Source organism: Halomicrobium mukohataei DSM 12286 (assembly GCF_000023965.1).
GTDB lineage: Archaea > Halobacteriota > Halobacteria > Halobacteriales > Haloarculaceae > Halomicrobium > Halomicrobium mukohataei.
Genome location: NC_013202.1, coordinates 2385339 through 2497442 on the forward strand (window position 1 = coordinate 2385339; position 112104 = coordinate 2497442).

110 protein-coding genes, 4 tRNA genes and 1 pseudogene (2 of these 115 running past the window's edge) are annotated in these 112104 nt (G+C 65.7%); 71 read left to right on the forward strand and 44 right to left on the reverse strand.

Features of this window, described 5'->3' with window-relative positions:
• The 4 genes from aglJ to HMUK_RS18035 all read right to left on the reverse strand — a co-directional run.
• A protein-coding gene (gene aglJ, locus HMUK_RS12020) for an S-layer glycoprotein N-glycosyltransferase AglJ (RefSeq protein WP_015763440.1) crosses the window boundary here: on the reverse strand, positions 1–860 show its 5' portion. 175 nt of this gene lie to the left of the window's left edge; 860 of the gene's 1035 nt are visible here — the first part of the coding sequence; it begins with the start codon at positions 858–860; its stop codon lies off the left edge, out of view.
• 43 nt (positions 861–903) lie between these two features.
• A complete protein-coding gene (locus HMUK_RS12025) occupies positions 904–2454 on the reverse strand; it encodes an ATP-binding protein (protein ID WP_015763441.1) in 1551 nt (516 codons plus the stop codon).
• Between the two features lie 527 nt (positions 2455–2981).
• Positions 2982–4028, reverse strand: a complete 1047-nt coding sequence (dph2, locus tag HMUK_RS12030; protein ID WP_015763442.1) for a diphthamide biosynthesis enzyme Dph2 — start codon at positions 4026–4028, stop codon at positions 2982–2984.
• A 236-nt stretch (positions 4029–4264) separates the two neighbouring features.
• A complete protein-coding gene (locus tag HMUK_RS18035; protein ID WP_015763443.1) occupies positions 4265–4399 on the reverse strand; it encodes a hypothetical protein in 135 nt (44 codons plus the stop codon).
• 88 nt (positions 4400–4487) lie between these two features.
• On the opposite strand from HMUK_RS18035, the gene HMUK_RS12035 reads away from it, so the two are divergent.
• The 9 genes from HMUK_RS12035 to HMUK_RS12075 all read left to right on the forward strand — a co-directional run bounded on the left by HMUK_RS12035 (position 4488) and on the right by HMUK_RS12075 (position 14400).
• Positions 4488–4886 carry a YlbF family regulator gene (locus HMUK_RS12035; protein ID WP_015763444.1) on the forward strand — a complete coding sequence of 133 codons (399 nt, stop codon included), beginning with the start codon at positions 4488–4490 and terminating at the stop codon, positions 4884–4886.
• Between the two features lie 425 nt (positions 4887–5311).
• Complete coding sequence (locus HMUK_RS12040; RefSeq protein WP_015763445.1) at positions 5312–5983, forward strand: archaellin/type IV pilin N-terminal domain-containing protein; 672 nt, start codon at positions 5312–5314, stop codon at positions 5981–5983.
• Positions 5984–6035: 52 nt separating this feature from the next.
• Positions 6036–6869, forward strand: a complete 834-nt coding sequence (locus HMUK_RS12045) for an MBL fold metallo-hydrolase (protein WP_015763446.1) — start codon at positions 6036–6038, stop codon at positions 6867–6869.
• Positions 6870–6941: 72 nt separating this feature from the next.
• Positions 6942–8132 (forward strand): hypothetical protein, encoded by a 1191-nt coding sequence (locus HMUK_RS12050; RefSeq protein ID WP_015763447.1) that lies wholly within the window; start codon positions 6942–6944, stop codon positions 8130–8132.
• Positions 8133–8241: 109 nt separating this feature from the next.
• A complete protein-coding gene (locus HMUK_RS12055) occupies positions 8242–9138 on the forward strand; it encodes a hypothetical protein (protein WP_015763448.1) in 897 nt (298 codons plus the stop codon).
• A 133-nt stretch (positions 9139–9271) separates the two neighbouring features.
• Positions 9272–9916, forward strand: coding sequence for an alpha/beta hydrolase (locus HMUK_RS12060; RefSeq protein ID WP_015763449.1), 645 nt, complete (start codon positions 9272–9274; stop codon positions 9914–9916).
• Positions 9917–10164: 248 nt separating this feature from the next.
• On the forward strand, positions 10165–11172 hold the full coding sequence (gene moaA, locus HMUK_RS12065) for a GTP 3',8-cyclase MoaA (RefSeq protein ID WP_015763450.1): 1008 nt from the start codon (positions 10165–10167) through the stop codon (positions 11170–11172).
• A 142-nt stretch (positions 11173–11314) separates the two neighbouring features.
• Positions 11315–12529: a molybdopterin molybdotransferase MoeA gene (locus HMUK_RS12070; protein WP_015763451.1), complete on the forward strand. Its 1215-nt coding sequence runs from the start codon at positions 11315–11317 to the stop codon at positions 12527–12529.
• Positions 12526–14400 (forward strand): molybdopterin biosynthesis protein, encoded by a 1875-nt coding sequence (locus HMUK_RS12075; protein ID WP_015763452.1) that lies wholly within the window; start codon positions 12526–12528, stop codon positions 14398–14400. The genes HMUK_RS12070 and HMUK_RS12075 overlap by 4 nt, the downstream gene beginning before the upstream one ends.
• 40 nt (positions 14401–14440) lie before the next feature.
• Here HMUK_RS12075 and HMUK_RS12080 read toward each other — a convergent pair whose 3' ends face one another.
• The 5 genes from HMUK_RS12080 to HMUK_RS12100 form a co-directional block, all read right to left on the reverse strand.
• On the reverse strand, positions 14441–15397 hold the full coding sequence (locus tag HMUK_RS12080) for a permease (RefSeq protein WP_015763453.1): 957 nt from the start codon (positions 15395–15397) through the stop codon (positions 14441–14443).
• A 1-nt stretch (position 15398) separates the two neighbouring features.
• A complete protein-coding gene (locus HMUK_RS12085; protein WP_015763454.1) occupies positions 15399–15782 on the reverse strand; it encodes an ArsR/SmtB family transcription factor in 384 nt (127 codons plus the stop codon).
• A 401-nt stretch (positions 15783–16183) separates the two neighbouring features.
• A complete protein-coding gene (locus HMUK_RS12090) occupies positions 16184–17221 on the reverse strand; it encodes a tyrosine-type recombinase/integrase (RefSeq protein ID WP_015763455.1) in 1038 nt (345 codons plus the stop codon).
• A complete protein-coding gene (locus HMUK_RS12095) occupies positions 17218–17634 on the reverse strand; it encodes a DUF5805 domain-containing protein (RefSeq protein ID WP_015763456.1) in 417 nt (138 codons plus the stop codon). The genes HMUK_RS12090 and HMUK_RS12095 overlap by 4 nt, the downstream gene beginning before the upstream one ends.
• Positions 17635–18273: 639 nt before the next feature.
• Positions 18274–18771 (reverse strand): hypothetical protein, encoded by a 498-nt coding sequence (locus tag HMUK_RS12100; protein WP_015763457.1) that lies wholly within the window; start codon positions 18769–18771, stop codon positions 18274–18276.
• Between the two features lie 681 nt (positions 18772–19452).
• Between HMUK_RS12100 and HMUK_RS17250 the strand changes: the two genes are divergently transcribed.
• A complete protein-coding gene (locus HMUK_RS17250; protein WP_126967075.1) occupies positions 19453–19827 on the forward strand; it encodes a hypothetical protein in 375 nt (124 codons plus the stop codon).
• A 144-nt stretch (positions 19828–19971) separates the two neighbouring features.
• On the opposite strand, the gene HMUK_RS12110 is transcribed toward HMUK_RS17250, so the two are convergent.
• Positions 19972–21855 carry a HAMP domain-containing protein gene (locus HMUK_RS12110; RefSeq protein ID WP_015763458.1) on the reverse strand — a complete coding sequence of 628 codons (1884 nt, stop codon included), beginning with the start codon at positions 21853–21855 and terminating at the stop codon, positions 19972–19974.
• 199 nt (positions 21856–22054) lie between these two features.
• Between HMUK_RS12110 and kdgK1 the strand changes: the two genes are divergently transcribed.
• The 3 genes from kdgK1 to HMUK_RS12125 all read left to right on the forward strand — a co-directional run bounded on the left by kdgK1 (position 22055) and on the right by HMUK_RS12125 (position 25966).
• Entirely contained in the window at positions 22055–23008 is a 954-nt protein-coding gene (gene kdgK1, locus HMUK_RS12115) for a bifunctional 2-dehydro-3-deoxygluconokinase/2-dehydro-3-deoxygalactonokinase (protein WP_015763459.1), read from the forward strand.
• 114 nt (positions 23009–23122) lie between these two features.
• Positions 23123–24868: a pyruvate kinase gene (gene pyk, locus HMUK_RS12120; RefSeq protein ID WP_015763460.1), complete on the forward strand. Its 1746-nt coding sequence runs from the start codon at positions 23123–23125 to the stop codon at positions 24866–24868.
• 135 nt (positions 24869–25003) lie between these two features.
• Positions 25004–25966 carry an ROK family protein gene (locus tag HMUK_RS12125; RefSeq protein WP_015763461.1) on the forward strand — a complete coding sequence of 321 codons (963 nt, stop codon included), beginning with the start codon at positions 25004–25006 and terminating at the stop codon, positions 25964–25966.
• Positions 25967–25976: 10 nt separating this feature from the next.
• Here HMUK_RS12125 and HMUK_RS12130 read toward each other — a convergent pair whose 3' ends face one another.
• The 4 genes from HMUK_RS12130 to HMUK_RS12145 form a co-directional block, all read right to left on the reverse strand.
• Positions 25977–27155, reverse strand: a complete 1179-nt coding sequence (locus tag HMUK_RS12130) for a Cdc6/Cdc18 family protein (protein WP_015763462.1) — start codon at positions 27153–27155, stop codon at positions 25977–25979.
• A gap of 213 nt (positions 27156–27368) precedes the next feature.
• A complete protein-coding gene (locus tag HMUK_RS12135) occupies positions 27369–28136 on the reverse strand; it encodes an MIP/aquaporin family protein (RefSeq protein ID WP_015763463.1) in 768 nt (255 codons plus the stop codon).
• Positions 28137–28139: 3 nt separating this feature from the next.
• On the reverse strand, positions 28140–29672 hold the full coding sequence (glpK, locus tag HMUK_RS12140; protein ID WP_015763464.1) for a glycerol kinase GlpK: 1533 nt from the start codon (positions 29670–29672) through the stop codon (positions 28140–28142).
• Positions 29673–29797: 125 nt separating this feature from the next.
• Positions 29798–32299, reverse strand: a complete 2502-nt coding sequence (locus tag HMUK_RS12145) for an extracellular solute-binding protein (RefSeq protein WP_015763465.1) — start codon at positions 32297–32299, stop codon at positions 29798–29800.
• 307 nt (positions 32300–32606) lie between these two features.
• On the opposite strand from HMUK_RS12145, the gene glpA reads away from it, so the two are divergent.
• Genes glpA through HMUK_RS12160 form a run of 3 tightly spaced genes read left to right on the forward strand, consistent with a single transcriptional unit; the run spans position 32607 to position 36965 of the window.
• A complete protein-coding gene (gene glpA / locus HMUK_RS12150; protein ID WP_015763466.1) occupies positions 32607–34325 on the forward strand; it encodes an anaerobic glycerol-3-phosphate dehydrogenase subunit GlpA in 1719 nt (572 codons plus the stop codon).
• Positions 34315–35583, forward strand: coding sequence for a glycerol-3-phosphate dehydrogenase subunit GlpB (gene glpB / locus HMUK_RS12155; RefSeq protein WP_015763467.1), 1269 nt, complete (start codon positions 34315–34317; stop codon positions 35581–35583). Before glpA ends, glpB begins: the two co-directional genes overlap by 11 nt.
• A complete protein-coding gene (locus HMUK_RS12160; RefSeq protein WP_015763468.1) occupies positions 35580–36965 on the forward strand; it encodes an anaerobic glycerol-3-phosphate dehydrogenase subunit C in 1386 nt (461 codons plus the stop codon). Before glpB ends, HMUK_RS12160 begins: the two co-directional genes overlap by 4 nt.
• 195 nt (positions 36966–37160) lie before the next feature.
• Here HMUK_RS12160 and HMUK_RS12165 read toward each other — a convergent pair whose 3' ends face one another.
• The 5 genes from HMUK_RS12165 to ppc form a co-directional block, all read right to left on the reverse strand.
• Positions 37161–37613 carry a universal stress protein gene (locus HMUK_RS12165; RefSeq protein WP_015763469.1) on the reverse strand — a complete coding sequence of 151 codons (453 nt, stop codon included), beginning with the start codon at positions 37611–37613 and terminating at the stop codon, positions 37161–37163.
• A 240-nt stretch (positions 37614–37853) separates the two neighbouring features.
• Positions 37854–39383: an ABC transporter permease gene (locus HMUK_RS12170; RefSeq protein WP_126967074.1), complete on the reverse strand. Its 1530-nt coding sequence runs from the start codon at positions 39381–39383 to the stop codon at positions 37854–37856.
• A gap of 107 nt (positions 39384–39490) precedes the next feature.
• Positions 39491–40345, reverse strand: a complete 855-nt coding sequence (locus tag HMUK_RS12175) for an ABC transporter ATP-binding protein (protein ID WP_015763471.1) — start codon at positions 40343–40345, stop codon at positions 39491–39493.
• A gap of 2 nt (positions 40346–40347) precedes the next feature.
• On the reverse strand, positions 40348–40470 hold the full coding sequence (locus HMUK_RS18040) for a hypothetical protein (protein ID WP_262983432.1): 123 nt from the start codon (positions 40468–40470) through the stop codon (positions 40348–40350).
• Positions 40471–40590: 120 nt separating this feature from the next.
• A complete protein-coding gene (ppc, locus tag HMUK_RS12180; protein WP_015763472.1) occupies positions 40591–43287 on the reverse strand; it encodes a phosphoenolpyruvate carboxylase in 2697 nt (898 codons plus the stop codon).
• Positions 43288–43526: 239 nt separating this feature from the next.
• On the opposite strand from ppc, the gene HMUK_RS12185 reads away from it, so the two are divergent.
• The 9 genes from HMUK_RS12185 to HMUK_RS12225 all read left to right on the forward strand — a co-directional run bounded on the left by HMUK_RS12185 (position 43527) and on the right by HMUK_RS12225 (position 53137).
• Positions 43527–44330 carry an alpha/beta fold hydrolase gene (locus HMUK_RS12185; RefSeq protein ID WP_015763473.1) on the forward strand — a complete coding sequence of 268 codons (804 nt, stop codon included), beginning with the start codon at positions 43527–43529 and terminating at the stop codon, positions 44328–44330.
• Positions 44323–45885, forward strand: a complete 1563-nt coding sequence (locus HMUK_RS12190) for an AMP-binding protein (protein ID WP_015763474.1) — start codon at positions 44323–44325, stop codon at positions 45883–45885. The genes HMUK_RS12185 and HMUK_RS12190 overlap by 8 nt, the downstream gene beginning before the upstream one ends.
• Before the next feature lie 262 nt (positions 45886–46147).
• Positions 46148–46849, forward strand: a complete 702-nt coding sequence (locus tag HMUK_RS12195; RefSeq protein WP_015763475.1) for a helix-turn-helix domain-containing protein — start codon at positions 46148–46150, stop codon at positions 46847–46849.
• Positions 46850–46914: 65 nt separating this feature from the next.
• On the forward strand, positions 46915–48330 hold the full coding sequence (locus HMUK_RS12200) for an ABC transporter substrate-binding protein (RefSeq protein WP_015763476.1): 1416 nt from the start codon (positions 46915–46917) through the stop codon (positions 48328–48330).
• Position 48331: 1 nt separating this feature from the next.
• On the forward strand, positions 48332–49132 hold the full coding sequence (locus tag HMUK_RS12205) for an ABC transporter ATP-binding protein (RefSeq protein WP_015763477.1): 801 nt from the start codon (positions 48332–48334) through the stop codon (positions 49130–49132).
• Position 49133: 1 nt separating this feature from the next.
• The gene (locus tag HMUK_RS12210) at positions 49134–49832 is read left to right on the forward strand and encodes an ABC transporter ATP-binding protein (RefSeq protein ID WP_015763478.1); all 699 of its coding nucleotides are present in this window, start codon (positions 49134–49136) and stop codon (positions 49830–49832) included.
• A complete protein-coding gene (locus HMUK_RS12215; protein ID WP_015763479.1) occupies positions 49829–50866 on the forward strand; it encodes a branched-chain amino acid ABC transporter permease in 1038 nt (345 codons plus the stop codon). Before HMUK_RS12210 ends, HMUK_RS12215 begins: the two co-directional genes overlap by 4 nt.
• A gap of 67 nt (positions 50867–50933) precedes the next feature.
• On the forward strand, positions 50934–52130 hold the full coding sequence (locus HMUK_RS12220; RefSeq protein WP_015763480.1) for a branched-chain amino acid ABC transporter permease: 1197 nt from the start codon (positions 50934–50936) through the stop codon (positions 52128–52130).
• The gene (locus HMUK_RS12225; RefSeq protein ID WP_015763481.1) at positions 52127–53137 is read left to right on the forward strand and encodes a 3-oxoacyl-ACP synthase; all 1011 of its coding nucleotides are present in this window, start codon (positions 52127–52129) and stop codon (positions 53135–53137) included. Before HMUK_RS12220 ends, HMUK_RS12225 begins: the two co-directional genes overlap by 4 nt.
• Before the next feature lie 7 nt (positions 53138–53144).
• Here the strand turns inward: HMUK_RS12225 and HMUK_RS12230 are convergent, their stop codons facing one another.
• The gene (locus HMUK_RS12230; RefSeq protein WP_015763482.1) at positions 53145–53636 is read right to left on the reverse strand and encodes a hypothetical protein; all 492 of its coding nucleotides are present in this window, start codon (positions 53634–53636) and stop codon (positions 53145–53147) included.
• Between the two features lie 113 nt (positions 53637–53749).
• Between HMUK_RS12230 and gfo6 the strand changes: the two genes are divergently transcribed.
• Both gfo6 and HMUK_RS12240 read left to right on the forward strand, forming a co-directional pair.
• Positions 53750–54823 (forward strand): D-xylose 1-dehydrogenase Gfo6, encoded by a 1074-nt coding sequence (gfo6, locus tag HMUK_RS12235; protein ID WP_015763483.1) that lies wholly within the window; start codon positions 53750–53752, stop codon positions 54821–54823.
• A gap of 68 nt (positions 54824–54891) precedes the next feature.
• Positions 54892–55839 (forward strand): J domain-containing protein, encoded by a 948-nt coding sequence (locus HMUK_RS12240; protein ID WP_015763484.1) that lies wholly within the window; start codon positions 54892–54894, stop codon positions 55837–55839.
• A gap of 4 nt (positions 55840–55843) precedes the next feature.
• Here HMUK_RS12240 and menD read toward each other — a convergent pair whose 3' ends face one another.
• Positions 55844–57586 (reverse strand): 2-succinyl-5-enolpyruvyl-6-hydroxy-3-cyclohexene-1-carboxylic-acid synthase, encoded by a 1743-nt coding sequence (gene menD, locus HMUK_RS12245; RefSeq protein WP_015763485.1) that lies wholly within the window; start codon positions 57584–57586, stop codon positions 55844–55846.
• Between the two features lie 295 nt (positions 57587–57881).
• Between menD and HMUK_RS12250 the strand changes: the two genes are divergently transcribed.
• Together HMUK_RS12250 and HMUK_RS12255 are read left to right on the forward strand one after the other, a co-directional pair.
• Positions 57882–58100 carry a ribbon-helix-helix domain-containing protein gene (locus tag HMUK_RS12250; protein WP_015763486.1) on the forward strand — a complete coding sequence of 73 codons (219 nt, stop codon included), beginning with the start codon at positions 57882–57884 and terminating at the stop codon, positions 58098–58100.
• Positions 58101–58184: 84 nt separating this feature from the next.
• Positions 58185–58466 carry a UPF0058 family protein gene (locus HMUK_RS12255; RefSeq protein ID WP_015763487.1) on the forward strand — a complete coding sequence of 94 codons (282 nt, stop codon included), beginning with the start codon at positions 58185–58187 and terminating at the stop codon, positions 58464–58466.
• On the opposite strand, the gene HMUK_RS12260 is transcribed toward HMUK_RS12255, so the two are convergent.
• The 3 genes from HMUK_RS12260 to HMUK_RS12270 all read right to left on the reverse strand — a co-directional run bounded on the left by HMUK_RS12260 (position 58463) and on the right by HMUK_RS12270 (position 60805).
• Complete coding sequence (locus HMUK_RS12260; RefSeq protein ID WP_015763488.1) at positions 58463–58984, reverse strand: Lrp/AsnC family transcriptional regulator; 522 nt, start codon at positions 58982–58984, stop codon at positions 58463–58465. The genes HMUK_RS12255 and HMUK_RS12260 overlap by 4 nt on opposite strands.
• Positions 58985–59051: 67 nt before the next feature.
• Positions 59052–59954: a ferritin family protein gene (locus HMUK_RS12265; RefSeq protein WP_015763489.1), complete on the reverse strand. Its 903-nt coding sequence runs from the start codon at positions 59952–59954 to the stop codon at positions 59052–59054.
• A gap of 59 nt (positions 59955–60013) precedes the next feature.
• Positions 60014–60805, reverse strand: a complete 792-nt coding sequence (locus tag HMUK_RS12270; protein WP_015763490.1) for an enoyl-CoA hydratase/isomerase family protein — start codon at positions 60803–60805, stop codon at positions 60014–60016.
• A 97-nt stretch (positions 60806–60902) separates the two neighbouring features.
• Here HMUK_RS12270 and HMUK_RS12275 point away from each other — a divergent pair, with 97 nt between their 5' ends.
• From HMUK_RS12275 to HMUK_RS12285, 3 genes are all read left to right on the forward strand, one after another.
• Positions 60903–62303, forward strand: coding sequence for a cryptochrome/photolyase family protein (locus HMUK_RS12275; RefSeq protein ID WP_015763491.1), 1401 nt, complete (start codon positions 60903–60905; stop codon positions 62301–62303).
• A gap of 153 nt (positions 62304–62456) precedes the next feature.
• Complete coding sequence (sod, locus tag HMUK_RS12280) at positions 62457–63068, forward strand: superoxide dismutase (RefSeq protein ID WP_015763492.1); 612 nt, start codon at positions 62457–62459, stop codon at positions 63066–63068.
• Between the two features lie 129 nt (positions 63069–63197).
• Positions 63198–63461 (forward strand): DUF5827 family protein, encoded by a 264-nt coding sequence (locus tag HMUK_RS12285; RefSeq protein WP_015763493.1) that lies wholly within the window; start codon positions 63198–63200, stop codon positions 63459–63461.
• Here HMUK_RS12285 and HMUK_RS12290 read toward each other — a convergent pair.
• The gene (locus HMUK_RS12290) at positions 63458–64033 is read right to left on the reverse strand and encodes an MBL fold metallo-hydrolase (protein ID WP_015763494.1); all 576 of its coding nucleotides are present in this window, start codon (positions 64031–64033) and stop codon (positions 63458–63460) included. The two genes, HMUK_RS12285 and HMUK_RS12290, sit on opposite strands and share 4 nt — an antisense overlap.
• 202 nt (positions 64034–64235) lie before the next feature.
• Here HMUK_RS12290 and HMUK_RS12295 point away from each other — a divergent pair, with 202 nt between their 5' ends.
• The 9 genes from HMUK_RS12295 (at position 64236) to HMUK_RS12335 (ending at position 72631) form a co-directional block, all read left to right on the forward strand.
• Positions 64236–64820 carry a response regulator transcription factor gene (locus HMUK_RS12295; protein WP_015763495.1) on the forward strand — a complete coding sequence of 195 codons (585 nt, stop codon included), beginning with the start codon at positions 64236–64238 and terminating at the stop codon, positions 64818–64820.
• Between the two features lie 13 nt (positions 64821–64833).
• Entirely contained in the window at positions 64834–65490 is a 657-nt protein-coding gene (locus tag HMUK_RS12300; protein ID WP_049940835.1) for an RAD55 family ATPase, read from the forward strand.
• A 104-nt stretch (positions 65491–65594) separates the two neighbouring features.
• Positions 65595–68666 (forward strand): FAD-binding and (Fe-S)-binding domain-containing protein, encoded by a 3072-nt coding sequence (locus HMUK_RS12305; protein WP_015763497.1) that lies wholly within the window; start codon positions 65595–65597, stop codon positions 68664–68666.
• A gap of 164 nt (positions 68667–68830) precedes the next feature.
• Complete coding sequence (locus HMUK_RS12310; RefSeq protein ID WP_015763498.1) at positions 68831–70000, forward strand: helix-turn-helix transcriptional regulator; 1170 nt, start codon at positions 68831–68833, stop codon at positions 69998–70000.
• 89 nt (positions 70001–70089) lie between these two features.
• Positions 70090–70164, forward strand: a tRNA-Glu gene (locus tag HMUK_RS12315).
• A gap of 220 nt (positions 70165–70384) precedes the next feature.
• Positions 70385–70972, forward strand: coding sequence for a phage integrase N-terminal SAM-like domain-containing protein (locus tag HMUK_RS12320; RefSeq protein ID WP_049940836.1), 588 nt, complete (start codon positions 70385–70387; stop codon positions 70970–70972).
• A complete protein-coding gene (locus tag HMUK_RS17915) occupies positions 70969–71298 on the forward strand; it encodes a site-specific integrase (RefSeq protein ID WP_049940837.1) in 330 nt (109 codons plus the stop codon). Before HMUK_RS12320 ends, HMUK_RS17915 begins: the two co-directional genes overlap by 4 nt.
• Before the next feature lie 141 nt (positions 71299–71439).
• Positions 71440–72132, forward strand: a complete 693-nt coding sequence (locus HMUK_RS12330; RefSeq protein ID WP_015763499.1) for a nucleotidyltransferase domain-containing protein — start codon at positions 71440–71442, stop codon at positions 72130–72132.
• Positions 72125–72631 carry a hypothetical protein gene (locus tag HMUK_RS12335; RefSeq protein WP_015763500.1) on the forward strand — a complete coding sequence of 169 codons (507 nt, stop codon included), beginning with the start codon at positions 72125–72127 and terminating at the stop codon, positions 72629–72631. Before HMUK_RS12330 ends, HMUK_RS12335 begins: the two co-directional genes overlap by 8 nt.
• A 725-nt stretch (positions 72632–73356) precedes the next feature.
• On the opposite strand, the pseudogene HMUK_RS12340 reads toward HMUK_RS12335, so the two are convergent.
• Positions 73357–74037, reverse strand: a pseudogene (locus HMUK_RS12340) (IS6 family transposase).
• Positions 74038–74804: 767 nt separating this feature from the next.
• On the opposite strand from HMUK_RS12340, the gene HMUK_RS12345 reads away from it, so the two are divergent.
• A complete protein-coding gene (locus tag HMUK_RS12345) occupies positions 74805–75035 on the forward strand; it encodes an antitoxin VapB family protein (protein ID WP_015763504.1) in 231 nt (76 codons plus the stop codon).
• On the forward strand, positions 75032–75439 hold the full coding sequence (locus HMUK_RS12350) for a PIN domain-containing protein (RefSeq protein WP_015763505.1): 408 nt from the start codon (positions 75032–75034) through the stop codon (positions 75437–75439). Before HMUK_RS12345 ends, HMUK_RS12350 begins: the two co-directional genes overlap by 4 nt.
• Before the next feature lie 788 nt (positions 75440–76227).
• Here the strand turns inward: HMUK_RS12350 and HMUK_RS12355 are convergent.
• Positions 76228–77586, reverse strand: a complete 1359-nt coding sequence (locus HMUK_RS12355; protein ID WP_015763506.1) for an NAD(P)/FAD-dependent oxidoreductase — start codon at positions 77584–77586, stop codon at positions 76228–76230.
• Between the two features lie 66 nt (positions 77587–77652).
• On the reverse strand, positions 77653–78246 hold the full coding sequence (locus HMUK_RS12360) for a response regulator (protein ID WP_015763507.1): 594 nt from the start codon (positions 78244–78246) through the stop codon (positions 77653–77655).
• A 224-nt stretch (positions 78247–78470) separates the two neighbouring features.
• Between HMUK_RS12360 and HMUK_RS12365 the strand changes: the two genes are divergently transcribed.
• Positions 78471–79427, forward strand: a complete 957-nt coding sequence (locus HMUK_RS12365) for a D-2-hydroxyacid dehydrogenase (protein ID WP_015763508.1) — start codon at positions 78471–78473, stop codon at positions 79425–79427.
• 139 nt (positions 79428–79566) lie between these two features.
• Complete coding sequence (locus tag HMUK_RS12370; RefSeq protein ID WP_015763509.1) at positions 79567–80727, forward strand: hypothetical protein; 1161 nt, start codon at positions 79567–79569, stop codon at positions 80725–80727.
• 144 nt (positions 80728–80871) lie between these two features.
• Here the strand turns inward: HMUK_RS12370 and HMUK_RS12375 are convergent, their stop codons facing one another.
• From HMUK_RS12375 to HMUK_RS12385, 3 genes are all read right to left on the reverse strand, one after another.
• Positions 80872–81261 (reverse strand): hypothetical protein, encoded by a 390-nt coding sequence (locus HMUK_RS12375; protein ID WP_015763510.1) that lies wholly within the window; start codon positions 81259–81261, stop codon positions 80872–80874.
• A 42-nt stretch (positions 81262–81303) separates the two neighbouring features.
• Positions 81304–82341: an aspartate-semialdehyde dehydrogenase gene (asd, locus tag HMUK_RS12380; protein ID WP_015763511.1), complete on the reverse strand. Its 1038-nt coding sequence runs from the start codon at positions 82339–82341 to the stop codon at positions 81304–81306.
• A 151-nt stretch (positions 82342–82492) separates the two neighbouring features.
• Positions 82493–82942, reverse strand: a complete 450-nt coding sequence (locus HMUK_RS12385; RefSeq protein WP_015763512.1) for a hypothetical protein — start codon at positions 82940–82942, stop codon at positions 82493–82495.
• A gap of 90 nt (positions 82943–83032) precedes the next feature.
• On the opposite strand from HMUK_RS12385, the gene HMUK_RS12390 reads away from it, so the two are divergent.
• The 3 genes from HMUK_RS12390 to HMUK_RS12400 all read left to right on the forward strand — a co-directional run bounded on the left by HMUK_RS12390 (position 83033) and on the right by HMUK_RS12400 (position 85017).
• Entirely contained in the window at positions 83033–84070 is a 1038-nt protein-coding gene (locus tag HMUK_RS12390; RefSeq protein WP_015763513.1) for a tyrosine--tRNA ligase, read from the forward strand.
• A gap of 105 nt (positions 84071–84175) precedes the next feature.
• Positions 84176–84841 (forward strand): class I SAM-dependent methyltransferase, encoded by a 666-nt coding sequence (locus HMUK_RS12395; RefSeq protein ID WP_015763514.1) that lies wholly within the window; start codon positions 84176–84178, stop codon positions 84839–84841.
• 105 nt (positions 84842–84946) lie between these two features.
• Positions 84947–85017 (forward strand) — tRNA-Gly (locus HMUK_RS12400).
• Between the two features lie 267 nt (positions 85018–85284).
• On the opposite strand, the gene HMUK_RS12405 is transcribed toward HMUK_RS12400, so the two are convergent.
• From HMUK_RS12405 to HMUK_RS12415, 3 genes are all read right to left on the reverse strand, one after another.
• Positions 85285–85659: a hypothetical protein gene (locus tag HMUK_RS12405; protein WP_015763515.1), complete on the reverse strand. Its 375-nt coding sequence runs from the start codon at positions 85657–85659 to the stop codon at positions 85285–85287.
• 104 nt (positions 85660–85763) lie between these two features.
• The gene (locus HMUK_RS12410; RefSeq protein WP_015763516.1) at positions 85764–86579 is read right to left on the reverse strand and encodes an HD domain-containing protein; all 816 of its coding nucleotides are present in this window, start codon (positions 86577–86579) and stop codon (positions 85764–85766) included.
• A gap of 134 nt (positions 86580–86713) precedes the next feature.
• Positions 86714–86944, reverse strand: coding sequence for a hypothetical protein (locus tag HMUK_RS12415; RefSeq protein WP_015763517.1), 231 nt, complete (start codon positions 86942–86944; stop codon positions 86714–86716).
• Positions 86945–87182: 238 nt separating this feature from the next.
• Between HMUK_RS12415 and HMUK_RS12420 the strand changes: the two genes are divergently transcribed.
• Positions 87183–88514 (forward strand): sodium-dependent transporter, encoded by a 1332-nt coding sequence (locus tag HMUK_RS12420; RefSeq protein WP_015763518.1) that lies wholly within the window; start codon positions 87183–87185, stop codon positions 88512–88514.
• Between the two features lie 13 nt (positions 88515–88527).
• On the opposite strand, the gene HMUK_RS12425 is transcribed toward HMUK_RS12420, so the two are convergent.
• Both HMUK_RS12425 and HMUK_RS12430 read right to left on the reverse strand, forming a co-directional pair.
• Complete coding sequence (locus HMUK_RS12425) at positions 88528–89154, reverse strand: uracil-DNA glycosylase family protein (RefSeq protein WP_015763519.1); 627 nt, start codon at positions 89152–89154, stop codon at positions 88528–88530.
• Between the two features lie 93 nt (positions 89155–89247).
• A complete protein-coding gene (locus HMUK_RS12430) occupies positions 89248–90471 on the reverse strand; it encodes an FAD-dependent oxidoreductase (protein WP_015763520.1) in 1224 nt (407 codons plus the stop codon).
• A 239-nt stretch (positions 90472–90710) separates the two neighbouring features.
• Between HMUK_RS12430 and HMUK_RS12435 the strand changes: the two genes are divergently transcribed.
• Complete coding sequence (locus HMUK_RS12435) at positions 90711–92261, forward strand: acyl-CoA carboxylase subunit beta (protein ID WP_015763521.1); 1551 nt, start codon at positions 90711–90713, stop codon at positions 92259–92261.
• A gap of 39 nt (positions 92262–92300) precedes the next feature.
• Here the strand turns inward: HMUK_RS12435 and HMUK_RS12440 are convergent, their stop codons facing one another.
• Positions 92301–93488, reverse strand: a complete 1188-nt coding sequence (locus HMUK_RS12440; RefSeq protein ID WP_015763522.1) for an ABC transporter substrate-binding protein — start codon at positions 93486–93488, stop codon at positions 92301–92303.
• A gap of 195 nt (positions 93489–93683) precedes the next feature.
• Between HMUK_RS12440 and HMUK_RS12445 the strand changes: the two genes are divergently transcribed.
• Complete coding sequence (locus HMUK_RS12445; protein WP_015763523.1) at positions 93684–95525, forward strand: acetyl-CoA carboxylase biotin carboxylase subunit; 1842 nt, start codon at positions 93684–93686, stop codon at positions 95523–95525.
• A gap of 70 nt (positions 95526–95595) precedes the next feature.
• A complete protein-coding gene (locus tag HMUK_RS12450) occupies positions 95596–96528 on the forward strand; it encodes a biotin--[acetyl-CoA-carboxylase] ligase (protein ID WP_015763524.1) in 933 nt (310 codons plus the stop codon).
• A 23-nt stretch (positions 96529–96551) separates the two neighbouring features.
• On the opposite strand, the gene HMUK_RS12455 is transcribed toward HMUK_RS12450, so the two are convergent.
• From HMUK_RS12455 to HMUK_RS12470, 4 genes are read right to left on the reverse strand one after another with little or no spacing between them, the layout of a single operon-like run.
• Positions 96552–96998, reverse strand: a complete 447-nt coding sequence (locus HMUK_RS12455; RefSeq protein WP_015763525.1) for a universal stress protein — start codon at positions 96996–96998, stop codon at positions 96552–96554.
• A 32-nt stretch (positions 96999–97030) separates the two neighbouring features.
• Positions 97031–98068 (reverse strand): amidohydrolase family protein, encoded by a 1038-nt coding sequence (locus HMUK_RS12460; RefSeq protein ID WP_015763526.1) that lies wholly within the window; start codon positions 98066–98068, stop codon positions 97031–97033.
• A 21-nt stretch (positions 98069–98089) separates the two neighbouring features.
• Positions 98090–99313 (reverse strand): HD domain-containing protein, encoded by a 1224-nt coding sequence (locus HMUK_RS12465; RefSeq protein WP_015763527.1) that lies wholly within the window; start codon positions 99311–99313, stop codon positions 98090–98092.
• Between the two features lie 47 nt (positions 99314–99360).
• Complete coding sequence (locus HMUK_RS12470; RefSeq protein WP_015763528.1) at positions 99361–99912, reverse strand: protein-tyrosine phosphatase family protein; 552 nt, start codon at positions 99910–99912, stop codon at positions 99361–99363.
• A gap of 133 nt (positions 99913–100045) precedes the next feature.
• Between HMUK_RS12470 and cofD the strand changes: the two genes are divergently transcribed.
• From cofD to HMUK_RS12495, 5 genes are all read left to right on the forward strand, one after another.
• Positions 100046–101038: a 2-phospho-L-lactate transferase gene (gene cofD / locus HMUK_RS12475; protein WP_015763529.1), complete on the forward strand. Its 993-nt coding sequence runs from the start codon at positions 100046–100048 to the stop codon at positions 101036–101038.
• Positions 101039–101058: 20 nt separating this feature from the next.
• Complete coding sequence (locus tag HMUK_RS12480) at positions 101059–101805, forward strand: tRNA-dihydrouridine synthase (protein WP_049940894.1); 747 nt, start codon at positions 101059–101061, stop codon at positions 101803–101805.
• The gene (locus tag HMUK_RS12485; protein WP_015763531.1) at positions 101802–102635 is read left to right on the forward strand and encodes a triphosphoribosyl-dephospho-CoA synthase; all 834 of its coding nucleotides are present in this window, start codon (positions 101802–101804) and stop codon (positions 102633–102635) included. Before HMUK_RS12480 ends, HMUK_RS12485 begins: the two co-directional genes overlap by 4 nt.
• The gene (locus HMUK_RS12490) at positions 102632–103210 is read left to right on the forward strand and encodes a DUF447 domain-containing protein (RefSeq protein ID WP_015763532.1); all 579 of its coding nucleotides are present in this window, start codon (positions 102632–102634) and stop codon (positions 103208–103210) included. Before HMUK_RS12485 ends, HMUK_RS12490 begins: the two co-directional genes overlap by 4 nt.
• A 153-nt stretch (positions 103211–103363) precedes the next feature.
• A complete protein-coding gene (locus tag HMUK_RS12495) occupies positions 103364–103558 on the forward strand; it encodes a 30S ribosomal protein S17e (RefSeq protein WP_015763533.1) in 195 nt (64 codons plus the stop codon).
• Between the two features lie 217 nt (positions 103559–103775).
• Here the strand turns inward: HMUK_RS12495 and HMUK_RS12500 are convergent, their stop codons facing one another.
• Positions 103776–104207, reverse strand: a complete 432-nt coding sequence (locus tag HMUK_RS12500) for a zinc ribbon domain-containing protein (RefSeq protein ID WP_015763534.1) — start codon at positions 104205–104207, stop codon at positions 103776–103778.
• A gap of 149 nt (positions 104208–104356) precedes the next feature.
• Between HMUK_RS12500 and HMUK_RS12505 the strand changes: the two genes are divergently transcribed.
• Entirely contained in the window at positions 104357–104578 is a 222-nt protein-coding gene (locus HMUK_RS12505) for a hypothetical protein (RefSeq protein ID WP_049940838.1), read from the forward strand.
• A gap of 15 nt (positions 104579–104593) precedes the next feature.
• On the opposite strand, the gene HMUK_RS12510 is transcribed toward HMUK_RS12505, so the two are convergent.
• Both HMUK_RS12510 and HMUK_RS12515 read right to left on the reverse strand, forming a co-directional pair.
• Positions 104594–105649: an Mrp/NBP35 family ATP-binding protein gene (locus HMUK_RS12510; protein ID WP_015763535.1), complete on the reverse strand. Its 1056-nt coding sequence runs from the start codon at positions 105647–105649 to the stop codon at positions 104594–104596.
• 57 nt (positions 105650–105706) lie between these two features.
• Complete coding sequence (locus HMUK_RS12515) at positions 105707–105991, reverse strand: hypothetical protein (protein WP_015763536.1); 285 nt, start codon at positions 105989–105991, stop codon at positions 105707–105709.
• A gap of 153 nt (positions 105992–106144) precedes the next feature.
• On the opposite strand from HMUK_RS12515, the gene HMUK_RS12520 reads away from it, so the two are divergent.
• The 13 genes from HMUK_RS12520 to rpsB form a co-directional block, all read left to right on the forward strand.
• Positions 106145–106229: transfer RNA gene (locus tag HMUK_RS12520), tRNA-Ser, on the forward strand.
• A gap of 21 nt (positions 106230–106250) precedes the next feature.
• On the forward strand, positions 106251–106787 hold the full coding sequence (locus HMUK_RS12525) for a 30S ribosomal protein S13 (protein ID WP_015763537.1): 537 nt from the start codon (positions 106251–106253) through the stop codon (positions 106785–106787).
• On the forward strand, positions 106787–107308 hold the full coding sequence (locus HMUK_RS12530; protein WP_015763538.1) for a 30S ribosomal protein S4: 522 nt from the start codon (positions 106787–106789) through the stop codon (positions 107306–107308). The genes HMUK_RS12525 and HMUK_RS12530 overlap by 1 nt, the downstream gene beginning before the upstream one ends.
• On the forward strand, positions 107305–107694 hold the full coding sequence (locus tag HMUK_RS12535; RefSeq protein ID WP_015763539.1) for a 30S ribosomal protein S11: 390 nt from the start codon (positions 107305–107307) through the stop codon (positions 107692–107694). The genes HMUK_RS12530 and HMUK_RS12535 overlap by 4 nt, the downstream gene beginning before the upstream one ends.
• Positions 107695–107697: 3 nt before the next feature.
• Positions 107698–108477, forward strand: a complete 780-nt coding sequence (locus HMUK_RS12540; RefSeq protein ID WP_015763540.1) for a DNA-directed RNA polymerase subunit D — start codon at positions 107698–107700, stop codon at positions 108475–108477.
• Between the two features lie 101 nt (positions 108478–108578).
• A tRNA-Leu gene (locus tag HMUK_RS12545) sits at positions 108579–108663 on the forward strand.
• A gap of 23 nt (positions 108664–108686) precedes the next feature.
• Positions 108687–109034, forward strand: a complete 348-nt coding sequence (locus HMUK_RS12550; protein ID WP_015763541.1) for a 50S ribosomal protein L18e — start codon at positions 108687–108689, stop codon at positions 109032–109034.
• Positions 109031–109477, forward strand: coding sequence for a 50S ribosomal protein L13 (locus HMUK_RS12555; RefSeq protein WP_015763542.1), 447 nt, complete (start codon positions 109031–109033; stop codon positions 109475–109477). Before HMUK_RS12550 ends, HMUK_RS12555 begins: the two co-directional genes overlap by 4 nt.
• Positions 109471–109869, forward strand: a complete 399-nt coding sequence (locus HMUK_RS12560) for a 30S ribosomal protein S9 (RefSeq protein WP_015763543.1) — start codon at positions 109471–109473, stop codon at positions 109867–109869. The genes HMUK_RS12555 and HMUK_RS12560 overlap by 7 nt, the downstream gene beginning before the upstream one ends.
• An 11-nt stretch (positions 109870–109880) precedes the next feature.
• Positions 109881–110081 carry a DNA-directed RNA polymerase subunit N gene (locus tag HMUK_RS12565; protein WP_015763544.1) on the forward strand — a complete coding sequence of 67 codons (201 nt, stop codon included), beginning with the start codon at positions 109881–109883 and terminating at the stop codon, positions 110079–110081.
• Positions 110078–110254 (forward strand): DNA-directed RNA polymerase subunit K, encoded by a 177-nt coding sequence (locus HMUK_RS12570; protein ID WP_015763545.1) that lies wholly within the window; start codon positions 110078–110080, stop codon positions 110252–110254. Before HMUK_RS12565 ends, HMUK_RS12570 begins: the two co-directional genes overlap by 4 nt.
• Positions 110254–111459: a phosphopyruvate hydratase gene (gene eno / locus HMUK_RS12575; protein ID WP_015763546.1), complete on the forward strand. Its 1206-nt coding sequence runs from the start codon at positions 110254–110256 to the stop codon at positions 111457–111459. Before HMUK_RS12570 ends, eno begins: the two co-directional genes overlap by 1 nt.
• Positions 111456–112104: the 5' portion of a 30S ribosomal protein S2 gene (rpsB, locus tag HMUK_RS12580; RefSeq protein WP_015763547.1), read on the forward strand. The gene runs 131 nt beyond the window's last position; 649 of the gene's 780 nt are visible here — the first part of the coding sequence; it begins with the start codon at positions 111456–111458; its stop codon lies off the right edge, out of view. Before eno ends, rpsB begins: the two co-directional genes overlap by 4 nt.

The window sequence follows — 112104 nt, forward strand, 5'->3', positions numbered from 1 at the left end:
CCGAACATGAGCAACTGGATGCCAAAGAGCAGCCCCGAGGCGGCGACGAGCGCGATCACCTCGTGAGAGACGCCGACGACGAACCACTCGTAGGCGACGTAGATCGCCAGCACGACCCCGACGAGTGCGCTCGCCACGCCGACGCTCCCGAAGTAGAACAGCGGATTGTTGGTCTTTGCCATCCGGTACAGCGTCAGGATGATCACCGCACCGTCGCTGAACGGATCCAGATTCGTCTCCGAGTCGTCGGGTCGGGCCTGGTAGGTGATCGGCACCACCGTCGTCGAGACCCCCTGTTTGACGCACTCGACGGCCATCTCCGTCTCGATGCCGAACCCGTCTGCGGTCAGGTCGAACTGCCTGACCGACTCCAGCGTGAACGCCCGGTAGCCAGAGAGGATGTCCGTCAGATCTCGGCCGTGAATGACCGAGAACGCCGTGTTGATGATCCCGTTGCCGACCTGATTCAATCGGGTCATCGCACCGGCTTCCATATCGGCAAAGCGGTTCCCGACGACGTGCTCTGCGCGTCCGTCGAACAGCGGTTCCAGCAGCCGGTCGGCCTCGTCGGGCCGGTAGGTGGCGTCGCCGTCGAGCATGAGGACGTAGGGCTGTTCGACGTGGCGATTCAGGGCCTCGCGGACCGCTTGCCCCTTGCCCGATCCCCGTCCGGTGCCCGACTGCTCGACGACCCTCGCGCCGGCCTCGGCTGCGAGTTCCCGCGTGCCGTCGTCGGAACCGCCGTCGATCACGAGCACGTGTTCGAACCCCTGTCCGACGAACGAGGCGACGACATCGCCGATCGTCGCCGCTTCGTTGTACGTCGGGACGAGAACGCACACGTCGTCTCGATCGGCCATTGTTGACCAGTCGACTGCGCGGACTCAAATATATACTGGTGGGCTATCCGGCACGGGGCAACTCGATCACGACGGCGGTGCCGCCCCGGTCGCTCTCTTCGATCCAGACCGAACCGCCGTAGGAGTCGACCATCACGTCCACGAAGTACAGCCCGAACCCGGTGCCACTCGACCCGTTTCGCCGGGCACCGCGTTCGAACACCGACGGTCGCCGCTCGGGCGGGATCCCCGGACCGTCGTCCGCGATTCGGACCCGTATCGTCTCGGCGGCCTCGGTCGCGGTCACCTCGATCGACGGCGACGATTCGGTGTGCTCGACGGCGTTGAGCATGACGTTGGCGAACACGTCGTCGAGGAGTTCGTCGCCAGCGACGGTCACGGCCGGCACGTCGATCGACACCGAGCAGTGCTGGTCCGCGCTCGTCGGACGGCTCGACGCCGCTTCGAGCATCGCTCGCAGATCGACCGGCTCCGGGTCTGTCAGACCGTCTTCGGACAGTGTCGACAGCACCGAGCGGACCTTCTGGGTCAGCTCGACGATGTCGTCGCTCCACTCCAGGATCGTCTGTGCGTGGTCGTTGAGTTCCCCGTCGAGGTCGGCTTCGAGTCGCTCGGCCCGCGCCCGAACGACGTTCATCCCGTTGAGAATGTCGTGTCGGAGGATCCCGTTGAAGAAGTCCATCTGTTCTTTCCTGTTTTGCAGGTCGGTGATGTCGAGCCCCTCCGCGACGATCTCCGAGACGGCTCCGTCGTCGTACACCGGCCGGACCGTGACGGCCGTCTTGATGCGACTGCCGTCGGCCCCGACGTGTGTGCCCTCGAACTCGACGGTCTCGCCGCTCTCGGCCCGCTCGATCGCGTCGCGGCACTTCGCACGCTGTTCGTCGTCGTGGTTCCACCAGGGCGTCTCCGGGAAGGGATGGCCACGCACGTCGTCGACGTCGACCCCGGCGAAGGAAAGCGCCGTCTCGTTTGCACGCAGCAACGTTCCGTCCGGTTTGAGGATCCCGACGAAGACGTTCGGCGAGTCGAACGTCGCTTCGAGGAGTCGCTCGTTGCGGTCCCGCAGCGACGCGATCTGCTCCCGTTCCAGTTCCGACTCGACCCACCGACGAAGCGTGTCGAGGAGCACTCCCTGCCAGGGATCCAGCGTCGACCTCGGCTCCGACGGATCCCCGAAACAGAGCGTTCCGTAGGTCTCGCTGTCGACTTCGATCGGGACGCCGACGTACGTCTCCAGACCCCACCTGTCGTAGGCCGGATCGTCCGGTGCGCTCTCACTGACATCGAGAATCGTGTACAGATCACCGTCGGACAGCGTGTGTCGGCAGTACGTCTCGGAGAGTGGCGACGTGTCGCCGACGGCGTCGGCCGCGTTTTCGCCGGCCGCGACGGCGATCTCGTACCTGTCGTCGGTGACGGCCGAGAGATATCCGTTCGGGTATCCGAGGTGTTCACACCCGACATTGAGCACGCGCCCGATGCGGTCTTCGACAGTGCCGTCTCCGTCGGCCATCGCCGACGTGAGGTCCTGTAGCGCTTCGAGGTGACGCGTCGACGCGTCGGCCGTGTCGTCACCGCCCTCGGGGTCCATGCCAGCTAGTGGGCACGACACCGCTTCAATCCTCTGGCGGCCGAGCCGGTAGTGTTCAGATAAGAGATCGAGAGTAGCATCGTCGAGGCACCGAAAGCCCTCGTGCAGTTGCGGTCCCGCGGCTCGCTGCGCGCGCTCCGCGTGCTTGCCGAGAGGGACTCTCCGAGTCCCTCTGGCCGTGCGAACGGGCGCTTTGCGCCCGTGAGCAGACTTTGCCGGGGTTCCCGCAAGGGCCGGCCGGTGGACCCGGCCGGCTATAACGTGACGGCTCCGCCGTCACGCAGCACTCGCCCTTTCATCCGCCAAGTTTCAGACGGTGAACCAGCCGATTCCTGGTGGATGAAAGGGCGAGGTGCGGTCGGCGGTTCTGCGGCGGCACTATCGAACGCAGTGAAGATATCCGCCACAGAACCGCCGAGCGTGCCGAGGGCTTTCGGTGTCTATATGTCAGTCAGTGCTGCTGCTTATCTGAACACCGCCGCCGAGCCCTGGCCACCGCGGTCGTCACGAACGCGCGGCCGACGGCGTCACCAGGTGCCGTGGAAGGTGTCGAAGGCGAGTTCCTCCAGGTCCTCCTCGCCGATTGCGATGCGGTACTCCTGGGGCGTCAGCATCGGCTTCTTGAACTGCGGGCCGTCGTCGGTCGTGATCCGCGGGCACCCCGTGTTGACGTAGGCGTCCATCCCGAAGTTCGTCAGTCGATCCGGCGTCACCTCGTCCATCGTGATGAGGTAGGCGTCGTCGTTGTTCTCGACGATCTCGGTCGCCTGGTCCCAGCGACCCTGTCCGATCTTCGTACAGAAGATGACGCCCCACCGCTCGGCGTCCATCGCCTTGTGGACCGAGGCGTACCGCTGTTTCATGAACTTCTCCGTGTCGGCGACGTGGACGGCGTTGTTGACCGGATCGGCGATGACGACCTTCTTGTCGGGGTGTTCCATCGCCAGCCCGAGCGGGTGGAACTTGCCACCGCCGACGTAGAGGATCTGGTCGGCGTCGACCTCGGCGCTGGCGTAGTTGCACCCGAGCACCTGTCCCTCGTGGGTCAGTCGCTCGTCGCCCTTGCGGGTGTGGACCTCGTAGTCGCGTTCTTCGAGCCAGCCGCGCATCTCGTCGAACTTGTTCATGTGCTGGGCCGTCGTCACGAGCCCGACCTCGGGGTCCTCGTCGGGAGCGGGAAGCTCCGATTCGAGGGCCTGCTCCATGATCGGGAACACGTCGACGTTCGAGAACAGCGGCACGTAGATGATCTTGTCCGACTCCTTCATCGGGGAGTGGCCGAAGTGAACGAACACGTCGGTCCGGCGCATCAGGTACGTGTCCAGGTCGCAGGCACCGTAACAGGGCTGGCCCGAGATCATCACCTGCGTGTCGTCTGGCAGTTCGTCCCGAAGGTCGTCGGCGACGGCTGGTCCGCGGCGCTTCAGCCCTTCCGGGAACTGGAGGCCGACGGTCTCTGCGTCGCGGTCGGCGACTTCCTCGACGATGCGGTCGAGTTCGTAGTCCCACTCGCGGTCGTGCTTGAGAGCGAGCCCAGTCGCCCGGAGATCCCCCTCGCTGCGGTCCTGACTCATTGGACCGCCGTAGCGCCTCGGCGCGTATAACAAGCGCGCTTCCAGACGGTATCCCCGGCCACACGGACACAGCCCCGCTCGGACGACCCGCTGTCCGTTCGTCGCCGCGTTCGCTACTCGTGGTGGCGAGACGTGTGACAGACGGACAGCGTCCCGTACGAAGTATCGTAGATCGTTACCGGATCGATCTCACGATGGCGTGGGCTCGACCGGACAGACGGCGACGACACTCCGCCTCAGGACTCGTCGAGGAGAAGCTCCTGTGTGGCGTCGTCGACCGACGCCAGTCGATCCGCGATCCGGTCACCGAACGCGACGAATCCGAAGGCCAGAACGGCGAGCATCGCGCCACCGACGAGTGTCAATGCCATACACTGGCTTACCGCTCTACCCCCAAAAGCCTGCTCCCCCGGTGGCGGTTCGGCAACTCTTTAGGCGGCCAGCACCAAGGACGGAGAGATGAGCATCGAGTCCGAGACCTCCGATTCGGCCGTCGACAGCCACGTCGAAGAGATCGCCGCCGAGTTCGGCGACGCGATCACACAGCTACCGGTGTACCAGCGCTTCGCCGAAGCCAAAACGGCCGTCGAGAACGACGAACAGGCCCAGGAGAAGATCGAGGAGTTCGAGTCCATTCGCGAGGAGTTCATGCTCGCACGCCAGACCGGACAGGCCGACCAGGAAGCGCTCAGAGAGCTCCAGGCCGCACAGGAAGAGCTCCACGACCTGCCGGTGATGAGCGAGTACCTCGAAGTGCAGAGCGAACTCGAACTGCGTCTGCAGGAACTCAACGAAGTCGTCTCCGAGCAGCTCGTCGTCGACTTCGGCGAGAAGGCCGGCGGCTGCTGCGAGGACTGATACGGTTTCTTGTAGTTGCTTACCGGTGATCGTCGCCACGGAGTAGACGATCACCGGTAAATCGCTACAATAATCCGTATGACGCCGCGGCTCGCGATCGTGTCGCTGCTTTCTTCGCGGAGTGACGACGGCGACCGACGGCCGGCGAGTAGCGCGTCGGCGGGCCGCCAGTATCGTCGGCTGGTCCCGGTGTCGTCGTCCGAAGTCTGCCGCCATTCGTGCTATCAGAGTCTGAAATGGGGCGCGAAGGTCGCTGCTACTGGCGTTCGTCGGGGGCGTCGCGAACAGCCACTCCCCGGGCCACAGGTGGGCTTGAGGCGTCTGGAAACCGCCACAGTTCCCGAATACAGAACCTGATAATTCGGCGCGTAGTCTTATTACCGAGTAGTGGCCACCGGTAGACAAGCGGAGCGAGTACTATTCAAATGCAACAGAGTTGGCAACGCGACCGAGCGGGTGACCGCGGTCAGGTCGGGATCGGGACGCTGATCGTGTTCATCGCGATGGTCCTCGTCGCGGCGATCGCGGCGGGCGTACTGATCAACACCGCGGGCTTTCTCCAGACGAACGCAGAACAGAGCGGCCAACAGAGCAGCCAACAGGTGACCAACCGCCTCCAGGTCGTCGACATCGCCGGGTCTGACATCGTGAAAGACGGCGAGGGCTTCGAGGTGACGACGGTCGACGTGACCGTCAAGCGAGCGCCGGGCTCGGGCAACGTGGACCTGTCGACGACGACCGCCCAGTGGGTCTCGTCGGGCGGCAGCTACAACGTCCTCAGCTACACGGCGGCCGAGGGATCGGGCGGATCAAGTGGTGACGCCGGGTTCATCACGTCGACGCTGCAGGACGACGACGGCTCGATCTCGAACAGCAACGCCCTCAACGACCAGGCCGACCGGGCGATCATCAGATTCCAGACCGACTCGGTTCCCACCAGCGAAGAGGAAGACGACCTGAACGGGAAGCTCGTCAGCGGGGACCTCACCGAGGGATCGTCCGCCGAGATCAGGCTGACCACCCAGGCCGGCGGCGAGACGACCGCCACGGTCGTCGTGCCCGAGTCTCTCTCGGGCAAGTCCGCCGTCTCGCTCTAGGCCGTCGCCCGCTTTCGCAAGGACTTAGCGGCCGCTCGCGACACGTTCAACCATGACTGTCGACTCCGACTGGGGCGACTGGCTCGTTCGCGCGGTCGAAGACGCGGATCCCGACGGACTCGCGATCTGGTACCTCGGCTGTAACGGCTTCGTACTCAAGTCCAGCGGCGGCTCGGTCGTCTACGTCGACCCGTATCTGGGTATCGGCGATCCGCCACGGACGGTCCGGATGATCCCCGTCCCGTTCGATCCCGACGACGTGCGCGAGGCGGACGCGGTCCTCGCGACCCACGAACACACGGATCACACGCACGGGCCGAGCCAGGCACCGATCCTCGCCGGTACGGGAGCCACGTTCTACGGCACCGACGCGAGCCACGACGTGGTCTCGGCCGAAAACTGGACCGAGACGTGGGACGTCGACGACGAACAGCTCCGCGAGATCGGCGAAGGGGACACCTTCGAGGTCGGTGATCTCACCGTCCACGTCGAACCCGCCAACGATCCCGACGCCGACCACCCCGTCTCGTACGTCTTCGAACACGACGCGGGGACGTTCTTCCACGGCGGCGACGCACGGCCCGGCGCGTTCGAGTCCGTCGGCGAGTCCTACGACATCGACGTGGGCGTCCTCGCGTTCGGTACCGTCGGGATGATCCCCGACAAGGAGACCCGCGAACCCGAACGCACGAAGTGGTACAACGACGAGAACATGATCGTCGAAGCCGCGAACGAACTCCAGCTCGAGACGCTCGTCCCGACCCACTGGGACATGTGGAAGGGCATGACGACGGAGCCGACGGTGCTGCACAACCACGTCAACAGCTTCCCCGCACCGGCGATCCTCGACATCGTCGAGATCGGCGATCGGATCGACCTGGAGTGAACTGACAGTTCAAAGAAGTAATAAGGCAGGCAATACGTATCTTTAATATTCTCGCTCGACGCTATTCGAGACATGAGTGACTCTCAGGCGTACGAGGAGATTACCGTGGTCTCTGATGGGGTGACCGTCACCAAACGGTACGAGGCCGACGAGTTCCCGGTGCCTGCCATCGCGTTCAAGTTCGCGTCCAGCCGGACCGAACCGGTGAGCGTGCGGCTGACCGACGTGGTTCCGGAGGACGTGGCAGTCGAGGATCTGGGCTTTCACCCGGAGTACGGGAGCGAGTTCTGGACGATCGACGACGACGAGATCGCCTTCGAGCGTGAACTCGAACCCGAATCGGAGTACACGACGGTGTACGGAATCCGCGCGACCGGCACCGACAACGTCGAGCAGTTCCTCACCGAACCACAGATCGACCGCATCGACCCGCCGCTGGAAGACGACGGGGGCGAACTCGTCGGCGAAGGATCCGACGCTGTCAAAGACGTGATCAGCGGCGACGCCGACAGCGTTCCGGGGCTCGAAGAGTCCGACGACGAGGACATCGAGACCCTCGACCTGAAGGATCCGAACAACGAGGGCCAGCAGCGCCGTGCCGCCGAACGCACTCCCGAGGAGACGGACGGCGACGCCGAGGAGGCGTCCGAGGACGGATCGGCCCAGCAGGCGGCGAACAACGGGACTGCGAGCAGCGTCGAAGTCGAGGGCGGGAGTCTCGTCGCCGCGATGGCGAACGAACTCCGGAACAACGAGGTCCGGAAAGAGGACGTCCAGATCCTCCGGAAGGCCTTCGACCTCGCGAGCGACGACGGCTCCGTGACGGCCCGGCTCGACAAGCTCCAGAAAGACGTCTCCGACGTCGTCGCGTACACCGACGCACTCGAAGAGTTCCTCGACGAGAACGGCACCGGCGAACAGCTCATCGACGAGTTCGAGTCCGAGGTCGAGCAGTTCCGCTCCGAAGTCGAGGAGTTCGAGTCCGAACTGGCATCGGTCAAGTCGACGGCCGCCGAGAACGGCGCTCAGATCGACGGACTCGCCGACGGAGTCGAGCAGATCGACGAGAGTGTCGACGACGTGACAGACGACGTATCGGAGCTGGAGTCGACCCTCGACGGCGTCCAGGACGACCTCGAAGAGATCCGCGAGGAGATGGCCGATGCGGGCGTCGAGAGCCAGATCGAAGAGATCGACGAGGAGATTGCCGAGCTCAAAGAGTGGCGCGAACAGCTCTCGTCGGTCATCGGTGGCGGCGACTGACGCGACCGGTCGCGTCCCGCCCACTCCGGGGCAGAGATATGTCGACACGGAGACACTCGCCCGTGTGAAACCGGACTCGTTTTACTCCCCCATCGTCTGTGCCATCGTAATGACGACGATCAGCGTGGCCGTTCCACGCAAGGGTCGCCCGCTGGAGGCCGTGCTCGAACGGCTGGCGACGACGGCAGCGTTCACCGAGATCGCCGACGACGTGATCTCGACGCTGCGCTACGAGAAGGCCATCACGAAGGACGACGCCACACCCGACGCGCCGGTGTACGATCGTCTCGCGGCGTACAGCGACCTCGACGACCCGACCAGACCCGAGTACACGCTCTTGCGAGACGACCGCGAGGGGATGCCCCGACGCGTCGTCTTCGACAGCCTGACGGTCCCGGTCGACGGGATCGACCTGCGTCTGGTCGGTCGAGAGGAGCCGTTTCGGTCGCTGCGCAAACACGAGTTCGCGCTGGGCTTCGACAGTGCCGACCTCGTCCTCGAAGAGGTCGTGCAGCTGCGGGACGATCCCCTGACCGAGATCGCGGCCATCAACGAGCGGATCGATCCGGTCGACACGGACGTTCGCGTCGTCACCGGGATGGGTGATACGGTGTATCACACGCTGCTCGGAACGCCAGCGGTGCGCAAGTCGCTCCCACACGATCTCTCCCGCGAGTTTCTCTCGGCCTACGAGGGCGATCTCTGTATCTCGCCGCGCTACGAGCGGCTGGTCGAGGCCGTCATCGGCACGGACGCCCTGCGAGACATCGAGTTCGTCTACCCCGAGAACGGACGGGAAGAGGAGGCCGCCATCGCCGAGGCCGGGCTGGGCGTCTACCTCACCGTGACCGGTTCGACCGCCCGCGACCACGGGCTCGAACTGGGAGAGCAGCTGTTCCCCAGCGAGACTGTCCTGCTGGAGAACCGCTCGGAGGTCGGCGACGGCGTCGATCGGGTCACGGAGCTGTTCGCTGCGCCCGACGAGTCCGTCCTGGCGCTCCAGTAGCGGTCCCGCGGTGACATCGGTGTCAGCACAGACCTTTGACCCTCGGCGACCTACGTCGCCGTATCCGTCACCGCGACGGCACCACCATGTCACGACACAGAACCACGCCGACACGGACAGCCGGGGCCGACAGATGAGTGAGCCACACGCCGACCAGCCGGTCCACACCGCGGGCACGCCGCTGGACGACGCCAGCGTCGCCGTCGTGATGATCCACGGCCGCGGAGCCAGAGCCGAGGGATTTCTCCAGCTCGCAGACGAGATCGCCGTCGACGGCGTCGCGTATCTCGCACCGCAGGCACAGCGCGGGAGCTGGTACCCCAACCGTTTCGTCGACCCGATCGAGAGCAACGAGCCACACCTCACCGCCGCACTCGGCGTCGTCGCGGACACGATCGAAAGAGCCCTCGCAGCGGGCCTCGACCACGAACAGATCGTCCTGATGGGGTTCTCTCAGGGTGCCTGTCTCGCCAGCGAGTACGTCGCCCGGAACCCCCGCGCGTACGGTGGACTCGCCGCCTTCAGCGGCGGACTCATCGGACCGCTCGGGATGGCGTTCGACCACGACGGGGAACTCGACGGGATGCCGGCCTTCTTCGGCTGTAGCGACTCCGATCCGCACATTCCGGAGACTCGCGTCACCGAGTCTGCGGACGTGTTCGAGCGCCTCGGAGCCACCGTCGAGACGCGACTCTACGAGGGCATGGGCCACACGATCGTCGACGACGAGGTCGAGTACGTCGTCGATCTGCTGTCGACGCTGACGGGTTCGGACTGATACGGATTCTCGTAGCAGTTTCCCGGTGATCACCTCGTGGCGACGATTGCCGGTGAGCACCTACGAGAGTCCGTATGATACTGTCGACTGTCCCGTCGTGAAGCGATTCGCCACCCGGTGTGGCGAAATCGATCACAGTGGGACAGCCGGCGGTACGACACCGCCGGTGAGATTCTCACCGGGCGGGAACGATCCCGCACCGGTGACCAACGTCACTTATCCGTCTCGAACGCCTTGTCTCAACTCGAATGCTGTCAGACGAGTTCGGTCGCGAGGTCTCGGGCGTCCGCGTCTCGCTGACCGATCGGTGTAACTTCGACTGCGTCTACTGCCACAACGAGGGGCTGGGAGACACGCGCGGCCCACTGGCGGCCCAGGACGACGAGCTCTCGACGGACCGGGTCGTCGACTTCCTCGAAGTGGCCGCGGACCTCGGCGTCGACTCGGTGAAGTTCACCGGCGGGGAACCGCTGCTCAGAGAGGACCTCGCCGAGATCGTCGAGCGGACGCCCGACGAGATGGCGGTGTCCCTGACGACGAACGGGACCTACCTTCCCGGGCGAGCGTCCGAACTCGTCGACGCCGGACTCGAACGAGTCAACATCTCCCAGGACGCACTCGACCGGGAGGCGTTCGCCGAACTCACCCAGAGTGGCGCGTACGACCGCGTGCTGGAGGGCGTCGAGGCGGCGGTCGACGCCGGACTCGCCCCGGTGAAGATCAACATGGTGGTGTTCGAGCCGACGGCGGGGTACGTTCCGGAGATGGTCGATCACGTCGTCGAGAACGAGGGGCTTCGCCTCCAGCTCATCGAGTACATGCCCGAGTTGGCCGGCCATCCGGAGTGGGCGATCGACATCGATCGCGTCCACGACTGGCTGTCCGAACGGGCCGACCGGATCGAGCACCGCCAGATGCACGACCGGCGGCGGTACTTCGTCGCGAGCGACGACGGCGACCGCGAGGGGATGGTCGAGATCGTCGACCCGGTGGGCAACGAGACGTTCTGTGCGAACTGCCACCGGGTGCGACTCACCCACGACGGCTACCTGAAGGGCTGTCTGAACCGCAACGACGACCTCCGGTCGATCGGCGAGACGAAGTCTCGCATGCGCGATGCGTTCCGGGCGACCGTGGCCAGCCGCGTCCCCTACTACGGCGAGTACATGGTCGAGACCGAGGACGGCTGGGAACGCGACGAGCGGTACCGCGACGGGGAGGGCGACCGCGCCCCCTACGCCTACACCGAGGACTGATACGGGCGGTCGTCGGAATCTCCCCGCTTTCGCCGCCCTGGGAGGCGAATCGATTCACGACGGGACAGCCGACGGTATCACGTGCCCCGTCGCGGCCTCGCGAAGTCGTGGCTTTTTGCCCTCCGGCGGCCTGTGTTCGAGTATGACAGACGACCCTCGAGGCGTCGGATTCAGAGAGCAGACGCGGCTCGGGCCGGCCCGCGAGCGGTTGCTCGACTCGCTGTCGCCGGTGTCTCGAACGGAGGCGGTGCCGATCACGGACGCCGACGGACGGGCACTCGCGAGCGAACACACAGCCCGGCGACCGGTGCCACACTATCCGCGCGCGGCGATGGACGGCTTCGCCGTTCGGGCCGAGGACACGTTCGGAGCGACCCGACGATCGCCGGTCCGACTGGAGCGATCGGAGTCGGTCGGCCCGAACGCCGCGTGCCGCGTCCACACTGGGAGCGAACTGCCGGAGGGTGCCGACGCGGTCGTACAGGTCGAGCAGGTCGAGGCCGACGACGCGACGATCGAGGTGTTCGACGCCGTCGCCAGCGGCCAGAACGTCGCGCCGGTCGGTGACGACGTCTCGGACGGACAGCACCTGTTCGATCCCGGCCACCAGCTCCGTCCCTCCGATCTGGGACTGTTGAAGGCACTCGGAGTCGAGACCGTGGCGGTGTTCGATCGCCCACGGTTCAGCGTCGTCCCGACGGGCGAGGAACTCGTCCAGTCCGATCCCGAACCCGGCGAAGTCGTCGAGACGAACGGCCAGACCGTCGCTCAGTACGTCCGGCGGTGGGGAGGGGAACCGACCTACCGTGACGTGGTCACCGACGACGAGGCCGCGCTTCGGTCGGCCATCGAACGAGATCTCGACCACGACCTGATCGTGACGACCGGCGGCTCCTCGGTCGGCGAGCGGGATCTCTTGCCGGCGGTCGTCGACGATCTCGGGACGGTCTCGGTCCACGGCGTCGCACTCAAGCCCGGCCACCCGGTCGCGTTCGGCCGCGTCGAGGAGACGCCGATCCTCGTGTTACCGGGCTATCCGGTGGCGACGATCGTCAACGCCGTCCAGCTGCTCCGGCCGGCCCTCAAGAAGCTCGCACACCTCCCCGAGCGCGAGCCACCGGTGACGGAGGCCCGTCTGGAGCGAAAGGTCGCGAGCGAGGTCGGGACGCGCTCGTTCGTCCGCGTTCGACTGGATCGTGACGGCGACGAGCGGACGGCGACACCCACCAGAGCCAGCGGTGCCGGCGTCCTCTCCAGCGTCGCGCTGGCCGACGGCTGGGTCGTCGTTCCAGAAGACAGCGAGGGGTACGACGCCGGTCGGACCGTCGCCGTCGAGGACTGGGAGTGGTCGCCGTGAGCGACCGCAAGGAGTTCCGTGATCTCGCGACGCCCGAGCGCGCACACGAGGTCGCCGACGGCCTCGACATCGATCCCGGTGCCGAGACGGTCCCCCTCGACGGGGCCCGCGGGCGCGTCCTCGACGAGCGCATCGACGCGACACTGGACGTACCGGGGTTCGATCGGGCGAGCATGGACGGGTACGCGCTCCGGGCCGAGGACACCTTCGACGCCGACGAGGCGAGCCCGGTGACCCTGTCGCTGGCCGGCGCGGTCCACGCCGGTGAGCGGCCGGCGGTGTCAGTCGACCCCGGAACGGCGGTCGAGGTCTCGACTGGCGCGGTGATGCCCGACGGTGCCGACGCGGTCGTGATCGTCGAGCGGACGACGGCGACCGACGACGGCGTCGAGATCAGAACCGCAGTCACTCCCGGCCAGAACGTCATGCTCTCGGGGGCCGACATCGCTGCCGGGACCAGGGCGCTGGGCCCCGGAACGCGGCTCACTCCCAGCGAGATCGGACTGCTCTCCGCGCTCGGCGTCGACGAGGTGCCGGTCCGAGCGAAGCCGACGGTCGGCATCCTCTCGACGGGCGACGAACTCGTCCGCCCGGGCGAGCCCCTCCAGAGCCAGGCCGGAGAGATCTACGACGTGAACAGCTACACGATCGCGACGGCCGTCGCGGAGGCCGGCGGAGCGCCGGAGTTGTACCCCCACGTCGGCGACGATTACGAGGCCATGGAGCGACTGCTCCGGCGGGCCGCGACGGAGTGTGATCTCGTCCTCTCGTCGGGATCGACGAGTGCCAGCGCCGTCGACGTGATATACAGCGTCGTCGAATCCCAGGGGACGCTCCTCCTGCACGGGACCGCGATCAAGCCCGGAAAGCCGATGTTGATCGGTGAACTCGGCGACGCGGCCTACGTGGGCCTGCCGGGGTATCCGGTCTCTGCGCTGACGATCTTCCGGACGTTCGTCGCACCGCAGATCCGCGACGCGGCGGGTCTCCCGGAGCCGGCCACCGCGACCGTCACCGGTGAGATGGCCGTCCGGGAACGCTGTGAGGAGGGTCGCCGCCGGCTGCTGGCTGCCGGCCTCGTCGAGAACGGCGACGGCGATCTGCTCGTCTACCCGGTCGACAAGGGCAGCGGCGCGACGACGAGTCTCGTCGACGCCGACGGGACCGTGACCGTGCCCGCCGACACGGCCTTCCTCGACGCGGGCGAGTCCGTCACGGTGGAGCTGTTCTCGCCCGACGTTCGGCCTCCGTCGGTGCTGTGTGCCGGCGACTCCGATCCCGTGGCTTCCCAGCTCCTCGACGGCCTGGACGAGCCACGCTTTCTCCCGGTCGGGACCCGTGAGGCACTGCGGCGACTGCGTGATGGGATCCCCGACGTGGTGGTTGCCGCTGGCCCGACCGGAGCGTCCTCGGACGCCGTCGAGTTGGGCGGCTGGACTCGCGAGTGGGGGCTGGTCGTCCCCGCGGGCAATCCCGATGGAATCGAGGGCGTCCCGTCGCTGGTCGACGACGACGGATCGATGGTCAATCTCGCGACCGGATTCGGGCTCCGTACTAGCTTCGACGCCCATCTCGACGCCCTCGCGGACGAACGCGACATCGCCCGGAGCGAGCTGACAGACGACATCTCGGGGTACGACCTGACGACTACCGGCGGCGAGAGCCCGGCCCGCGCAGTCTCGGACGGCGACGCCGACGCCGGCCTCGGACTCCGGGCGACTGCGACGGCGCTCGGACTCGGTTTCGTCTCGCTGGGCCGACAGCGGGTCCGCGTACTCACAACGGCCGATCGTCGGGACAAGCCCGCAGTCGAGCGACTCGCCGGTGCGATCGACGAGGTCGACCTCTCGGAGTTCCCCGGGTTCGACTGACGACGACAGCCGATCGCTCTCTGCTCTCCGGCGGTCTCAATTACACGATGAGGGAGTTGAACACGACACCTACGACAACACCGATTGTGACGACGGTTCCAGCGTAGACGAGCAATAGTCGGCGCTTGAACAGCTTGTTCAGGAGAATCAGGTTCGGGATACTCACACCGGCTCCACCGATGACGAACGCGAGCACGGTTCCAACGGCGATTCCCTGTTCGCTGAGGGAGGCCGCAATGGGGAGCATTCCACTGAGGCTGACGTAGACTGGAGCCCCGACGAGTGCGGCCAGTGGCACGGAGAGTGGGTTCTCCGGACCGAGCACGGTTCGAACTATCTCGACGGGGACGACGCCGTGAATTAATGCTCCGAGAACCATCCCGAGGACAAGATACGGAAGGGTATCGACGAAGAACGACCACGCTTCACGCGCGGCCGATTCGAAATGCTGCCGGTGCGTTTGCTCCGTATTCGCCGCTCCGCCGGCACAGCAGTCGACTGTTCCGCCGTCCGCAACGGTCTGACCTGTACTATCCGTAATGTGGACTTCCTTGACGTGGTCGGCCAAGCCCAGCCGACCGATAACGATTCCGCCGAGAACGGCTGCGAGAAACGTTATGAGGACGTACCAGACGGTTACTTCGATTCCGAACAGCCCGATTAGCAACAGTACGGCGATTTCGTTGACGAGTGGCGAAGCGAGGAGGAACGAGAAGGCCAGTCCGAGCGGCGCACCCGCCCGAAGCAATCCGGCCAAGACAGGGACGGTCGAGCACGAGCAGAACGGCGTCACCGCGCCCAGTCCGGCGGCAGCGACGTTACCGGTACCTTCATCGTGGCCGCGGAGTTTCCGCTCGACTTTCTCCGGTGGGAGATACTCCTGTGCTAATCCGACGAGGAACGACGCCCCGATGAACAACGGGACGAGGAGGAACGCGAGGTGGAGAAAGTAGTTCCACGAGTCCAGGAGCGCGTTGCTGAGGCTCGGTGAGAGCATCTCAATCGTCTCCCTCAATGGCCTGGGCGAGGTCGAGCAGGTCGAAGACCGCGGTGTCGGCGATGCGGTAGTAGCTCCACTTGCCCTTCTTGCGGGATTTGACCAGCCCGGCCTCTCTCAGCTTCCGGAGGTGGGTAGCGACGGTGGATTGGGGGGCGTCGAGCACGATCTGCAACTCACATCCACAGCACTCTGATTCCCGGAGTGCGCTGAGAACGCGGAGGCGATCCTCATTCCCGAGGGCCTTGAACACTGCCTCCTGATCGGTGACATCTTGTTCGGATGTCCGAATATCCCGTAAGGCGGCGATCCGTTCCTCCGGGTCGTCGTACAACCGTTCAAGTGCGCTGTAGGCCTCGTCGTGTGATGGATCTGCATCAGACATATTTGTATTTCTCGGTTTGAATTACTCGCAGCAACCCTCTGATTCACGTCCTGACGAGGTGGATTGTGTTTCTTCGATATCTGCCCTACAACAGGACCCTTCTTTCTGCCCATAGCGACTCACGAGACGATTCCAGAGTCGGTCGAGGATACTTTTTGCCATCTTCGTCATATCGTAGTTTCCCGATCTATATGAAAATTGTGGTGGCTCGGATCTTGGTCTCCTTGCCGAGAAGAGGATTCGTGTTGCCACCATTCAGAGCAGTAGAGTAGTCGAAAACAGTGATGTACGCGAGTGGGATTTGATCATCTCCATGGATAGCGCCGCCACATTGATATAGCAGTATACAGTTTACGTGTCTACGAGCTGCCGCCGGGTCGCCGACAAAACAGTGTCGGGCGCTAACAGATATCGTACACGTGCTCGTCGTAGACGGTGCGAACGCGGTCGCCCCACTCGTGGGTGTACGTGTCGATCACGTCCTGGGCCACGTCGCCGCGCAGGTACTTCACGATCCCGCGATCACCAGTTCGATCCCGGAGGTGTGTCGTGAAGAAGTGCCTGAAGTAGTGCGGCGTCACGTTCTGGGCCGCATCGCCGCCGTCCTGGTACCAGCCCCGGTCGCGTGCGTGGCGTTCGACGACGTGGTGGACCATGTCCGGCGTGAGTCGTTTCCCCCAGTCTCCGCTCGTCGACGTGAACAGCGGCTCTGCGGTCGATCTCGGATCTGGGCGGACGGCCAGCCACCGTTCGAGTACGTCGCCCAGTTCCGCGTCGACGGGGACCGTCGTGTCCCGTTTTCGCTTGTTCGAGGCCGTCCGCTCTTCGCCGTTGACGACCGCGCCACGCGCCGGCTCGGCCGAGACGAACAGCGAATCGGGGCGCTCTTCGAGCTGTGGCCGAATCGCAGTCCCCGCCGTGACCGCACACTCCGACAGGTGCAGGTCACGAACGTCGAGATTACAGAGCTCGCCCGCACGCATCCCGGTCTTCAACAGCGTCACGACGACCGCTCGCTCCAGGGGATGGCCGATGTCCCGGACGAACGATCGCATCGCCGGGATAGGGATCTCTCGGCGCTGGGGGTCGGTGTCGATCGTCTCGTCCATCTCCTCCATCACCAGCGCCATCGGATTCTCCTCGAAGGTTCCGACCTGATTCATGTAGGCGTAGAACCGATGCAAGTATGAGGCGTACGTCGCGACGGTCGAGTCACTCTGCTCGTCTCTGAGCCCGTGGACGTACGCCATACAGTCTCGATGGGTCGCTTCGGCCAGTCCGACCGGCCGGGCTCCGCTGTCGAGGAAGGACTCGAACTCCCGGAGCACGCGCTCGTAGTACTCCCGCGTTCGATCCGTCTTTCCGTGGTAGGTCATATCGTCCAGGAAGTAGCCGACCGGATCCTCGCTCGCGTCGACGGCGTCGGTGTCGGAGCTCATTTCTTGACGTACCCTCCCTCTCGCCCGCTGTATCTGATCTCGTCGCGCGCTTGGAGATCCTGTAGCGTCTCGTCCAGTTGCGCTTCGATGTCGTCGGTCACTGCCGCGACCAGCTCGTCCCACTCGTAGCTGTCGCCGTCGGCGAGGGTCGAGAGAACCCGGTCTTCCAGACGCTGACCCTGGGGGTCGGCGTCCGATTGTTCCCCTTCACCGCCTTCAGCTACTGTCGACGGTTCGATCGAAGACGAGTCGGCAGTAAAACCACGTCTCCCGGCCTGTACCATCGATCTGACGAACTCGCTGAGGCTCATGTCGAGTTCGTCGGCGTGTGCCTGCCACTCCTGTTTCTGATAGGTCGGAACGTAGGACTGAATCCTCGCCCGGGAGGTGTCGACGCCGCTGTCACGTGCCATATCGATCCCGTCACTTCCCAGCCACATCAATCTAACTCACAATCACAGATAAGGTCATTTATCTGTGGAAGTGCTGTCCTATAGCAGCCGCCAACTGATATCTTATTTGTGAATCTGTGCTCAGATAGCACTAAAGATTATATCCACAAATAAGTATTGTTCTAACAGCAGCAACACAACTCGCCGACAGCGCCAATCGATCTGGTCGGCAGCGGCCGCTCGCTGTGGACGATGCCGACTGTCGCCGTGTCGGAACACCGCGACTGTGGGTACGCTCTGCGACGCAGGCGCTCTTGCACGACTCGCCGCATCGGACGAGACTCTGGCACGGAGCCCATCGCGTACGACTTCGAGAGATCTCTGTGCTCGAACGAGCGACGATCGGATGAAAAGATCCTATCGGACGGCTGCCGGTCGTGGCGACACTCGATAGCCGGTACGTCACACGATCGACTGTCACCGTGGTTAGCTATTTCCGGCCCTGTGGCCTCCAGTCGTTTACAGAGTCACAGCCGACGGCGGCAATCCATGAGGGACCGGTTCGATTCGACGCCGCCACCATACTGCCGGCTGTCCGTCTGTACAGACCGTTGCGACCCCGTGGTCACGACTCTCTCGAAACGGTGACAGCCGGCAGTATCAGTCCAGGAATACGTCCGTCCCCGGAATCACGTCGGCATCTGCGGGCAGTTCGTCGAACCACTCGACCGCGTGGACCGGTTCGCCTGCCGGTTCCACGGCAGTGAGATCGTACGCTCCCGACATGGGGACGCCGCCGAAGGTGACGAATCCCCGCGTTGCGGTCCGTTCGCCGCCGTCCGTTTCGACGGTGACCTGCCAGACGCCTTCGATCGTCGCCCGAACGTGATCGACGATCGCAGTCGTGAACGCCTCGTCCGGTGTCACGCTTTCGACGGGGATCTTCCACGAGCAGGTGTCCGTTTGCTGTCGGAGGAGGAGCTCGCCCGCTGGGTTCGTGATGCCCACGCAAGCGAGATCTGGGAGGTCTCTCATCCGGTCGACGACTGCCCGGTCGACGACGTCTCGCTGCTCGTGATACGGCACTGGATCGTCCGCAGAGAGGCGCTCGTAGTCGACGATCGGTTCGATCTCCGGAGATGGGGTGTCTGTCGTCATGGTGGGTGGGTTGTGGCGTGGCTCGACCGAAGCGAGCGTTCCCGGCGGACGTTCGAGCGAGGCCCCGCGAAATCAGTGTTCGACTGATACTGCCGGCTGTAAGTCTGTACAGAATTTCGCGACCACGAGGTCGCGAATATCTTGAAACAGTTACAGCCGGCAGTATGACAAGCGGCGGACTAATGAATGTACCGGCAGTTCGGAAGGCGGATCCGTGCCGGATATCCTCCCGTCGATCGGATAGGCCGGCACAGATCCGCCAACTGCACCTCGGCCTTTCACCCCCAGGGCTTTCGGTGCTGTCAGTTGCTTCGGCCAATCTCCGCACCTTCGGACAGTCGATCGTCGCCACAGCCCGGCGCTTGGCGACGGATCTCGACGCCACTACCGACGACGGTCGGTGCGGACGAGCCTCTCGCTGGTCTCTCGACGGCTCGATCCGTCCTCGTCGGCTGCCGTCCGGCAGCGGATCGCGAGTGTGACTCTAGGGCTGGCGTCTTCGATCGTTTCTCGTCTGTGGTCGCCATATATGATCAAGTTCTTTCATTTCTGCCCATCAGAAGTGGCCGCAGTGAGACTGATAAATTGCATAGCGCTATACAGAAGTGAGCGTGCGAACGACAGTGAACGCTACGTTTCGCACGGATCGGTGTCGCCCTGGACCGGATCGATCGCACGACGATGTTCGACCGTGAGAACGGCGACGAGCGTCCGTACCAGAGGTGGGGTCAGTACAGTAGCGAGTCAAGAGGCCAGTACAGTAGCGAGTCGAGAGGCCAGTACAGTAGCGAGTCGAGAGGCCAGTACAGAATATCGCCGACGCTCGTAGACGGCGAGGATCATCCCGGTGGTGCCGAACACTCTGCTCGCGTTCGAGGCGCACGCTTCGCCGTCGGCGTCGTCACAGCCCCCGACCCGCCTCATACTGCCGGCTGTACGTCTGTGGAGAGTTTCGCGACCCCGTGTCGCGAATACGTTGAAACAGTGATAGCTGGCAGTATCGGGAGAGAGGGTCCCAGCGATGCGGGACACGATAGCGCGTGTCCGTCGGGGTGATACCGCCGGCTGTACGTCTGTATAGAATTTCGCGACCCCGTGGTCGCGAATATCTTGTAACAGTTACAGCCGGCAGTACGAGAAGCGTGGTCCCGACGGCATCGCCGAAACGACGGATCGAGACGAGAATCCGGAATTACGTCGTCACTCTTCGCTCTCTTCTTGCGTGCGCGTCGTCTGTGACGGTCCGCCGGAGAAGACGAACTCGTGTTCGGCTTCCGTCTCGAAGCGGTCGAGGATGTCCCCGAGCGGTCGAGCGTACCGTTTCAGCTGTTCGGCGCGCGAGGATACTTCGTTGAGTTCGGCGGCCTGTTCCTCCGCGGCACCGGCGACGGTCTCGGACTCGGACATCATCTGCTCGCTGGTGTCTGCGGCCTCCTGCAGCTGGGTCGCGACGGTGCGGAACTGGGTGAGCGAGTCGCCGAGGTCGACTGCTTGCTGCTCCGCTTCGAGGGCTTCGAGCGTCTCGACCAGTTCGTCGAGATCCTCGGAGATCGTCTGTAGCTGGTCTTTCTGCTCGTAGGCGTCGTCGGAGATCTTCTGGATGGACTCGGCGACCTGTTCGGAGGCGTCACGGACAGACTCGGCACTTTGCAGCACCACGTCACCGGATTCCGCGACCTCTTCGGAGAAGCTCTTGAGCTGGCCGGTCGTCTTCTCCAACTCCTCGATCATGGCGTTGAACTCGCTCGCGATCGTGTCCATCGCTTCGTTCTCGCCGTCCTGCTCCATTCGCGTGGTCATGTCCCCGCCTGCGGTCTTCTCCATGGCGACGGAGAACTCGGTGGCTTTCTCCTGGAGGTAGTTGCTCATCTCCATTGCTTCCGCGCGCGAGACCTCGGCCTCTTTGCGTGCGCGCTCGGCTTCGTCGATCTGCTCTCTGAGCGCGTCGCGCATGTCGGCGAAGCCGTCGTACAGCCGACCGATGTTGTCGATCCGTGACGTGTCCAGTTCGACGTCGAGATTGCCCTCCCGCATCTCTTCGGTCTTCCGGGTGAGCGTATCGATCGACGACGAGGTGCTCCAGCCGAGGGCCGCACCGATACCGCCGATGAAGACGACCAGACCGGCCGTCGCGATCAGGCCGTACAGCTGCACGTCCTCGACGAAGCCAAACACCGTCGAGGACGGTGCGTGGGTCAGGACGACCCAGTCAGTCCCAGAGACCGGCGCGTAGCCGACTGTGTACTCCTCGTTCAGTCCGAGGTCGGCGTTCGGTGCCATCGTCGTCTTGACGCTGGCACTCTCCTGTGTGCCCCGCAGGGCGTTCGCGTCGTCGACCGTCTGCTGGACGGGGTACGTCGACAGCGTCATCCCCTCTCGGTCGCTGTTGCTGGCGTAGGCCTGGTCGACGACGACCGTGCGGTGGCTGTCGACGACCTGTGTGAATCGCGCGGACTCGTCTTCGGCCGGACTGATCGAGTCGGCGAGTTCGTCGAGCCGGTACTCGACGACCAGGATGCGGTTCTGGGAGGCCGGCACCGGGCTGGCGAACCCGATGGTCGATTCGCTGTCCTGGCTGTCGCGGTAGGCGTCGGAGACGAGTACCCGACTGGTGTCGCTGAGCTCCGTCTCGGACGTCCACTGGAGGTTCCCGGACAACGCCGACGAGTCCGCACGGAGGCTCGTACTGGCGACGACGGACGATCCCGACGGCGTCGTCTCCAGCAGGTGGACGTTCTTGGCGTCGGCCGACAGCCGCGACAGCTCGTTTTGGAGAGCGAGTTCGAGATCTGCCTCGTCGTCACCCCACTGGTCCTGATTGGAGATGAGCTTCGTCGACAGCTTGTTCTGCGTGACCCACTGCTCGACGATGTCACTCTGCTGGACGGCCGTGTTCTGGAACTGTCCTTCGACGTTGTCCTGTGTCTGGGTCCGGACCTCTTCGGTCGCCGCGAACCCGATGATGCCGACCGACAGCCCCATCACCAGCAGGACGAGCCCGAACTTCAGTGCGAAGCTCCGCCTGAGGAAGTTGGGCGTGATCTTCTGGAGAATACCTTCGGAAGACGACTCTGTGTCGCTCATCGTGTCCCACCACCAGTGGGAGCTTGTTCGCCGCGAACGCGCACGCCCGTTGCTGTGCCATCCGCTGGCGACACGTCGCTGTTTCGCATAGCTTTGTGTGTATTATTTGAATACAAAAGCCTTTGGAGTGTGTCACAGTACGGGACGCCGACTCCGGAATCCGGCGGATTTTATACCGGGGGCGAGTTGACGCACCTATATGACGGATCTCGTTACCTTCGGGGAAACCATGCTCCGGCTGTCGCCGCCGGGCGACGAACGGATCGAAACCGCAGACCAGTACGTCGTTCGCGCCGCGGGTGCAGAGAGCAACGTCGCAGTCGCCACACAGCGGCTGGGCCTCGACGCGACGTGGGTGTCGAAGCTCCCGGACTCCCCGGTCGGCCGGCGGGTCACCGGCGAACTCGCGAGCCACGGTGTCGAGACCGATATCGTCTGGAGCGACGAGGGGCGTCAGGGGACCTACTACCTCGAATCGGGAGAGTCCCCACGCGGGAACAACGTCATCTACGACCGGGCCGACGCGGCGGTGACGACGGCGACGCCGGACGAGCTACCGGTCGATCGAATCCGATCGGCGTCGGCGTTTCACACCACGGGTATCACCCCGGCACTGTCGGAGACGCTGGAAGTGACGACCCAGACGCTGCTCGAAGCGGCTGCCGACGCCGGCACGCTGACGAGCTTCGACGTGAACTACCGGTCGAAGCTCTGGGAGCCCGAGGTCGCCCGTGAGACGCTCACCGAACTGTTCCCCCACGTCGACGTGTTGATCGTCGCCCAGCGAGACGCCGAGAACGTGCTCGGGCGCACCGGGGAGGCGGCGTCGATCGCCCGAGAGCTGGCCGAGGAGTTCGACTTCGAGGTGACGATCCTCACGCGCGGGTCCGAGCCGGCGCTGGCAGTCGCCGACGGGACGACCCACGAACAGCCGACGTTCGAGGCGACGAGCGCCCACCCCGTCGGCACCGGCGATTCCTTCGTGGGCGGTTTCCTCTCGCAGTACGTCGCGGGCGAGAGCGTCGAAACCGCGCTGGAGTACGCCGCTGGGACTGCCGCGCTCAAGCGATCGATCCCCGGCGACATCGCCGTCGTGACGCCGACAGAGGTAGCGGCCGTCATCGAGGGCGGAACCGCGGACATCTCTCGGTGACCCACGGCGTCGACGCCGCAGCATTCGTCTGGTCGATAACCTTCTTATTCCCTGACCGGGTACCCCCTCGTATGGTTGTTCGGAAGCTCTCTGCAATCGACGGAGGACGACCCGATGCGTAGCGCGAAGATCGTCTGTACGCTGGGACCGGCGACGGAGTCGGTCGAACAGATTCGCGGCCTCGCCGAGGCCGGTATGTCCGTGGCGCGGCTCAACGCCAGCCACGGCACCCCCGAGCACCGCCGCGAGATGCTCGACCGGATCCGAGAGGTCGACGCGACCACGGAGCGACCGGTCGCGTCGATGCTCGACATGCCGGGCCCGGAGGTGCGGACGGCTCCGATCCGCGACCCGATCCAGCTGGACGAGGGCTCGACGGTCGAGTTCGTCCAGTCGGACGAGGCGACGCCAGAGCGCGTCGGTCTCTCGCTGTCGATCACGTCCGTCCAGCCGGGCGACCGCGTGTTGCTCGACGACGGGCGGATCGAGACGACGGTCGACCGCGTCGACGGCGACTCCGTCTACGCGACCGTCGAGAACGGCGGCGAACTCGGTGCCCGGAAGGGCGTCAACGTCCCCGGCGTCGAGCTCGACTTGCCCGCAGTCACGGACAACGATCGCCGAGAGCTCGACGTCGCCGCGGAGAAGGAACCCGACTTCGTGGCCGCCTCCTTCGTCCGGTCGGGCAAAGACATCTACGAGATCGAGGCCGAGATGGAAGCGCGCGGCATCGACATCCCGATCATCGCCAAGATCGAGCGGGCCGGCGCGGTCGAGAATCTCGACTCGATCGTCGACGCCGCCTACGGCGTGATGGTCGCGCGTGGGGACCTCGGCGTCGAGTGCCCGCTCGAAGACGTGCCGATCTTCCAGAAGCGCATCATCCGCAAGTGTCAGGAAGCCGGCGTGCCCGTGATCACGGCCACGGAGATGCTCGACTCGATGATCCACGAGCGCCGACCGACCCGTGCGGAGGCCTCCGACGTGGCCAACGCCGTCCTCGACGGCACCGACGCCGTGATGCTGTCGGGCGAGACCGCGATCGGCGACAATCCGGTCCGCGTCGTCGAGACGATGGACCGCATCGTCCGCGACGTCGAGTCGGCTCCCGAGTACGACCAGAACCGCGAGCAACAGGTTCCGGCCGCGGGCGAGACGCGGACAGACGCACTGGCACGGTCCGCGCGGTTCCTCGCTCGGGACATCGGGGCGTCGGCGGTCGTCGCCGCCTCCGAGTCGGGCTACACCGCCCTCAAGTCGGCCAAGTACCGGCCGTCGATCCCGATCGTCGCCTCGACGCCCAGCGACGAGGTGCGGCGACAGCTCGCCCTCTCGTGGGGGATCATCCCCGTCTCGACGGAGTACACGACCCAGGGTGCGGACGCGATCATCCAGAACGCCGTCCAGGCGGCCCTGGACACGGAGGCAGCGGACGGTGGCGACACCGTCGTCGTCCTCTCCGGGATGATGACCGAGCTCGAAGGGATGAACACGGCGAACCTCCTGAAGGTCCACGTCGCGGCCGAGCGGATCGCCAACGGCCGCTCGGTCGTCGACGGGCTGGTGTCGGGGCCGGTCTATCACGTGCCCGACGGCGACCTCTCCGACGTGCCCGACGGTGCGGTGATCTCCATCGCCGCGGACTTCGACGGCGAGTTCGACGGCGAGGTCGAGCGGATCGGCGGCATCGTCGACGCCCACGACGGGACGACGGGATACGCTGCGATCGTCGCGCGCGAGCTCTCGATCCCGATGATCGCCAACGCCGAACTCCCGGACCTGGCGGACGGAACGCAGGTCACGCTCGACGCGGAGCGTGGCATCGTCTACGAGGACACCACCGAGGACGACCGCTCGTAGCGACACGAGCCGGCAGTGATACCGCTGGCCGTCGCTGGGGGATGTCCACCCGAGATGGGAAACTGCGTCACGGATAGACGGCCGGCGGTGTGAATATGTGCAGTTAAGTATCGAAGGGTTCACCCATCCAGTATCATGGCTGCATACGCAGGGGTGGATCTCGGCGCGACGAACATTCGTGCTGTCGTCGGCGACGAGTCCGCCCGTGAACTCGGGTCAGACACGCAGGCCACACCGCGGGGGCCGAACGGGATCGCCGTCACCGAGGCGATCCTCGACTGTCTCCGCAACGCCTGTGACGACGCCGACGTATCGCCAAGCTCCGTCGTCGCCGCCGGTATCGGATCGATCGGACCACTGGATCTCGCCGAGGGAATCGTCGAGGGACCCGCGAACCTCCCGGATTCGATCGGTCGGATCCCACTGACCGGTCCCGTCGGCAACCTGATCGACTCGGAACGCGTGTATCTGCACAACGACACCAACGCCGGGGTGATCGGCGAACGCTTCTTCTCTGACCGCAACCCCGACGACATGGTGTATCTGACGATCTCCTCGGGGATCGGTGCCGGCGTCGCCGTCGACGGCAACGTCGTCGACGGCTGGGACGGCAACGCCGGTGAGGTCGGGCACATGACCCTCGACCCGGCCGGCGTGATGACGTGTGGCTGTGGCTCGGACGGCCACTGGGAGGCGTACTGTTCGGGCAACAACATCCCGAAGTACGCGACGCAGCTCCACACGGAAGACGGGATGGAGACTGCGCTCCCAGTCGAGAGCGGTGACTTCGACGCGGCGGACGTGTTCGACCGTGCGCGAGACGGCGACGACTTCGCACAGTACGTCATCGGGCAGGTCGGCCACCTCAACGCTATCGGGATCGCAAACGTCGTCCAGGCGTACGCCCCGCTCGTGGTCTACGTCGGCGGAGCGGTAGCGCTGAACAACCCCGACGCCGTCCTCGATCCGATCAGAGACGAACTCTCGGAGATGGTGTTCGGAAACATCCCGGACGTGAAGCTCACGACGCTCGGCGAAGACATCGTCGTCATGGGCGCGCTCGCCTCGGCGATCACCGACGGCACCGGCGAGCGGTAATCGTCGACGCTTATCCCCGTTCCAGGTCGTAGAGGCGGCGAAACGCCGCCGGTGGAAAGCGCAGTTCCACGCGGCTGGGCGGTCGCCCCTTCCCGCTTTCGAGGCCGGACTGGACGCGTTCGACGATCCCGCCTTCGGCCATCTCGTAGAGGTACCGCTTGACCGTTCCCGGTGAGAGGTCGACAGTCGCTTTCGCGGCGATCGCCTCCGTGGTCGCGGTGACGGACTCTCGGTCGGTCGAATCGAGTTCGACGACTTCTCGCAGGACGCGCTGTTTGTTGTCTGGCAGCGCGAGCACCCTCGCCAGCGACACCGAGGGGCGTGGGATCTGCTCGATTGCGGCCTCGACGTCGTCCTGGCCGACGCGCGTCCCCTCTCGTTGACTCGCGTCGTCGGCCGCGATAAACAGCGCTGCCAGCGCGTCGTGTGCGTTGCCGTCCGCCCACTCGGCGATCGTGCGGGCCTGTTCGTGGCTCAGTGCCTGGGGAGCGAGTCCGTCCGAGGCGCGCGTCATCAACACGTCGACGAGCATCTGTCGACGGTACGGTTCGACCGGGATCGTCGTCGCCGTGTACTCGGTCAACAGCGTCTCTTCGGGGTCGTCTCGTCCGATCGCCAGCCAGCTCACGTTGCTGGGCAGTCCCGCGAAGAGGTCGATCAGCGCCTCGGCGTCGGTGCTGCCCTGTTCGCCGACGTGGTCGACGGCGATCACGACGCCGATGCTCGCGGCACCGAGCATCTCGTGGAGCCGACGGCGAAGCTCCGACGTGCTGATCCCGTGTTCCGGGACTCGGTCGTCGACGAGTCCGTCGAGCACGCGGTGGTAGAACGCGAACCGACTCGTCGTCTCACGCAGATCGACGTAGACGAACTCCGGAGAGGGCGGCGCTGCCGCGCGGGTACTCGTGTGAATGACCGACCGCTGTTCGGTCGAGAGCCGGCCGAGCCGCCCGAACAGCGCCGTCACGATCGCCGACTTCCCGGAGCCAAACGGGCCCGACACGTAGGCGTTGGGCGGTAAGCGGCCGTCGAACACCGGATCGAGGTGATCGAGCAGTCGCTCGAAGACCGGACCCCGGTCCGACGGGTCGTCGATGTGTGCAACCGGGGACAGCGATTCGTAGTCCTGGATCAGTCGGGGGCCACCACCCCGGCGCTGCCGTCGTTTTATCCTCTCATCGATGTTCATGATCCGCTCTCTACGGGTTGACAACGGCATCTGAGCGGAACTCCATCGATATCGACAGCAGTACTTGCCCCGCCCGTAGACGCGTTGGCGATAGACGCTCGTGTTCTGTGCATCGATTGTTCCTGTGAGGTGTTTGTGAGTGGGATTCCCGGTCGCATATCAGTTTCCACATCCTGGTCCGTGAGTTCTGCATTGCTGTCCGATGACCGTGCGTTACAGTGCGTGATACAGCCCGGCCGCGAGGAGCGCTCCGATGATCGGACCGACGATAGGCACCCAAGAATACGCCCAGTCCGACGAGCCCTTGTGTGGAAACGGGAGGACCGCGTGTGCGATACGCGGTCCGAAGTCGCGTGCAGGATTGATCGCATAGCCGGTCGGGCCACCCAGAGAGAGCCCGATTCCGAGCACGACCAGTGCGACCGGAAGCGCTGACAGCGCGCCGAGACCGAATCCGACCTCTTGACCGTCGATCGTGATCGTTCGGAGGAACTCACCGGAAGCGCCGTCCAAGAATCCGGCGGAGTTCAGATACAACACCCCGAAGACCAGCACGAACGTACCGATGACCTCGGTCAGCATGTTTGCCCGATAGTTTCGGATTTCGGGACTCGTCGAGAAGATAGCGAGCTTCACGTCTTCGTCTTCCGTCGCGGCAAAGTGATCCTTGTACGCCAGCCAGACCACCACACCACCCAGGAACGCCCCGAGCGTTTGAGCGGCGATGTAGATCGGGACCTGTGCCCAGTCGAACAATCCGGCCGCAGCCAGTCCGATCGTCACGGCGGGATTGATGTGACCGCCGCTGACCTGACTGATCGTGAACACGCCCATGAACACACCGATAGCCCATCCCCACGTGATGACGATCCAACCGCTTTCGTGCCCTTTCGTCTCGTTGAGGACGACGTTAGCGACGACACCGCCACCGAAGATGATGAGGATCGCAGTACCGATGGCTTCCGCGATGTACGGATTCATCGGTTACTCTTCATGTGCCCAGTCTCGGGACCGCTCGACGGCGTCGTCCCAGCGTCCGTACATCTTGTCCGCCTGCTCCGGTGCCATCTCGGGCTGGAAGTTGCGATCGACCTGCCAGTTGTCCCGCAGCTCGTCGATCGTGTCCCAGTAGCCGACGGCGAGGCCGGCGGCGTAGGCCGAGCCGAGCGCGGTCGTCTCGTCGACTTCCGGACGGGAGATCTCCGTCTGGATGATGTCGGACTGGAGCTGACAGAGGAAGTTGTTCTTGACGGCCCCACCGTCGACGCGCAGCGTCGTCGTCTCGACGCCGGAGTCGGCTTCCATCGCTTCGGCGATGTCTCGGGTCTGGTACGCGATAGATTCGAGCGTCGCACGGACGATGTGCTCTTTCCGGGTCCCGCGGGTCATACCGACGATCGTCCCGCGTGCGCGTCCGTCCCAGTGTGGCGCGCCGAGCCCGGTGAAGGCCGGCACCATGTACACGCCGTCCGTCGACTCGACCGAGCGGGCCAGCTCTGCGGTCTGTGCGGCGTTCTTGATGAGGTCGACGTCTTCGAGCCACTCGATCGCCGCACCCGTGATGAAGATCGACCCCTCCAGTGCGTACTGGACCGGTTCGCCGGACATCTGGAAGCCGATCGTGGTGAGGAGTCCGTGATCGGACTCGACGGCCTCTTCGCCGGTGTTCATGAGGTAGAACGAGCCCGTGCCGTAGGTGTTCTTCGCGTCGCCGGCATCGAAGCAGGTTTGACCGAACAGGGCGGCCTGCTGATCGCCCAGGGCACCGGCGACGGGGACTTCGGCACCGAGGAAGCCGTCGGGGTCGGTGGTTCCGTACGTCGCCTCGTCGGAGGACGGGCGCACCTCGGGCAGCATCGATTCGGGGATGTCGAACTCTTCGAGGAGTTCCGCGTCCCACGACAGCCCCTCGATGTCGTAGAGCATCGTCCGAGAGGCGTTGGTCACGTCGGTGATGTGGTTGCCCGTGAGGTTGTAGATCAGCCACGAGTCGATCGTCCCCATCAGGAGTTCCCCGTCGCGGGCACGCTCACGGAGGTCACGCGTGCGGGCACTCTCCAGCTTGAGGGGTTCGGCGTTGTCCAGGATCCACTCGGTCTTTGTCGCCGAGAAGTAGGCGTCGGCCTCCAGCCCGGTCTTCTCGCGGATCATCTCGATCTTGCCGGCTTCTTCCAGCTCCTCGACGCGGTCGGTCGTCCGTCGGTCCTGCCACACCAGCGCGTTGTGTATCGGCCGCCCGGTCTCTCTGTCCCACACGATCGTGGTCTCTCGCTGGTTCGTGATCCCGATCGCCTCGAGCTGGGTGGCATCGAGGTCGGCGGCGTCGAGGCCAGCGGTGACGACGGCCTTCGTGTTCTCCCAGATCTCGGTCGGATCGTGTTCGACCCAACCGGGTTTCGGATAGATCTGTTCGTGCTGTTCGTACGAGTTGGCGACGACGTTGCCGCTGTGGTCGAACACCATGAAGCGGGTGCCCGTCGTCCCCTGATCGATCGCACCGACGTATGTGTCTGGCATCGTTGTGTACTCCGTGGGGCGGAACTTTATCTACCGTTCCACCCTACCGATAAACAACATAGGCGATCATTATAAATGTTACTGGCGCTGTCGAACCGTCAGTAAATCATCCGCAGAAACGACCGCTACTGGTACGAGTCGAGCGTCGCTGCGATCTGCTCGTCGATCGATTCCAGCGTCTCGGCCGTCGAGTCTGTGGTATCCAGCCGTTCGACGCCCTCCTCGATAATCGTCCGAACCGTGTCGAACGGGCCGATCTGCGCCCCACGGGTCCCGATCGTGTCGGTCGTTTCCATCAGCTGGTCCAGCGCCGTCGCGTAGTGGGTGTTCTCCTCGAACCAGCCCGCCGCCCGTAGTTCCGGAATCGCCCCTTCGTGAACCGGGAAGTAGCCGGTCTCGCGGTGCCAGCGCTGCTGTTGTGCGGGCTGGGTGAGCCAGGTCAGGAACTCGCTGACCGCGTCGTGGACGGCCGTCGAGTGGTCGTCCCCGACCCACAGCGACGCCCCGCCGACCAGCACGCCCGTCCTGTCGTCGAGCACCGGGAATCGTCCCGTCTCGACCGGGAACGCCGCGCCCGACTCGATCTCCGTCAGCGAGGAGGTCGATCCGATGAGCATCGCGGCGTCTCCGTCGTGGAACGCGGTTCTGGCAGCGCCTCGTGCCTCGATGCCGGGGTCGTAGTGATACCCCGATTCGGACATGTCGCGCCACCACTCGAACAGCGACTGGCCGAACGAACCGCTGAGGTTCGCCGTCGTCGGCCGTCCGGCGCGTCCGTTGTCGTTGTCGACCAACGGCTCGTCCGCCTCCGCGAACCACTGTTCGACGAACCACGAGTAGTTCGCGAACGTGATGCCGTACTCGGAGACGCCAGCGTCGACGATGCGCTCGGAGGCGTCACGAACCGCCGAGAGCGTCTCCGGCGGCCGGTCGGGATCGAGCCCCGCGCGCTCGAACGCGTCGCGGTTGTACACCAGGACCGGATTCGAGGCGTTGAACGGGAGCGAGTGCAACGTCCCGTCGAACCGGTAGTAGTTCGCCACGGGATCGAGGAGCGAGTCGACGTGTTCCTGAGAGAGCAGCCGTTCGACCGGCACGAACTGGCCGCTGTCGCGCGCTCGCGTGGTCCCGATCTCGAAGATCTGGGCGATCGCCGGCGGCGATCCGTTCTCGGCCGCCGTCAGTGCCGCGTCGAGGGTCCCGCGATAGCTCCCCTTCGACGACAGCGAGATCACGACGCCGTCTGTCTGGGCCTCGAACTCGCGGGCCAGTTCCTCCAGCAACAGCCCCTTCTCGCCGCCCATCGCGTGCCAGAACTCCACGACGGTCGCGTCTTCGTCCGCGGTCTCGTCGGCGAGTTCGTAGTCGTCGAACGTCGATTCGAGCGTCCCAGCCCGCTCGGACAGCGTCGAGACGCGCGTCGACACCTCGGCCAGCTCGGTCGTCTGTGTCCGGGCTGCCGTCGCCGCGACCTCGGCGTCGGAGGCCGTGTCGTCACTGATGTCGCCGACGGCGTTGACCATCGACACGATCTCCTGGGTGGACTCCGCCTGACTGTCGGTGGCCTCGTCGATCTCCTGGATGCTCGTGTCGATCTCCTCGACCTGTCCGACGACGCGTTCGAGACCGTCGGTCACCGATTCGACGGTGTCGTGTGTCCGGTCGACGCTCTCGCTCGTCTCGTGGACGGTCTCGACGGTCGCTTCGGCCTGTTCGTGGACTCGGTCGATGGAGTCCTCGATCTCCGCCGTCGCTCGCTTCGTCTCGCTGGCGAGCTCTTTGACCTCGCTGGCCACGACGCCAAAGCCCTCGCCGTCCTCGCCCACGCGGGCGGCCTCGATGTTCGCGTTCAGCGCGAGAACGTTGGTCTGGTCGGCAACGTCGGTGATGAACTCGACGATGTCTTCGATCTCGGTCAGGAGGTCGTTGAGCCGCTCTATCTGCTCGACGGTTTCCGAGGAGCGCGCCGCGAGGCGTTCGAGTTCGGTCCTCGCCTCCGTCGCCGAGGACCGGGCCTGATCGCCCTGGGCCGCGGCGTCGCCGGTCGCCGTCGCGACCTCGTTGGCCGAGGCCGCGATCTCCTCGATCGTCGCCGAGAGGGCCTCCATCTCGTCGGCGATGTCGTTGATCCGCTCGTTCTGTCGGCGGGAGCCCGACGAGATGCCGTCGACCGCGTCGCTCACCTCGCGGCTCGCACCTTTCACGGAGTCGAGACGCTCGTCGACCTGCTCGGTCGACGACGCCACCTGCCCGCCGAACACGGAGACCGTCTCGACGGTGTCGCGCCACTCGGCGAGGAGATCCCGGTACGCACTGTACAGCTCCGAGACCGCCGCTACGTCGGCGCCTCCGGGCGTCTCCGTCAGGTCTCCCTCGGCGTTGGCCGCGACCACCGAACTCAGGTCCTCGATCGCGCGCTCCAGCGTCTCCGCTCGTTCGCGTTCCGCTGTCAGGGTCTCCCGGACCCGTTCGCGGTCCTCGATGGCTTCGTCACGCTCCGCGCGTGCCTGGGAGAGTTGCCGTTCGAGCTCCTGTCTCGTTCGTGCCTGCTCGTCCTCTCCGACCGCCTCGCCGCCGTCCGAGCGCGTCTCCGCTTCGGTCGAACTCGTCGATCGCCAGTCAAACATCGGTAACGCGCCTCCCGATCGTGCTGAACATACGATACGTGCCAGATCCATACCGTACGTATATAATAGTTATTGGTGGATGTATAAGGTAGATAAAGATGCTGCATCGGTGTCTAAAGCGGTGATACAGCCCGATTTTCAGGATAGCTGTCCCAGTCGGCAGCGCCGAGCGCCAGTGCGACAGTCGGCGTCGGCGAGCATCGTCCTCGTGACGCGCCGAAATCGTGTTAACGATCACTAGTTTTACTGTCGGTGTCCGTTCGTCGGTGAAGTAAAGTGGGTGGCGACCTAACGACTCCGAGTATAGATGGCATCGACACCACGAATCGTCGTCGTCGGAGGTGGCTCGACCGGCGCGGGCGTCGCGCGAGACCTCGCGATGCGCGGGGCCGACGTGACCCTCGTCGAGCAGGGGAACCTCACACACGGCACGACGGGGCGCATGCACGGACTGCTCCACAGCGGCGGCCGGTACGCGGTCTCCGACCAGAAGAGCGCACGCGAGTGTATCGAAGAGAATCGCGTGTTACGCGACATCGCGAGCCACTGCGTCGAGATGACCGGTGGCATGTTCGTCAAGCGTCCGGAAGACTCCGAATCGTACTTCGAAGAGAAACTACAGGGGTGTGCCGACTGCGACATCCCCGCGGAGGTGATCTCGGGCGAACGCGCACGCGAACGCGAGCCCCACCTCGCGACGGACGTCGACAAGGCGATCTCCGTCCCCGACGGCGCGGTCGATCCGTTCCGGCTCGTCGTCGCCAACGCCGCCAGCGCACAGGAACACGGTGCCCGGATCGAGACCCACTCGAAGGTCACCGATCTGCTCGTCGAGAGCGGCGAGATCGTCGGCGTCGAGGTCGAACACGGGGCCAAGTCCGGCGATCGCGTCCACGGCGTCCAGTCGGGTCGAGAGACGATCCGGGCCGACCACGTCGTCAACGCGACCGGCGCGTGGGCCGGCCGGATCGGCGACATGGCCGACCTCGACGTGGCCGTACGGCCCTCGAAGGGCGTCATGACGATCATGAACGTCCGGCAGGTCGACACCGTCATCAACCGCTGTCGGCCCAAGGGCGACGCGGACATCATCGTTCCTCACGAGACGACGGCGATACTGGGGACGACCGACGAGGAGGTCGAGGACCCGGAGGACTACCCCGAAGAGCAGTGGGAGGTCGACCAGATGATCGAGACGCTCTCGGAACTGGTGCCGATGCTCGCCGACGCGCGCTCGATCCGGTCGTTCTGGGGCGTGCGCCCGCTGTACGAACCGCCGGAAGTGGGCAGCGAAGATCCGACCGACATCACGCGGGACTACTTCCTGCTGGACCACGAGGAACGCGACGGCCTGCCGGGCATGACGACCATCGTCGGCGGGAAGTTCACGACCTACCGGATGATGGGCGAGGAGATCGCCGACCACGTCGTCTCCAAGTTCGGGATGGACGCCGACTGCCGGACCGCGGACGTGCCGCTGCCCGGTAGCGAGGAGTTTTCGGTGCTGCGAGACTACATGGACGAGTTCGGCCTGCGCTCGCCGATCGGCCGGCGCAGCGTCGAGCGACTGGGATCGCGGGCCGAGGAGGTGCTCGGCACCGGCGAGCCGAACCCGGTGCTGTGCAACTGCGAGGGCGTCACGCGCGCGGAAGTACGGGACGCGATCTCCCAGGCCGGCGCGGACCTCAACGGGACCCGCATCCGGACCCGAGCGTCGATGGGCAACTGCCAGGGCGGCTTCTGCATCCATCGTCTGGCCGGCGAGCTCCACCCCGAGTTCGACGAGGCGACGGTTCGAGACTCCTGGGACGACCTGCTACAGGAACGGTGGAAGGGACAGCGCCACGCCCTCTGGGGGAACCAGCTCCAGCAGGCGATGATCAACTACGCGCTGCACGCGACGACGCAGAACCGCGACCACGACCCGGCGACCCAGCCCGTCGACTTCGCCGCCTTCGACAGCGGACCGGGCTCGGATCGTCGCCTGGGGTCGGACACCGTCGGGGAGGCCGCAGATGGCGATTGATTCGGAGGTGCTGGTCGTCGGCGGCGGGCTCGCGGGCGTGACGAGCGCGGTCGCGGCCGCCCGCGCGGGTGCGGACGTGCGCCTGGTCTCCTACAAGCAGAGCTCGCTCCGGCAGGCCTCCGGGCTGATCGACGTGCTCGGCTACGTCGGCGACGAGGTCGTCGTCGATCCGTACGACGCGATTCCGGAGCTCCACGAAGACCACCCCTACCGTCTCGTGGGCGTCGAGACGGTTCGGGACGCGATGGCGCTGTTCGACGAGACCGTCGACGGCTACCACGGCGACCACACCGAGACCAACGCACTGCTCCCGACCCACGGCGGGACGGTCAAGCCGACCGCGCGCTACCCCGCCGGAGCCGCCGAGGGCGTCGCCAGCGACGACCGGGACACGCTCCTTGTCGGCTTCGAGCGGCTGGTCGACTTCGACGCACCGCTCGCCGCGAGTCACGTCGAGGCCGCGGGCGCGCCGTTCTCGGCCGACGGCGTGACGATCACGTTCCCGGGAGATCTCCAGGCCGACGCCAAGGTCACTCGGTACGCGAAGCTGCTCGACCAGAACAGTCCCGTCGCAGTCGACGGCCAGAAGGTCGACACCCGGACCGCGCTCGCCGAACGGATCGCCCCCCACCTCGACGGCCACGAACGCGTCGGCTTCCCGGCGGTGCTGGGCGACGATCACACCGACGCGGTGCGGGCGACGCTGGCCGAGGAGCTCGGGGTGGCCGTCTTCGAAGTCCCGATGGGGCCGCCCTCGCTGCCGGGACTGCGCCTCGAAGACCGTCTCTTCGAGGCGCTCGACCGGTCCGGCACGCGCTACGAGGTCGGCAACCCCGTCGTCGACTACGAGGGCGAGGATCGGATCGAACGCGTGGTCGTCGAACGGAACGGCTCTCGGGTCCCCTACAGCGCCGACCAGTACGTCCTCGCGACGGGCGGGCTGGTCAGCAAGGGCGTCGAGAGCGACCGCGAGGGCGTTCGAGAGCCGATCTTCGACTGTCACGTCCCACATCCGAAAGACCGGTACGACTGGTTCGAAGACGGCGTGTTCGACGACCACGCGTTCGCGCGCTTCGGCGTCGACGTTGGGAGCGACTTGCGGCCACGTGCGGCCGGCGGAAGCGTGGAGTTCGAGAACCTCAGAGCGGCTGGGGCGACGATCGGCGGCTACGACTTCGCGGCCGAGAAGTCCGGCAGCGGCGTCTCGATCGCGACCGGCTACGCGGCCGGGAGAGCGGCGACGGAGGATCTGACATGAGTGATTCAGCTGACACACCGACGGAGGAGTCGTTCGAACCGACGGAACCGAACACGGGCGAGGAGTTCGAGCCGGTCCAGGTGTTCCCCGACGAGGAGACGATGGACCTGCGGCCCGGCGCGGACTCCTGTACGAAGTGTAGTACCTGCGATACGAACTGTCCGGTCGCGGAAGTCGACGACGAGTTCCCGGGGCCGAAGTTCCAGGGACCGGAGCAGTGGCGACTCAAGCAGACCGACGACGGCGACGAGTTCGCCATCGACGACTCCATCATGGACTGCTCGAACTGCATGCGCTGTGACGACGCCTGTCCCTCGGGTGTCCCGCTCAGCCAGATGCACAACGAGGCCCGCGGCGAGTACGTCGACGAGCAGATGAGCAAGCTCTCGACGGAGTACTGGCGCAACCGGATCCTCGCCAACTACCGCACGTCCGCGTGGCTGGCGAGCAAGGTCCCCCGGATCGCCAACGTCGCGATGAACTTCGGGCCGGCTCGCTGGGTCATGGAGAAGACCCTCGGTGTCACGAGCGAGCGGGAGTTCCCCGCCTTCGCGACGGAGACGTTCTCCGAGTGGTGGGCCGCCCAGGGCGGCGCTGCCGGTTCCCGCGAGCGCGCTCGCGACGCCCGCGAACGCCGCGGCGAACCCCTCGACGCCGACAAGAAGGTCGCGTACTTCCACGGCTGTTACTCCGAGTACAACACCCCCGAGGTCGCGCGGGCCCTCGTTCGCGTGTACGAGCACTTCGGCTACGAGATCGTCGTGCCCGAGCAGGGCTGTTCGGGAACGCCGATGTTCGCAAACGGGATGCTCGACGACGCCCGCCGCCACGCCGAGGTCAACGTCTCTTCGATGGCCGATCTGGTCGAGGAGGGGTACGACGCCATCGCCTCCTGTACGTCGTGCTCGCTGGCGCTGCGACAGGAGTATCCCGAGCTGTTCGACATCGACGGCATCGAAGACGTGGCCGAGAACACCTTCGAGTCCATCGAGTACCTCCGGATCCACGAAGACGTGCGCGGTGCGCTCCAGGACGCCGAGATCGGGGACGAACTCGCCGAAGAGTTCGCCTACCACGCGCCGTGTCACGCCCGCAACCAGGGGCTCGAACGGCAGGCCGTCGAGCTGTTCCGCGATCTCGACGGCGTCGCAGTCGAGGACGTGGGCGACTCCTGTTCGGGCATCTCGGGCACCTACGGCTGGAAAGACGAGAAGTACGAGAAGTCGATGGCCATCGGTGAAGAGATGTTCGACCACATGGAGGACGTCGAGAGCACCACCGGTATGACCGAGTGTCCCACCTGCTCGATGCAGATGGAACACGGTACTGGCTACGACATCCGACACCCGATCGAGCTGGTCGCGGCGGCGCTGGTCGAGTGATACGGACGGTTGTCGGCGTTTACCCAGTCGACCGCACGACGGCGTACGGTCGATCTGGTAACGACCTACAACTTTCCGTATGAGACGGCAAAAAAGCGAGACGACGCCCGGCCTCATACGGATTATTGTAGCGATTTACCGGAGATCGTCTACTCCGTGGCGACGATCACCGGTAAGCAACTACAATAAACCGTATCAGTGGTCGCCCCGGACGAAAGTCACCGGGCACGGCGATTCGAGCAGGACGTGCTGGGCCGTCGACCCGAACACGGCCTTGCCGGTCGGTGACCGACGGCGACCGCCGACGATCAGGTGATCGGCCCCTTCCTCGGTCGCGAGGTCGACGATCCGTGCGCCGTGTTCGCCGATCCGACCGGTGATCCGGTAGTCGATCTTCGCGTCCTCCAGCGAGTCCTTGACCTCACGGACGATCGAGAGTCGGCTCGTCACCTCGTCGACGTCCGCGTCGGCCGGATCGCTGAAGTCGAGTCGTTCGGTCGCGTTGTCGTACTCTTCTGGGGTGAACACGTGAGACAGGATCACCGACGCGCCGGTGGCTCCGGCGATGTCGATGACCGTCTCGGTGAGTTCGTCGATGCGTTCGCTGTCGGTGTGTCCGAGTGCCAGCATGACTGTCTCTATCGCCATGTCCGTGACATCTATGCCACCGTACAAAAACGTTCGGTGGCCGGTCCGTAGTGACGAGGCGACGCGCTGAGACCGACCGAGGAGCGATGTCGTGGCGGATACAGACGGTAGGCCAACGCCACCACGGATGGTCGAACGTAGCTTAATTCTTACACTTTGTGTCGTGTGACGAACGCTGCGATGTTTCAAAAACTGATACGTCCGAACTCTCGCCCGCGTCCGTGCGAAACGTGATGGAGACTACTGTCGTCGCCGGCCCACGAGTGCCACACCGAGCGCGACGACCGTGAGAGCCAGGTAGACGACCGGGATCCCCGCCGACGCCGTCGACGGCCGGGCGGCGACGTAATCGAGCGCGCCGAGTCCGTTGACGGGGCCGAGGTACCACGCCGTCAGATAGGCGATCTCGAAGCTCTTGGATCGCCCGGTCCAGACGCCCAGCGCGAGCGCGATCGCCGGCAACGACAGGACGGCCGCGAGCCAGCCCGCGAGCGCACCGTCCATCCCGGAGAGGGCGAACCGGACGGGTGCGGGCACGGACACCAACAGCCCGATCGCGACGCCGGACGCGTAGGTCGCGCCCAAGAGCCGGATCGGTCTGCTGCCGACGAACACCAGCTCTGTCGTCCGGTATCGCCGTTCGCGCGTCCCGAGTGCCGACCACGCCGAGAGCGGGAGCAAGAGCGCGATCGGGACGACCAGCGTGCGGACGACACCGATCGGCGCGACGGCAGTCGCGAGAACGGCCAGCGCGGCCGCAGCGTACCACCACCGAGGGTAGCCACGAACCGCCATCCGGAGTTCGGCCAGCAAGACGGGGACGGGCGAGCCGCCGTCGCGGCTGACGGGTGCGAGGTCGACATCGACCGACGAATCCGCCGTCGTCGACGGTTCGACCTCGTCGTCCGCGGTCTCTCGATCGGACTCCGAGCGAGAGAGGAACGACCAGCGCGTCGAGTCGTCGAACCGGTCGAACGCGAGCCAGGCCCCTCCGAGGAATCCACACGCGGCGGCGAGTACCGGGAGACGGGCCACGAGCCGCGGCCCGGTCCAGGCGATCCCGTCCCACGTGAACTCGGCGAGACCGCCCGGATCGTCCGTGTAGGTGAAGCCGAAGACCGACCCGTCGAAGGCGGGATACTGGGCCGCGATCGACTGGACCATGCTGTCGCGGACGACCGCGAGTCCGACGAGATCCAGCGGCGCGTCCGGTGCGATCCCGGCTACGATGGCGGTCAGCGCGAGCAGGAAGTAGATCACGGTACCAGCAGTGCCACGGAGCGGTCCGATCGTCTCGAAACAGACCGCGACCGCCGCGACGACGGCCATGGCCGGGATCGTGATCAGGAGGAACGGCGAGACCAACGCCCAGGGGTCGAACGCGCCCACGCCGACGAAGAGCGAGGCGACGCCGGTCGAAGCGAGCAGGACCAGCGTCCCGAACGCGAGGACGGCGACGTTGCTCAGCCACTTCCCCAGGAGGTACTGGCCGTTCGACAGCGACGAGGGCGCGATCAGTTCGCTCACCCCCGTCTCCAGGTCCCTGCCGATGCTGCCTTTCACGAGGGAGAATCCGAAGAGGACGAGCACCGTCGTGCCGATGACGGCCGTCATCCCAGCGAGCCAGGCGATCGTCGGGCGGCCGGTGTAGTCGGTGCCGACCACCAGCGTCGAATCGACGGTGACGATCTTCACGAAGTACGCGACCAACAGCGGCACGACGAGGAACTTCGTCGAGCGCGACCGCTCTCTGAGGTCCGCCAGTGCCACGGCGACGACCGGTCTGATACTGCCGGCTGTAACTGTTTCGAGATATTCGCGAACCCGTGGTCGCGAAATTTCGTGCAGACTTACAGCCGGCAGTATGAGTGGCCCGGTCATCGTCCGATCGCGTCGAGGTACGCGTCTTCGAGGGTCGGTTCCGCGGGCTCGGCTGCCGGCGTCGGCCGCGACGCCGAGACGACCCGGACCGCGACGCCGTCGCTGCGCCGGGCCGTCCCGCTGATCGTGTACTCGCGTTTGACCTCGGCGAGGTCGTCGTCGCCCACGGTCCACTCCCAGACCGAACCCTCGACCTCGTCGAGCAGCGCGGCGGGGGACTCGTGGGCCAGCACGCGTCCGTCGTGCAGGAGGACGATGTCGCTCGCGGTCACCTCCACGTCCGAGACGATGTGCGTCGAGAGCACCACGATTCGATCCTCGGCGAGCTCGGCGAGGACGTTCCGGAAGCGGACGCGCTCCGTCGGGTCGAGTCCGACGGTCGGTTCGTCGACGACCAGCAGCTCCGGGTCCGCGAGCAGCGCCTGGGCGATCCCCACGCGCTGGCGCATACCGCCCGAGAATCCGCCCAGGCGACGATCGGCCGCCGCTTCGAGGTTGACGAGCGCGAGGAGGTCGTCGATGCGCTCGCCGACGTTCGAGACGCCCCGTATCGCCGCCAGGTAGCGGAGGAACTCCCGAGCGGTCAGGCTCGGGTACACGCCGAACGACTGGGGGAGATAGCCGACCGAGTCCCTGATCGCGCGTGGCTCCTCGCGCACGTCCGTCCCGTTCCAGCGGACCCGCCCGTCGGTCGGCTGGAGCACGGTCGTGACGATCCGCATGAGCGTGGACTTGCCGGCACCGTTGGGGCCGAGCAGCCCGACGACGCCCGGTTCGAGCACGAGATCCACGTCTCGAAGCGCGTGTTCGTCGCCGTACCGTTTCCCGATCCCGTCGAGTTCGAGCTGCATCGTCACCGCCCCCGCCGCTCGATGCTGTGGACGGACAGTGGGGTCACCGTCGGCGGGGCGATACCGGTGCGGGAGGGCGGTCGGCCGGTGTCACGATCGAACTCGGGGCCAGTGTGGCGGACCATATCCACTGGTGGATCGGATCGAGTATAAAAGCAGAACGAGAGCTTCAGAGTCGGAAGTCCGGTCGAAACCGTCGACCGTCGCTGTCTCACGATACCCCCAATCCGGTCGAGTAGGAGGCGCTATCCGGTGTTTTTCATGCCGGCGGCGATGCCCTGAACGGTCAGGCGCAGCGTCCGGCGCTCGGTCTCCGTGAGGTGGCTCTGTGCGAGCAGGCGCACCTGCAGGAGGTTGAGCGGGTCGACGTAGGGGTTCCGGCGGTCGAGGTTCTGTTCGAGCCACTCGCGCTTGAGGAGGCTATCACGGCCAGTGATCTCCGTGACGATGTCGACGGTGTCCTCGTACTCCTGGCGGATGTCGGGGAAGATCCGTTCCCGGAGGTCGTCGTCGGCCAGCGCGGCGTACTCCTCGGCGATGTCGAAGTCGGTGCGTGCCAGCGCGAGGGACGCGTTGTCCAGTTTGGTCTGGAAGAACGGCCACTCCTCGTACATCTCCTGGAGGGTCTCCACGTCGCCGCCGTCGTCGAGATACGCCTGCAGCCCCGTCGCGATCGAGTACCAGCCGGGGATGATACAGCGGGCCTGGGTCCAGGAGAACACCCACGGGATCGCTCGCAGGTCCTCGACGCTGCGGTCGCCCGAGCGGGAGGCGGGACGAGAGCCCATGTTGAGGTTCTCGATCACAGAGATCGGCGTCGCCTGCTCGAAGAAGTCGACGAATCCCTCCGTCTGGAGGAGCGATTCGTACTTCTGGCGGGCCGCCTCGGAGGCGGTCTCCATGGCGTCCTCCCACGCTTCTGGGACCTCTTCGACGGGCTCTTCGAGGGCGTTGTACCGGGAGCGAACCTGCGCGTTGAGCATCTGTTCGAGGTTGCGCTCCGCGATGGCTTCGTTGGCGTACTTCTCGGCGATGGCTTCGCCCTGCTCGGTGAACTTGATCTGGCCCGTCACGGTCTCGTTGGGCAGGGCCAGCATCGCGTCGTTCATCGGGCCGCCGCCCCGGGAGATCGAGCCGCCCCGGCCGTGGAACAGTCGCATCTCCACGTCGAAGTCGTCGGTGATCGCCGCCAGTCGCTTCTGGTTGCGGTACAGCGACCAGTTGGCGGCGAGGTAGCCGTTCTCCTTGTTGGAGTCTGAGTAGCCCAGCATGATCTCCTGGACGCCGTTGCGGGCCGCCAGTGCCTCCTCGTAGGCGTCGTTCTCGAACAGCGTGCCCATGATGCGTCGCGCGCCGTCGAGCGCGTACTTCGACTCCAGCAGGGGGACGATGTCGAGCCCGCAGTAGCCCGGCAGATCGACGATACCGGCCTGGTCGCCCAGGAAGAGCACTTCCAGCACGTGACTGGCTTCCTCACACCAGCTGATCGCGTAGGTGTCGATGGCGTCGACGCCGAACTCGCGCTGCCAGTCGGCCAGCTTGCGGAACCGTCGGATGACGCGGGCCGAGTCGTCAGAGAGGCCGTCGACGTCTTCCATGTCGACGATCTGGCCGTCCTGCAGGATGGCCTCGGTGAGGAACTCGACGCGCTCGTCTTCGTCCATGTCGGCGTAGTCGATGCCGTCGCGGTCGACGGTCTCCGCGATGGCGTCGGTGTGCATCTTGCGGTGGTCGCGCATGTCCAGTCCGGCCAGCGTGAAGCCGAACGTGTCGACCTTGCGGACCAGCGGGTCGACGTGGGCCTCGGCGATCACGTCGGCATCGTTGGCACGGAGGTCGTCGGCGATGGCCCGGAGGTCGGCCAGCAGGTCGCTCGAATCCGAGTAGCCCCCGGAGCGAACGTCGCCCACCCGGAGCACGCCTTCCCGCATCAGCTTCAGCTTCTGGCGGTAGGGCTCGTCGGGATAGCGTTCCTCGGCCTCGCTGGCGACGCCCGGCAGCGCTTCCTTGTGGTCCGCGAGCCGCTCGTCGAAGGCGTCGGTCGTGTCGATGTTGCTGGCGTCCTGGCTCAACACGCCCGACAGCTCCTTGAGGCGGTCCCGGTACAGCGGGAGCACGACGTCGCGCTGGCGTTCCAGGGTCTCCTCGGTGATCTCGGGCGTGACGAAGGGGTTGCCGTCACGGTCGGAGCCGGCCCACGAGCGGAACTCGTAGAGCTTGGGCACGTCGACGTCGCCGTCGTACTCCTCGTCGATTGCGTCTTCGAGTTCGTCGTAGACCTCGTCGATCACTTCGAAGAGGACGTTCTCGATGTACCACTGGACGTTGAGCGCCTCGTCGGTCACTTCCGGGCGGCGGTCGCGGACCTGTGGCGTCTGCCAGAGGCTCGTGACCTCCGCGGCGAGGTCGTCCTCGATGTCCTCCTGTTCGCTGTCCGTGAGCCGGACCTCGTCGAGCACTTCGAGGTCGCCGGCGACCGACCGGAGCTTGGCCTTGACCGTCTTGCGTCGCGCCTCGGTCGGGTGGGCGGTAAACGTCGGCTCGATGAGCACGTCGTCGAGGACTCGTTCGAGAGTCTCTGGGTCTGCTCCCCGCTCGGAGAGCTTCTCGACGGCGTCGGTGACGCTGTCTTCGAGCACGCCCTCCTGGCTCCCCTCGCGGATCTCGCGGACCCGCTGGCGCTCCTCTGCGAGGTTGATCAGTTCGAAGTAGGTGGTAAACGCACGGGCGACGATGTCCTGCATGTCCGGCGAGAGACGGTCGAGCGTCCGTTCCACGTCGTCGCGGTCGTCGGCGTCGCCGCGGCGGTAGTCGATCGACGACGTTCGGATGTTCTCGACGGTCTCGAACCCTTCGGTGGACGTCTGTGCTTCGATCACTTCCCCGAGGAGCTCCCCCAGCTCGCGCACGTCCTCGTTTATTTCCCTGGCGTGCAAATTCATACCAGTGGAGACTCGGGGGAGTCCTAAAACTCTAGCGAAAGTCAAAATGTCTGTCGTCCCACTGTAAGCATTCGTCCATTGTTTATGATTGCCTTGCCACGGAACGTCGCGGTTCGGTCCCAGATCGCCCGTTCGAGGGCGTTCCGTCGAACGGAACCGTCGCGGCGGCCGTCAGCGTGGAGAGACAGGGTTCACACGTGAACGTCAATGTTGATGGGATATCACGACCAAATGAAACTATGCCAACTGCCACGCACGACGGTGTGACGCTCGCCTACGAACGCTCGGGACCCGCAGACGCCGAGACGGTCGCGTTCGTCGAGGGGCTGAGCTACGGCACCTGGATGTGGCGCTGGCAGCGCGAGGCGCTCTCGGCGTCCTACGAGACGCTGGTCTGGGACAACCGCGGGACGGGCGACTCCGACGAGCCGCCGGGGCCGTACACCACCGAGCAGATGGCGGGCGACTTCGAGGCCGTGCTCGACGACGCTGGCGTCGAGACGGCCCACGTCGTGGGTGCGAGCCTGGGCGGGATGATCGCCCAGCAGTACGCGCTCGACTACGATCGGGCCGACTCGCTGACGCTGATCGCGACGACGCCGGGCGGCGAGGCGGCGGTCCCGATTCCGGCGGCCACTCGACAGCAGATGCTGAACGTCCCCGAGGAGTACGACGAGGCGGCGACGATCCGACACAAGATGCGTCCGGCCGTGACGGACGAGTTCTGGGAGGAACGGTCCGACGTGGTCGACCGCATCGTCGAGTGGCGACTGGAGACCGATCCCTCCGAGGCGGCCTACGAGTGGCAGAGCGCCGCCGCGGTCGGGTTCGACGAGAGCGACAGGCTCGGAGAGATCGACCTGCCGACGCTGATCGTCCACGGCACCGCCGACGAGGTGATCCCCTTCGAGAACGCGACCCTGCTCGACGAGGCGATTCCCGACAGTCGTCTGGTGGCCGTCGACGGCGGCTCGCACCTCTGTTTCATCGAGCGGGCAGACACCGTCAACGAACACCTCCGGTCGTTCCTCGACGATGTCTGAGCACGGTCCCCAGCGGTGGGTGGGTGACTGGAGCGCACGCAGGCGGGCGCTGTCGCCCGACCGGATCGGACTGGTCGACGCGACCAGCGGCGCGGAGTACACCTACAGACAACTCGACCGCCGCGCCAACGGCTGTGCCCGCTTGCTGGCCGATCACGGCGTGACCCGCGAGGGCGGGGCAGATCCGGACGCGGGCGGCCGCGTCGCCGTACTCTCACGAAACCGTCCCGAGTTCGTCGATCTGTTCTTCGCGACTGGCAAGACCGGCGGCGTGCTCGCGCCGCTCTCCCATCGCCTGGCACCGCCGGAACTCGGGACGCTGCTCGACGACGTTGCCCCGTCGCTACTCGTCGTCGAGGAGCCCTTCGCCGACGACGCGGCCGAGGCCCTCGCCGACGCCGACATCGACTGTCCGGTGCGCTCGCTGGCGACGGCGGGCGAGACGACCTGGGACCGCCTCGACGAATCGCTGCCGACCGACCGATCCCCCTACGACGGACCGACGCTGGAGCCGGCAGACCCACACCTGTTCTTGCACACCGGCGGCTCGACGGGGACCCCCAAAGAGACCGTCGTCAGCCACGAGGCGATCGTCTGGAACGCGACCAACACCGTCACCGCCTGGGGGCTGCGACCGGACGACGTGACGCCGCTGACGTTCCCGATGTTCCACACCGGCGGGTGGAACGTGTTGACGGTCCCGGTCTTTCACATGGGCGGGACCGTCGTCCTCGCCCGAGAGTTCGATCCCGGTGAGGTGCTCGAACTGATCGAGGCGCGGTCGGCCACGCTCCTCGTCGCCGTCCCGGCGGTGTTGCGGATGATGGTCGACCACGATCGATGGGCCGAAACCGACCTCTCGACGCTGCGACTCGCCAAGTCCGGCGGCGGCCCCTGCCGAGAGTCGGTGCTGTCGGCGTGGTGGGACCGCGGCGTCGACCTCTCACAGGGGTACGGGCTGACCGAGTGTGGCCCCAACAACTTCGCGATGCCCGACGACTGGCCCAGAGAGAAGGCCGACACAGTCGGCGTCCCGAACGTCCACGTCGACGTGCGGATCGTCGACGACACCGGTGTGGAGCTGCCCCGCGGTGAGGTCGGTGAGCTCCATCTCCGGTCGCCCCACGCGGCGACGGAGTACTGGCACCGGCCGGAGGAAACCGCCGCGACGTTCCGTGACGACGGCTGGCTCGCGACCGGCGACCTCGCGCGAATCGACGACGACGGCTACGTCAGTATCGAGGGCCGCAAGAAGAACATGTACATCAGCGGCGGCGAGAACGTCTTCCCCGCGGAAGTCGAGGACGCCGTCTCCGCCCATCCGAAGGTCGAGGACGCCGTCGTCGTGCCCGTCGACGACGACCAGTGGGGCGAGGTCGGTCGCGCCGTCGTCGTCGGCGACGACTCGCTCACGCTCGACGAACTCGCGTCCTTTCTGGACGGCCGACTCGCGCGGTACAAGCGGCCGAGAGACCTCGTCTTCGTCTCTGCGCTTCCCCGCAGCGGTCCGGACAAGATCGACCGCGACGCGGTCGCTGACGAGTACGGTTGCTGATACCGTCGGCTCTCATACGGACGGTTGTAGGCGTTTACCCAGTCGACCGCACGACAGCGTGCGGTCGATCTGGTAAAGACCTACAACTTTCCGTATCAGTCTGTGATGAACGGGCCACCGCCGGACGGCGACCGTCGTGGGACGGTGGGGGTCGGCAGTACGGTCCGGCGACGGTATCAACGCAGTAACACCTCCCTACTACCTTCGAGGGCGGAATTGTTTATCATGGTCTAGCGTGTGGAATAGGGCGGAAGGTCGTCGCATGATCGAACTATCAATGGACGTAGAGCAGTACGACTGTCCGTTTATCGATACGACGGCAGATCACGCTCTCTCCTTTTCGGCCGTCCACTGGGACTTCGATCGGCGAACGCGGGAGTTAGAGACGCGGATGGTCGTCGAGGGTGCCGACCGGGAGGAACTCTCCGTGGGCCTCGAAACGCTGCGCGACCACGGGAACATGAACGACTGCTCGCTCGTGGCGCGGCGCGACAACGTCGCCCAGATCAGGACGGTCATCGCCGAGACCGACGCGATGGCGACGATCAGGAGCAACGACGGCTACGTCACCGGCCCCTTCTACATCGAGGACGGGAGCGAGGTCTGGCACGTCGGATTCGACGCGAGTAGCGAGGCCGACAGCGCCCTCTCGGAGCTCGACCGGAACAACGAGTACGAGGTCGTCGAGCGCACCGACACCTCTCTCCCGGAGATGGGCGATCTGGTGCAAAACGCCGGTGCGGCGATGACGCTGATCGAGGGGTGTCAGGACCTCTCGGACACCGAACGCGAGACGCTGGAGGCCGCCGTCTCCAGTGGCTACTTCGAGACGCCACGGGACGCCACCCTCGGGAGCCTGGCCGACGAGTTCGGCGTGTCCAAGCCGGCGGTCTCGAAGAACCTCCGCCGGGGGCAACGGAAGATGATCCACCGCGTCGTCACGGCGCTGGACGACATCGAGTAGCGCTCTCTCTCGTTAACATGTAAACCTTCGTGTCTTTGTGACTGTGGGGCTAGTCATTATTCGTTATGAACCGGACTGTCACGAGACGGCGTGCGATCCGATCGCTTGGTGCTGCGGGCGTCGTCGCGCTCGCGGGCTGTACCGGCGACGGTGGTGACGGCGACACGGCGGCGAGTGGCGACGGCGGCGACACGGAGACAAACATGCAAGACACGTCGACGACACAGTCGAGTTCGGACAGCCTCACGATCGGTGTCCTCCAGCCGCTCTCGGGGGACCTGGCGTACTACGGTCAGCAGGGCCTCTGGGGACTGCTCTCCGGGCTCTCGTACAAGGCCGACGCCGATCCGCCCACCGACGTGGGCACCGGGACGACGACACTCTCGGTCGGCGACGTGGAGTACGAGCTGATCGTCCGCGACACGGAGTTCACCGCCGACGGCGCGCAGTCGGCCGCGACGGATCTGGTGAGCAACGAAGGGGTCGACATGCTCTTTGGCTGTTCGTCCTCGGGTGCGGCCTCGCGTGTCATCACCAACGTCGTGAAGGCGTCGTCGGTCCCGATGATGGTCGGGCCGGCGGCGTCGGCGGGGATCACCTCCGAGAGCGAGACCTGCGGCGATCTGGTGTACCGTGCCAGCGAGAACACGGCGATGGACGCCCGCTCTGGCGGCCGGTACGTCGCCACCGAGACCGACGTATCACGGGTGTACCTGTTCGGCGCGGACTACAGCTTCGGCCGGGCCGTCGTCAACAACTACCGATCGGTGCTGGAGTCCGAGGGCATCGAGATCGTCGGCGAGCGGTTCGTCAACCAGGGGTACTCGGAGTGGGACGGGCTGCTGGAAAACGCCGAAGACGCGGGCGCGGAGGGGATCGTCGGCGGGTTCACCGTCGCGACGCTCCCGAACCTGTTCAGCGCTTTCCTCTCGGGCGAGTACTCCTATCGCGCCTTCGGCGGGTTCGCCACCCGGATCACGAACGCCGTCGTCGGCCAGACGATGCAGCGCGTGCTCGGCGACCCGCTCACAGAGGAGAAAATCGAGGGCGCGGGACTGGGACCGTTCACGACGCGCTACCACTGGAACCAGTACGACAACCCGATCAACGACGCCTTCGTCGAGTCGTACACGAACGCCTACGGCGTCGTTCCCGACCTCTTTACCGCAGGCACGTTCACGGGCGCGTCGGCGATCCACCAGGCCGTCACCGAGGGCGGCTCGACGGATCCGGACGACATCACGGGCGCGCTCAAGGGGATGACCGTCACCGACACGCCGAAAGGCGAGAACGGCTACACCTTCCAGGAGTACAACAATCAGGCCCGTTCGGAGATGACCGTCGCCAACCCCGTTCCGACACAGGACCAGTGGGCCGACAGCTGGGACTCGCTCATCCAGCCCGGCGACCCCCTGGCTCGGATCTCCGGGGATCAGGTAACGATTCCGGCAGACAGCGACGACATGAACTGCTCGTTGTAACATGCTCAGGACGCGGGGACTCACGAAGCGGTTCGGCGGCATCACGGCGGTCGACGGCGTCGACTTCGACCTCGGGTCGGAGCTGTGCTCGCTGATCGGGCCCAACGGCGCGGGCAAGACGACGTTCTTCGACCTGCTGACGGGCGAACTGGAGCCGACAGACGGACGGATCGAGTTCCGTCACGACGGCGAGTGGGTGGACGTGACGGCGACGCCCCCGTCCGAGATCGCGAGCCTCGGCGTCCACCGCTCGTACCAGATCACGAACGTCTTCCCGACCTCGACGGTGCTCGAAAACGTCAGGGTCGCCGTACAGGCCCACAGCGACCACTCGGCGACGTTCTGGCGGACAAGCGACGCCTACGAGGCGGATCTGACCGCGGCTCGCGACATCCTCGAACGGGTCGGGCTGTCCGAGCGGGCCGACGACCTCGCTCAGAACCTCAGCCACGGAGCGGGCCGACAGCTCGAAGTGGCGATCGCGCTGGCCGGCGACCCGGACGTGCTCTTGCTCGACGAACCGAACGCCGGTGTCAGCTCCGAGAGCGTCGACGACATCGTCGCGCTCATCGAGGACGTGGCCCGGGACCACGCGGTCCTGCTCGTCGAGCACAACATGGACATCGTGATGGAGGTCTCGGACCGCGTGGTCGTCCTGAACCAGGGCTCGGTGATCGCCGACGGCGATCCCAGCGACGTGCGGGCCGATCCGGCCGTCCAGGAGGCGTATCTCGGCGGCTACGAGACCGGCGACCTGGCCGAAGACGGCGACGAGCCGGGCGAGCCCGAGGGGGTCGCGTAGCGTGGCCCTGCTCGACGTGGCCGACATCGAGACGTACTACGGCGAGAGCCACGTCCTCGAAGGCGTCTCTCTGTCGGTCGAACGTGGCGACGTGGTCGCGTTGATGGGTCGCAACGGCGTCGGGAAGACGACGACGCTGCGCTCGATCCTCCAGTTGACGCCCCCGCGGTCGGGGAGCGTGACCTACGACGGGACCGACCTCGTCGGCCGCCGGACGCACGAGGTCGCGGCGATGGGCGTCGGGTGGATTCCCGAGGACCGACGGATCTTCACCCAGCTGAGCGTCGCGGAGAACCTCCGCGTGTCGGTGCCCGACGGCGACGACGACGCCGAGGCGCTGTCGATCGCCTTCGAGACGTTCCCGATCCTCGAACAGCGCCGCGATCAGGCGGCCGGCACGCTCTCGGGGGGCCAACAGCAGATGCTCGCACTCGGCCGCGGACTGGTCGGGGACAACGATCTCCTGCTGGTGGACGAACCCAGCGAGGGGCTCGCCCCCCAGATCGTCGCCGACGTGGCCGACGCACTGGCCGCGGCCGCCAGCGAGACGACGATGCTGCTGGTCGAGCAGAACCTCCCGCTGGCGCTGGATCTGGCCGACCGATTCTACGTCCTCGACAACGGGCGGGTCGTCGACGAGGGCGACGCCGACGCGGTGTCGGCCGACGACGACCGGCTCAGGAGGTACCTATCTGCATGACGCTCGCGCTCGAACTGGCCCAGCAGGTCCTCTTGCAGGTGGGTTTCGTCGACGGCCTCGCCGAGTTCGTCCGGCCGGGCACGTTCGCTGAGGTCGTCCTCCGGGGGCTCTCGAAGGCGGCGATCTACGTCATGATCGCGGCCGGGCTGACGCTGATCTTCGGGCTGCTGGGCGTGCTGAACTTCGCCCACGGTGCGCTGACGATGATCGGGGCGTACCTCGGCGGCCTCGTGATGGTCCTGACGGTGGCACAGGGAACGGGGCCGTGGGCTCGGCTGGCGCTGTTTTTCGTGGCGATGGCGGTCGTCTTCGGCTTGCTGTCGGCACTGGGTGGGTCCATCGAGGTGAGCCTGATCCGGCCGCTGTACGATCGGCCGCCGATCTACCAGATCCTGCTGACCTTCGGCGTGACGCTCGTGCTCGAAGAGCTGGCCCGGATCGTCGTCGGCTTCTACGGCCTCCAGCCCCTCGCGGAGTGGCAGGCCGCGCTCGGGACGATCCCTGCTTTTCTGGAAACGTCGCAGTCGCTTGGCCCGGTCTCCGTGCGCGGACTCGCGCTGTTCGAGATCTTCCTCGGCGCGCTGACGGTCGCTGCCATCTGGGGATTCCTCACGCGCACGCGCTACGGCCTGTTCATCAGGGCCGGGAGCGAGGACAGCGAGATGGCGGAGGCGCTCGGCATCGACGTGCGGCGGGTCTTCACGGTCGTCTTCGCGCTGGGTGCGGGCGTCGCGGGCGTCGCCGGCACGCTCCTGATGTGGGACCCGGTCTGGGGAGCGAGCGTCCCGCTGGCCGCCGAGTCGCTGTTGCCGGCGTTCGTCGTCGTCATCATCGGCGGGCTCGGCACGTTCCGAGGGACGGTCGTGGGTGGGCTGATCGTCGGCCTCGTCGACGCGACGACGACCTGGTGGTTCCAGAACGTCGTCGTCGAGTGGACCTGGCTCCCGGAGGTCGCCATCTTCATGATCCTCGTCGTGGCGCTGATCGTCCGTCCGCAGGGGATCTACGGCGTCGAGGAGGTGGGGGGCCATTAGCGTCTCCACCCGTCTCCGACAGCGTGTCCGGGCCAGCTGGCCGGTCGCGTCCGTCGAGCGCCACCAGGTGTATCTCGTCGTCGTCGGGCTGCTGGCGTGTTACCCCGCGATCTATCACCTCCTGACCCACTCGCCACTGGGCGAGGTGGCCGTCACCGTCCTCCCGCGGATGGAGACGATGGTCGCCGTGCTGTACTTCTCTCTCTTTGCGATGTCGTTCGACTTCATCAGCGGCTACACCGGCTACCTCTCGTTCGGCCACGCGGCGTTCTACGGCACCGGCGCGTACACCGTCCTCCTGATCGCCAACGGGAAGGTCCCGCTCTTGGGTCCCGAGACGCCGTTCCTGGTGGCACTCGTCGTCGGCGCGGTCCTCGCGACGGTGCTCGCGGTGGTGATCGGCCTGGTCTCGTTCAGGCTGACCGGGGTCTACTTCGCGATGATCACCCTCGGTTTCGCACAGGTGCTGTACGTCTTCGTCCGGGACTGGGACTACGTCGGCTCGAACCCCCGTGACGGGATCGCGCTGAGCGGAGCCCGCGGCTTCGAGCTGGGCGTGCCCTACGTCGATCAGCTGACCGTCTCGCTGGGCACGCTGACCGGCGACACGCTGGCGCTCGCGGGCCACACCCTCGGGACGACGACGGTCTCCTTTTACGCCGTGGGTGTCGTCGTCCTCCTGTGTTTCGCGGCGATGCAGCGGATCCTCCACTCGCCCTTCGGCCGCGTCATGGTCGCGATCCGCGAGAACGAGGACCGCGCCGAGGCCATCGGTTACGACACCTTCCGCTACAAGCTGGGCGCGTTCGCGATCAGCGGCTTCTTCGGCGGCGTCGCCGGGGGACTGCTCGCGGGGTTCAAACGCTCCGTGACCCCCGAGTCCGGGTTCTACTTCCTGACCAGCGGCGACGCGCTGCTGGCCAGCATCATCGGCGGATTCGGGACCCTCGCCGGCCCGCTCTGGGGCCACCTGTTCGACGAGACCGTCCGGGAGTTCCTCTCGAATCGGGGCCAGGGCGGCGGCCTGCTCCCGTATCTGGAACAGACGCTCTCGGAGGAGTTTCTGACGACCGAACTCGTCGGCGGGCTCACGGTCGAGGGCTTCATCACCGCCGCGCTGAACGGCCACGCGAGCCTCTACGTCGGTATCGTCTTCGTCCTGTTCGTCCTCTACGTCCCCGACGGGATCGTCGGCACGGTCCGCTCGCGGCTGGGCGGTCGGGTCGCGCGGCGGCTCCCCGAACGGCTGTGGGGTGAGCGGTGACGGTCCACTGCACCGGCCTCGCCGTCGCGTTGCCCGAGGCGACGATCTCCGGTGCGACGATCGCCGAGCGCTCGGGTATCCCCGAGTCGGTCGTCGTCGAGAAGATGGGTATCCGCGAGAAGCGCGTTGCCCGCGACGAACACCCCAGCGACCTCTGTGTCGAGGCGGGACGGCGGGCGCTGGACGACGCTGGCGTCGACGCCGCGGCTCTGGACCTGGTCAGCTACCACGGGAGCGAGCTGAAAGACCACGTCGTCTGGAGCCTCGCCGCGGACGTGGCCGAGCGGCTGGGCGCGAGCGACGCCTACGCCAGCGAGAGCTACGCGCTCTGTGCCGGCGCGCCGATCGCGATCCGAGAGGCGGCCGCACAGATCCGGACGGGCTCGATCGACCGCGCGCTGCTGGTCGCCGCGAGTCGCGAGGAGGACCTCGTCGACTACGGGGACCCGGACACCTCCTTCATGTTCAACTTCGGGAGCGGGGCGAGCGCGATGGTCCTCGAACGGGACGCCGGGGAGCGCGCCATCGCGACCGTCCGCGAGAGCGCCGCGATCACGGACGGGAGCTTCTCGCGCGACGTGATCGTCCCGGCCGGCGGGACCGTCCAGCCCCCCTCGAACGCCACCGTCGAAGAGGGTCGCCACTCCCTGCGCGTCCCGGACCACGAGTCGATGAAAGCGCGACTCGCCGAGGTGAGTCTGCCGAACTTCCTCGCGGTGGCCGACGACGCCCTCGACGCCTCGGGCTACGACCGCGACGCCGTCGACTTCGCTGCCATCACCCACATGAAGCGGTCGTTCCACGACCACCTCTGTGACCAGTTCGGGCTGGGCGAGCGCGAGCACCTGTATCTGGACGAGTACGGTCACGTCCAGAGCGTCGACCAGGCGCTCGCGACCCGCGAGGCCAGAGATCGCGGCTGGCTCGACGACGGAGACGTGGTCCTCTTTCTCGCCGCCGGGACGGGCTACACGTGGGCGGCGACGGTGCTGGAGTGGCGCGGCTAACCCCTCGCTACCTCCGGGGCTCGTCCGCCTGTGCTCGGCCCACACGCTCGTACCCGGTCCTGGCGGCCGTGATCGTCCGGTAGAGCGTCCCGACGACCGCGAGCGCCAGCGCGCCAGCGAGCACCAGCACGCTCGTCGAGCCGGTCTCGATGGCCCACGGAACGGTCATCGCGAGGAAGCGACCGATGGCGACGACGCTCGCGACGACGGTGACACCGATCGCGAGGTACCTGAGTCGTCGCTGGATCGGTCCGCCGCGGTCGAGCACGCCGACTCCGTGCAGCTGGACCAGCGCGCTCTCGACGGCGAGCCACAGCGCCACCGCTCCGGCGACGAATGGCCCGACGAGTGCCAGCGGCTCCGGAACTGTGAGTCCGAGGAGATCGAGCACCGTCACGGCCCCGCCGACGAGGAGAGCGAACGTCAGCGGGGCGAGCAACACGACCGAACTGAACAGGGCGGCCACGGTCCGGGCGACCGATCGAGCGCTGGGGGACATACGATACGCGACATTTGCCAGTGCAAAAAGTGTCGGGGGCCGCGAGCGCGCCAGAGCCACACGCACGCTGTCGAGGTCACACACTTATCTCGCTCGCGGGCGACCCTACTCGCATGGCGCTCGACGAGCATTTCGACGACTTCATGCGGCGCGACTGGGATACCGGCGCGGACGGGACCGTCCGCTTCGCGATGGTCGGTCTGGGCTGGTGGACGCGTGACTACGCCGTCCCCGCGACCCAGCAGTCCGAGTACTGCGAGACGACGACCGTCGTCAGCTCCTCGCCCGAAAAGGCCGAGTCCTTCGCCGAGGAGTTCGACGGCGTCGAGACGGCGCTGACCTACGACGAGTTCACCGACGGTGCCGGCACGGACCAGTACGACGCGGTCTACGTGGCGACGCCGAACGCGCTACACCTGCCCTACGTCGAGGCCGCGGCGAGCTACGGCAAGGACGTGCTCTGCGAGAAGCCGATGGAAGCCAGCGTCGAGCGCGCCGAGGCGATGGCCGAGGCAGCCGAGGACGTGACGCTGATGGTGGCCTACCGGATGCACACGGACCCAGCCGTCCGCCGGATGCGCGAACTGGTGGCCGACGGATTCGTCGGCGAGCCGACCCACGTCCACGGCCACATGTCCCAGCGCCTGCTGGAGATGATTCCCGACCGCGACCAGTGGCGGCTGAACCCCGAGCTGGCGGGCCAGGGCGCGTCGATCACCGACCTGGGCGTCTATCCGATCAACACGACGCGGTTCGTCCTCGACCGGGACCCGGTGGCGGTCCAGTCGGCGATGTACTCGGGCAGCGAGGGGTTCGAGGACGTGCCCGACGAACGCGCCGCGGCGACGATCGTCTACGAGGACGACGTGCTGGCCTCGATCTCGGCCAGTCAGAACAGCTACGAGGACGGATTCTTGCGGGTCACCGGCACGGCGGGCCAGCTCGTGCTAGAGCCGGCCTTCCTGAAGCCCTCCGGACTCACCGTCTCTCGCAGCGGGATCGACGCGACCTACGACCTCCCGGAGATGGGCGAAGCCCAGCAGATGCAGGCGGAGTTCGACTACTTCAGCCACCACCTCCTGGCCGACACCGAACCGCCCGCCGACGGCGAGTACGGCGTCGTCGACATGCGCGTGATCCGCGCGGCCGTCGAGTCCGCCCGGACCGGCGAGCGGGTGACGCTGTAGCGTGGGGCCGCCGCGACACAACTGTTAATATCACCACACGACGATATCACCCTACGCGTGTTCGCTCGATGACAGAGACGTTCTACGACGTGCTCGGGGTCGAACCAGATGCCACCGCGAGCGACATCGAGGACGCCTATCGCGAGCGACTGAAGGAGACCCATCCGGACCACAACGACGACGCCGACGCCGACGAGGCCACCCAGCGCGTGATCGAGGCCCGCAACGTGCTGACCGACGACGACGAGCGCGCCCGCTACGATCGACTCGGACACGACGCGTACGTCGGCGCGGACGCGGCGGGGAGCGATCACCACGACGCCCGCGGCGCGGCGGCCCGTGCGGCCCGCGAGGCCGGCTGGGCGGACAGCGAGACGGACGGTCCCAGCGAGTCGACTGCCGCGGGCACGAACGCGGGGCCCTCCGAGCGGCGACGCCGGGAGCGAACGGCAAGCGAACGCGTTCGTGAGACGCGCACGGCGGCGTCGAGTGGTGCAACTGGAGCCACCGCGACCGGACAGACGACGGCGGGCACGTCGCCCGATAGTGGCGCGTCGACGGGCCGGACGCGCCCGACGGGCACTTCGACCCGTGACAGCCGCCAGCGCGACCGGATTTACGGTGCAGGTACCGACAGCGGCGAGGTGGCGTACAACGTCAGACACGACGTGAGTTCGAGCGGTCACTCGCTGCGGGCGTTCGTGGCCGACACGCCGCTCTCACTCGCCGCGCTGACGTTCGTCCTCTATCCGATCATGGTGGCGTCCACGATGTTCCCAGACTTCCCACTGGTGGTCAACGCCACCGTCGGCCTGTGTGCCCTGCTGTTGATCGGCTACCTCCAGTCCCAGCCGTCGGTGGGCGTCCTCGTCTTCGGGACCTGGAGCGTCCTGGTGCCCCTCGCACTCGTCGCGTTCGGCGTCCCGGTGACCGGGCTCGTCGGGCTCGCAGCGCTCGGGAGCGTCTGGCTGCCCTTTGGCTTCTCGTTGCTGACCCGCTCGGTCGTGGGGCCGTAGCACCCTACAGCGATTCGCGAACGCGCTCGTGGACCCGATCCCGGTACCGATGGCTCCGCTCGCCGTCGAACCGACACTCGACGATCTGCGTGCCGGACGCGCCGGCCGAGGACGCCACGGCGTCGGCGAGGGCACCACGGCCCTCGACGCGGTCGTATTCGAGGTCGTACAGCGCGCCCGTCGGCTCGAAGTCCAGTCCGTGGGGCGTCCGGAACTGGTCGGTAAAGGGCGGCTCGAATGACTCGATGGGCAGCTCGTGGAAGATGCCGCCGCCGTCGTTGTTCACGAGGACGATCGTCGCGTCCACGTTACAGCGCCCGACCGCGAGCAGGCCGTTCATGTCGTGGTAGTAGGCCAGATCGCCGGTGAGTACGACCAGCGGGTCGTCGGTCGCGCTGCCCGCACCGAGTCCCGTCGAGGTGATCCCGTCGATACCGCTGGCCCCGCGATTGCCGAGGACGGTCACGTCGGCCGCTCGGGGCCGTCCGAACCGGTCCAGATCCCGAACCGGCATACTGTTCGAGACCATCACCGTCGCCGGATCCGGGACGGCGCTGGCGACCGTCGCGGCGACCGTCCCCTCGAAGAACTGCTCGCCGTGCGCCCGCTCGGCGAGGTCCCAGTAGCGGGCTTCTGCGGTCTCGAATCGCTCGGTCCACGCCGTCGGTGATCGGTCGAGTCGCTCGGCCAGCCCCGTCGCCAGCCGCGTCGGGTCGGCCACGACGAGATCGGTCGCGGTGAACGCCGCTTCGCGCCACTGGCCGGCCGGATCGACCACGAACTGGGCGGCGTCGGCGTCCCGCAGCCAGTGACGCAGCGTCTTCGAGGTCGGCGAGGCCCCGAACCGGAGCACGATATCCGGATCGGGCCAGGCTCCGGCGTCGAGATACGAGTCGTAGCCGCCACAGATGGGCCGATCGCCGACGTGGGGGCCGAAGCGATGCCCCGACAGCGGATCGGCGAGCACCGGAAAGCCCGTGGCGTCAGCGAGTTCTGCCAGCGCGTCCCGGCCGGGCGTCGGTTCGTTCGACGGGCCGGCGACGATCAGGCCCCGCTCTCTGTCGATCCGGTCGGCGAGCGTGGACAGGTCCGATGCCGAGAGCGTCCTGTCGCCGCGGGTCGTACGGACCATCGGCCCGTCCCGGCCGTTCGCACCGAGTGGAGCGCGCTCCGGGAGGTCGTCCGGAACCGCGCCCTCGACCGGCGTCGGTTCGAGGGGCTTCGAGACGGGCACGTTCAGGTGGACTGGACCCGCGGGCGTGTCGGTCGCAGTCGCGACGGCGCGACAGACTGTTGTTCGGAGCGATCGGAGCCGGCGCGGCTCCGGTGCCGGCTCTGGGAGCGAGCGGTACTGCCGGACCGCGTCGCCGTACAGTTTCTCCTGGTCGATCGTCTGGTTCGCGCCGCTGTCTTGCAGTTCTCGGGGACGGTCGGCGGTCAACAGCACCATCGGCACACGAGACTGGTCGGCCTCGATCACCGCCGGATGGAAGTTCGCCGCCGCCGTGCCAGAGGTACAGATCAGCGGCGTCGGCGTTCCGGTCCGGCGAGCCCGTCCGAGCGCGAAGTAGGCCGCCGACCGCTCGTCGAGGTGAGAGTAGACGCGCATCTCCGGGTGCCGTGCGACCGCGACGGTCAGCGGCGTCGAGCGACTGCCGGGTGCGACACAGACCGCGTCGATCCCGTTCGCGACGAGTTCTTCGACGATGACGCGCCCCCACAGCGTGTTCTCGTTTGGCTCGGTCACTGCCGATCACTCTCGCTGGGCTGCCAGCGTCGGTCCCGACGACCGGTTCCACACATGGCCCGACCTACGGACGGGGGACGCTTCAGCGTGACTATCGCCACGAAGTGGCCGGCAGTTCGCGATCGATCGGCCGGCTACTGGCCGCCGCGTGGCCGAGCGTCGTCGTTTTCTGCATTCAACAGAAATATTCCGATATCGAAAAGGGATGTCGTCGGAAGACACAGTATTGTTCTCGCGTTCGGTAACTCTCCCCGCCAGATTTATAAGGGGATCTATCGAACCACCGTACGTTCCGATGCCACAGGTAGAGATAACGATCCCGGAACATCTCGAGATGCAGATCGCCCAGCTCGTCGAAGAAGGCGAGTTCCTCACCCGCGAGGAAGCGATCGAGGATCTCCTCTCGACCGGGTTGAAAGCCTACAAGACCAGCGGGCCCATGGACGACGAGGACGATCCCGGGGGATTCGAGGACGACGGGATGATGGGTCACGACGACGAGTACGTCTTCTAGCGAGCGGCGCTCAGCAGACGAACCACCACTGGTAGCCGTTCACAAGCAATTCTTATACTATTGGCACCGCCTACTAGTGGCAAGATGCACAAAGACGAGCTTCTCGAGCTGCACGAACAGATGGTGCTGATCATGCGTTTCTTCCGCGACGAGATGGACAGCGTCGACCCCGAGCTGTTCGACGCCTACGGCGAGCTCGACGTGCGCCCCTCGGACGTTCACAAGTCCAAGAGCGAACACAAACACGCCGTCTTCGTGCTGGGCAACTCGCTGGCGACCGCGATGAGCGAAGACGAGTTTTCCGACGCCGGCCGCGTTGGCAAGCGGATGAAGGAACTCGCGGAAGACGCCGAGAGCAAGCTCTAGGTGTCGTCCTGTTCGAGTTCCGTGAATATCTCGGGATCCGTCTGGAACTTCAAAACGTTGTGTATCACGGAGTTGCGGATGTTCTGGACGACGCGTCCGTGGTCCTTGTAGAACTCGTGGATCCAGCGTGACTCCGCTTTCCGGCTCGGGAACATCATCACCGACTTCCACTGGTACTCCCCGTCCGAGAGGAAGTAGAACATCGTGTGTCTGTCGTCGCGGATCGCCGTCATGGCCTCGCGCCAGCCCTCCTCGAAGTGCTCCGGGTTGAACTTGAACTCGAACAGCGCGAAGTTGAAGTACTCCTCGTTGGGGACGATCGCGTCACGGAAGACCCCCTCCTGGCGCATCTTGCGGATCGATTCGCTGACGGTGACGTGTGACACCGAGATGTCGTGGTCCGCTTCGAGGATGTCGGCCAGTTCTCGCGAGGAGAGCTCCGGGTCGTCGGCCAGCTCTCTGAGGATCAACACGTCGCGTTCCTTGAACTCCCAGTCTGGTGATTCGTCCGCGTTCATATCCCACGTTCCGGTGTTATCGTCTTGGAAGTTGGCATCTCTCGGCGCACGCTGTCGTCGGCACTGATCACGGTGAATCGAGAGTCACGAGCGTGTCCACGTCCGGCAGGTCAGTCTCGGGAGACGTGATCTGTGCCATCCGCTCGGTGTGTTTCTCGATCGCGTAGTTCTGCAGGTCGTCGGCGGAGGGACCCGGCGTCTCCTCGCTGCCGTCGCCCAGTCCGTCGGTCGTCGTCTGCTGGACCAGCCCCAGCAGTTCCGTGACGGTGTCGTGTAGCAGCTGTGGGTCGACGCCCTCCGCGACGAGTTCGCGGAGCTTGCTCATTCCGAACCCGACGTGGCGACCCTCGTCGCTCCGGATGCGCTCCAGTCCGGTGGTAAAACCCGGCAGCGTCGGGAGGTCCGGCTCGGAGGGACCGTAGCTCTGCTGGAGCCCCCAGTAGGCCGTCTGTGCCAGAATGCCCTCGATGGTCAGGTGGTAGTGACACAGCGCGATCGCGCGGTGCTCGGGCGTGTCGTCGTCGAGCAGCCGGTGCATCGCCGCGTCCGTGCGGGCGAGCAGTTCGTCGTACGCGTCGTTGACCCACCGATCCTCGGTCGGCGAACTCACCGGCAGGTCGCGCTCGCGCTCGACCGGGTTGATCACCGCCGTCCAGTACCGCTCGAAGAAATCGAGGTGGCGCGCTTCTTCGTACAGCTGCGTGCTGAGATAGGCCTGGTCCGCGGCGTCGTCGAGCACGACCGAGAGCGGGGCGAGGTCCTCGGTGACGGCGCGCTCGCCGGCACCGAACTTCGCGACGGTCGAGCGCAGGTGGTCGAAGGTCGCGGGATGCGCTTCGACGAGTGGCTCACGATCGTCGTCGAGATCGATCGCCGCAGGGTCCCAGTGTCGTTCGACGGCGTTGCGGTAGTAGCGTCCCGATCGGCTCTCCCGATCGAGCGCGAGTCGAAACGTCGCCTCGTCGGTCATTGGTCGTGTCGTAAACTCCGCCCTACATAAGCGTTGACGAACGCGCGGAGCCGACGGTATCAGCGCCCATCGAACTCCGGTTCGCGACTCTCGACGAAGGCTCTCGCGCCCTCCTCGTGGTCCGCGGTCGAGAAGGCGACGCCCTGCGCGTTCGCTTCCCGCGCCGTCGCGGCGTCGAAGGAGTCGGGCTGGTGGTTCACCAGTCGCTTCGAGGCCGCCAGTGCGACCGTCGGCCCCGTCGCGATCGTCTCGACGATGTTCTCGACGCCCTCGTCGAACGACGACGCCTCGAACACGCGGGTAACGAGCCCGAGATCTCGGGCGCGGTCGGCGTCGACCAGTTCGCCAGTGAAGATCAGTTCCTTGGCGGTGTTGAGCCCGACGAGCCGCGGGAGGAGGTAGGACACGCCCGAATCGACCGCGAGTCCGACGCGGCGGAAGCCGAAACTGATCTTCGCCGCCGGGCTCGCGAGTTGCAGGTCACAGGCGATCGCCAGACCCGCACCGGCCCCGAAGGCCGGACCGTCGATCTTCGCCACCGTCGGGAGCCGACAGTCGTAGACGCGCTTGATCGCGCGGTTGACCGCGCCGACGACGACCTCGACGCGCTCTGCCGGCGGCACGTCCCGGTCGATGCTCTCGAGCATCGCGTTCACGTCCCCGCCGGCACAGAAGGCCGCCCCCTCACTCTGGAGGACGACACACCGTGCCGCGCTGTCTTCGGCGGTCTCGATCGCCGCAGCGAGTTCGTCTGCGGCCTCCGCAGAGAGCGCGTTGCGCGCTTCGGGGCGGTTCAGCGTGATCGTTGCGACCTCGTCTGCGATCTCGACGCGGACCTGATCTCCGGTCATGTCCCGCACCGACGGCCAGGACGACCAAAAGCGTTGGTCAGGTCGCCACCAACAGAGTAGGGGTGCCTTTGAGGAGGGACCGGGCCGATTGTCTCGTATGCGAATCCACTGGCATCGACGCGACCTCCGGACGACCGACAACGCCGGCCTGGCCGCAGCGACGGCCGACAGCCCGGTCGTGCCGGTGTTCGTCTTCGACGACGCCGTCCTCGACCACGCCGCACCGCCCCGCGTGGCGTTCATGCTGGACGCGCTCGACTCGCTGCGGGCACAGTACCGCGACCGCGGGAGCGACCTCGTGATCGCTCACGGCGATCCGACGGCCGAGATCCCGCGGCTGGCCGAGGCGTTCGGAGCCGACGGCGTGACCTGGGGCGAGGCCTACTCCGGGCTCGGAATCGAGCGCGACATCGCCGTCCGGCAGGCCCTCGACGACGTGGGCGTCGAACGCGAGGCGGTCACCGATTCGGTTCACCATCGCCCCGGCGAGATCACGACCAACGACGGCGATCCGTACTCGGTGTTCACGTACTTCGGGCGCAAGTGGCACGACCGGGAGAAAGAGGACCCCTACGACGCGCCCGGCCCGGACGAACTGGCCGACGTGTCCGGCGATCCCCTGCCGTCGGTGGGAGACCTGGGGTTCGAGGAACCACAGGCAGAGATCCCTCCGGCGGGGACGGAGCCGGCCCGGGAGCTCCTCGACGCGTTCTGCGAGGACGACATCTATCGGTACGAGGACCGCCGAGACTACCCCGCAGACGACTGCACCTCACGGCTCTCGGCTCACCTCAAGTTCGGGACGATCGGCATCAGGGAGGTGTACGAGCGGACCGCGAGCGCGGCGGCAGCGGCCGACGACGAGGAACGGCGCGAATCCGTCGCGGAGTTCCAGTCGCAGTTGGCCTGGCGGGAGTTCTACACGCAGGTCCTCTTTGCCAACCGGTCGGTCGTCACGGACAACTACAAGACCTACGAGCGCCCGCTCCAGTGGCGCGACGACCCCGAGGCGCTCCAGGCCTGGAAGGACGGCGAGACGGGATACCCGATCGTCGACGCCGGGATGCGCCAGCTCCGCCAGGAGGCGTTCGTGCACAACCGCGTCCGGATGATCGTCGCCTCCTTTCTCACCAAGGACTTGCTGATCGACTGGCGAGCGGGATACGAGTGGTTCAAAGAGCGTCTGGTGGACCACGACACCGCGAACGACAACGGCGGGTGGCAGTGGGCCGCCTCGACGGGAACCGACGCCCAGCCGTACTTCCGGATCTTCAATCCGATGACTCAGGGCGAGCGGTACGACCCCGACGCGGAGTACATCAAGACGTACGTCCCCGAACTGCGTGACGCCGAGCCGTCGGTGATCCACGAGTGGCCCGACCTCTCGCTGACCCAGCGTCGCAACGCCGCCCCGGAGTACCCCGACCCCATCGTCGACCACAGCGAGCGGCGCGACCAGGCTCTGGAGATGTTCGAGACCGCCCGCGGCGAGAGCTGATCCCGGCACTGGTGGGTCGTCTGTCTCGGCATCGGAACCCGAACCGCCAGCCGAGAACGACCAGCGGGCGGTCGGCGAGTGTGATGTGGTAGCGTGCGTCTCCTAAACGTTTAACAGGCGTCCGCTCCACCCAAAAGATGGAGGAGATTTATCATGTCCGAACACTCAGATCCGGAACTGCCGCCACTTCCGTACGACTACGACGCGCTGGAGCCCCACATCTCAGAGCAGGTGCTCACCTGGCACCACGACACCCACCATCAGGGGTACGTCAACGGCCTCGCGGCCGCCGAGGAGACCCTCGCGGAGAACCGCGAGTCGGGTGAGTTCGGATCCAGCGCCGGTGCGCTGGGCAACGTCACCCACAACGGCAGTGGACACTATCTCCACACGCTGTTCTGGGACAACATGTCCCCCAACGGCGGCGGCGAGCCGTCGGGCGAGCTCCGTGACCGGATCGAAGCGGACTTCGGTTCCTACGAGGGCTGGAAAGGCGAGTTCGAGGCGGCCGCCTCGGCCGCCGGTGGCTGGGCGCTGCTCGTCTACGACCCGGTCGCCAAGCAGCTCCGCAACGTCACGGTCGACAAGCACGACCAGGGCGCGCTCTGGGGGTCCCACCCCATCATGGCGCTGGACGTCTGGGAGCACTCGTACTACTACGACTACGGCCCGGACCGCGGCAGCTTCGTCGACGCCTTCTTCGAGGTCGTCGACTGGGACGAGGTCGCGTCGCAGTACGAGACCGCAGTCGGTCACTTCGAGTAACGTCGCCCGACGGCGGGCTCCCGAGCTTCGCACTTTCTTTCGATATCGTCGATCAGTGGCGACACTCGACGGCGACGACAGCGCGTCGCTTTCGAGGGCTTTACGCACGGCGGCGCGGAACCGGCGGACATGCCACAACCGAAAGACGACTTCGACGACCTCCGCCCGCTGGAGTTTCGCGAGCCCGAGGAAGTGCTCGACGACGACGAGATGTATACGATCTACGAGATCGGTCGCCTCCTCCAGGGGTTAGAGGCCGAGGCGGAACTCGACGTCGAGACCGAGAACGTCCTGATGGACTGGGCCATTCCGTGGCTCATCAAACACGCCGACGCCTTCGTCTTCGCCGAGCCGAGTGCCGACGACGAGCCGGGCTACTACGGACTCGCTTAGAACCGCGCCGCCCGCCGCGCCAGTTCGATGTTGCCGTACGGGTCGTCCGTGACGCTGGGACCGTGGCCGGCGTGCATCTCGGCGAGGTCTTCGTCGACGAGATCGAGGACGCGGTCGATGCTCTCGACGAGCAGCGATCGGTCTCCCTCTTCGAGGTCCGTCCGACCGAAGCTGCCGTTGGCAAACACCAGATCACCGGCGAAGAGCACGCCCGCCTCGGCCGCGTAGAGACAGAGGTGATCGTTCTTGTGACCCGGCGTGTGCAGTGCCACGTACTCCTCGTCGCCGATCTGTCGGGTCGTCTCGTCGGCGATCGCCCGGTCGACGCCGTCGAAGCCGCCGTCGTAGCCACAGACCGGCGCGTCGAACGCCTCCCGTACCGCGTCGAGGGTGCCGACGTGGTCGCGGTGGGTGTGTGTCAGGACGACCTGATCGATCTCGTCGACGACCGCTCGCACCTCGGAGACCACGTCGAAGTCGTTGCCCACGTCGACCAGCGTCGTCGTCTCGCCCTCGACGAGAAAGACGTTGCTGGTAAAGACCCCGCTCGACGGTGCAAGGTTTCGGATCATACGCTCGACGTCGAGCCCGACGGGTTTGTGTGTGCTGGTCTGTCTCTCGGGAGGGCGCTGTTCCGAGAAGCGAGGGTGCGATCGGGACGCGGGACGAGCGCCGCGTAGTGAGGGGCGAACTGACGTACTGGCCGCTGATTCGGCGCGCTGACAGACCCACAGGGCTATGTATGATGAAAAAGTAACCACGTGTAGAGAATAGATGTCTGAATCGGATCGCCCCGTCGTGCTCATCGTCGAGGACGAACCGGACGTCGCGGAAACATACAAGCTATGGCTCCGAAACGACTACGAAGTCCGGATGGCCCACGACGGTGACGAAGGGCTCGACTTACTCGACGACAGCGTCGATGTCGTGTTACTCGACCGTATGATGCCGGGACTCTCGGGTGACGAGGTACTGGAGCGTATCCGGGAACGCGATCTCGGCTGTCGCGTCTCGATGGTGACGGCGGTCGAACCGGACTTCGACATTCTGGAGATGGGGTTCGACGCGTATCTCTCGAAGCCGATCCGGAGCGAACAGCTCCACGAGACCGTGGAGAACCTGCTCGAACGCTCCGAGTACGATACTCTCCTGCAGGAGTACTACTCGCTGGTCGAGAAGCAAGCGACGCTCGAAGCGAGCAAGAGCAGCGCGGAGCTGGAAGAGAGCGACGAATACGATGAACTTAAGGCAGAGATCGGAGAACTAAAATCCGAACTCTCGGAATCACTCGGTGGCATCGGCGACGACGCCGACTTTATCGCAACGTTGCGTGGGCTCAGTAATGGTGAAGACGAATAAACTGTCAGAGAATATGTACGACCTGTCAACCGTACTCGACTTCGATGCGCTGGACTCGGTTCGCCCGGGGACGAGCCTACTCGTCGCGGGACCCGCGATGAGTGGCAAAGAGGCCCTCGCGATGGATGTACTCAAAGATGGGGTCGGTAACGGCGAGGGGGCGGTCGTCGTGACGACGAACGATCGGGCGAGCTCGGTCGTCGACGAGTTTCGAACGGACGTACCGGAGATGGACGACTCCCAGCTCGGAGTCGTCGACTGCCGCGGCGACAACAGCGGGGGTGAAGCCCCACAGAGCGGCGCGTACACCCATCACGTGAACTCGCCGGGCGACCTGACCGGCATCGGTATCGGCATCACGAAAGCACTGGAGGGGCTCCACAAGAGCGGGCGCGACCAGGGACGGCTCGCGCTGGTCTCCCTGTCGACGATGCTGACGTACACGGACAAGAAAACCGTGTTCAAGCTCTGTCACATCCTCTCGTCGCGACTGGACTCGGCGGGCTACGTCGGCGTGTTCACGATCGACTCCGGCGCACACGACGATCAGACCCTCCAGGTCATCAAGCAGGCGTTCGACGGCCTCATCGAGTTCCGCGAGGAGGACGGCACCCGTCAGGCCCGCGTCATGGGCCTCACGAGCCAGCCCTCCGAGTGGAAAGAACTCTGATTTCGCGGCCGTCCGATTCGTACGGAGAGCAGAGAGCGGACTGACAGCCGGCAGCGCGAGCGGTGGCCCGGTGCTTTAATCGGGATCCGGTCGAAGAATCCGATATGGGAACACGACACGATCGGGGTGGGCCGGACCCGGCTACCGACGATCGGGCGGACTACGACTACGAGGGGGGTTCCGTCGAGCGCCCCGCGTTCGTCGCCGCCCTCGAAGACCGCATCGACGGGACGGTCCGGTTCGACGAGTACACGCGACAGTTGTACGCGACCGACGCGAGCGCCTACGAGGTGACGCCGATCGGCGTCGTCTATCCGACCTCGACGGCCGACGTGGCAGCGGTCGTCGACTACTGCGCCGAGCGGGGAACGCCGGTCCTGCCGCGAGGCGGGGGGACGAGCCTCGCGGGACAGGCGGTCAACGAGGCGGTCGTCGTCGACTGCTCGCGCCACATGGACGCGATCGAGTCGGTCGATCCGGCGGGACACACGGCACGCGCACAGGTCGGGGTCACCCTCGGGGCGTTGAACGACAGGCTCGCCGACCACGGCCTGAAGTTCGCCCCCGACCCGGCGTGGGGCGACAAGAGCGTCCTCGGTGGCGCGATCGGCAACAACTCCACGGGCGCACACTCCCTGAAGTACGGCAAGACCGACGCGTACATCGAGGACTGCGAGGTCGTCCTCGCGGACGGGACCGTGACGACGTTCGGCGAGGTCACGCTCGACGAACTGCGATCGCGGGCCGACCGGGACGGGCTCGAAGGCCAGATATACGCGGCGATCGCCCGGCTCGTCGACGACGAGCGCGAGGCGGTCACCGCGGCGTTTCCCGACCTCAAGCGAAACGTCTCCGGCTACAATCTCGATCGACTCCTCTCGGAGGCCGAAGACGGGTCGGTCAACGTCGCGCGGCTGCTCGCGGGCAGCGAGGGGACCCTGGCCATCGTGACCGAGGCGACGGTCTCGCTCGAACCCCTCCCGGAAACGAAGTCGCTGGCGCTGCTCTCCTATCACGACCTCATCGACGCGATGGCCGACGTGCCGGCGATCCTCGAACACGATCCCGCGGCGGTCGAAGTCCTCGACGACGTGTTGCTGGAGCTGGCCGCCGACACCGAGGAGTTCGGCGACCTGGTCGACCAGCTCCTCCCGGCGGACACCGGCGCGGTGCTGCTCGTCGAGTTCTACGCCGAGAACGACCCGCAGGGCAAACAGCGGGTCGCGGACCTCCTCGCGGATCGGGTCGGGAACGTCGGTACCGACGCCGTCGCACAGAGCGGGGCCGACTCTCTGACCGACGCGCCGCGGGAGGCGTTTCACGGCCAGGAGGCCCACGAGGAGAGCGAGCGAAAGCGATTCTGGAAGCTCCGCAAGAGCGGGCTCCCGATCCTCCTCGGGCGGACCTCGGACGCGAAACACATCAGCTTCATCGAGGACACCGCCGTCCCGCCCGAGAACCTCGCGGACTACGTCGCCGAGTTCCAGGAGTTGCTGGCCGACAACGACACGTTCGCGAGCTTCTACGCTCACGCTGGACCGGGCTGTCTCCACATCCGACCCCTGGTGAACACGAAGACCGTCGAGGGGGTCGAGCAGATGGCAGCTATCGCGGACGGCGCGACCGACCTCGTCACGACCTACGGCGGCAGCGTCTCGGGCGAGCACGGCGACGGGCGTGCGCGCACCCAGTGGAACCGAAAGCTGTACGGACAGGACGTGTGGGAGGTGTTCCGAGAGCTGAAAGCGGCCTTCGATCCGGACTGGCTGTTGAACCCCGGACAGGTGTGTGGCTACGCCGCCGACGAGGCGATTCCAGAGGGCGTCCCCGCGCGGGCCCGCGCCGTCGACATGACCGACGACCTGCGGTTCGATCCCGACTACGAGTTCGAGATGGCGTTCGAGCCGGCCATGGAGTGGGACAACGAGAACGGGTTCCAGGGGATGGTCGAGCTCTGTCACGGCTGTGGGGGCTGTCGCGGCCCACAGGAGACGACCGGCGGCGTCATGTGTCCGACCTACCGGGCCGCGGGCGAGGAGTCGACCGCGACGAGGGGGCGAGCCAACGCCCTCCGCCAGGCGATGAGCGGCGACCTGCCGGCAGATCCGACGGACGAGGCGTTCGTCGACGAGATCATGGACCTCTGTATCGGCTGCAAGGGATGTGCGAAAGACTGCCCGAGCGAGGTCGACATGGCCAAGCTCAAGACCGAAGTCGAACACGCACATCATCAGGAACACGGCGCGAGCCTCCGGTCGAAGCTGTTCGCACACGTCGAGACCCTCAGCGCCTGGGGGAGTCGTCTCGCACCGCTGTCGAACTGGCTGGCCGGGGCACCGGGCAGTGACAGACTGGCCGAGCGCCTGGTCGGGATCGCCAGCGAGCGATCGCTCCCGACGTTCAAACGCGAGTCCTTCGAGGACTGGTTCGCCCAGCGCGGCCCCGCCGTCGACCCGGAGGACGCACAGCGCCGGGCGCTGCTGGTCCCCGACACGTACAACAACTACAGCAACCCCGACGTGCTCCGTGCCGCCGTCCGCGTCCTCGAAGCCGCCGACGTACACGTCGCCGTCCCGGACGACGCGACCAGCAGCGGCCGCGCCGCCCACTCGAAGGGCTTCGTCGACGTGGCTCGCGAACGCGCACGGACGAACGTCGACGCGCTGGACGGCCGCGTGGCCGACGGGTGGGACGTGGTCCTCGTCGAGCCGTCCGACGCCGTGATGTTCCAGTCGGACTACCGTGACCTCCTGGGCTCGGACGCCGCGCCCGTCGCCGACAACGCGTACGGCCTCTGTGAGTACCTCGATCGGTTCCGCCTCGACGAGCGCGTCGACTGGACGGGCGGCGAGGAGACGCTGACCTACCACGGCCACTGCCACCAGAAGGCCGTCTCGCGGGACCACCACGCCGTCGGCGTCCTCAGGCGGGCGGGCTACGCCGTCGACCCGCTGGATTCGGGCTGCTGTGGGATGGCCGGCAGCTTCGGCTACGAGGCCGAACACTACTCGATGAGCCAGGCGATCGGACGGATTCTCTTCGACCAGATCGCGGACAGCGACGGCGACGCCGTCGTCGCACCGGGGGCGTCCTGTCGCACGCAGCTCGGTGATCGACGGGGCCACGAATCTCCGTCACATCCCGTCGAACGGCTCGCAGACGCGCTCGCTGACTGACGGGCCGCCCTTCTGTGGCTGGTCTCGCCGTCGCGGGGTGACGAATCCCTTCACGAAGGGGTTCTCCCGTACGAGATCGGGATCGACCCCATCCTCGTCGAATCGAGGGGGACCGTTCGGCGCAACACAGCGTTTTTATTCTGTCCTCAGGTGGTATATGACAGATGAATCGTCAGGTCCTCCTCGGGTGTCTGCTCGTGGCCGCGGTCGTGAGCGGGGCCACCGTCACGACCGCCCAGGAGACGGGGTCGAGCGGCCTGTTGGCCCAGCCCGACGGGTTCGACCAGACGACGTTCGAGATCACGGTCACCGAGAACGGTTCTGCGCGCTGGTCGATCCAGCACCACCGTCGGTTGACCAACGACTCCGAGAAACGGCAGTTTCGGGACTTCGCCGAGCGCTTCGAGACCGAGGAGACGGACCTGTACCGGAACTTCGTCAGTCGCTCCGAGGCGCTGACTGCGATCGGCCGCAACGCCACCGGACGCCCGATGGCGGCGAAGTCGTTCGACCGCGACGCCTACACGAACGTCACGGCGAGTTTCGACGCCCGCGGGACGATCGAACTGGCGTTCACCTGGACGCACTTCGCCCGGACCGACGGGGAGCGGGTCGTCGTCGGCGACGTGTTCGGCGAGAACTTCTACATCGGGCCGGACCAGTCGATCGTGTTCGTCAGCGGTGAGGGGCTCCAGTTCGCCGCTGTCGAGCCCGAACCGACCTCACAGACCCAGCCCGACTCGCTGACACGGAGCCAGAGTGTCACCTGGGAAGGCGAACAGCAGTTCGCACAGCAGCGGCCGTACCTCGAACTCGAACCGCGTTCGACCGCGACGACCCCCGCTGGCGGTTCTGGTGCGGAGAGCGACACGCAGAGCCCGCAGTCGACGACGGCCCCACTCCCGAGCGGGACCGACAACCCGATGGTCTGGATCGTCGGAGCCGTCATCCTGGTGCTCGGCGTCGGCAGCGCGATCGCGTACCGAAACGGTTCGGTCTCGCTGCCCGGCGAAACCGCGAGCACCGCCAGCGACACCGACACCGCCTCGGAGACAGCCGGTTCGGCGACGGACAGCCAGACGCCGATCCCCGACGAGGAACTGCTCTCGGACAGCGACCGCGTCGTCAAGCTCCTCGAATCGAACGGCGGTCGCATGAAGCAGGTCAACATCGTCGAGGAGACCGAGTGGTCGAAGTCCAAAGTCAGCATGCTCCTCTCGGACATGGAGGAGGACGGCGAGATCAGCAAGCTCCGCGTCGGCCGCGAGAACATCATCAGTCTCGCCGGTCACGAACCCGACGCCGCCGGCTCGCCGTTCGACGACGAGGAGTGACTCCGAAGCGGCCTGTTTGCATGCGTAACCCACACAGGGCGGTGCTAAAACGCAACCATTATACGTATCTCCCCGATACGTTCAGGTGCGCTCCGTTGGTGTAGTCCGGCCAATCATCTTGCCCTCTCACGGCAAGGACCAGGGTTCGAATCCCTGACGGAGCATCCTCGTCCTCCTCCCGTCTTGCAGTTTTCGTCCGTGAACAAGAGTGAAAACCAATCATGTTCACGGGCAATCCGATAAGATGGACCGAACAAAACGGCCGCCGTCTTGCGATTAGCGATATAGCGGCGGCAAGCGGATACGATGGACTCAACCCCACGCCGTCTTGCGATTGGGCGAAACGGGTGAGCAAGCAACCGGGTTCCCCCAAAGGAGGAGGCAATGAACAAATTCGACGAGGCAACGACCCCTCTCGAAGGGGTTACAGTCGTCCCCGAACCGTCCGAAGAACTCCTGAACGAACGCCAGCAGATCGACTATCGCAACCAGCGAGAGCAATGCTTAGAATGGCTGCTCGTGTTCGGAAAACACCCGAAGAAAGGCGACGGGCACGCCCACACGACGGTGAAGTGTCGGAGTCACCGCATGGATCAGTTCTACCGATGGGTGTGGGACCGCCAAGACGGGTACACGACGAGCGTCACCCACGGCCACGCCGACGCGTACCTTCGCTACCTCGCTAAAGAGGACTACAGTAACGCCCACCGAGACAACTGTAAGAAAGCCCTGCAAATGCTGTACAAGTGGCGAGAACACGGGTTAGACGAGTGGGATCCAGAGTTGTCCTTTAGCACGGGGCACAAGACGACGACACCGCGCGACTACTTGACCCGCGAAGAACGTGGTCTGATTCGAGAAGCCGCGCTCGAACACAGCAGCATCCCGGCGTACAAAGGGCTCGACGTTGAGGAGCGCAACCGATGGAAAGCCTACCTCGCGCAGCGTCTCGAAAACCGAAATCCGAGGTGAAGCCAGAGGATTGGGACAAGGCAAACAGCTGGAAGATCCCGATTCTCGTCTCTGTCAGCCTGGACGCTGCACTTCGCCCGATCGAGGTCGAGCGAGCACGCACTGGATGGGTCGACATCGAGAACGCGGTACTACGCATTCCGAAGGAGGACTCATCGAAGAACACTGATCACTGGATCGTCGGGCTTCAGGATCGAACTGCAGAGATCCTCGAACGGTGGCTTGAGCAACGCAAGACCGAACCGAAGTACGACGACACGCTCGGAACAATCGAAGACGTACTTACCCATCTCCAGGACGCTGGGTACGACCCGGACCCCGAATAGTCACACGCTTCAATCCCTGATGCCGGCCTCGATGCGGAGTAGTTGACTATCATCCGCGTCGGTCGTTGGACAGCGTCGTGTATGAGTGGATAGGTCTTTTAGTTATAAACTTTAAGTTAATAGGAGGCGTACTACTTTGGTATGAAAAGTAGCTCGAATACATCGGTCAACGATGGATCGAAGATACTATTCGACATCCCGGCTCGAAACTCGGATTTGTTCCGAAGCCAGGCAGCCCACGATGTCCTTTCTTTTTTGTCCCGATACCACTCTGAGGAGTTCACGATCACCGAGCTGACCGACACCGTCGACTATTCACAGCCCACTATCTCGAAAGCCGTCGATATTCTCGCAGCAAATGACCTCGTCAAAGACGAGCGAGACGGCACGAAACGCTCGGTCCATATCAACCGTGGCCGACTATCCCGTCCGGATGACCCATTCCTGGACATCCCGCAAGCAGAGTTCCACGAACCAGTTCGTGCCGCTGTTGCTGAATTGCGAACTCAACTCGACGGTGTCCTCGGGATCGTGTTGTACGGAAGTGTCGCTCGTGGTGAGGCTGACCGACGGAGTGACATTGACCTGTGGGTGCTCGTCGAAGATGACCGGATAGAGCAGCAACGCTTGGCGAATCGTGTCCGGCAAAACTTGGAAGACCGAGAATTCGATACCGGTCGATACGCCTACGAAATCGATATCGAAGCACTCCCTGCCATACCGAATTACACTGAAGAAATTCAGACCATCCTCACCGACGGGCTCGTCCTCTACGACACGGAAAAGTTCGATACCGTTCTGCAAATGATCTTCCACGGTGATCTCGATGAGTAACGGATCCGACCCGACGGCTGTTGCGGACGCGCTTGACGCAGCAATCGACGCGTTCAACGAAGCAGGACACGGCGTCCCGACGCGTGAAACCGCGATCGACACTGACACTGACTGGAAGACACAACTCACGAAATCCTGCCGGCTTCTCGCTGCAACCGACCACCTCGCCGGAAATGGATACTACACCGCAACCATTGAGCTGTGTTTTGGAGCCACGGAACGCTCTGTTGAAGCATACGCGTTAGCTGAAGGTGGCGACGAACTCCGCGACTTCCACGACCACACGCACTGCTACGACCGCGCCGCCACACTCGGACTCCTCACCCGAGACACGATAGCTGATCTCAAAGATCTATACGACACCAACCGCACAGGCAGTTACTACGGCGGCCGCCGTCCCACCGAGCAACAAGCTACGACGATGCGTCGCCTCTCTGAATCACTTCACACTCACGTCACCAACCAAATCCGCGAAGGTGGTGTCTGCATCTGTGATTAGGTTCCATACCACTGTACGATGGATCAGAAAACAATTCTCAACGTGGTTGATTCAGACTAAGAGGATCGACCTTCCGCTCAGTAAGTATAGTTGTGAGGTAGTGTTCAGATAAGCCGCTGCATCTTCTGAGTTGTAGACACCGAAAGCCCTCGGCACGCTCCGGGGTTCTGTGGCGGATATCCTCACACTGTTCGGATAGTGCCGCCGCAGAACCCCGGACCGCACCTCGCCCTTTCATCCGCCAGGATTCGGCTGTTTACCGGTCTAAACCCTGGCGGATGAAAGGGCGAGTACAGTTGCGGGAACCCCGACGATGCAAGCACGCGAAGCGCGCGCAGCGAGTCGCGGGACCGCAACTGCACGAGGGCTTTCGGTGCTTCAGACTGCCTGCACCGATCTCTTATCTGAACACCGCCAGTTGTGAGTAGGCGAAACATATTACTTAGCCATGCTTAATCCGACGCCGGTTAAGTAGACAACTATGGATGAAGCTGACAGAGAGAAAATCGAGGTATACGAGAAACATCGACATAGTGAAAAGACGGAGAAAGAAGTACGAGAGTCGCTCGGTGACGACGTAGTAGAGAGAATGTAGAGGGAAGTGGAAGAATTTGAATCAGCGATGGAACTCGATACGAGTATGTTCATTAGCTGCGACGACAGTAACTAAGGATCAGCACAGAGGAGCACACCATCTATCTGCATGACCGGTTGAGTGGCACTGTCTAGTTCTTGACCTCCTGAGCTGGCGTTCGTCCGCCGAGTGCTTGGTTCGGCCGTTCGTAGTTGCAGTGGTGTCTGAAGCGTCGTAACCATTGTCTGGCGCTCGATTGACTGCCCCGCTAATACGTGTGGAAGCGGTCGATTTGCATGGTGACGGTCTGGAACCACTTTTCGATGTGGTTCCGAGTACGCTAGTCGAGCCGACCGCTCAATTCGTGACGCGCGAGGGCAGTCAGATAGCCACCAGCATCGACGAGAAACTCTGTATTGGCGAGATCGTGTTTCTCGGTGAGGCGGTGCAGAAACGCCGCTACGAGATCAGTGCCACGGCGACTGAACACGTCGATTTCGAGCAGTAGCTTTGAGTCGGTATCGATCGCGGCGTAGAGCTACTGTTTCTCGCCGTCAACCTCGATTTGTTTCTCGTCGACCGCGACCCGCGACGGCGCTGCCGTCGGCGGCTCGCTCTGTGCTTCGGACAGCGTGTGAACCCAATTCCAGACCGCACCGTGAGAGCGGTCGACACCCAACAACTCCAAAATGGCGACCGTCTCCCTGATCGACAGTCCCGCCGTGTGGAGACGCACCCCAAACTGCCGGACAGATGTCGGGGTCCACTCGTTCTCCCAAACGTCTTGACTCTCTTCGTATAACGTTTCTCTGAGCAGGTCTGCGAGTTCCATGAACAGTTCTCGCTACGGCCTGCTCGTCCCTCAATCCCTCAACTAGACAGTGCCCTCTATATCCAACAGTGGAATTGGGACCACAATTTGGTAGCAGAATGTACCGCTGCTGAATAGACAGCGCATATGCAGAACTAATTCGGCTTGATTTGCGACAGAGCGGTTACTCAAAACGACGTGGGCATCTCACACGGATTCACTCACGATGGCCTGGAACGGTTCTTCTACGTTCACTACAACCGGCGTTTTGCGTCCCAAATGTCTCGCTACTCGTGAAAGACGATTCGCTCGATTTTTCGACGAGGAAGGATTTCCACCCGATTGCTCGCTTCGCGGGATAGTCTGACGAATCCGCCCCGGAGCACTTCCACGCGCGTGAACTCACTTCTCTCCCGGTCACCTGCAAACGTCACCGTCGCCTCCTCGGCTGTGTGTGAGTCTGTCATTCGTTCAATCCTCTACGATGAGGGGACAGTTTCCAGCTATTTAGTATTCATCAGTGGTTGTGTGAAACCACTGATTTCAGATGCTGCATTCACCCTCTATATTCAGTACGCGGTTTCTGACACCATTACGGTAGCTCCCGTTGATTTCGAGCTACTAGTAGTTCTCAGGTGTTTTGACCACACAGCCGGACAGGGACTCCACAGGAAACGGCGTTCATCAGCGTGGTTTTTCCTTCTCGGCGACGAGGATCTTGCCAACTGTGTCATCACTCAGTCAATCAGAATCTTCATTTCCGTTCGGCGTCAACGCTGTCAACGAGGATGTCGCATCAGGTACGACTCGAAGACGACGTGTACGAGCGTATCAAGGCGAGCAAACGCGACGACGAGTCGTTCAGTGATGCGGTGGAACGGCTCATCGGTGGCCACTCGCTCCGAGACCTGCGTGATGTCTTCGACGACGAGCAGGTCAGTGAGATGCGTGATGCAATCGATGCTGCCGATAGAGAGGACTGCGAAGAGGTTCGAGAGGTTGCGGAGCGCTTCGAATGATCGTTGATACGAGCTTCGTCCTAGATGTTATCGGCAATGTCGAGGCCGCCGTAACGAAAGAACGGGAACTCGAAGCAGAGAGCGTCCCGTTAGTAATCCCGTCAATGACGGTCTTAGAACTCTACATCGGTGTCGGGAAGGTAGCGAACACTCGCCAAGAGCGTCAAGCGGTGGAAGCTGTACTCGATTCTTACCCGGTCATAGATATGACCCCGAGCATCTCCCGTCGCGCGGGGCGACTTCTCGGCGAGCGCATGGCGGAGACAAACGAGGACGAAGGACCTGGAATCGGGAAGGGAGACGCCACAATCGCAGCGACGGCTCTGGAGCGTGACGAACCGATTCTCACTGGCGACAGCCACTTCGAGAACATCCCGGGTATCACCGTCGAAACGTACCGGTGACATCGGTCCGCTAAGCGGAGTGTCTGTCTCGATATGTTGGACCAGAAATCGTCGCGATTTACCCCAGGTTAGTCCGAATATTCAGCACTATAGCGCCCGTTTCCGAAACGGGTTAATAAACAACCGCGGTCAACCGAGATAACTTGGATCGGAATTCAGCCGGACTGAACGACTCATATATAAACTCCTTCGAACCCTGATGCTTGCCGCACTTTGACCCCTCGCGGGCAAGGACCAGGGTTCGAATCCCTGACGGAGCATTACTTTCCCTTCGTCGTCGTGTGGTTATGAGTGGGTATAGTAGTCCTTAACCACCGGACACACAGGGCAACTCGCTTCTGGTGAAATTGAGGTCCTGCTGCAGTCCTGCGATTCACCTCTTGGAAGTTGAAATGTGCGCCCGAAACACTAACGACCGGCATCATCCGGGGCAGTGCGCCCTGTCGACCGGCAAACCCTCGTGTCGGGCGGGTTGCGCGTAGCGCAACCGAGTGGTGAAGTGGTGCGTACCACTGAACCGGAAGGCGTGCAATGCCTCCATGTAGTGAGACGGCGTCAGCCGTCGAGTCGACTGTCGCGTGCCCGGGTTCGCCGCGCTGTCATCGTCCCGAAAGACGGGCCTCGGGCGGGGACAAAAGGCACGCAGTCGGTGCTAGTCCGTCGGAGGGGTAAGGGATTGCGGTCCGGCCGCGACCACTGCGGGGGATTCGTCCGGTTCGCTGTCGGTGCTGACCGGCGACCGTCGCCACGGGATAGACGATCCCGGTACACTGCTACGCTAATCAGTATCAGACGGTGTACTCCGACTCGGCGAGCTGGACGTAGCCGCCGTCGCGGTACTGGTACTTGCGCCACTTGTAGCCGGCGACGGTCTTGAGCCCCAGCGTGCCGGCAGCCAGGGCCTGTCGCCACAGAGACCCGTCGACGGTCTGCATCGCATTGACGGTGGCGAACACGCGGTCCCAGGTCGTCGGATCGTATCCCTCGACCAGGTCGGCGAAGGCGACGTTGCGGAGGATCTCGGATTCGAGTGCGTCCTTCCAGGCGTCGTTGTAGCGGTCGAGCGCGTCCGTCGCGGCCAACTCACCGGCGATAGAGCCCGTTCGGACGGCGACGTGGTCTCCGCCCTCGTGGAAGGCGGAGGTCGCGCCCATCGCACCGCCGACGACGGCGACGTTCGCGTCGGTCGGCGAGTCGATCGGCCGGGTCGAAGAGATCGGGTACGTCTCCGTGCCGTCGGTCTTGCCCCGGTCCTCGACCAGGGGGAACTCGTCGAGGTCGTAGTCGGGAAACTCCCGTTCGAGCAGGCGCTCGACGTAGGTGCGACCCTGTGGGATCTTGTCGTCGTCCTCCCGGAGCAGGGCCCACTCGCTGGCGTCGTAGTCGTCGATGTCCAGCCCGATCGGCATCGTGAGGCCGATCCGAGCCACGTTGTCGTCGTTCGGGAAGATCCACGGGTAGGCGGTGTGGCCGGGCATCACGCCCCACCAGAACTGGATCCGGTCCTCGGGGAACAGTTCCTCGGGCATCCGGCGGTGCTCCTGGTAGGCGATGTGGTTGGCCTCCGTCGATGGGAGCCGCTCGGAGAGTGACTCGTTCGCCGGGAGGAACTGATCGAGGACGCGGCCGGTGACCGTCCGCTGGGGACCGTCCGCGAGGACGAGCGCGTCGGCGACGATCGACTCGCCGTCCGAGAGCTTCAGCGTGTGCTCGACGCCGCCCGAGAGGTCGGTCTCGACGGCGGTGACGCTCGTGCCGACGCGGTACCGAGCGCCCGCCGTTTCGGCGCGGTCGCGCAGCCAGTCGTCGAAGCGAGCCCGCTGGAAGGTGAAACCGAATCCGGGATACGCGGAGTCGATCCCCGTCTCTTCGATCAGGACCGACTCGGTGGGCCCGATGAACTCCGCGCCGTCCAGTTCCGCGAGCTTCACCGAGTCGGGGAACTCGTCGGGACCGAAGCCGGCGAGTTCGGTCCAGTAATCCAGAAAGCCGGCGGCGTCCGTCGAGTCGGGCCCCAGTCCGTCTCGGTCGGCTCTCGGGACCCCCTTCTCGACCACGACGGCCTCGGCACCCTGTTCGGCGGCTGCCCGACCGGCAGACGTACCGGCGGGCCCGCCGCCGACGATCGCGACATCTACGCGCTCCATACGCCACCCCTGTTCGGAGGGGGCTTAAATTCCTTGTTCGCCGCCCATCGCGCGACGGCCCGACGGTCAGGTGACAGATTGCGACTCCGATCCCAGATCGTCGCTGACCGCCGCGAGGATCGCTTGCCGCCAGTGACCGTCGAACTGTTCGAGACGGTCGTCGAGCGTGGCTCGCGTGGCCTCGAGTTCGGCGATCAGGTCGCGATACTCGTCGCTGTCGCGGAGCGCGTCTCGACTGGTCCGAAGTTCGAGCGTCGCCTTCCGCGCGGTCAGGGAGAAGTACTCCCGGAGCAACCGTCGGCAGGCACCCCGCGAGAGCATCGTCTCGACCACGTCGAGCACCGTCTCGCGCGACACCGGCTTGGTCAGGTAGTCGTCGACGGTCAACTCCCGAACGTCGAAGTCCGGCTCTACGCCAGAGATCATGACGACGAAACAGTCGTCCGGTCGCTCGGCCAGTCGCTGTGCCACCTCCGCGCCGTTCATGTGGGGCATCTCTCTGTCGAGGAGCATCACGTCGGCGTCCCCCACCTTCTCCAGTGCCACCCTCCCATCGGTGGCGGTCAGCACCTCGTACTCGTCTTCGAGCCAGATCGAGTGGAGATCCCGGCAGGCGGGATCGTCGTCGACGACGAGTACGGTGTCCCAGTCACCACACATTACACTGACCGTGGAACCACACCATCATTAAATGTGGCATCGAGAAGCGGTTCGCGATCCGTCGATGTCGGCGCTCGATCCGTCGCTGCAGATATTTCTCCGTGAATAGATCGAAACGAACGGTACAGCGAGGGGCGTCCACCGCCGGTCTCCGTGACAGTACTGTTTTGAGCCACTGGCTGGAACGACCACTATGTCCCCGGCCCAAACCGAGGTGGCAGCGCGTGAGTAAGATCGCCATCCTGCGGCAGAAAGCACACGGCCTGCCGGTCGAATCGTACGCCGACGCGGTCCGCGAGCGACTGCCCGAGGCGACAGTTACGGTCGCCCGGACGCCCGAGCAAGAGCGAGCGGCCGTCGAGACGGCGACGGTGATCTCGGCCGGGCCGTTCGACGACGAACTGCTCGGTCACGCGAACGAGATCCAGCTGTTCGCCAGCATCTACGCCGGCTACGACCACCTGCCCCTCGACGAGTTCGCCGAGCGAGAGATCGCGTTGACGACGGCCTCGGGCGTCCACGGCCCGAACATCGCCGAGCACGTGATCGGCGCGTTTCTCGCCTTCACGCGGCGCTTCTTCGAAGCGCGTCGCCGCCAGCGAGAGCGACAGTGGCGCGCCCTCCGGTCGAGCGAACTCGCCGGTTCGACGGTGGCGGTCGTCGGACTCGGCGCTATCGGCCAGGCCATCGTCGACCGACTCGCGGGGTTCGACGTCGACACCGTCGGCGTCCGCTACAGCCCGGAGAAAGGCGGACCGACCGACGAAGTGTACGGCTTCGACGAGATCCACGAAGCTGTCACCGACGCCGAGTACGTCGCCGTCGCGTGCCCGCTGACCGACGCGACCGAGGAGCTGTTCGACGAGCAACTGTTCCGCACGATGCACCCCGAGGCGATCTTCGTCAACGTCGCCCGCGGCGGCGTCGTCGACACCGACGCGCTCACGTCGGCGATCCAGAGCAACTACATCGGCGCGGCACAGCTAGACGTGACCGACCCGGAGCCGCTGCCCGAGGACCACCCGCTGTGGGGCTTCGACAACGTCTTCGTGACGCCCCACGCCTCCGGCCACACGCCCGCGTACTACGAGCGCACGGCCGACATCCTCGCCGAGAACGTCAGGCGCGCCGAGGAGACCGGCGAGTGGGACGGACTGGTGAATCAGGTCAACCTCGGCTGACCGGTCACGCTGTCGTCGAACTTTTAAACGATTAGTATGGAGTGAGGGTTACCAGAGAGCGTCGGGTATTCTATTCAACTGAACACTCTCTCGGAACCGATGCGAGAGGTATTTGCCCAAGAGAGCGGGATATCTGCCAATGGAAGAAACGTTCGCAGACAGGACCCTCGCTGACCACCGACGTGTTTTCGAGAAGATATGGTGGCAAAACCCTGAACGACAGAACGCAACCTCCTCGTCTTGGTGGTTCTTTCTCCTGTTTCCGGATGGTGAGGAGGGATACGGTCCAAGACAACTCATGTTCTCGGTTGCTGCCTGTGTGGGGGACGAGTGTCGTGTCAACGACCTTCCGGCAACAGCGATGGACTCAGATCGTCCCGTCGCCGACGGTGTGGACAGATTCAATGCGACAACAGTGGGATGGACCGGAGACGACGAAGTGGTTCATGACCATGTCGTCAGGCAATCAGCTGAAGCGGTTCTCTCTCGTCCGAACCAGCGTATCGAGGCATGGACAGAACTCGAGGACGGCACCAGACGCGGGAGCGAGATAGCTTCACTTTCGGACCGCTCTCTCGGACTGAAAGCTCACGTCATCGGGGATGACGCCGAGGCAGAGTTCGAGGCGTGGGGTGACCTCGACTCGAAGATGACATCTCCACACCATGCATTAGACATCGACACACCGCTGGGTGGCGCCGAGGTCGTTGCCTGGCGCCAGATGGAATTCGAAGGAGAGTTCGATCTGCCTGACGGACCCGAAACGCTGTCCGGGTCCTGTTACTTCCAGCGCGTGTGTTTTGACATGCCGCTGGTCCCCTGGAAGTGGATATGGGGGATCTTTCCAGACGGAACCTCGTTTTCGGTGTTGGTTCCATTTATCGGGCCACAGCTGTTCCGGCGAGGCTACAAATTCTTCTCCTCGAACAGGCTGGAACGGCTAACAATTCCTCTCAGGCAGTCCGGGTTCTGGAATTGGGGCTCGAAAGATGGGCATGTCGAGTTCGACAGGATTAGTGTCGAGCCACTGCTGGGTACTGGCGAACAGCCTGATTTCGATGTTCGCGTCGAGAACGAGGAGGGCGATTACGTGCGGTTTATTGCCCGAACTTATGGCCGTGCGCGAAACTGGCTCGACCGTGCGAGATTCGGTGGACGAGTTGCGTCTCATTGGAGTTACAACGAGTTCATGTTCCGAGTGACTGGACTAGCGGGTAGTGTGGGCGGCACGGTGATTGATGACGAATCGATGGGCGCCGGGTTCGGAACGTTAGAATACAGTACCGGACTGGGGCTGTGAGCTACGTGAAACAGAGCGGGCTCATAGCCCTCACAACACCCGTGCCTGAATTGCCAGTTCGGGTCGGTCAATACGCATTTCTACGGACAGTCGTTCCGTCCCGGAACACAGTGGACAACCACCGAAGACCATCAGCGAATGCAGTCATTCCCCAGCCATCGTCGCCTGGTAGCCGGCGATTCCTTCGACGACGAAGTACCACAGTACTGCGACCCCGGCCGCGACGAAGAGCATGGTTTTGAGAGCAAGTGGGCCGACTGTTCGATCACCGACGACCACCGTCGCAGGAATTAATACGAAGAGTGCGGCGAGTAGCGTGAGAAGGCGTTTCCGGGCCGTCAATGAGTAGTCACCACCCCCACCACGAAGAACGAAATAGGCGTGTGTACCGCCGAAAATCGCGGCGTTGTAGAGTGCGATGACGAGCGCCTCGGCCCACCACACGGATTCGTTCATGAGTGAGAATCCAGCAGCAAGAATTCCGAGTCCGAGGAGCGCAGCGGCAATCTGCACCTTCGTCTCGCGGGAAATCATTTGTATCACCGTCAACGCACCTATAGAAAAGGGTGCCGGCGACTACAGGTAGCCGTTGGCCGCCAGCAGTTCGCCGTTGAGGACGCTCGCGCCCGCAGCGCCCCGCATCGTGTTGTGAGCGAGACAGTTGAACTGAAGTCCGTCGGTCGTCTCCTGGACGCCGCCGACTGCGACGCCCATCCCGTCCTCGATGTTGCGGTCGAGGCGGGGCTGTGGCCGGTCAGGCTCGTCGAAGACCCGGATCAGCTGGTCGGGCGAGGACGGCAGGTCGATGCCCTCCGCCGACCGCAGCGCGTCCTCGGCGTCGGCGACAGTCACGTCGTCTTCGGTGTCGACCCAGACGTTCTCGAGGTGGCCGTCGAGCGTCGCGATGCGGTTACAGGAGGCCGCCACGTCCATCCCGTGGAGTTCGATCGCCGTGCCGTCGAAGCCGCCCAGCAGCTTCCGAGACTCGGTCTCCATCTTCTCCTCCTCGCCGCCGATGTGCGGGATCGCGTTGTCGATGATCTCCATCGACGTGACGCCGTCGTAGCCCGCCCCGGAGACGGCCTGTAGCGTCGAGACGCGCACGTCAGTCAGACCGAAGGCCTCGTCCAGTGCCGCCAGCGGCGGCACCATCGTGATCGTCGAGCAGTTCGGGTTCTTCAGGAGCGCACCGTCCCAGCCGCGTTCCTCGCGCTGGCGTTCGAGCACGTCGAGGTGATCGGCGTTGACCTCGGGGATCACGAGCGGCACGTCCTCGTCCATGCGGCCGTTCGAGGAGTTCGAGGAGACGACGTAGCCCGCCTCGCAGAACTCGGGTTCGACCTCGGCACCGACGCCGGAGGGGAGCGACGAGAAGATCAGGTCCACGTCGTCGGGCACGTCCTCGGGCGTGGTCGCGCCGACTTCGATCTCGGCCACGTCCTCGGGAATCGGCGCGTCGATGCGCCACTTGGCCGCCTCTCGGTACGCCTTGCCGGCACTGGATTCGCTGGCAGTCAGTGCTGCGATCTCGAAATCGGAGTGCGGTTCGAGCAACTGGATGAGTCGCTGACCGACCGCACCAGTGGCCCCCAGAACACCTACACGTACAGTCATCGGTTCACACACTGCCGTGACCGGTCAAAACAGTTTGGATAGCGAGCGACTCCCTGGGGTCGTACCGTCTCATACGGTTTCTTGTAGTTGCTTACCGATGATCGTCTACTCCGTGGCGACGATCACCGGTAAATCGCTACAATAATCCGTATCACTCGGTGGTCGCCCGTTCGCCGAGGTCTTCGAGCGCCCAAGTGACGATCCGTGCCTCGACCACGTCCCGTTCCTCGACGTGGTCGTCCTCGCCGTAGCGCTCGATCGTCTCTCGGGCGTCGGCGAGCATCTCGCGCTCGCGTGGCCGCTGGTCCGGTTCGTCGCGCACGTCGTTGAGCAGCGCCTCGAAGTCCTCGCGCAGGTCGAACGAGGCGTGGGCGACGTTGCACCGCGAGAGGGGGCTCATTCCCGTTTCGAGGACGAGATCGCGAACCGTCTCCCAGTCGTCCGCACAGAAATACACCGTGACGGTGCTCTCGATGTCGCGCCAGGCGATGGGGTCGCCGTGTCGCATGAGCTGGACGGCCCGCGGGGGCAGGTCGATCCGAGTGGCCGTCTCCTCGGTCCCGCACAGACAGCACGGCTCCTCCGTGGTCCCGGTGTACATGGGAGTGTGTTGGCCCTGGGACAGTTGAGTGCGTCGCTCGCGGCGAGGGGAGATGGAACGTTTTAATCACCGCGGTGGGGTACCAGAGGTATGGACACCGCCGATCGCCTCGAACTGGCGACGCGTCACACGCTCGAAGTCATCGAGGAAGAGGAACTCGAAGCGCTGTTCGACGAGGGGACTCCCTCGGCGTACATCGGCTACGCGCCCACGGGAGAGATGCACATCGGACACTACACGACGATGCGCAAGCTGGCGGACTTCATCGAGGCGGGCATCGACGTGACGGTGCTGATCGCGGACCTGCACGCGCACCTCGACGACGAGAAGAGCCCCTTCGACCTGCTCGACGCCCGCTCGGAGTACTACCAGGTCGCCATCGAAGGGATGATCGAGGCCGCCGGGGCGGACCCGGACGAGATCTCGTTCGTCCGCGGGACCGACTTCCAGCTCGACGAGGAGTACACCCTGGAGATGTACCGTATGGCGGCCGAGACGACCCTCGCCAGGACCCAGCGGGCCGGCAGCAGAGTCGTCCGCGAGTCCGAGAGCCCGAACCTCGGCGGGCTGATCTACCCGCTGATGCAGACCCTCGACGTGAAAGCTCTCGACGCCGACATCGCCTACGGCGGCGACGACCAGCGCGGGATCTACATGCTCTCTCGCGAGACGCTGCCCGACCACGGGCACGACGCGCCGGTCTGTATCTTCGCGCCGCTGCTGTCGGGGCTCACCGGCGAAGAGATGAGCGCCTCGAAAGAGGATACGAAGGTCAACCTCAACGACAGCCACGACGCCGTCGTCGAGAAGATCGAAGACGCGTACTGTCCGATGGGCGAGCGCGAGGACAACGGCGTACTGGAGTACCTCGAATACCTCGTCTTCCCGGTACTCGAAGAGCGCGGCGAATCCTTCGTCGTCGAGCGCCCCGACGAGTACGGCGGGAACCTCGTCTACGACGAGTTCGAGGAACTGGAAGCGGACTTCCTCAGCGAGGAGCTCCACCCGGCAGACCTCAAGCCCGCCGCCGGGGAGTACGTCTCGGACGTGATCGACCCCATTCGAGAGCGACTCGACGCACGCCCCGAGTTGCTCGCCGAGGCCTACCCCGAGAAGTACGACCAGTAGCACCGTGACCAGCCGCCGGGGCCGGACCTCGGCGAGACGAATAATTCTCTCCGCGTACGTGACCGAGAGCGAAGCCACTATGCGCCAGCGCGCGCAGGGATCGATATGTTCGACGGCCCCTCGCGAGCGGACGTACGCGAGACCTACGAGACGATCGGGAGCCACTTCTCGAAGACCCGCGAGTACGCCTGGCCGGAGGTCGAGTCCTTCGTCGAGGATCGGTGTCGGGGCGGCGTCGCGCTCGACGTCGGCTGTGGCAACGGCCGGCACGCCGAACTGCTGGCAGACCGCGCCGACCGCGTGGTGGGACTCGATGCCAGCCGCGAACTACTGGCGGCAGCACGCGACCGCCTCGCAGCGTGTCCCGCGACGACGCTGCTCCAGAGCGACGCGGCGACGCTGCCACTGGCCGACGACTGTGCCGACCTCGCGGTCTACGTCGCCACGATCCACCACCTCCCGCGGAGGACAGACCGGCGCGACAGCCTCGACGAACTCGCACGGGTCCTCGCGCCCGGCGGGCGCGCACTGGTCAGCGCCTGGTCGACGGCCCACGACCGCTTCGACGCGAGCGCCGACGCCGAGCGGGGCTTCGACACCACCGTCGACTGGACGTTGCCGGGCGGTCGAACGATTCCACGGTTCTACCACATCTACGCACCCGCCGAGTTCGAGCGCGACATCGCCGCCAGCGACCTCGCGCTGGAGTCACTGGAAATTTCGAGCGGGAACTGCTACGCCGTCGTGCGTCCCGAAGGGAAACGCCCTTAAAACAGCACGGGCTATTGACGGACGAGTGGCGACGGGCCGCACCGTGGAGACGGTCCGTCGTCACGAGTCTCGCGGCGTCTCGGACGACGCCGCGAGTGCATCCGAGCGGCGGTGGTCTAGTGGTAGGACCTGAGCCTTCCAAGCTCATGGCCCGGGTTCAAATCCCGGTCGCCGCATAGCGAGGTTCGAGCGACTGCGGGAACCTCGGAACAGTGAACGGCGAGCGACGCGAGCCGTGAACGCATTTCTGCGAGGAACAGACGTGACGAGCGAAATCGGCAGCGGGATTTGAATCACGGAAATCCGAGCGAAGCGAGGATTTGCATCGGGTTCAAATCCCGGTCGCCCCGTAGCGAGGTTCGAGCGACTGCGGGAACCTCAGAACAGTGAACGGCGAGCCACGCGAGCCGTGACCGAATTTCTGCGATACATGACGAGCGCGCTCACTCCTCGATCGGCACCCACACGTCCGAGACGACGGCGGCGTCGGGATTGTCCGGAATCGAGAGCCGGAGGCCGTCGTCGGTCTCGATCCCGATCACGTCTGGCGTGTTGAGGCCGTCGAGTTCGCGGTCGGGGTAGGTGAGCGGCTGTGCCCGCTCGGGGAACCGGTCCAGATCCAGGCCGTACGCGGCGCTCTCTCGACGCGCCCGTTGGTCGCTGGTACCGTTCGCCGACCGCTCGCGGGACAGCAGCGCACCCACGTGCCGTCGAAGGTGTTCGATGGCGGCCCGGACCCGGCCCGCCACCGACTCGCGTGCGTCGTTCGACGCGTCGGGGGACTCGGACGACAGATCCGGGGTAGTCACGCCGTTCATGCGCGAGCGTTGGCGGTGCCCGCATAAATTCATACACCGGGTACGCTCGGTAAGCCCGACGTGACCGGGCGGTACGGTCCCAGAGGACCGTCGGCTGCGAGCAGCTACAGCTCGATGCGCTCTACCAGCTGGTCCTCGTCCTCGCGGATGTTGAGCGCGACGATACGGACGTACGGTTCGAGGCCGGAGCCCTGGAGCTTGGCCTTCAGGAGGTTGTCGACCTGGTAGACGCCCGCGGCGTTGGACATCTCGATCTCGACGAGGACCGGTTTGTCGTCGCCATCCTGGAGAAAGACGCGCTTAATCGCCTGGCTCGATACCGTGTTGATGCCGCGTCCGCCGTGGTTGTACGGGATGCGCGAGCGCCCGCTCTCCATGTCCAGCGCGTCGGCGACTCTGACGACGCCGGCCTCCAGCGTCAGCGGGTCCTCCTCGGTGTGGTGACAGAGGATCGCGTGCAGCACCTCGCCTTTCACCCGCACCGCCGCCTCCGTGTCGTAGTACGCCGGCAGGAAGTCGTCGAGGAGGTCGGCCGCGAGCGGGATCGAGTAGTAGGGATGGTCGTCCCGGTGGACGACGTGGCCGATGTCGTGCAGGGTCGCGGCCAGCGCGACGATGACGGCTTCGTCGGCCTCCTCCAGGCCCTGTTCGCTGGCACCGTTGAACTCGATACCGCCGCGCTTGAGCAGGTCGTAGAGGCACAGCGCCCGGTTGCGGACGATCGAGATGTGTTTCGCGCCGTGGTCGTTGTAGCGCTTGCGGGTGACCGGGTTGACGTTCTGTGCCTCCAGGTACGCCTGGATCTCGGTGTCAGACTCGATCGCGGCCAGCACGTCGTTCACCCGCTCGTCGGGAAACGCGTGGTCGGCGTCGGGGTCGTACCGCCGGCCGCGGGTATCGAGAGACTCGTCGTTGCTCATATCACTGCCGTTGACGAGGGAGCGAGAAAAAGTCTCGCTTACCCGGCCCGCGTCGTCGACACGACGGGGCGTCGCGCTACGGACGGCCAGCACGACCGACAGTACGGCCGTTCAGGAACCGACAGCCGGCAGTATCACTCCGTCTCGTCGGCCAGCCGTTCGGGCGCTCTCTTCTCTTTGATCTCGCCGACGACGTTGTCGACCGAGTCGCGCTGCTGGGCGATCGTCGCGCCGAGTAAGCCGCCGAGCGCGCCGCCGGTACTCGCAGCGTTCCTGCTGAAGACGGCACCGACCGCCGCGCCGAGTGCCGCACCGGTTGCCGCGTACTTCGACCGTCGGAAGACTCGTTTGAGACGAGTTCGCATATTCGATACGTCGAGCGCTCGGGTTATAAGTGTACGTCACGATCGTCACCGAGTCGAGACCGCCCGACGGCGAGCGAGAGACGACGTGTGGACGGAATAGTTGACGCTCCCTTTTCATTTCGCAACTGCTATATTAGCCCTATTGAACTGCTGACGGTCCAACACCTTCAGATATGGATACATATATGATAGGTTTCACAGGTGTTATATCACTCCATCGTGAACCCGGTCAGTAAGTATGGCCGAACGAGCAACGTGGACGACACGAATCGGATTTCTGGTAGCCGCGATCGGGAGCGCGGTCGGACTCGGAAACATCTGGCAGTTCCCGTTCAAGACGGGGGCCAACGGGGGGTCGAGCTTCCTCGTCTTCTATCTGATCGCCGTCGTCGCGATCGGGTTCCCGGCGTTGCTGGGGGAGTTCGTCCTCGGCCGGCGGACGCGTCTGAACGCGATCGACGCCTTCGGTGAACTCGGACACCGGCAGTGGCGAATCGTCGGCGCACTCGGCGTCGCGACGGGATTCTGGATTCTCTCGTACTACAACGTCGTCGGCGGCTGGGTCATGCGCTACATCGTCGGCAGCGCGACCGGTGCCTACTTCGACGCGCCGGCCGAGTACTTCGGCGCTGTCTCGGCGGGCCCGGAAGCGATCGCGGCCCAGGCGCTGTTCGTTCTGGTGGTCGTCGGCATCGTCGCACTGGGCGTCGAGGACGGTATCGAGAAGGCGACGAAGGTGATGGTTCCGAGCATCGTCCTCCTCATGCTCGCGATGGCGGTCTGGGCGTTCACGCTGGAGGGCGGGGCCGCGGGCTACGAGTACTTCCTCTCGCCGGACCTCGACACGCTGCTGGCGAACGCCGGGACGGCGATTCCCTTCGCGGTCAGTCAGGCGTTCTTCACGCTGTCGCTCGGGATGGCGATCATGGTCACCTTCTCCTCGTACGTCGGTAACGACGACAACCTCGCCGTCGACGGCGGGATCATCGTCGGGACCAACACGCTCATCGGCGTCCTCGCCGGGCTCGTCGTGTTCCCGGTCCTCTTCGCCAACGGGATCGATCCGGCGACCAGCGGTCCGTCCGCAATCTTCATCGCGATGGCGAGCGGCTTCGCGGAACTACCGGCAGGTCGACTCCTCGGTGTCGTCTTCTTCGGAGTGGTCCTGATCGCCGCGCTCTCGTCGGCGATCAGTCTCCTCGAAGTGTCGGTGTCCTGGGCGACCGACAACTACGATATCGGGCGCGTGCCGCTGGCAGCCGGACTCGGGGTCGGGCTGTTCGTCCTCGGGCTCCCGTCGGCCTGGGACACGGCGTGGCTCACGTGGTTCGACAACCTCGCGTACCAGCTCCTGCTGCCGGTGTCGGTGCTGTTCGCGATGCTGTTCGTCGGCTGGGTACTCGGCGACGAGGCGCTCACGGAGATTCGACAGGGGATGTCCGGGATGGACTGGTTCGGGCCGGCGTGGCTCTGGACGGTCCGGATCGTCGTCGTCGCTGGCGTCGCCGTGACGCTCGTGCTCGGCCTGCGGACGCTGTTCGTCGAGGGCGCGATCGTCCCGCCGGTGTAGGCCCGACGGCCGCTCAGCGCACCAGATAGGGATCGTCGTTCGGGAGAAATCGACCGAGGTCGGCCTCGCGACGGTAGTCCGAGGCAAGCAGTGCTTCGAGCGCCCGAACGAGCCGTTTTTCGTCGTCTGTGTCCCACGTCGTGGGCTCTTTGATCGGGTAGACGAGCCACCCGGCCCCGGCGACCTCCGTCGCGTGTCGCTCGTCCATGTCGATGTCGTCGGTCCGCTCCGAGGTCGCGATCGAGAAGACGTGGCGCGTGGCTCGTTCGCCGACGGGGAGCAAGACGTGGGCCGTGATCGCTCGCAGTTCGGAGTCGAACAGCGGCTCCAGGTCGTCGTAGGATCGACTGTCGGGCGTTCCGTCGGCGACGCACATGTGGAGATACGAGAAGTAGGTCTTGTCGACGGTCGGGGGCGTCCCCGCTTCGAGCAGGAGGCCCGCGTCGACGAGCGCGCGCTGGAGGCGATCGCCGGCCTCGCAGTCGGTGAAGGGAATCCCGGAGTCGACGCCCCCGTGGACGCCGGGGTGGTCACCGACGACGTGGAAGTGGGCGTTGGCGTCGCCGTACCCTGCGACGTACTGTTCACAGCCGGGATCGAAGCCGAAGGGGTTGGCCGGCCGGTCCGTAACGTTTCTCACGGCCGACGGGAGGCGACAGACGGACTTTACTCCGACGGTTCACGCAGAGTGTCACGATCGATCGGGGCCCTGACAGCGGTTCGTACCGCCCAGTCACCGGCTCGCGACGACGTCCGAGTCGGTCGGTCCCTGACCGTCGAACCGGGCGACGAACTCGTCCAGCGTCCCCGGATCGTCGGCACCGGGCAGCGGTTCCTCGGCGGTCGTACAGTCCGTCGTGACTCCCAGCCGATCACAGAGCAGATCGGTCGTCGCCTCGGCCATCTGCCGGTAGGTCGTGAGTTTCCCACCGACGACGCTGACGGCGTTCTCGACGCCGTCCTCGGCGTGGTCGAGACGGAGGAAGCCACGTGAGATCCCGCGCCGCTCTGACTCTGCCTCGTCGGGCGCGTACAGGGGGCGAACGCCCCACCACGTCCGCTCGATCTCGGCGTCGGCGACCGGCGGCAACATCGTCGCACACTCCTCGATGCAGGTCTCGACCTCCCAGTCGGCCCGCTCGTAGTCGTCCGGGTCCGAAGCGGGCACGCTGGTCGTCCCCAGGACGGCCTGGCGCTCGTGAGGGACGACGATGTCGCCGTCGTCGGGGTCACGACATCGGTTCAGGACGGAGCCGACCCGGTCGTAGTCGACGGCCACCATCACGCCCCGTGACGGAGCCATCTCCACGTCGAGGCCCGCCATAGCCGCGACCTCGCCGGCCCACGCACCGGCGGCGTTGACGAGGTAGTCCGGTTCGATCGTCTCCGAGACGGTGCCCCCGAGGTGAGCCGACGTGACCCGTCCGTCCTCGACCGTCACGGACTCCAGCGGTGCGTTCGGGTGGATCGACGCGCCCTGGTCGGCCGCGTCCGCGGCGTTGGCCGCCACCAGCCGCGAGGGGTAGATCACGGCGTCGGGCACCCGGAACGCACGTTCGACCGCCTCCGAGAGGTCGGGAACGAGGTCGCGGGCCTCCGTGGCGTCGAGCAGCTCGGTGTCGATGCCCAGCTCCTCGCAGGCCGCGCGCTTGCGCTCGAAGTAGTCGGGGTCGTCGGCCGGCAGCTGGACGAACAGGCCGCCAGTGTCGCGAATGCAGGCCCCGGCGATCGACCGGAGGATGCGATTCTCCTCGATACACTCCTCGGCACCCGTCGGGTCGGCCTCGGCGTAGCGCGCGCCGCTGTGGAGCAGCCCGTGTGACCGCCCGGAGGTGCCGCTCGCGAGGCCGCCGCGTTCGGCCAGCGTCACGTCGACGCCGCGCAACGCGAGGTCGCGGGCGATGCCGACGCCCGTCGCACCACCGCCGATCACGAGGACCGTCGTCGATCGTGTCATCACTAGATGTTGGTCTCAATCCACATGACCCTGCCGCCGAGACGGTCTGGCGCTGACGTTCCGGCTGGTACCGGGTCGCCAGCAGGCAACGGTTTCGCGCCGCTCTGATAGCGGGACACTGACGGTCACACGTCTCCCGATCCGCGTCCCAGGACGGGATCGAGCCGCCTCCCGCAAAGGTTTTTCCGGCCGTCGCTGTCTATGCCAGTCATGCACAGCACAGCCGAGGGTGGTTCCGCGTGACCCACGAGGACCGCGTCGACGACCTGCGCGAGCGCAAGCGCGAGGCCGAACTGGGCGGGGGCGAAGAGCGCATCGAGGCCCAGCACGACAAAGGCAAACTCACGGCCCGCGAGCGTATCGACTACTTCCTCGACGACGACACGTTCGTCGAGATCGACCAGCTGCGCGAACACCGCTCGACGAACTTCGACATGGACGAGCGCCACGTCCCCGGCGACGGCGTCGTGACGGGCTACGGCGAGGTCGAGGGGCGGAAAGTGTTCGTCTTCGCCCACGACTTCACCGTCTTCGGCGGGTCGCTGGGCGAGGCGTTCGCCCAGAAGGTCTGTAAGGTGATGGACAAGGCCATCGAGACCGGCTGTCCGATCATCGGCCTCAACGACTCGGCCGGCGCGCGCATCCAGGAGGGGATCGACTCGCTGGCCGGCTACGCCGACATCTTCCACCGAAATCAGCAGGCCAGCGGCGTCGTCCCGCAGATCTCGGCGATCATGGGGCCCTGTGCCGGCGGCGCGGTGTACTCGCCGTCGATCACGGACTTCGTCTGCATGGTCGAGGAGACCAGCCACATGTTCATCACGGGGCCGGACGTGATCGAGACGGTCACCGGCGAAGAGGTCGGATTCGACGAGCTCGGCGGGGCCCAGACCCACGCCAGCGAGTCCGGCGTCGCCCACCTGACCGCCGCCGACGAGAAGGCCGCGATGGACGACATCCGGTACATGCTCTCCTATCTCCCCCAGAACAACGTCGAGGACCCGCCCCGCGTCGATCCCTGGGACGATCCCGAGCGCCGAGACGAGGAGCTGGTCGACGTGGTTCCCGAAGCCCCCCAGCAGCCATACGACATGACGCGCGTCATCGACGGGGTCGTCGACGAGGGGTCGTACTTCGAGGTCGCCGAAGCGTTCGCTCGGAACATCACGATGGGGTTTGCCAGACTGGACGGGCGCTCGATCGGCGTCGTCGGGAATCAGCCCCGCGTCAACGCCGGGACGCTGGACATCGAGGCCTCCCGGAAGGCCGCTCGCTTCGTCCGGTTCTGTGACGCGTTCAACATCCCGATCTGTACCTTCGTCGACGTGCCCGGATTCATGCCGGGCAAAGACCAGGAGCGCAACGCGATCATCAACCACGGCGCGAAGCTGCTGTACGCCTACTCCGAGGCGACGGTCCCGCTGTTGACCGTCATCACCCGCAAAGCATACGGCGGAGCCTACGACGTGATGGCCTCGAAGCACATCGGCGCGGACGTGAACTACGCCTGGCCGACCGCCGAGATCGCGGTCATGGGGCCACAGGGTGCAGTGAACGTTCTCTACGACGACGAACTGGAGGCGGCCGACGACGTGGAGGCCCGCCGACAGCAGCTGATCGACGAGTACCGCGACGCCTTCGCGAACCCCTACACTGCGGCCGAGCGGGGGTTCGTCGACGACGTGCTGGAGCCCCAGGAGACGCGCCCGCGGCTGATCGACGATCTGGACACCTTACGAAACAAGCGAAAGCACCAGCCCGAGCGCAAGCACGGCAACATCCCGCTGTAGGACTTCGCCCGTTCTCGTACTGCCGGCTGCACCGTCGTGTCAGCGATCGAAGACGCCGATCATCTCGTCGGCCGTCGCCTGTGCGTCCCACTCGTCGATGAAGCCCGCGATCGCGGACTTCAGGTCGACCAGCTGTGCCGAGGAGACGCTCAGGCCGTGCGTGATTATCTGGGGCTGTTCGGCCGAGCGATCGAGCTGCCGGTACTGTGATCTCCCGAACTCGGTGAACCCGTCGATCGAGGCGTCTTTCCGTGCCGGCAGCGACCCCTTCTTCCGGCTGAACCGCTCCTGTGCGTCACACGAGCCAACGTATTCGAGGAACGTCTCGAGCGCGTCGCTGTCCGATTTCGACGACGGGATGAACGAATCCATGACGACGGCGAACATGTCCTCCGTACCGGGGAACGCGACGCGGTCCCACTCGGACTGGAAGTCGAACTCGGGCGTCTCGTCGAACACGCCGGCCGCCCAGTCGCCCTGCGGGTAGACCGGGGCGGCTCCGTCGATGAACTGCTCGTTCGCGTCGGTCATCCCGTGATACAGCGAGTCCTCGCTGGACAGCGCCGAGAAACGCTGGATGTGTTCGAGCGCACTCACGATCACGTCGCGGTGACGCGACGCGTTGCCCGCGGTCATCGCCTCGAACGTGGCGTGATCGGACAGTCCCAGGAGCGTGATCTCCCACAGCTGCAGGACGGTGAACGGGTCGGCCATCGGGAGCAAGAACGACGGTCCGTCGTGGTCGTCGTCGACCGCTTCCAGCATCTCGACGAGTTCGGTCGGGTCCGACGCTCGCGCGGGGTCGATCCCGAGCGCCTCGACGGTCTCGGTGTGGAGATACATGTCGTTTGCCCGGTGGATGGTGATCGGGACCGCGTGGTACCGACCGTCGACCTGTGACACGTCCGCCGCGACCGACCGGAAGTTCGCGGCCATCCCCGAGGCCTCCCAGAGGTCGGTGATGTCTTTGACCGCGTCGACTTCCGCGTAGCCGGCCATCTCGCCGCCGGGCCACCCGGTCCAGACGTCCGGCGGATCTTCACCCAGAATGCGGCTCTTGACCTGGAGCCGCATGTTGTCGTAGTGGGTCTCCTGAACCGAGATCGAGCTGTGGCTGTCGGCGAATCCCTCCATCAGCGCTCTCAGTGCGGCCTCTCCGTCGCCCCCGACGTAGTGATGGACGAGCTCGAAAGAACCAGCACGTGACTGCTGCAGTCCGCTGGACATTACCACACATTCGCCCGTTTACCGGCATAAACGTTCGCCCGCCAATATCTCACGTGATAGTCGGAGCTGCCGGGAAGAGTACCGCGGCCTGTGTCCCGCCGGCACGGAACCGCGGACCGGATCGGCGATCGACCGGCCGACCAGAGACGTGTAATTCCGCATAGTTTTATGAGGGGGTCGTCGGTACTGGGAGATATGTTCGACAAGGTTCTCGTTGCGAACCGCGGCGAGATCGCGGTTCGGGTCATGCGGGCCTGCGAGGAACTGGGGGTCGAAACCGTCGCAGTCTACTCCGAAGCCGACAAGCACTCGGGCCACGTCAGATACGCCGACGAGGCGTACAACGTCGGCCCGGCCCGCGCGGCCGACTCGTATCTCGATCAGGAGGCGATCGTCGACGCCGCCCGACAGGCCGACGCCGACGCGATCCACCCCGGCTACGGCTTCCTCGCGGAGAACGCCGACTTCGCGGCCCGCGTCGAGGCCGCCGACGGCATCACCTGGGTCGGTCCGGAGAGCGACTCGATGGAGTCGCTCGGCGAGAAGACGAAGGCCCGCACGATCATGTCGTCGGCCGACGTGCCCATCGTTCCGGGGACGACCGACCCGGTGACCGAGCCCGAACAGGTCCACGAGTTCGGTGACGAGAACGGCTATCCGATCGCCATCAAGGCCGAGGGCGGCGGCGGCGGCCGCGGCATGAAGATCGTCGAGAGCCCCGACGAAGTCGAGGATCAGCTCGAATCGGCCAAACGAGAGGGCGAGGCGTACTTCTCGAACGACTCCGTCTACCTCGAACGCTACCTCGAAAATCCGCGCCACATCGAGGTCCAGATCATCGCCGACCACCACGGCAACGTCCGCCACCTGGGCGAGCGCGACTGCTCGCTCCAGCGCCGCCACCAGAAAGTCATCGAGGAGGGGCCCAGTCCCGCCCTGTCGGACGAACTCCGCGAGGAGATCGGCGAGGCCGCTCGCCGGGGCGTCTCCGAAGCCGGCTACTACAACGCCGGCACCGTCGAGTTCCTCGTCGAGGAGCAAGACCGCGAGCCGGGCGAACTGCTCGGTCCCGACGCGGACTTCTACTTCCTCGAAGTGAACACGCGCATCCAGGTCGAGCACTGCGTCACCGAGGAGATCACGGGGATCGACATCGTCAAGTGGCAGCTCAGGGTCGCCGCCGACGAGGTGCTCGGCTTCGCCCAGGACGACGTGACGGTCGACGGCCACGCCATCGAGTTCCGAATCAACGCGGAGAACGCCGCCGACGACTTCGCGCCCGCCACCGGCGGCACCCTCGAAACGTACGATCCGCCCGGCGGCGTCGGCGTCCGGATGGACGACGCGCTGCGCCAGGGCGACGAGCTGGTGACCGACTACGACTCGATGATCGCGAAGCTCATCGTCCACGCGGGCGACCGCGAGGAGGCCATCGAGCGGGGCAAGCGCGCGCTGGGCGAGTACGACATCGAGGGGATCCCGACGATCGTCCCCTTCCACCGCCTGATGCTCACCGACGACGAGTTCGTCCAGGGCATGCACACGACGAAGTACCTCGACGAGACGCTCGACCCCGAGCGCATCGACGCCGCACAGGAGCGGTGGGGGACCGAGACGACGAGCGACGCGGACGACGAGGAGGTGACCGAGCGGGAGTTCACCGTCGAGGTCAACGGCAAGCGCTTCGACGTGGAACTCGAAGAGCGCGGCGCACCGCCGATCGAGGTCGGCGAGGTGCAGGGCGGCGACGGCGGCGACCGCCCCCAGCGACCCGGCAGTGGCGGCTCGGATTCGGGCGGCGACGGCGGCGGAGCCAGCGCCGAAGGCGACGAAGTGACCGCGGAGATGCAGGGCACGATCCTCGAAGTCAACGTCGAGGAAGGAGACGAGGTCGAGGCCGGCGACGTGGTCTGCGTGCTCGAAGCGATGAAGATGGAGAACGACATCGTGGCCGAGCGCGGCGGGACCGTCACCCAGGTCGCCGTCGGCGAGGGCGAGTCCGTCGACATGGGCGATCTCCTGTTCGTCGTCGGGTGACCGCTCGCATCGCGTTCGGCGGTCGCTGACAGACGGAGACGTTTTTGCCGTCCCCGCCGAGGGGCTCTGTATGCAAGCGACACGCGAGCAGGTGCTCGACGCGCTCTCCGAGGGGCCGGTGGCCGGGCCGGCGCTGGCCGATCGCCTCGACGTGTCTCGGGCAGCGGTCTGGAAGCACGTCGAGCAGCTGCGAGCGGAGGGGTTCGAGATCGACAGCGGCGACGGCGGCTACGAACTCGTGTCCGTCCCCGAGTTCGGCGCGAGCGCCGTCGCGTACGGGCTCGAAGCGCCCTTCGAGATCGAGTACCACGACAGCATCGACAGCACGAACCGCCGCGCACGCGAGCTCGCGACCGACGGGCGAAGCGACGTTGCGGTTCTGGCCGACGAGCAGACCGGCGGCCGGGGTCGACTCGACCGGGCGTGGGCCTCGCCCAGCGGCGGCGTCTGGCTCTCGCTCGCGCTCCGTCCCGGGGTTCCGATCGCGCACGCACCGGCGTTCACGCTGGCCGCGGCCGTCGCCGTCACCCGCGCCGCCCGCGAGGCCGGCGTCGACGCACGGATCAAGTGGCCCAACGACGTGGTCGTGGGCGACGACGAGCGGAAGCTGGCGGGCGTCCTCACCGAGGTCGAGGGCGAGGCCGACCGCGTCGACTGGGTCGTCGTCGGGATCGGGAGCAACGTCAACGTCGACCCGGCGGCGCTGCCGGACGAGGCCGACGCCACGAGCGTCCAGGACGCGGTCGGGCCGGTCGACCGACGCGCGTTCACCCAGCGACTCTTGGAAGAGTTCGACGCGCTCCGTCGCGATCTCGACGCGGTCGTGCCGGCGTGGCGCGCGGACGCGACGACGCTCGGCAAACGGGTTCGCGTCGAGACGCCCGGCGGCACTGTCGAGGGCGAGGCCGTCGACGTGTCGTTTCCCGGCGCGCTGGTCGTCGACACGGGCGAGGAGCGGGTGACGATCACGGCCGGCGACTGCGAGCACCTCCGGCCGGCCTGATCCGCCGCGGTACGGGACGAACGTCAGGCAGCGGTCAGCGCTTCGTCGACGTGGACTGTCAGGACCGGGACCGGCGAGCGCCGCACGACGTGTTCGGCGACGCTCCCCAGCAGGAGGCGGTCGATACCGCCGCGTCCGTGGGTCCCCATCACGATCAGGTCGGCACCGCTCTCGGTCGCGTGGGCGACGATCTCCCGTTCGGGATCTCCTTCGAGAATCGTGTGTTCGACGGTGGTCTCGGGCGAGCAGATCCGCTCTGCGGCCTCGATGGCCATCTCGCCTTCTTCGCTGAGCAGGCCTCGAATACCCTCGACGGAGGCGTCGGTCGGCATCGTCGTCATGTGTGCGGTGTTGACGACGTAGACGACCTCGACCGCAGCGCCGTGTCGTCGCGCGATCTCGTCGGCGTGTTCGATGACCCGCTCCATGCCGGCCGAGCCGTCCGTCGGCAGGAGCAAGCGGTCGTACATTGGTTCGTGTTAACAGTTCACTGGGTGGGCGCTTAAGCCTTGCCTGCGTAGTGGACTCGTTCGACGTCGTCGACGCCGGCACGCCGGACGATCGCGCGGACCGGGTCCCGCGCACCCGAGAGATTGTCCGAGTCGCCGTCCAGCACCAGCAGATCGGCGTCGCGGCCCTCTGCGACGAGCCCGCAGTTCAGGCCCGCGATCTCGGCTCCGTTGACCGTCGCCATCCGGAGGACCTCGACGGCCGGAACGTCGGCGAGTTTCGCCGTCCAGGCCATCTCGCGGAACATCGACGGGCTGTTGGTCATGACGTTGTCCGTCCCCAGCGCGACCGTCGTCCGTTCGGCGAGGTCGGTGATCGGCGGAACGCCGACGTTCGTCACGACGTTCGAGCGAGGGCAGACGACGACGGGGACTTCGCTGTCGGCCACGCGGTCGAGGTGCAACCCCTCGGCGTGGACCATGTGGACGAGAAAGTCCGGATCGAGGTCCAGCGCGGGGTTGATGTCGCTGGCGTCGACCTCCCCGGCGTGGATGCCGAACAGCTTCCCCGCCTCGGCGGTCGCGGTCCGTTCGTGGCTGAAGTCGCCGTCGGCGGCTCCGCTCGCACCGAACCCGTCGCTTCGCTCCATCGCCGCGACCGTCTCCCGCCCGAGGACGACGCTGTCGACCGGCGAGTCCGCCAGTGCCGCCTCGATCGCCGCGACGCCGTCGACCCCGCCTTCGCGGAACTCGACGAACGCGGCCGTTCCCGCTCGCTCCATGAACGATATCGTTCGGGCCATCGCGTCGACGAGTTCCTCGCGGCTGGCCTGTCTGAGTAGCCTGTGTTTGAGGCCGTCGGGCGGCGCGACGAGTTCTTCGAGTGTGAGGCCGCCGCCGGCCTCCTTGGCGATGGAGTCGCCGATGTGGGTGTGTGCGTTGACGAACGCCGGGATGATCCACGAGGAGGGATCGACCGTCGCTTCCTCGACGGCCGCGATCTCGCCGTCCTCGATCACGACGCGGCCCTCGATCGGTTCGAACTCGCGGCCGCGGAAGATCGTGCCGGCGAGAATGGTCTGGTCGCTCATGGGCACACGTGGTGGCTCCGGTCAGTTGAACTCGTCGAGTGTCGCGTGGACGCCCGGCCGCGCGTCCCGGACCATCGCACCGTCGGGTTCCAGGCCGAGCACGCGGATCGCACGCTCGCCCACGCGGTCGGCGACGGCCTCGGGGGCGTAGACGCCCAGCCGCCACTGATCTCGCTGGGCCGCTCGGAGGGCCGTGACCAGCGTCGACTGCTCGCCCAGTCCGCGGACCTCGCCGTTGACGACGACCCGACTCGACGACTCGGGCATCGACGGTTCGCCGGGCACGTCCAGGAGGACGGCGTCGGCGTCGACGTTGGCCGCGTCGGCGATCGCCCGCTCCTCCTCGCGGATCTCGGCGTGGTCCATCGCCAGTAGCTCGTCGGGCACGGCCGTCATCTCGGCCCAGATCGCGCGCTTGTACAGGCGACGCTCGGTGAGACGGTGCGCGTACCCCGCCGTCGCGTCGGTCCGACGCAGCGAGACGAGCAGGTCGCTGTCGTCCCAGCGGCGCAGTTCGGCCGGGTCGGTGTCGGTGGCTTCGAGGAGGCGCTCGGTCCCGCGCCGGAGCATCGTCTTGGCGATCCGGGCGACGTGGTGCCTGTAGACGGTTGGGTTCATCAGCGCACGGGCCAACAGCAGCGACTCCGCGGTCTGGACGTTCCCCTCGTCCAGCACGAGGTCGCCGTCCACGAAACGCAGCTCCCGGATCAGCCGCTCGTGGTCGATCGTCCCGTAGGGGACGCCGGTGTGGTGGGCGTCCCGCACGAGATAGTCCATCCGGTCGACGTCGAGTTCGCCCGAGACGAGCTGTCCGAGTTCGCCGTCACCGGCGACGAGATCGGCGACCGCGTCGTGGTCGAGGTCGTGGTCGGCCAGCACGCGTGCCACCTCGCCGCGGTCGAGCAGATCGTGGACGTCGTCGTGGTACTTCCCCGTCTCGCGGTAGATCACCGCCTCGACGTTGTGACTGTACGGCGAGTGGCCCACGTCGTGCAACAGCGCCGCGGCGCGGACGCGTTCGGCCTTCTGTCCCTCGATCCCGAGGTGGCCAAGCGCCTCGTCGGCGAGGTGATAGACGCCGAGTGAGTGCTCGAACCGGGTGTGGTTCGCCGAGGGGTAGACGAGCGTCACCGTCCCGAGCTGGGCGATCCGGCGGAGTCGCTGGACTGGCGGCGTGTCCAGCAGCGCCTCGGCGACGCCCTCGACAGCGATGTGGTCGTGGACGCTGTCCTTGATCGTGGTCATCGAGTAGTGCTTGGTCGGGTCCGAGCATAAGAGTGGTTCCGACAGTGTCAGGCAACCGTCGAGAGCAGCTCGTGGAGTTCGCCGCGGCGGGCGTGTCCGGCGTCGACGGCCTCACCGGGCGATCGACCCAGCTCGCCGACCGTCTCGATGGCGTCGACGGGATCGTACCCGCGACCGTACACGAGCCAGGCGGCGAGGACGTGGCCGGTCCTGCCGATGCCGGCCAGACAGTGGACGACGACGGGCTGGTCGGCGTCGACGGACTCCTCGATGAACGGGAGAATCTCCGTTTCGAGGGTCTCGGCGTCGGCCAGGTGGTGGTCGGCGATCGGGACGTGTTCGACGTTCTCGCCGCCGAAAGCCCGGACGTACCGTCCGGTACTGGCCTCCGTCTGGTCGAGCTGGGTGCCCGAGAGCAGGCAGAGCACGCGTTCGATGCCGCGTTCCTGCATGAACGCGATCCACTCTTCGACGGCGTCGTCGGGGTCTGCAGTCGAGTGCCAGCCGGGACAGCACGCACCGTAGACGTACTCCTCGTCGGGGCCAGCGGGGGCGAACCGGTGGGCGTCGACCCGGTCCAGGCGTCGGGATTCGGACATTGTCTTCCCTAGAGGGTCCGCGAGACTTGAATCAATCCCCGCAGTTCTCAATGTTGACAATCGGCGGCCGGGCCGGCCGGCGACGCCCCGTGAGAGACGATGTTTTATCAACTCCGTCCCCACTACAGGAGGTATGGTGACGTTTCTCTCCGGCGGCACCGGAACGCCGAAGCTGCTCGCCGGGGCCGACGCCGTCTTCCCACCAGCGACGACGACCGTCGTCGGCAACACCGGCGACGACGTGATCCTGGGTGGGCACCTCGTCTGTCCGGACGTGGACACGGTGCTGTTCCTCGACGGCGGCGTCCTCGACCGCGAGACCTGGTGGGGTATCGATGCCGATACCGCCGAGACACACGACGAACTGCACCGACTCGCCGAGCGAGCGGGTCTCGCGGACGGGCCGCGATATCTCCCCGACTCCGCACAGACTGGCGGCCGCGAGATCGGGCGCTGGCGACGCTTCTCCGGCGTCGCAGAGTTCATGCACATCGGCGACCGCGACCGGGCGGTCCACGTGACCCGGACGAGCCTGCTCGACGAGGGCCACTCGCTGACGGAGGTGACGGCGACGCTCGCCGACGCGTTCGGGCTCGACCGCACGCTCGTGCCGATGAGCGACGATCCGGTGGCGACGCTGATCCACACGCCCGACGGCGTCCAGCACTTCCAGGAGTGGTGGGTCGCCAACGGCGGCGACCCGACGATCGAGCGCGTCGAGTTCCGGGGAAGCGAAGACGCGACGACCACACCGGCCGTCGACGCGGCGCTTTCCGAGCCGGTCGTGATCGGTCCGTCGAACCCGATCACGAGTATCGGCCCGATGCGTGCCGTCTCGGGGTTCGAGTCGGCGCTGGAACGCGCGCCGGTCGTGGCCGTCTCGCCGTTCGTCGGCGAGGAGGTGTTCTCCGGTCCCGCCGGGACGCTCATGACCGCGACGGGGCACGAGGCCAGTACGGCCGGTGTCGCGGACGCGTACTCGTTCGCGGACGCGTTCGTCCTCGACGAGGACGATCCGACGGCGCTCGATCGGCCGACCGTCAGAACGGACACGCGAATCGACGACGACGCGGACGCAGAACGCGTCGCCCGCGCGGTCGACGAGGCACTGGAGGTGGTCGCGTGAGCCCGGATCGAGGTGGGGCGCTGTTCGATCCCCCCGTCGCGCTGGCGAGTCTCAGCGGCCGCTCGGACGCCGAGTGGGCCGAAGGTGGCGGCCCCTTCGCCGGCTGTGCCTTCCTCGGTGGGATCGCGCTGGACGACGCCACCCGGCGCGCGGCCCGGTCGATGGTCGAACGGGACCGCACGGAGTTCCTGCCGTCCGACCCGCTGGCGTTCGTCCAGCGACAGCTGCGAGCGATGGAGGAACTGCCGATCAGAGCCGGCGTCAACGTTCGCAGCGCCGCGCTCGCGCCGATCGAGGACGCCGCCGGCCGCTGTCAGGACCACGACGCGATCCTGGAGATCAACGCCCACTGTCGCCAAGCGGAGATGTGTGAGGCCGGGGCCGGGCAAGCGCTGCTCGACAGGCCCGAGAAGCTCTGTCGGCAGGTCGAGGCGGCGACCGCGACCGGTGCGACCGTCAGCGTGAAAGTCCGCGCGGAAGTCGACGGCGTGGAGCTGCCGACGCTCGCCGCGAAGCTGGAGCGGGCCGGCGCGGACGCGGTCCACGTCGACGCGATGGACTCCGAGCACGTCGTCGGCGAGATCGCGGACGCGACGGGCCTGTTCGTGATCGCGAACAACGAGGTCAGAGACGCCGAGAGCGCCCACGAGTACTTCCGATACGGTGCCGACGCGGTCAGCGTCGGTCGGGCGAGCGACGACCCGGACGTGCTGGCGGCGGTCCGGCGCGCGACCCACGAGTGGTTCCAGACGGGGGCGAAGCCGTGAGAACGACCGCCCAGAACGCCGAGCTGGCGCTGTTGCTCGAAGTCGCCGGGACGCCGAAGCCCGGCAACGTCGACCGGGAACACGAGTACGAGGACCTCCGGTTCGAGCACTTCCTCGCCGGTGCGGTCGGTGCCCGACCCGGCTTCGAACGGGCAGCCGCGGGCGACCCGATCGGTGACGCGTTCGAGCACGCAGTCGAGGGGATGGCCCAGCAGCGCGGGGGCAACACGCAGTTCGGCGCGCTTCTCGTGGTGACGCCGCTTGTCGCGACGGCGGCCAGCGGTGCGCTCTCGCGAGAGCACGCGAGCGCGGTCGTCGCCGAGACGACCGTCGACGACGCGGCGGGCTTCTACCGCGCGTTCGAACACGTCGACGTGGCCGTCGACGACCCGCCGGACGGGATGGAACCGCTGGACGTTCGCCGCGGAGCCGAGGTCGTCCCGACGCTGCGCGACCGCGGGCTGACGCTGGCGGACGTGATGGAACGGAGCGCCGACGCCGACGACGTGGCCGCCGAGTGGACCGACGGCTTCGGACGCGTCTTCGACGCGGCCGACCGTATCGAGAGCGCGTCTGGGCCGGTGGCGGACCGCGCGGCGACGGTCTTCCTCGAACTGCTGGCGGCTCGACCCGACACCTTCGTGAGCACGCGACAAGACCGAGAGACGGCCCTGGAGGTCCAGCGACGAGCGCAGGCCGTTCTCGACGGCGAGGACGACGTGGACGAGTTCGCAGCGGATCTCGTCGAACGAGACATCAACCCCGGAACGACCGCAGACCTGATCGCCGGAGGGCTGTTCGTCGCGCTGGAGCGGGGGCTGTCGGTGTGACGGCGTCCTGGCCCGTCGACCTGGACGGCGTGACCGAGTCGGTCGTGACGACGCTGGGGCCCAACGATCGCTGGAACGTCGCCGCGCTGGGGTTGCACGCACCGGCCAGCGACGATGCCGTCTTCGCGCGCACGTGGGGTCGAACCCGGACCTGGCGGAACTTCCGCGAGCGCGGCGAAGGATACGTCCAGTTCACGGTCGACCCCGTCGACTTCGCCGAGGCCGCGATGACGGTCCGAGAGGAGACAGCGCCGGTGCTTTCGAGTGCGAACGCCTGGGCCCGCGTCGCCGTCGAAGAGCGAGCGAGTGGCACCGACGGGGGCACCGAGTGGGTCGAGTGGACGCTCGCGCCGATCGAGTCGGCGGTCGAGCACCGCACCGTTCCGACGACGAACCGCGCCTACTACGCCGTCGTCGAGGCGACCGTCGCGGCCTCTCGGCTCGACGTGCCCGAGTACGACACCCAGACGCTCCGCGATCGGATCGACTACTTCGAGGCCGTCGTCGAGCGCTGTGGCGGCGAGCGCGAGCGCGAGGCCTTCGCCGTCGTCCGAGAGCGCGTCGACGGCGAATGATACTACCGGCTGTAAATCTGTCACGGATTTCACCACCCCGGGGTTGCGAATATCTGGACGAAGGTACAGCCGGCAGTATGAGTGGCGTGTCACTCCCCACCAACCGACCGTCGTTCCGAATCCTTTTAGAGGGCCACTCCGGTAAGTGGCCGTATGGCAATCAAGCCCGCCTACGTCAAGAAGACAGGGACGCTCCTGATGGAACGGTATCCAGACGCTTTCGGTGCGGACTTCGAGCACAACAAAGACATCGTCACCGAGCTCACCAACATCGAGTCCAAGGGCGTCCGTAACCGCATCGCCGGCTACATCGCACGCAAGCAGTCCGCCCAGACCGCCGAAGCGTAACTCGGGTCTTCTCTCTTCGTTCTCACGACGACGAACAGTCGGTACTGGAGCCTCTCGTACGGATTATTGTAGATCGTTACCGGAGCAACCGCGGGCTGTCGTGCGGTCGACTGGAAGCGGCGACGATAATCCGTGTCATACGGTTTATCGTAGTTGCTTACCGGTGATCGTCGCCATGGAGTAGACGATCACCGATAAATCGCTACAATAATCCGTCTCACTCCGACTCGGAGCCCACGTCGTCGGTCGTCGCGACGACGTCGAGTTCGGAAACGTCGGCGGTACACCAGTGACAGAACTCGATGTCGGGATCGAGTTCGCGACCGCAGTTCGGACAGTGCGTGAGCTGTCCGTCGTCGGTGACCGAGAGCTGAGCGACCGCGTTGTGGACGTGTGCGAGAGCGTACGCGTCGAGGACGCTCAGCGTGGCGACCAGCACGAGCGGCGCGAGTGCCAGCGGGTCGACGCTCCCCTGGCCCGCCGCTTCGAAGGCCGCGGGGTCGACGAACACGACCGACACGGCGAACAGCGCTACGAGCCACCCGAGGGCCCGTCGCCACCGCCGGAGGTAGAGGTGACCGAGTCCCGTCGCGAGCGCGCCCAGCAACGCGGCGAGCAATGGCCGTTTGCGGGATTGCGATCCTTCCATACGCGGACTTACTCGTTAGTCAGCCATAAACCTTCTCTCGACCACCCACAGGCATCGACGACAGCCGGTGAAGGCTGTCCTACGAGCGTTCGTCGGTTTCGATGGACGAAACAGTAACGCAGATTACTAACTGTTCGATTAGTACAGTGGTGGGCCGATCGCGAGACGCTTCCCTCTCCGGTCGAGCCGTTCCGCGTCGACGTAGTGTCACGCCGCGCTCTCACAGCGGCGCGCGAACTCCACGCGGGCGAGGCCGAGCGATCGTCCTCTCGTACGTCCGCAACGACGCCTGGACCTTCCGGTGTGCCCAGAAGACCTGCGTCGAGGAGTATCTGCACGGACTGCTCGGCGGCGCGACCGCGGTGTTCTGATCGACCCGACGCCGTCTACTGGTCGGGAGCCATCCGGTCGGCGTGGCGTTTGCGGTGGACGATCCCCTGATTGATCGCGGTCCGGTGGACGAACTCGCGGAACGCCTCGCCGGTCTCGCTGTCCTCGTCCAGTACCATCGGTTCGCCGTCGTCGCCGCCCTCGCGGACCGCCGGGTCCAGAGGGATCTCGCCGAGGAAGGGGAGATCGGTCTCCTCGGAGAACTCCCGGCCCCCGCCGGAGTCGAAGATGTCGTGTTCCCCACCGCAGTCCGGGCAGGTGAACGTCGACATGTTCTCGACGAGTCCCAGGACCGGCGTCTCGTGACGGCCGAACATCTCCAGCCCCTTGCGGGCGTCGTCCAGCGCGACGGTCTGGGGGGTCGTGACGATCGTCGCGCCCGTGACGGGGATGTTCTGGAGCATCGTCAGCTGGGTGTCGCCGGTGCCCGGCGGCAGGTCGATCACCATGTAATCGAGGCTCCCCCAGACCACGTCCTCCCACAGCTGTGTGAGGACGCTGTCGACCATCGGCCCGCGCCAGATGACCGGGTCGTCCTCGCCGACGAGGAAGTCCATACTCATGAGCTTGATCCCGTACTTCTCCGGCGGGATGATCTGGTCGTCCTCGGTGGCCTGCGGGTGCTCGTCGGCGGCGACCATTCGCGGAACGTTCGGCCCGTACACGTCCGCGTCGAACAGGCCGACCTGCGCACCGAGCTCCGAGAGGCCGACGGCGAGGTTGACCGCGAGCGTGCTCTTGCCGACCCCGCCTTTCCCCGAAGCGACGGCGATGACGTTCTTGACGCCCGGCAAGACGGTGCCCTCCGCGTCCATCCCGCGGTCCACGTTGGCGGTCAACTCGATCTCCCGATCATCGTCGTCGAGCGCCTCGCGCACGTCGGCCGCGATGGCGGTCTCGTTGGGCGAGTACGGCGCGCCCAGCGCGAGGTCGACGGCGATCGACGCGTCGTCGATCTCGATCTCGTTGACCAGGCCGAGCGACACGATGTCGTCCCGGAGGTCCGGATCGCGGACCTCCCGCAGGCGCTCGCGTACGGCAGCTTCGTCCATGGGCGTGCTACGCGGGGGACCGGCGATAAGGGTTGTGACGTACGGAGCAGCCCCAGTTCAGGGACGGCGAAAGGTGTAGACGGCCGCGTCGTCGCCGGTCTCGAACGTCACCTCGATCACGCCGTCCTCGTGGTCGAACGCGAGTCGCTCGGCCGGCCCGGCGAACTCGTGCAACGGCATCCCCGCGTCGACGGTGCCGTCCGGTTCGACGGCGAACTGTGCCGTCGAGCCGAACGTCGCGACCAGCGTGCCGTCGGATCGCTCGGCCACGTCGGGAGCGAACCGACCGAGTTCGGTTTCGAGGCGGTGGCGATCGCCGGGATCGACGACTGTCAGAGCCATAGCCGTCGGTTCGTCCGGGGCGTGCAAATCGGTGACGACGGGGCGGGGGATTCGTTGCGTTTATGTACACCCGGCGTGGAAATCTGAGTAGACTCGTGCAGGGGCGCGGCGTCCCGAGTCCTCGTCGAGAGGGCGCGAGTACTATGAACGCGTGTCGTGGTAGCCAAGCCTGGCCCAAGGCGCAGGGTTGCTAACTCTGTGGCGTACAGCCTCCGGGGTTCGAATCCCCGCCACGACGCTCACACCCGACTAACCACACATGAGTGCAGAAGAACCAGAACTGGACGAGGACGTGGACGAGGAGGAACTCCGCTACTTCGTCCGTATCGGACAGACTGACCTCGACGGCACGAAGTCCGTCGAGCGTTCCCTGACAGACATGAACGGCATCGGCAAGCGCGCCGCGCGCATCATCGCCGAGAAGGCCGGTGTCGACCGCCAGGCGCTCTTTGGCGCGCTGGACGACGAGGACATCGAGGCCGTCGTCGAGAAGGTCGAGGGGTACGCTGACGAGGTCCCGGAATGGCTCACGAACCACCAGAACGACTTCTACTCCGGTGAGACGACCCACGAGATCGGCAACGACCTGCAGATGCAGCGTCGCGCCGACGTCAACCGGATGCAGATGATCGACTCCTACAAGGGCGTTCGCCACAAGCGCGGCCAGAAGGTCCGCGGTCAGCGAACGAAGTCCACCGGCCGAACCGAGGGCACCATCGGTGTCAACGTCGAGGCCATCAAGGAGGAACAGGCCGAGGAAGCGGCCGCCGAGGAAGACGAGGGCGGTGAGGAATAATGGCACTCGGATCCAACACCAAGTTCTACGAGACGCCGAACCACCCCTACCAGGGTGAACGCATCGCCGACGAGCAGAACCTCATCGGCCGCTACGGCCTGAAGAACAAGGAGGAACTGTGGCGCGCACAGTCCGAGCTCCGTAGCTACCGACGCGAGGCCCGAAAGCTGCTGGGCCGAGCGGAGGGCGAGGGCTCCCGGTTCGAAGCCGACGAGTTCCTCACCCGACTCAAGCGACTGGGCGTCCTCAACGAGACCGACGCACTCGACGACGTGCTGTCCCTCGACGTGACCGACGTGCTCGAACGCCGACTCCAGACCGTCGTCTACCGCAAGGGCTACGCGAACACGCCCGAGCAGGCCCGACAGTTCATCTCGCACGGCCACATCGTCCTCGGTGACGCCCGCGTCACCCGACCCGGCATGAAAGTCGAGGCCGACGCGGAAGGCGAGGTCGGCTTCGACGAGCACAGCCCGATCGCGGACGAACTCCACCCAGAACGAGCGGAGGCCCAAGAATGAGTGAATCCGAAGACAGCAAGTGGGGCATCGCCCACGTGTACGCATCGTTCAACAACACGATCATCACCATCACGGACCAGACCGGTGCCGAGACGCTGGCCAAGTCCTCCGGTGGGACGGTCGTCAAGCAGAACCGCGACGAAGCGTCGCCTTACGCCGCGATGCAGATGGCCGAAGTCGTCGCCGAGAAGGCCAAGGCCCAGAACATCGAAGGCGTCCACGTCAACGTGCGCGGTCCCGGCGGGAACCAGCAGAAGTCCCCCGGTCCGGGCGCACAGGCGACGATTCGAGCGCTCGCCCGTGCGGGCCTGGAAATCGGCCGCATCGAGGACGTCACACCGATCCCGCACGACGGGACCCGCGGCCCCAAGAACGCCGGATTCTAACCAATGACACAGGACTACGAGGTCGAGTTCGTCGAACGCTCCGATCGCGAGGCGCGGTTCCTCGTGCGCGGGATCAGCCCCGCCTTTGCCAACGGCATCCGCCGGGCGATGATCGCCGACGTGCCGACCTTCAGCGTCGATACCGTCCGAGTCATCGAGAACTCCAGCGTGATGTTCGACGAGCAGATCGGACTCCGCCTCGGGCTGGTCCCACTCACGACCGACCTCGACGACTTCGAGGTCGGCGACGAAGTGACGCTGTCGATCGACGTCTCCGGTCCCGAAACCGCCTACTCCGGTGATCTGGTCAGCTCCGACTCCCTAGTCGGGCCGGCCGACGACAACATCCCGATCATCGATCTCAAGGACGGCCAGCGCCTCGAAGTCGAGGCCGACGCCGTCCTGGATCGTGGCCGCGAACACGCCAAGCATCAGGGCGGCGTGGCCGTCGGATACCGACACCTCCAGCGCGTCGAGGTCGTCGGCGACAAAGGCGAGTTCGAGGACGACGAGACCCACATCCTTCGAGGCGTCATCGAGGAGCAAGCTGCCGAACACGTCGACGGGGACGCCGATGACGGCGACCTCGTCCTGACCGAGGAGTTCGACAGCGACCTCACGAAGCGCTACCCCGGCAAGGAACTGGAAGTTCACGACGTAGAGAACGCGTTCGTCTTCCACGTCGAGACTGACGGTTCCCTCTCCGTCGAGGAGCTCACCCTCCGCGCGGTCGATTCGATTCGATCCCGTGCGGACGAACTACGCGACGCAGTCCAACTATAAGATGACCCCTGCCCCAACCGCACCGATGATCGCGACGCCACCCCGCGCCAGCGTGAGGATCGAAAGCGGTTTTACGGGGCAAACAAAACGACCTATTGCGAGCAGGGATAGCCAAGTTTGGCCAACGGCGCAGCGTTCAGGGCGCTGTCCCGTAGGGGTCCGCAGGTTCAAATCCTGCTCCCTGCACTTTCTCACACAGGAGGAACGTCATGAGTAAGACTAATCCGAGACTCAGTAGTCTCATCGCCGACCTGAAATCCGCCGCCCGTTCGGGCGCGGACGTCTGGGGCGACATCGCCGAGCGTCTCGAAAAGCCACGACGCACGCACGCGGAAGTCAACCTCGGCCGTATCGAACGATACGCCCAGGAAGACGAGACCGTCATCGTGCCCGGCAAGGTGCTCGGTTCCGGCGTCCTGCAGAAGGACGTGACCGTCGCAGCTGTCGACTTCTCCGGAACGGCCGAGAAGAAGATCGACCAGGTTGGAGAGGCAGTATCGCTCGAAACCGCAGTCGAACAGAACCCCGAGGGCTCGGAGGTGCGCATCATCCAATGAGCGTCGCAGAATTCGACGCGGACGTCGTCGTCGACGCCCGCGACTGCATCTTCGGACGCGTCGCTTCCAACGTCGCACAGCGTGCCCTCGACGGCGAGACGATCGCCGTCGTCAACGCCGAGGAGGCCGTCATCACGGGTAACGAGGACCAGATCATGGAGAAGTTCCAGAAGCGCCGCGAGGTCGGCTCGGATCGAGGTCCGTACTACCCGAAGCGACCGGACGGCATCTTCAAGCGCTCGATCCGCGGGATGCTTCCCCACAAGAAGCCCCGCGGTCGCGAGGCGCTCTCGAACGTCCGTGTCTACGTGGGCAACCCTTACGAGGACCACGACCTCGACGCGGAGATTCTGGAGGACACCTCGCTGGATCGACTGTCGAACATCAAGTTCGTCTCGCTCGGAGACGTCAGCGAATCCATCGGAGCGAACGTAACATGGTAACGAACACCTCAGGCAAGAAGAAGACGGCCGTCGCCCGCGCGACCGTTCGCGAGGGCGAGGGTCGGGTACGTATCGACTCCCAGCCGGTCGAGCTGGTCGATCCCGAGCTGGCCCAGCTGAAGATGCTGGAGCCGTTCCGGATCGCCGACGACGACCTGCGCGAACAGGTCGACGTGGAAGTCTCCGTCGAGGGCGGCGGCGTCATGGGCCAGGCCGACGCGGCCCGGACCGCGATCGCACGCGGCCTCGTCGACCACACCAACGACGCCGAACTCCGTGACGCGTTCATGGAGTTCGACCGCTCGCTGCTGGTCAACGACGTTCGCCAGTCCGAAGCCAAGAAGTGGGGCGGCCCCGGCGCACGGGCCCGCTACCAGAAGTCCTACCGCTAAGGTGATATGATATGATGGTACCGGTCCGGTGTTTCACCTGTGGTAACGTCGTCGCCGAGCACTGGGAGGAGTTCAAGGCCCGCACCCGCGAAGCCGAGGAGCCAGAGGACCCCGAAAAGGTCCTCGACGAACTCGGCGTCGAGCGCCACTGCTGTCGCCGGATGCTCGTCTCGCACAAGGACCTCGTCGACATCGTGGCACCCTATCAATGATGGTTCAGGAAAACCGCTACGAGAAGGCGCGGATCATCGGTGCGCGAGCGCTGCAGGTGGCTTTCGGTGCGCCGGTGCTCATCGACACCGATCAGACCCAGCCGATCCTCATCGCGGCCGAGGAGTACGACGCTGGGGTCCTGCCCTTCACAGTTCGACGAGGTGACAACTGATGACGCTCATCACGGACGTACGACTGCGCCGCGTGCTCGACTCGCGTGGCAACGCGACGGTCGAGGCCGACGTGCTCACCGAGAGCGGCGGCTTCGGGCGCGGCAAGGCACCGAGCGGAGCGAGTACCGGCGAGTACGAGGCCATCGAGCTGCCCGCCAACGAGGCGATCGCACGGGCACGCGAGGACGCGCTGCCCCGACTGATCGGCGAGGTTCACGCCGGCAATCAGCGTGACGTCGACGCGGCGCTTCACGCGGCAGACGGGACCGACGACTTCTCGGAGATCGGAGCCAACAGCGCCGTCGCCATCTCGATGGCGGCCGCGAAGGCTGGTGCCGACGTGCTCGGTGCGCCGCTGTACCAGCACCTCGGTGGCACGTTCCGGGGCAACGAGTACCCGACGCCGCTTGGCAACATCATCGGCGGCGGCGAACACGCCGCGGACGCGACGAACATCCAGGAGTTCCTCGCGGCACCCGTCGGTGCGCCCAGCGTCGAAGAGGCCGTCTTCGCTAACGCGGCCGTCCACCAGGAAGTCCACGACATCCTCGCCGAGCGGGACCTGCCCGCCGGCAAAGGCGACGAGGGCGCGTGGGCACCGTCGATCTCCGACGACGAAGCCTTCGAGATCATGTCCGAGGCGGTCGAGACCGTCGCGGACGATCTCGGCTTCGCGATTTCGTTCGGCCTGGACGTGGCCGGCGCGGAACTGTACGACGCCGAGGAGGACGGCTACGTCTACGACGATCAGGTCCGCTCGGCCGAGGAGCAGATCGACTACATCGCCCAGAAGGCCGAGGAGTACGACCTCGTCTACGTCGAGGATCCCCTCGACGAGGACGACTACGAGGCGTTCGCCGATCTGACCGACATGGTCGGCGACCAGACGCTCGTCTGTGGGGACGACCTGTTCGTCACCAACGTCGAGCGCCTGCAGGCCGGCATCAACGCCGGTGCGGCAAACTCCATCCTCATCAAGCCCAACCAGATCGGGACGCTCACGGACGCCGTGGACGCCATCGAACTGGCCCGGGACAACGGGTACGCGTCGGTCGTCTCCCATCGCAGCGGTGAGACGGAAGACGCCACGATCGCACACCTCGCCGTTGCGACCGACGCACCGTTCATCAAGACGGGCGCGGTCGGTGGCGAGCGAACAGCCAAGCTGAACGAACTCATCCGAATCGAGGACAACGCAGTATGAGCGGCAACGAAAACGAAGGTCTCGACGCAGAGGACTCCGACTTCGACCCCGAAGACGACGTCGAAGCAGAGGCCGACGCCGAGGCTACCGACACTGAGGAACCGGCCGCCGACGCCGAGGCCAGCGAGGCCGACGCCGAGGCTGAAGAAGCTGACGAGGGACCGTCCCTCGACGAGGACGTCATGCCCGACGACGAGGCAGACCTCCTCATTCCCGTCGAGGAGTACCTCGGCGCGGGGGTCCACATCGGGACCCAGCAGAAGACCCAGGACATGGAGCGGTTCATCCACCGCGTCCGGACCGACGGGCTGTACGTGCTGGACGTCTCGATGACGGACTCGCGCATCCGAACGGCAGCGGACTTCCTCGCGAACTACGACCCCGAGCAGATCCTCGTGGCCTCCTCGCGACAGTACGGCCGGTTCCCGGCCGAGAAGTTCGCCGACGCCGTCGGTGCACGGGCCCGGACCGGTCGATTCATCCCGGGGACGCTGACCAATCCCGACTACGACGGGTACATCGAGCCCGACGTGGTCGTCGTCACGGACCCGATCGGTGACGCCCAGGCCGTCAAAGAGGCCATCACCGTCGGCATCCCGGTCATCGCGATGTGTGACTCCAACAACACCACCGCGAACGTCGACC

What these genes read in the sequence shown, in the direction of transcription:
- HMUK_RS12460 (WP_015763526.1), bottom strand. Translation starts at nt 98,068, where the DNA reads ATGAGCGACCAGACCATTCTCGCCGGCACGATCTTCCGCGGCCGCGAG.
- HMUK_RS12240 (WP_015763484.1), top strand. Translation starts at nt 54,892, where the DNA reads ATGACAGAGACGTTCTACGACGTGCTCGGGGTCGAACCAGATGCCACC.
- HMUK_RS12135 (WP_015763463.1), bottom strand. Translation starts at nt 28,136, where the DNA reads ATGAATCCGTACATCGCGGAAGCCATCGGTACTGCGATCCTCATCATC.
- dph2 (WP_015763442.1), bottom strand. Translation starts at nt 4,028, where the DNA reads ATGAGTCAGGACCGCAGCGAGGGGGATCTCCGGGCGACTGGGCTCGCT.
- kdgK1 (WP_015763459.1), top strand. Translation starts at nt 22,055, where the DNA reads ATGACGGATCTCGTTACCTTCGGGGAAACCATGCTCCGGCTGTCGCCG.
- HMUK_RS12455 (WP_015763525.1), bottom strand. Translation starts at nt 96,998, where the DNA reads ATGTACGACCGCTTGCTCCTGCCGACGGACGGCTCGGCCGGCATGGAG.
- glpA (WP_015763466.1), top strand. Translation starts at nt 32,607, where the DNA reads ATGGCATCGACACCACGAATCGTCGTCGTCGGAGGTGGCTCGACCGGC.
- glpK (WP_015763464.1), bottom strand. Translation starts at nt 29,672, where the DNA reads ATGCCAGACACATACGTCGGTGCGATCGATCAGGGGACGACGGGCACC.
- HMUK_RS12355 (WP_015763506.1), bottom strand. Translation starts at nt 77,586, where the DNA reads ATGGAGCGCGTAGATGTCGCGATCGTCGGCGGCGGGCCCGCCGGTACG.
- HMUK_RS12035 (WP_015763444.1), top strand. Translation starts at nt 4,488, where the DNA reads ATGAGCATCGAGTCCGAGACCTCCGATTCGGCCGTCGACAGCCACGTC.
- HMUK_RS12350 (WP_015763505.1), top strand. Translation starts at nt 75,032, where the DNA reads ATGATCGTTGATACGAGCTTCGTCCTAGATGTTATCGGCAATGTCGAG.
- HMUK_RS12540 (WP_015763540.1), top strand. Translation starts at nt 107,698, where the DNA reads ATGACACAGGACTACGAGGTCGAGTTCGTCGAACGCTCCGATCGCGAG.
- HMUK_RS12445 (WP_015763523.1), top strand. Translation starts at nt 93,684, where the DNA reads ATGTTCGACAAGGTTCTCGTTGCGAACCGCGGCGAGATCGCGGTTCGG.
- HMUK_RS12430 (WP_015763520.1), bottom strand. Translation starts at nt 90,471, where the DNA reads ATGACACGATCGACGACGGTCCTCGTGATCGGCGGTGGTGCGACGGGC.
- HMUK_RS12525 (WP_015763537.1), top strand. Translation starts at nt 106,251, where the DNA reads ATGAGTGCAGAAGAACCAGAACTGGACGAGGACGTGGACGAGGAGGAA.
- HMUK_RS12420 (WP_015763518.1), top strand. Translation starts at nt 87,183, where the DNA reads ATGGCCGAACGAGCAACGTGGACGACACGAATCGGATTTCTGGTAGCC.
- HMUK_RS12295 (WP_015763495.1), top strand. Translation starts at nt 64,236, where the DNA reads ATGTCTGAATCGGATCGCCCCGTCGTGCTCATCGTCGAGGACGAACCG.
- HMUK_RS12100 (WP_015763457.1), bottom strand. Translation starts at nt 18,771, where the DNA reads ATGACGACAGACACCCCATCTCCGGAGATCGAACCGATCGTCGACTAC.
- HMUK_RS12130 (WP_015763462.1), bottom strand. Translation starts at nt 27,155, where the DNA reads ATGAACATCGATGAGAGGATAAAACGACGGCAGCGCCGGGGTGGTGGC.
- HMUK_RS12310 (WP_015763498.1), top strand. Translation starts at nt 68,831, where the DNA reads ATGAATCGTCAGGTCCTCCTCGGGTGTCTGCTCGTGGCCGCGGTCGTG.
- HMUK_RS12190 (WP_015763474.1), top strand. Translation starts at nt 44,323, where the DNA reads ATGTCTGAGCACGGTCCCCAGCGGTGGGTGGGTGACTGGAGCGCACGC.
- HMUK_RS12450 (WP_015763524.1), top strand. Translation starts at nt 95,596, where the DNA reads ATGCAAGCGACACGCGAGCAGGTGCTCGACGCGCTCTCCGAGGGGCCG.
- HMUK_RS12185 (WP_015763473.1), top strand. Translation starts at nt 43,527, where the DNA reads ATGCCAACTGCCACGCACGACGGTGTGACGCTCGCCTACGAACGCTCG.
- HMUK_RS12080 (WP_015763453.1), bottom strand. Translation starts at nt 15,397, where the DNA reads ATGCTCTCACCGAGCCTCAGCAACGCGCTCCTGGACTCGTGGAACTAC.
- HMUK_RS12045 (WP_015763446.1), top strand. Translation starts at nt 6,036, where the DNA reads ATGACTGTCGACTCCGACTGGGGCGACTGGCTCGTTCGCGCGGTCGAA.
- HMUK_RS12040 (WP_015763445.1), top strand. Translation starts at nt 5,312, where the DNA reads ATGCAACAGAGTTGGCAACGCGACCGAGCGGGTGACCGCGGTCAGGTC.
- HMUK_RS12470 (WP_015763528.1), bottom strand. Translation starts at nt 99,912, where the DNA reads ATGTCCGAATCCCGACGCCTGGACCGGGTCGACGCCCACCGGTTCGCC.
- HMUK_RS12060 (WP_015763449.1), top strand. Translation starts at nt 9,272, where the DNA reads ATGAGTGAGCCACACGCCGACCAGCCGGTCCACACCGCGGGCACGCCG.
- HMUK_RS12495 (WP_015763533.1), top strand. Translation starts at nt 103,364, where the DNA reads ATGGCAATCAAGCCCGCCTACGTCAAGAAGACAGGGACGCTCCTGATG.
- asd (WP_015763511.1), bottom strand. Translation starts at nt 82,341, where the DNA reads ATGACTGTACGTGTAGGTGTTCTGGGGGCCACTGGTGCGGTCGGTCAG.
- HMUK_RS12405 (WP_015763515.1), bottom strand. Translation starts at nt 85,659, where the DNA reads ATGAACGGCGTGACTACCCCGGATCTGTCGTCCGAGTCCCCCGACGCG.
- HMUK_RS12265 (WP_015763489.1), bottom strand. Translation starts at nt 59,954, where the DNA reads ATGACCGACGAGGCGACGTTTCGACTCGCGCTCGATCGGGAGAGCCGA.
- HMUK_RS12145 (WP_015763465.1), bottom strand. Translation starts at nt 32,299, where the DNA reads ATGTTTGACTGGCGATCGACGAGTTCGACCGAAGCGGAGACGCGCTCG.
- HMUK_RS12345 (WP_015763504.1), top strand. Translation starts at nt 74,805, where the DNA reads ATGTCGCATCAGGTACGACTCGAAGACGACGTGTACGAGCGTATCAAG.
- HMUK_RS12195 (WP_015763475.1), top strand. Translation starts at nt 46,148, where the DNA reads ATGATCGAACTATCAATGGACGTAGAGCAGTACGACTGTCCGTTTATC.
- HMUK_RS12070 (WP_015763451.1), top strand. Translation starts at nt 11,315, where the DNA reads ATGACAGACGACCCTCGAGGCGTCGGATTCAGAGAGCAGACGCGGCTC.
- HMUK_RS12555 (WP_015763542.1), top strand. Translation starts at nt 109,031, where the DNA reads ATGAGCGTCGCAGAATTCGACGCGGACGTCGTCGTCGACGCCCGCGAC.
- HMUK_RS12510 (WP_015763535.1), bottom strand. Translation starts at nt 105,649, where the DNA reads ATGGACGAAGCTGCCGTACGCGAGCGCCTGCGGGAGGTCCGCGATCCG.
- HMUK_RS18040 (WP_262983432.1), bottom strand. Translation starts at nt 40,470, where the DNA reads ATGGTCCGCCACACTGGCCCCGAGTTCGATCGTGACACCGGCCGACCG.
- HMUK_RS12050 (WP_015763447.1), top strand. Translation starts at nt 6,942, where the DNA reads ATGAGTGACTCTCAGGCGTACGAGGAGATTACCGTGGTCTCTGATGGG.
- HMUK_RS12330 (WP_015763499.1), top strand. Translation starts at nt 71,440, where the DNA reads ATGAAAAGTAGCTCGAATACATCGGTCAACGATGGATCGAAGATACTA.
- HMUK_RS12390 (WP_015763513.1), top strand. Translation starts at nt 83,033, where the DNA reads ATGGACACCGCCGATCGCCTCGAACTGGCGACGCGTCACACGCTCGAA.
- HMUK_RS12300 (WP_049940835.1), top strand. Translation starts at nt 64,834, where the DNA reads ATGTACGACCTGTCAACCGTACTCGACTTCGATGCGCTGGACTCGGTT.
- HMUK_RS12110 (WP_015763458.1), bottom strand. Translation starts at nt 21,855, where the DNA reads ATGAGCGACACAGAGTCGTCTTCCGAAGGTATTCTCCAGAAGATCACG.
- moaA (WP_015763450.1), top strand. Translation starts at nt 10,165, where the DNA reads ATGCTGTCAGACGAGTTCGGTCGCGAGGTCTCGGGCGTCCGCGTCTCG.
- HMUK_RS12275 (WP_015763491.1), top strand. Translation starts at nt 60,903, where the DNA reads ATGCGAATCCACTGGCATCGACGCGACCTCCGGACGACCGACAACGCC.
- HMUK_RS12320 (WP_049940836.1), top strand. Translation starts at nt 70,385, where the DNA reads ATGAACAAATTCGACGAGGCAACGACCCCTCTCGAAGGGGTTACAGTC.
- HMUK_RS12560 (WP_015763543.1), top strand. Translation starts at nt 109,471, where the DNA reads ATGGTAACGAACACCTCAGGCAAGAAGAAGACGGCCGTCGCCCGCGCG.
- HMUK_RS12375 (WP_015763510.1), bottom strand. Translation starts at nt 81,261, where the DNA reads ATGATTTCCCGCGAGACGAAGGTGCAGATTGCCGCTGCGCTCCTCGGA.
- HMUK_RS12095 (WP_015763456.1), bottom strand. Translation starts at nt 17,634, where the DNA reads ATGGCACGTGACAGCGGCGTCGACACCTCCCGGGCGAGGATTCAGTCC.
- sod (WP_015763492.1), top strand. Translation starts at nt 62,457, where the DNA reads ATGTCCGAACACTCAGATCCGGAACTGCCGCCACTTCCGTACGACTAC.
- HMUK_RS12025 (WP_015763441.1), bottom strand. Translation starts at nt 2,454, where the DNA reads ATGGACCCCGAGGGCGGTGACGACACGGCCGACGCGTCGACGCGTCAC.
- HMUK_RS17250 (WP_126967075.1), top strand. Translation starts at nt 19,453, where the DNA reads ATGTTCGACCGTGAGAACGGCGACGAGCGTCCGTACCAGAGGTGGGGT.
- HMUK_RS12535 (WP_015763539.1), top strand. Translation starts at nt 107,305, where the DNA reads ATGAGTGAATCCGAAGACAGCAAGTGGGGCATCGCCCACGTGTACGCA.
- HMUK_RS12205 (WP_015763477.1), top strand. Translation starts at nt 48,332, where the DNA reads ATGCTCAGGACGCGGGGACTCACGAAGCGGTTCGGCGGCATCACGGCG.
- HMUK_RS12215 (WP_015763479.1), top strand. Translation starts at nt 49,829, where the DNA reads ATGACGCTCGCGCTCGAACTGGCCCAGCAGGTCCTCTTGCAGGTGGGT.
- HMUK_RS12440 (WP_015763522.1), bottom strand. Translation starts at nt 93,488, where the DNA reads ATGTCCAGCGGACTGCAGCAGTCACGTGCTGGTTCTTTCGAGCTCGTC.
- HMUK_RS12290 (WP_015763494.1), bottom strand. Translation starts at nt 64,033, where the DNA reads ATGATCCGAAACCTTGCACCGTCGAGCGGGGTCTTTACCAGCAACGTC.
- HMUK_RS12125 (WP_015763461.1), top strand. Translation starts at nt 25,004, where the DNA reads ATGGCTGCATACGCAGGGGTGGATCTCGGCGCGACGAACATTCGTGCT.
- HMUK_RS12550 (WP_015763541.1), top strand. Translation starts at nt 108,687, where the DNA reads ATGAGTAAGACTAATCCGAGACTCAGTAGTCTCATCGCCGACCTGAAA.
- HMUK_RS12305 (WP_015763497.1), top strand. Translation starts at nt 65,595, where the DNA reads ATGGGAACACGACACGATCGGGGTGGGCCGGACCCGGCTACCGACGAT.
- HMUK_RS12085 (WP_015763454.1), bottom strand. Translation starts at nt 15,782, where the DNA reads ATGTCTGATGCAGATCCATCACACGACGAGGCCTACAGCGCACTTGAA.
- cofD (WP_015763529.1), top strand. Translation starts at nt 100,046, where the DNA reads ATGGTGACGTTTCTCTCCGGCGGCACCGGAACGCCGAAGCTGCTCGCC.
- HMUK_RS12230 (WP_015763482.1), bottom strand. Translation starts at nt 53,636, where the DNA reads ATGTCCCCCAGCGCTCGATCGGTCGCCCGGACCGTGGCCGCCCTGTTC.
- pyk (WP_015763460.1), top strand. Translation starts at nt 23,123, where the DNA reads ATGCGTAGCGCGAAGATCGTCTGTACGCTGGGACCGGCGACGGAGTCG.
- HMUK_RS12465 (WP_015763527.1), bottom strand. Translation starts at nt 99,313, where the DNA reads ATGACCACGATCAAGGACAGCGTCCACGACCACATCGCTGTCGAGGGC.
- gfo6 (WP_015763483.1), top strand. Translation starts at nt 53,750, where the DNA reads ATGGCGCTCGACGAGCATTTCGACGACTTCATGCGGCGCGACTGGGAT.
- HMUK_RS12565 (WP_015763544.1), top strand. Translation starts at nt 109,881, where the DNA reads ATGATGGTACCGGTCCGGTGTTTCACCTGTGGTAACGTCGTCGCCGAG.
- HMUK_RS12570 (WP_015763545.1), top strand. Translation starts at nt 110,078, where the DNA reads ATGATGGTTCAGGAAAACCGCTACGAGAAGGCGCGGATCATCGGTGCG.
- HMUK_RS12385 (WP_015763512.1), bottom strand. Translation starts at nt 82,942, where the DNA reads ATGTACACCGGGACCACGGAGGAGCCGTGCTGTCTGTGCGGGACCGAG.
- HMUK_RS18035 (WP_015763443.1), bottom strand. Translation starts at nt 4,399, where the DNA reads ATGGCATTGACACTCGTCGGTGGCGCGATGCTCGCCGTTCTGGCCTTC.
- HMUK_RS12250 (WP_015763486.1), top strand. Translation starts at nt 57,882, where the DNA reads ATGCCACAGGTAGAGATAACGATCCCGGAACATCTCGAGATGCAGATC.
- HMUK_RS12410 (WP_015763516.1), bottom strand. Translation starts at nt 86,579, where the DNA reads ATGAGCAACGACGAGTCTCTCGATACCCGCGGCCGGCGGTACGACCCC.
- HMUK_RS12270 (WP_015763490.1), bottom strand. Translation starts at nt 60,805, where the DNA reads ATGACCGGAGATCAGGTCCGCGTCGAGATCGCAGACGAGGTCGCAACG.
- HMUK_RS12260 (WP_015763488.1), bottom strand. Translation starts at nt 58,984, where the DNA reads ATGAACGCGGACGAATCACCAGACTGGGAGTTCAAGGAACGCGACGTG.
- HMUK_RS12165 (WP_015763469.1), bottom strand. Translation starts at nt 37,613, where the DNA reads ATGGCGATAGAGACAGTCATGCTGGCACTCGGACACACCGACAGCGAA.
- HMUK_RS12370 (WP_015763509.1), top strand. Translation starts at nt 79,567, where the DNA reads ATGGAAGAAACGTTCGCAGACAGGACCCTCGCTGACCACCGACGTGTT.
- HMUK_RS12360 (WP_015763507.1), bottom strand. Translation starts at nt 78,246, where the DNA reads ATGTGTGGTGACTGGGACACCGTACTCGTCGTCGACGACGATCCCGCC.
- HMUK_RS12160 (WP_015763468.1), top strand. Translation starts at nt 35,580, where the DNA reads ATGAGTGATTCAGCTGACACACCGACGGAGGAGTCGTTCGAACCGACG.
- HMUK_RS12200 (WP_015763476.1), top strand. Translation starts at nt 46,915, where the DNA reads ATGAACCGGACTGTCACGAGACGGCGTGCGATCCGATCGCTTGGTGCT.
- HMUK_RS12055 (WP_015763448.1), top strand. Translation starts at nt 8,242, where the DNA reads ATGACGACGATCAGCGTGGCCGTTCCACGCAAGGGTCGCCCGCTGGAG.
- HMUK_RS12175 (WP_015763471.1), bottom strand. Translation starts at nt 40,345, where the DNA reads ATGCAGCTCGAACTCGACGGGATCGGGAAACGGTACGGCGACGAACAC.
- eno (WP_015763546.1), top strand. Translation starts at nt 110,254, where the DNA reads ATGACGCTCATCACGGACGTACGACTGCGCCGCGTGCTCGACTCGCGT.
- HMUK_RS12415 (WP_015763517.1), bottom strand. Translation starts at nt 86,944, where the DNA reads ATGCGAACTCGTCTCAAACGAGTCTTCCGACGGTCGAAGTACGCGGCA.
- glpB (WP_015763467.1), top strand. Translation starts at nt 34,315, where the DNA reads ATGGCGATTGATTCGGAGGTGCTGGTCGTCGGCGGCGGGCTCGCGGGC.
- HMUK_RS12090 (WP_015763455.1), bottom strand. Translation starts at nt 17,221, where the DNA reads ATGAGCTCCGACACCGACGCCGTCGACGCGAGCGAGGATCCGGTCGGC.
- HMUK_RS12500 (WP_015763534.1), bottom strand. Translation starts at nt 104,207, where the DNA reads ATGGAAGGATCGCAATCCCGCAAACGGCCATTGCTCGCCGCGTTGCTG.
- HMUK_RS12530 (WP_015763538.1), top strand. Translation starts at nt 106,787, where the DNA reads ATGGCACTCGGATCCAACACCAAGTTCTACGAGACGCCGAACCACCCC.
- ppc (WP_015763472.1), bottom strand. Translation starts at nt 43,287, where the DNA reads ATGAATTTGCACGCCAGGGAAATAAACGAGGACGTGCGCGAGCTGGGG.
- HMUK_RS12285 (WP_015763493.1), top strand. Translation starts at nt 63,198, where the DNA reads ATGCCACAACCGAAAGACGACTTCGACGACCTCCGCCCGCTGGAGTTT.
- HMUK_RS12395 (WP_015763514.1), top strand. Translation starts at nt 84,176, where the DNA reads ATGTTCGACGGCCCCTCGCGAGCGGACGTACGCGAGACCTACGAGACG.
- HMUK_RS12335 (WP_015763500.1), top strand. Translation starts at nt 72,125, where the DNA reads ATGAGTAACGGATCCGACCCGACGGCTGTTGCGGACGCGCTTGACGCA.
- HMUK_RS12515 (WP_015763536.1), bottom strand. Translation starts at nt 105,991, where the DNA reads ATGGCTCTGACAGTCGTCGATCCCGGCGATCGCCACCGCCTCGAAACC.
- HMUK_RS12255 (WP_015763487.1), top strand. Translation starts at nt 58,185, where the DNA reads ATGCACAAAGACGAGCTTCTCGAGCTGCACGAACAGATGGTGCTGATC.